The organism is Streptomyces sp. CB02400 (assembly GCF_001905725.1).
GTDB lineage: Bacteria > Actinomycetota > Actinomycetes > Streptomycetales > Streptomycetaceae > Streptomyces > Streptomyces atrovirens.
The window spans coordinates 57,328-170,003 of the sequence record NZ_LIWB01000019.1; the positions used below are offsets into that span (position 1 = coordinate 57,328).

102 protein-coding genes, 1 tRNA gene and 3 pseudogenes (1 of these 106 running past the window's edge) are annotated in these 112,676 nt (G+C 71.9%); 67 read left to right on the forward strand and 39 right to left on the reverse strand.

What is annotated here, in order from left to right:
- Positions 1–933, reverse strand: partial view of a DEAD/DEAH box helicase gene (locus AMK33_RS33075; protein ID WP_079195060.1) — the beginning only. It extends 1,575 nt beyond the left edge of the window; only the first 933 of its 2,508 coding nucleotides appear in the window; it begins with the start codon at positions 931–933; its stop codon lies off the left edge, out of view.
- Between the two features lie 79 nt (positions 934–1,012).
- On the opposite strand from AMK33_RS33075, the gene bldG reads away from it, so the two are divergent.
- From bldG to AMK33_RS33140, 13 genes are all read left to right on the forward strand, one after another.
- Entirely contained in the window at positions 1,013–1,354 is a 342-nt protein-coding gene (gene bldG, locus AMK33_RS33080; RefSeq protein WP_003991900.1) for an anti-sigma factor antagonist BldG, read from the forward strand.
- A gap of 112 nt (positions 1,355–1,466) precedes the next feature.
- A complete protein-coding gene (locus AMK33_RS33085) occupies positions 1,467–1,904 on the forward strand; it encodes an ATP-binding protein (protein WP_073936696.1) in 438 nt (145 codons plus the stop codon).
- Between the two features lie 318 nt (positions 1,905–2,222).
- A complete protein-coding gene (locus tag AMK33_RS33090) occupies positions 2,223–4,628 on the forward strand; it encodes a sodium-translocating pyrophosphatase (protein ID WP_073936697.1) in 2,406 nt (801 codons plus the stop codon).
- A 193-nt stretch (positions 4,629–4,821) separates the two neighbouring features.
- On the forward strand, positions 4,822–5,412 hold the full coding sequence (locus AMK33_RS33095; RefSeq protein ID WP_201263124.1) for a small secreted protein: 591 nt from the start codon (positions 4,822–4,824) through the stop codon (positions 5,410–5,412).
- 36 nt (positions 5,413–5,448) lie between these two features.
- A complete protein-coding gene (locus AMK33_RS33100) occupies positions 5,449–6,978 on the forward strand; it encodes a DUF7059 domain-containing protein (protein ID WP_201263125.1) in 1,530 nt (509 codons plus the stop codon).
- Positions 6,979–7,306: 328 nt separating this feature from the next.
- Positions 7,307–7,504, forward strand: coding sequence for a hypothetical protein (locus AMK33_RS33105; RefSeq protein ID WP_073936700.1), 198 nt, complete (start codon positions 7,307–7,309; stop codon positions 7,502–7,504).
- 246 nt (positions 7,505–7,750) lie between these two features.
- Complete coding sequence (topA, locus tag AMK33_RS33110) at positions 7,751–10,567, forward strand: type I DNA topoisomerase (protein WP_073936701.1); 2,817 nt, start codon at positions 7,751–7,753, stop codon at positions 10,565–10,567.
- Between the two features lie 136 nt (positions 10,568–10,703).
- The gene (gene tmk / locus AMK33_RS33115) at positions 10,704–13,859 is read left to right on the forward strand and encodes a dTMP kinase (protein WP_073936702.1); all 3,156 of its coding nucleotides are present in this window, start codon (positions 10,704–10,706) and stop codon (positions 13,857–13,859) included.
- A gap of 88 nt (positions 13,860–13,947) precedes the next feature.
- Positions 13,948–15,153, forward strand: a complete 1,206-nt coding sequence (locus AMK33_RS33120; RefSeq protein ID WP_073936703.1) for a DNA polymerase III subunit delta' — start codon at positions 13,948–13,950, stop codon at positions 15,151–15,153.
- 97 nt (positions 15,154–15,250) lie between these two features.
- Positions 15,251–16,846: an alpha/beta hydrolase gene (locus tag AMK33_RS33125; RefSeq protein WP_073936704.1), complete on the forward strand. Its 1,596-nt coding sequence runs from the start codon at positions 15,251–15,253 to the stop codon at positions 16,844–16,846.
- 118 nt (positions 16,847–16,964) lie between these two features.
- Positions 16,965–17,041, forward strand: a tRNA-Thr gene (locus tag AMK33_RS33130).
- A gap of 349 nt (positions 17,042–17,390) precedes the next feature.
- Positions 17,391–18,623, forward strand: a complete 1,233-nt coding sequence (locus AMK33_RS33135; RefSeq protein ID WP_073936705.1) for an RICIN domain-containing protein — start codon at positions 17,391–17,393, stop codon at positions 18,621–18,623.
- 92 nt (positions 18,624–18,715) lie between these two features.
- Positions 18,716–19,609 carry a glycosyltransferase family 2 protein gene (locus AMK33_RS33140; RefSeq protein WP_073936706.1) on the forward strand — a complete coding sequence of 298 codons (894 nt, stop codon included), beginning with the start codon at positions 18,716–18,718 and terminating at the stop codon, positions 19,607–19,609.
- 41 nt (positions 19,610–19,650) lie between these two features.
- Here AMK33_RS33140 and AMK33_RS33145 read toward each other — a convergent pair whose 3' ends face one another.
- Complete coding sequence (locus AMK33_RS33145; protein ID WP_073936707.1) at positions 19,651–21,342, reverse strand: bifunctional 3'-5' exonuclease/DNA polymerase; 1,692 nt, start codon at positions 21,340–21,342, stop codon at positions 19,651–19,653.
- A 38-nt stretch (positions 21,343–21,380) separates the two neighbouring features.
- Positions 21,381–22,130, reverse strand: a complete 750-nt coding sequence (locus AMK33_RS33150) for a Clp protease N-terminal domain-containing protein (RefSeq protein ID WP_073936708.1) — start codon at positions 22,128–22,130, stop codon at positions 21,381–21,383.
- Positions 22,131–22,216: 86 nt separating this feature from the next.
- Here AMK33_RS33150 and AMK33_RS33155 point away from each other — a divergent pair, with 86 nt between their 5' ends.
- Positions 22,217–23,344 (forward strand): DUF2786 domain-containing protein, encoded by a 1,128-nt coding sequence (locus AMK33_RS33155; protein WP_073936709.1) that lies wholly within the window; start codon positions 22,217–22,219, stop codon positions 23,342–23,344.
- Here the strand turns inward: AMK33_RS33155 and AMK33_RS33160 are convergent.
- Complete coding sequence (locus AMK33_RS33160) at positions 23,341–23,859, reverse strand: DUF4232 domain-containing protein (RefSeq protein WP_073936710.1); 519 nt, start codon at positions 23,857–23,859, stop codon at positions 23,341–23,343. The genes AMK33_RS33155 and AMK33_RS33160 overlap by 4 nt on opposite strands.
- Positions 23,860–23,938: 79 nt before the next feature.
- The gene (locus AMK33_RS33165; RefSeq protein ID WP_073936711.1) at positions 23,939–24,478 is read right to left on the reverse strand and encodes a hypothetical protein; all 540 of its coding nucleotides are present in this window, start codon (positions 24,476–24,478) and stop codon (positions 23,939–23,941) included.
- A 401-nt stretch (positions 24,479–24,879) separates the two neighbouring features.
- On the opposite strand from AMK33_RS33165, the gene AMK33_RS33170 reads away from it, so the two are divergent.
- Complete coding sequence (locus AMK33_RS33170; RefSeq protein WP_030863328.1) at positions 24,880–25,164, forward strand: DUF397 domain-containing protein; 285 nt, start codon at positions 24,880–24,882, stop codon at positions 25,162–25,164.
- Positions 25,165–25,367: 203 nt separating this feature from the next.
- Here the strand turns inward: AMK33_RS33170 and AMK33_RS33180 are convergent, their stop codons facing one another.
- A complete protein-coding gene (locus AMK33_RS33180; RefSeq protein ID WP_235618267.1) occupies positions 25,368–25,865 on the reverse strand; it encodes an ATP-binding protein in 498 nt (165 codons plus the stop codon).
- A 398-nt stretch (positions 25,866–26,263) separates the two neighbouring features.
- Here AMK33_RS33180 and AMK33_RS33185 point away from each other — a divergent pair, with 398 nt between their 5' ends.
- The 5 genes from AMK33_RS33185 (at position 26,264) to AMK33_RS33205 (ending at position 31,164) form a co-directional block, all read left to right on the forward strand.
- Complete coding sequence (locus tag AMK33_RS33185; protein WP_073936794.1) at positions 26,264–27,088, forward strand: helix-turn-helix domain-containing protein; 825 nt, start codon at positions 26,264–26,266, stop codon at positions 27,086–27,088.
- 108 nt (positions 27,089–27,196) lie between these two features.
- The gene (locus AMK33_RS33190) at positions 27,197–28,657 is read left to right on the forward strand and encodes an aldehyde dehydrogenase family protein (protein WP_073936714.1); all 1,461 of its coding nucleotides are present in this window, start codon (positions 27,197–27,199) and stop codon (positions 28,655–28,657) included.
- A 61-nt stretch (positions 28,658–28,718) separates the two neighbouring features.
- Positions 28,719–29,360 (forward strand): PadR family transcriptional regulator, encoded by a 642-nt coding sequence (locus AMK33_RS33195; protein ID WP_073936715.1) that lies wholly within the window; start codon positions 28,719–28,721, stop codon positions 29,358–29,360.
- Between the two features lie 74 nt (positions 29,361–29,434).
- On the forward strand, positions 29,435–30,400 hold the full coding sequence (locus tag AMK33_RS33200) for an ATP-binding cassette domain-containing protein (RefSeq protein WP_073936716.1): 966 nt from the start codon (positions 29,435–29,437) through the stop codon (positions 30,398–30,400).
- A 35-nt stretch (positions 30,401–30,435) separates the two neighbouring features.
- On the forward strand, positions 30,436–31,164 hold the full coding sequence (locus tag AMK33_RS33205) for an ABC transporter permease (protein ID WP_073936795.1): 729 nt from the start codon (positions 30,436–30,438) through the stop codon (positions 31,162–31,164).
- A 10-nt stretch (positions 31,165–31,174) separates the two neighbouring features.
- Here AMK33_RS33205 and AMK33_RS33210 read toward each other — a convergent pair whose 3' ends face one another.
- Positions 31,175–31,501 carry a hypothetical protein gene (locus AMK33_RS33210; RefSeq protein WP_073936717.1) on the reverse strand — a complete coding sequence of 109 codons (327 nt, stop codon included), beginning with the start codon at positions 31,499–31,501 and terminating at the stop codon, positions 31,175–31,177.
- Entirely contained in the window at positions 31,498–31,815 is a 318-nt protein-coding gene (locus tag AMK33_RS33215; protein ID WP_073936718.1) for a hypothetical protein, read from the reverse strand. The genes AMK33_RS33210 and AMK33_RS33215 overlap by 4 nt, the downstream gene beginning before the upstream one ends.
- Positions 31,816–31,936: 121 nt before the next feature.
- On the opposite strand from AMK33_RS33215, the gene AMK33_RS33220 reads away from it, so the two are divergent.
- Both AMK33_RS33220 and AMK33_RS33225 read left to right on the forward strand, forming a co-directional pair.
- Positions 31,937–32,731: a helix-turn-helix domain-containing protein gene (locus AMK33_RS33220; protein ID WP_073936719.1), complete on the forward strand. Its 795-nt coding sequence runs from the start codon at positions 31,937–31,939 to the stop codon at positions 32,729–32,731.
- Positions 32,724–32,945 carry a DUF397 domain-containing protein gene (locus tag AMK33_RS33225; protein WP_073936720.1) on the forward strand — a complete coding sequence of 74 codons (222 nt, stop codon included), beginning with the start codon at positions 32,724–32,726 and terminating at the stop codon, positions 32,943–32,945. The genes AMK33_RS33220 and AMK33_RS33225 overlap by 8 nt, the downstream gene beginning before the upstream one ends.
- A gap of 128 nt (positions 32,946–33,073) precedes the next feature.
- Here AMK33_RS33225 and AMK33_RS33230 read toward each other — a convergent pair whose 3' ends face one another.
- A complete protein-coding gene (locus tag AMK33_RS33230) occupies positions 33,074–33,913 on the reverse strand; it encodes a CPBP family intramembrane glutamic endopeptidase (RefSeq protein WP_073936721.1) in 840 nt (279 codons plus the stop codon).
- A gap of 154 nt (positions 33,914–34,067) precedes the next feature.
- Between AMK33_RS33230 and AMK33_RS33235 the strand changes: the two are divergent.
- Positions 34,068–34,217, forward strand: a pseudogene (locus AMK33_RS33235) (ABC transporter permease); the annotation flags it as partial.
- On the opposite strand, the gene AMK33_RS33240 reads toward AMK33_RS33235, so the two are convergent.
- Both AMK33_RS33240 and AMK33_RS33245 read right to left on the reverse strand, forming a co-directional pair.
- Positions 34,214–35,611, reverse strand: a complete 1,398-nt coding sequence (locus AMK33_RS33240) for a glutamate decarboxylase (RefSeq protein WP_073936722.1) — start codon at positions 35,609–35,611, stop codon at positions 34,214–34,216. The pseudogene AMK33_RS33235 and the gene AMK33_RS33240 sit on opposite strands and share 4 nt — an antisense overlap.
- Before the next feature lie 88 nt (positions 35,612–35,699).
- Positions 35,700–36,977 (reverse strand): ion channel protein, encoded by a 1,278-nt coding sequence (locus AMK33_RS33245; RefSeq protein ID WP_073936796.1) that lies wholly within the window; start codon positions 36,975–36,977, stop codon positions 35,700–35,702.
- Between the two features lie 101 nt (positions 36,978–37,078).
- Here AMK33_RS33245 and AMK33_RS33250 point away from each other — a divergent pair, with 101 nt between their 5' ends.
- On the forward strand, positions 37,079–37,840 hold the full coding sequence (locus AMK33_RS33250) for a MerR family transcriptional regulator (RefSeq protein WP_073936723.1): 762 nt from the start codon (positions 37,079–37,081) through the stop codon (positions 37,838–37,840).
- 189 nt (positions 37,841–38,029) lie between these two features.
- On the forward strand, positions 38,030–38,932 hold the full coding sequence (locus AMK33_RS33255; protein ID WP_073936724.1) for a DedA family protein: 903 nt from the start codon (positions 38,030–38,032) through the stop codon (positions 38,930–38,932).
- A 137-nt stretch (positions 38,933–39,069) separates the two neighbouring features.
- Here the strand turns inward: AMK33_RS33255 and AMK33_RS33260 are convergent, their stop codons facing one another.
- Both AMK33_RS33260 and AMK33_RS33265 read right to left on the reverse strand, forming a co-directional pair.
- Complete coding sequence (locus tag AMK33_RS33260) at positions 39,070–40,764, reverse strand: threonine/serine exporter family protein (protein WP_073936725.1); 1,695 nt, start codon at positions 40,762–40,764, stop codon at positions 39,070–39,072.
- A gap of 138 nt (positions 40,765–40,902) precedes the next feature.
- Positions 40,903–41,394, reverse strand: a complete 492-nt coding sequence (locus tag AMK33_RS33265; RefSeq protein WP_030828087.1) for an inorganic diphosphatase — start codon at positions 41,392–41,394, stop codon at positions 40,903–40,905.
- Positions 41,395–41,473: 79 nt separating this feature from the next.
- Between AMK33_RS33265 and dacB the strand changes: the two genes are divergently transcribed.
- From dacB to folE, 6 genes are all read left to right on the forward strand, one after another.
- Positions 41,474–43,105 (forward strand): D-alanyl-D-alanine carboxypeptidase/D-alanyl-D-alanine endopeptidase, encoded by a 1,632-nt coding sequence (gene dacB, locus AMK33_RS33270; protein WP_073936726.1) that lies wholly within the window; start codon positions 41,474–41,476, stop codon positions 43,103–43,105.
- Between the two features lie 255 nt (positions 43,106–43,360).
- A complete protein-coding gene (locus tag AMK33_RS33275) occupies positions 43,361–44,494 on the forward strand; it encodes a zinc-dependent metalloprotease (RefSeq protein ID WP_073936727.1) in 1,134 nt (377 codons plus the stop codon).
- A 192-nt stretch (positions 44,495–44,686) separates the two neighbouring features.
- Positions 44,687–45,712, forward strand: coding sequence for a tRNA lysidine(34) synthetase TilS (gene tilS, locus AMK33_RS33280; protein ID WP_073936728.1), 1,026 nt, complete (start codon positions 44,687–44,689; stop codon positions 45,710–45,712).
- Between the two features lie 68 nt (positions 45,713–45,780).
- Complete coding sequence (gene hpt, locus AMK33_RS33285; RefSeq protein ID WP_030863364.1) at positions 45,781–46,341, forward strand: hypoxanthine phosphoribosyltransferase; 561 nt, start codon at positions 45,781–45,783, stop codon at positions 46,339–46,341.
- Between the two features lie 187 nt (positions 46,342–46,528).
- On the forward strand, positions 46,529–48,568 hold the full coding sequence (gene ftsH / locus AMK33_RS33290) for an ATP-dependent zinc metalloprotease FtsH (RefSeq protein ID WP_073936729.1): 2,040 nt from the start codon (positions 46,529–46,531) through the stop codon (positions 48,566–48,568).
- A gap of 142 nt (positions 48,569–48,710) precedes the next feature.
- Positions 48,711–49,316: a GTP cyclohydrolase I FolE gene (gene folE / locus AMK33_RS33295; protein WP_073936730.1), complete on the forward strand. Its 606-nt coding sequence runs from the start codon at positions 48,711–48,713 to the stop codon at positions 49,314–49,316.
- Between the two features lie 117 nt (positions 49,317–49,433).
- Here the strand turns inward: folE and AMK33_RS33300 are convergent, their stop codons facing one another.
- The 5 genes from AMK33_RS33300 to folP all read right to left on the reverse strand — a co-directional run bounded on the left by AMK33_RS33300 (position 49,434) and on the right by folP (position 52,626).
- Positions 49,434–49,922: a DUF3180 domain-containing protein gene (locus AMK33_RS33300; RefSeq protein ID WP_073936731.1), complete on the reverse strand. Its 489-nt coding sequence runs from the start codon at positions 49,920–49,922 to the stop codon at positions 49,434–49,436.
- Positions 49,923–49,982: 60 nt separating this feature from the next.
- Complete coding sequence (gene folK / locus AMK33_RS33305; protein ID WP_073936732.1) at positions 49,983–50,594, reverse strand: 2-amino-4-hydroxy-6-hydroxymethyldihydropteridine diphosphokinase; 612 nt, start codon at positions 50,592–50,594, stop codon at positions 49,983–49,985.
- Positions 50,591–50,950, reverse strand: a complete 360-nt coding sequence (gene folB / locus AMK33_RS33310; RefSeq protein ID WP_073936733.1) for a dihydroneopterin aldolase — start codon at positions 50,948–50,950, stop codon at positions 50,591–50,593. Before folB ends, folK begins: the two co-directional genes overlap by 4 nt.
- Positions 50,951–51,211: 261 nt before the next feature.
- Positions 51,212–51,715, reverse strand: coding sequence for a nuclear transport factor 2 family protein (locus AMK33_RS33315; RefSeq protein WP_073936734.1), 504 nt, complete (start codon positions 51,713–51,715; stop codon positions 51,212–51,214).
- Positions 51,712–52,626, reverse strand: a complete 915-nt coding sequence (gene folP / locus AMK33_RS33320; RefSeq protein ID WP_073936735.1) for a dihydropteroate synthase — start codon at positions 52,624–52,626, stop codon at positions 51,712–51,714. The genes AMK33_RS33315 and folP overlap by 4 nt, the downstream gene beginning before the upstream one ends.
- A 363-nt stretch (positions 52,627–52,989) precedes the next feature.
- On the opposite strand from folP, the gene AMK33_RS33325 reads away from it, so the two are divergent.
- Positions 52,990–54,231: a hypothetical protein gene (locus tag AMK33_RS33325; protein ID WP_073936736.1), complete on the forward strand. Its 1,242-nt coding sequence runs from the start codon at positions 52,990–52,992 to the stop codon at positions 54,229–54,231.
- A 462-nt stretch (positions 54,232–54,693) separates the two neighbouring features.
- On the opposite strand, the gene AMK33_RS33330 is transcribed toward AMK33_RS33325, so the two are convergent.
- Positions 54,694–56,028 (reverse strand): PH domain-containing protein, encoded by a 1,335-nt coding sequence (locus tag AMK33_RS33330; RefSeq protein WP_073936737.1) that lies wholly within the window; start codon positions 56,026–56,028, stop codon positions 54,694–54,696.
- Positions 56,025–56,555, reverse strand: a complete 531-nt coding sequence (locus AMK33_RS33335) for a PH domain-containing protein (protein ID WP_073936738.1) — start codon at positions 56,553–56,555, stop codon at positions 56,025–56,027. The genes AMK33_RS33330 and AMK33_RS33335 overlap by 4 nt, the downstream gene beginning before the upstream one ends.
- Positions 56,556–56,586: 31 nt before the next feature.
- Between AMK33_RS33335 and AMK33_RS33340 the strand changes: the two genes are divergently transcribed.
- Positions 56,587–57,738 carry an NADH-quinone oxidoreductase subunit D gene (locus AMK33_RS33340; RefSeq protein ID WP_073936739.1) on the forward strand — a complete coding sequence of 384 codons (1,152 nt, stop codon included), beginning with the start codon at positions 56,587–56,589 and terminating at the stop codon, positions 57,736–57,738.
- Here the strand turns inward: AMK33_RS33340 and AMK33_RS33345 are convergent.
- Positions 57,703–58,758 carry an SAM-dependent methyltransferase gene (locus AMK33_RS33345; RefSeq protein WP_235618268.1) on the reverse strand — a complete coding sequence of 352 codons (1,056 nt, stop codon included), beginning with the start codon at positions 58,756–58,758 and terminating at the stop codon, positions 57,703–57,705. The genes AMK33_RS33340 and AMK33_RS33345 overlap by 36 nt on opposite strands.
- Positions 58,759–58,908: 150 nt before the next feature.
- Here AMK33_RS33345 and AMK33_RS33350 point away from each other — a divergent pair, with 150 nt between their 5' ends.
- The 3 genes from AMK33_RS33350 to AMK33_RS33360 all read left to right on the forward strand — a co-directional run bounded on the left by AMK33_RS33350 (position 58,909) and on the right by AMK33_RS33360 (position 61,518).
- A complete protein-coding gene (locus tag AMK33_RS33350) occupies positions 58,909–60,111 on the forward strand; it encodes a sensor histidine kinase (RefSeq protein ID WP_073936741.1) in 1,203 nt (400 codons plus the stop codon).
- A gap of 74 nt (positions 60,112–60,185) precedes the next feature.
- Positions 60,186–60,857 carry a response regulator gene (locus AMK33_RS33355; protein ID WP_073936742.1) on the forward strand — a complete coding sequence of 224 codons (672 nt, stop codon included), beginning with the start codon at positions 60,186–60,188 and terminating at the stop codon, positions 60,855–60,857.
- A 31-nt stretch (positions 60,858–60,888) separates the two neighbouring features.
- Positions 60,889–61,518 (forward strand): AAA family ATPase, encoded by a 630-nt coding sequence (locus AMK33_RS33360; RefSeq protein WP_073936743.1) that lies wholly within the window; start codon positions 60,889–60,891, stop codon positions 61,516–61,518.
- An 18-nt stretch (positions 61,519–61,536) separates the two neighbouring features.
- Here the strand turns inward: AMK33_RS33360 and AMK33_RS33365 are convergent, their stop codons facing one another.
- The gene (locus tag AMK33_RS33365) at positions 61,537–62,643 is read right to left on the reverse strand and encodes a DUF5937 family protein (protein ID WP_073936797.1); all 1,107 of its coding nucleotides are present in this window, start codon (positions 62,641–62,643) and stop codon (positions 61,537–61,539) included.
- A 192-nt stretch (positions 62,644–62,835) separates the two neighbouring features.
- Complete coding sequence (locus AMK33_RS33370; RefSeq protein ID WP_073936744.1) at positions 62,836–64,002, reverse strand: threonine aldolase family protein; 1,167 nt, start codon at positions 64,000–64,002, stop codon at positions 62,836–62,838.
- A gap of 171 nt (positions 64,003–64,173) precedes the next feature.
- On the opposite strand from AMK33_RS33370, the gene AMK33_RS33375 reads away from it, so the two are divergent.
- From AMK33_RS33375 to AMK33_RS33415, 10 genes are all read left to right on the forward strand, one after another.
- Positions 64,174–65,139, forward strand: a complete 966-nt coding sequence (locus tag AMK33_RS33375; RefSeq protein WP_073936745.1) for a Rossmann-like and DUF2520 domain-containing protein — start codon at positions 64,174–64,176, stop codon at positions 65,137–65,139.
- A 70-nt stretch (positions 65,140–65,209) separates the two neighbouring features.
- Entirely contained in the window at positions 65,210–66,208 is a 999-nt protein-coding gene (gene panC / locus AMK33_RS33380) for a pantoate--beta-alanine ligase (protein ID WP_073936746.1), read from the forward strand.
- Positions 66,205–67,914, forward strand: coding sequence for an L-aspartate oxidase (locus AMK33_RS33385; protein WP_073936747.1), 1,710 nt, complete (start codon positions 66,205–66,207; stop codon positions 67,912–67,914). The genes panC and AMK33_RS33385 overlap by 4 nt, the downstream gene beginning before the upstream one ends.
- 5 nt (positions 67,915–67,919) lie before the next feature.
- Entirely contained in the window at positions 67,920–68,894 is a 975-nt protein-coding gene (nadC, locus tag AMK33_RS33390) for a carboxylating nicotinate-nucleotide diphosphorylase (protein ID WP_073936748.1), read from the forward strand.
- Positions 68,895–68,902: 8 nt separating this feature from the next.
- Positions 68,903–69,700: a type III pantothenate kinase gene (locus tag AMK33_RS33395; protein WP_073936749.1), complete on the forward strand. Its 798-nt coding sequence runs from the start codon at positions 68,903–68,905 to the stop codon at positions 69,698–69,700.
- A 334-nt stretch (positions 69,701–70,034) separates the two neighbouring features.
- Positions 70,035–70,622, forward strand: coding sequence for a hypothetical protein (locus AMK33_RS33400; RefSeq protein WP_079195062.1), 588 nt, complete (start codon positions 70,035–70,037; stop codon positions 70,620–70,622).
- A gap of 27 nt (positions 70,623–70,649) precedes the next feature.
- The gene (locus tag AMK33_RS41835; protein ID WP_107425287.1) at positions 70,650–70,826 is read left to right on the forward strand and encodes a hypothetical protein; all 177 of its coding nucleotides are present in this window, start codon (positions 70,650–70,652) and stop codon (positions 70,824–70,826) included.
- A 159-nt stretch (positions 70,827–70,985) separates the two neighbouring features.
- Complete coding sequence (locus tag AMK33_RS33405) at positions 70,986–71,363, forward strand: BlaI/MecI/CopY family transcriptional regulator (protein ID WP_030835991.1); 378 nt, start codon at positions 70,986–70,988, stop codon at positions 71,361–71,363.
- Between the two features lie 9 nt (positions 71,364–71,372).
- Positions 71,373–71,918, forward strand: a complete 546-nt coding sequence (locus AMK33_RS33410) for an amino-acid N-acetyltransferase (protein WP_073936752.1) — start codon at positions 71,373–71,375, stop codon at positions 71,916–71,918.
- Positions 71,919–72,117: 199 nt separating this feature from the next.
- The gene (locus AMK33_RS33415; protein WP_073936753.1) at positions 72,118–72,453 is read left to right on the forward strand and encodes a histone-like nucleoid-structuring protein Lsr2; all 336 of its coding nucleotides are present in this window, start codon (positions 72,118–72,120) and stop codon (positions 72,451–72,453) included.
- Here AMK33_RS33415 and AMK33_RS33420 read toward each other — a convergent pair.
- Positions 72,432–73,121, reverse strand: a complete 690-nt coding sequence (locus AMK33_RS33420) for an SCO3374 family protein (RefSeq protein ID WP_073936754.1) — start codon at positions 73,119–73,121, stop codon at positions 72,432–72,434. The genes AMK33_RS33415 and AMK33_RS33420 overlap by 22 nt on opposite strands.
- Positions 73,122–73,552: 431 nt before the next feature.
- On the opposite strand from AMK33_RS33420, the gene AMK33_RS33430 reads away from it, so the two are divergent.
- Complete coding sequence (locus AMK33_RS33430) at positions 73,553–76,078, forward strand: ATP-dependent Clp protease ATP-binding subunit (RefSeq protein ID WP_073936755.1); 2,526 nt, start codon at positions 73,553–73,555, stop codon at positions 76,076–76,078.
- 80 nt (positions 76,079–76,158) lie between these two features.
- Here AMK33_RS33430 and AMK33_RS33435 read toward each other — a convergent pair whose 3' ends face one another.
- Positions 76,159–76,797 (reverse strand): HAD family acid phosphatase, encoded by a 639-nt coding sequence (locus AMK33_RS33435; protein WP_073936756.1) that lies wholly within the window; start codon positions 76,795–76,797, stop codon positions 76,159–76,161.
- A gap of 441 nt (positions 76,798–77,238) precedes the next feature.
- Between AMK33_RS33435 and AMK33_RS33440 the strand changes: the two genes are divergently transcribed.
- Positions 77,239–77,943 (forward strand): M23 family metallopeptidase, encoded by a 705-nt coding sequence (locus AMK33_RS33440; RefSeq protein ID WP_073936757.1) that lies wholly within the window; start codon positions 77,239–77,241, stop codon positions 77,941–77,943.
- Positions 77,944–77,962: 19 nt separating this feature from the next.
- Here the strand turns inward: AMK33_RS33440 and AMK33_RS33445 are convergent, their stop codons facing one another.
- Positions 77,963–78,559, reverse strand: a complete 597-nt coding sequence (locus AMK33_RS33445) for a TetR/AcrR family transcriptional regulator (RefSeq protein ID WP_201263127.1) — start codon at positions 78,557–78,559, stop codon at positions 77,963–77,965.
- Between the two features lie 137 nt (positions 78,560–78,696).
- Between AMK33_RS33445 and AMK33_RS33450 the strand changes: the two genes are divergently transcribed.
- The 3 genes from AMK33_RS33450 to AMK33_RS33460 all read left to right on the forward strand — a co-directional run bounded on the left by AMK33_RS33450 (position 78,697) and on the right by AMK33_RS33460 (position 81,333).
- On the forward strand, positions 78,697–80,283 hold the full coding sequence (locus AMK33_RS33450; protein WP_073936758.1) for an MDR family MFS transporter: 1,587 nt from the start codon (positions 78,697–78,699) through the stop codon (positions 80,281–80,283).
- Positions 80,284–80,391: 108 nt separating this feature from the next.
- Positions 80,392–80,829: a helix-turn-helix transcriptional regulator gene (locus tag AMK33_RS33455; RefSeq protein ID WP_073936759.1), complete on the forward strand. Its 438-nt coding sequence runs from the start codon at positions 80,392–80,394 to the stop codon at positions 80,827–80,829.
- Between the two features lie 60 nt (positions 80,830–80,889).
- The gene (locus AMK33_RS33460; protein WP_073936799.1) at positions 80,890–81,333 is read left to right on the forward strand and encodes a VOC family protein; all 444 of its coding nucleotides are present in this window, start codon (positions 80,890–80,892) and stop codon (positions 81,331–81,333) included.
- Positions 81,334–81,593: 260 nt separating this feature from the next.
- Here the strand turns inward: AMK33_RS33460 and cseC are convergent, their stop codons facing one another.
- From cseC to AMK33_RS33485, 5 genes are all read right to left on the reverse strand, one after another.
- Entirely contained in the window at positions 81,594–82,940 is a 1,347-nt protein-coding gene (cseC, locus tag AMK33_RS33465; RefSeq protein WP_073936760.1) for a two-component system sensor histidine kinase CseC, read from the reverse strand.
- A gap of 9 nt (positions 82,941–82,949) precedes the next feature.
- Positions 82,950–83,648: a two-component system response regulator CseB gene (gene cseB / locus AMK33_RS33470; protein ID WP_073936761.1), complete on the reverse strand. Its 699-nt coding sequence runs from the start codon at positions 83,646–83,648 to the stop codon at positions 82,950–82,952.
- 143 nt (positions 83,649–83,791) lie between these two features.
- The gene (locus tag AMK33_RS33475; RefSeq protein WP_073936762.1) at positions 83,792–84,448 is read right to left on the reverse strand and encodes a hypothetical protein; all 657 of its coding nucleotides are present in this window, start codon (positions 84,446–84,448) and stop codon (positions 83,792–83,794) included.
- Positions 84,436–85,011: a SigE family RNA polymerase sigma factor gene (locus AMK33_RS33480; protein ID WP_235618269.1), complete on the reverse strand. Its 576-nt coding sequence runs from the start codon at positions 85,009–85,011 to the stop codon at positions 84,436–84,438. Before AMK33_RS33480 ends, AMK33_RS33475 begins: the two co-directional genes overlap by 13 nt.
- A 312-nt stretch (positions 85,012–85,323) precedes the next feature.
- Complete coding sequence (locus tag AMK33_RS33485) at positions 85,324–86,259, reverse strand: A/G-specific adenine glycosylase (protein ID WP_073936763.1); 936 nt, start codon at positions 86,257–86,259, stop codon at positions 85,324–85,326.
- Between the two features lie 131 nt (positions 86,260–86,390).
- Between AMK33_RS33485 and AMK33_RS33490 the strand changes: the two genes are divergently transcribed.
- Complete coding sequence (locus AMK33_RS33490; protein WP_073936764.1) at positions 86,391–87,971, forward strand: sensor histidine kinase; 1,581 nt, start codon at positions 86,391–86,393, stop codon at positions 87,969–87,971.
- Positions 87,968–88,633 (forward strand): response regulator transcription factor, encoded by a 666-nt coding sequence (locus tag AMK33_RS33495; RefSeq protein WP_073936765.1) that lies wholly within the window; start codon positions 87,968–87,970, stop codon positions 88,631–88,633. The genes AMK33_RS33490 and AMK33_RS33495 overlap by 4 nt, the downstream gene beginning before the upstream one ends.
- Before the next feature lie 6 nt (positions 88,634–88,639).
- Here the strand turns inward: AMK33_RS33495 and AMK33_RS33500 are convergent, their stop codons facing one another.
- Positions 88,640–89,293: a phosphatase PAP2 family protein gene (locus AMK33_RS33500; RefSeq protein ID WP_201263128.1), complete on the reverse strand. Its 654-nt coding sequence runs from the start codon at positions 89,291–89,293 to the stop codon at positions 88,640–88,642.
- Between the two features lie 174 nt (positions 89,294–89,467).
- On the opposite strand from AMK33_RS33500, the gene AMK33_RS33505 reads away from it, so the two are divergent.
- Positions 89,468–90,322 carry a hypothetical protein gene (locus tag AMK33_RS33505; RefSeq protein ID WP_073936767.1) on the forward strand — a complete coding sequence of 285 codons (855 nt, stop codon included), beginning with the start codon at positions 89,468–89,470 and terminating at the stop codon, positions 90,320–90,322.
- A 99-nt stretch (positions 90,323–90,421) separates the two neighbouring features.
- On the opposite strand, the gene disA is transcribed toward AMK33_RS33505, so the two are convergent.
- Positions 90,422–91,546 (reverse strand): DNA integrity scanning diadenylate cyclase DisA, encoded by a 1,125-nt coding sequence (gene disA / locus AMK33_RS33510; protein WP_073936768.1) that lies wholly within the window; start codon positions 91,544–91,546, stop codon positions 90,422–90,424.
- Positions 91,547–91,627: 81 nt separating this feature from the next.
- Positions 91,628–93,037, reverse strand: coding sequence for a DNA repair protein RadA (gene radA / locus AMK33_RS33515; RefSeq protein WP_073936769.1), 1,410 nt, complete (start codon positions 93,035–93,037; stop codon positions 91,628–91,630).
- A gap of 243 nt (positions 93,038–93,280) precedes the next feature.
- On the opposite strand from radA, the gene AMK33_RS33520 reads away from it, so the two are divergent.
- Positions 93,281–95,062 carry a BACON domain-containing protein gene (locus tag AMK33_RS33520; protein WP_073936770.1) on the forward strand — a complete coding sequence of 594 codons (1,782 nt, stop codon included), beginning with the start codon at positions 93,281–93,283 and terminating at the stop codon, positions 95,060–95,062.
- 18 nt (positions 95,063–95,080) lie between these two features.
- On the opposite strand, the gene AMK33_RS33525 is transcribed toward AMK33_RS33520, so the two are convergent.
- Positions 95,081–95,962, reverse strand: a complete 882-nt coding sequence (locus AMK33_RS33525) for a hypothetical protein (protein WP_073936771.1) — start codon at positions 95,960–95,962, stop codon at positions 95,081–95,083.
- Positions 95,963–96,072: 110 nt separating this feature from the next.
- Here AMK33_RS33525 and AMK33_RS33530 point away from each other — a divergent pair, with 110 nt between their 5' ends.
- The 4 genes from AMK33_RS33530 (at position 96,073) to ilvD (ending at position 100,535) form a co-directional block, all read left to right on the forward strand.
- A complete protein-coding gene (locus AMK33_RS33530) occupies positions 96,073–97,005 on the forward strand; it encodes a Ppx/GppA phosphatase family protein (protein WP_073936772.1) in 933 nt (310 codons plus the stop codon).
- A gap of 81 nt (positions 97,006–97,086) precedes the next feature.
- A complete protein-coding gene (locus AMK33_RS33535; protein WP_073936773.1) occupies positions 97,087–97,926 on the forward strand; it encodes a sugar phosphate isomerase/epimerase family protein in 840 nt (279 codons plus the stop codon).
- On the forward strand, positions 97,923–98,570 hold the full coding sequence (locus AMK33_RS33540) for a TetR/AcrR family transcriptional regulator (protein ID WP_073936774.1): 648 nt from the start codon (positions 97,923–97,925) through the stop codon (positions 98,568–98,570). The genes AMK33_RS33535 and AMK33_RS33540 overlap by 4 nt, the downstream gene beginning before the upstream one ends.
- 111 nt (positions 98,571–98,681) lie before the next feature.
- On the forward strand, positions 98,682–100,535 hold the full coding sequence (gene ilvD / locus AMK33_RS33545; protein ID WP_073936775.1) for a dihydroxy-acid dehydratase: 1,854 nt from the start codon (positions 98,682–98,684) through the stop codon (positions 100,533–100,535).
- Between the two features lie 314 nt (positions 100,536–100,849).
- Here ilvD and AMK33_RS33550 read toward each other — a convergent pair whose 3' ends face one another.
- Positions 100,850–102,967 carry a serine/threonine-protein kinase gene (locus AMK33_RS33550; RefSeq protein ID WP_073936776.1) on the reverse strand — a complete coding sequence of 706 codons (2,118 nt, stop codon included), beginning with the start codon at positions 102,965–102,967 and terminating at the stop codon, positions 100,850–100,852.
- 183 nt (positions 102,968–103,150) lie between these two features.
- Here AMK33_RS33550 and AMK33_RS33555 point away from each other — a divergent pair, with 183 nt between their 5' ends.
- Positions 103,151–103,483 (forward strand): SH3 domain-containing protein, encoded by a 333-nt coding sequence (locus tag AMK33_RS33555; protein ID WP_073936777.1) that lies wholly within the window; start codon positions 103,151–103,153, stop codon positions 103,481–103,483.
- 49 nt (positions 103,484–103,532) lie between these two features.
- On the opposite strand, the gene AMK33_RS33560 is transcribed toward AMK33_RS33555, so the two are convergent.
- Positions 103,533–105,014, reverse strand: a complete 1,482-nt coding sequence (locus tag AMK33_RS33560; protein ID WP_073936778.1) for an MFS transporter — start codon at positions 105,012–105,014, stop codon at positions 103,533–103,535.
- A gap of 62 nt (positions 105,015–105,076) precedes the next feature.
- On the opposite strand from AMK33_RS33560, the gene AMK33_RS33565 reads away from it, so the two are divergent.
- The 6 genes from AMK33_RS33565 to proC all read left to right on the forward strand — a co-directional run bounded on the left by AMK33_RS33565 (position 105,077) and on the right by proC (position 110,376).
- Positions 105,077–106,048, forward strand: a complete 972-nt coding sequence (locus AMK33_RS33565; protein WP_073936779.1) for a helix-turn-helix transcriptional regulator — start codon at positions 105,077–105,079, stop codon at positions 106,046–106,048.
- Positions 106,049–106,321: 273 nt separating this feature from the next.
- Entirely contained in the window at positions 106,322–106,825 is a 504-nt protein-coding gene (locus AMK33_RS33570; RefSeq protein WP_073936780.1) for a hypothetical protein, read from the forward strand.
- A 149-nt stretch (positions 106,826–106,974) separates the two neighbouring features.
- The gene (locus AMK33_RS33575; RefSeq protein WP_073936781.1) at positions 106,975–107,757 is read left to right on the forward strand and encodes a class I SAM-dependent methyltransferase; all 783 of its coding nucleotides are present in this window, start codon (positions 106,975–106,977) and stop codon (positions 107,755–107,757) included.
- A 33-nt stretch (positions 107,758–107,790) separates the two neighbouring features.
- On the forward strand, positions 107,791–108,582 hold the full coding sequence (locus tag AMK33_RS33580) for an ABC transporter ATP-binding protein (protein ID WP_073936782.1): 792 nt from the start codon (positions 107,791–107,793) through the stop codon (positions 108,580–108,582).
- The gene (locus tag AMK33_RS33585; RefSeq protein ID WP_073936783.1) at positions 108,579–109,349 is read left to right on the forward strand and encodes an ABC transporter permease; all 771 of its coding nucleotides are present in this window, start codon (positions 108,579–108,581) and stop codon (positions 109,347–109,349) included. The genes AMK33_RS33580 and AMK33_RS33585 overlap by 4 nt, the downstream gene beginning before the upstream one ends.
- Positions 109,350–109,563: 214 nt before the next feature.
- Positions 109,564–110,376: a pyrroline-5-carboxylate reductase gene (gene proC, locus AMK33_RS33590; protein WP_073936784.1), complete on the forward strand. Its 813-nt coding sequence runs from the start codon at positions 109,564–109,566 to the stop codon at positions 110,374–110,376.
- 28 nt (positions 110,377–110,404) lie between these two features.
- Here the strand turns inward: proC and AMK33_RS33595 are convergent.
- Positions 110,405–110,596: pseudogene (locus AMK33_RS33595) on the reverse strand (cysteine hydrolase family protein); the annotation flags it as partial.
- 2 nt (positions 110,597–110,598) lie between these two features.
- Here AMK33_RS33595 and AMK33_RS44235 point away from each other — a divergent pair.
- A pseudogene (locus AMK33_RS44235) lies at positions 110,599–110,778 on the forward strand (RNA-guided endonuclease TnpB family protein); the annotation flags it as partial.
- An 83-nt stretch (positions 110,779–110,861) separates the two neighbouring features.
- Here the strand turns inward: AMK33_RS44235 and trpS are convergent.
- Complete coding sequence (trpS, locus tag AMK33_RS33605; protein ID WP_073936785.1) at positions 110,862–111,896, reverse strand: tryptophan--tRNA ligase; 1,035 nt, start codon at positions 111,894–111,896, stop codon at positions 110,862–110,864.
- Between the last annotated feature and the right edge of the window lie 780 nt (positions 111,897–112,676).

Below are 112,676 nucleotides of genomic sequence, written 5' to 3' on the forward strand. Positions count from 1 at the left end.
CGGCTCCCAGAGGGCGAACACCAGTTCACCGCGCGGTGAGGCGTCGTCGGCCACCTCCACGACCGGCACGCCGGTGAGGCGGCGGGCGGCGACCGCGGGCTCGGCGGCGGTCGCGGAGGCCAGCAGGAACACGGGCGAGGCGCCGTAGCGGGCGCACAGGCGGCGCAGTCGGCGCAGCACCTGGGCGACGTGCGAGCCGAAGACGCCCCGGTAGGTGTGGCACTCGTCGATGACGACGTATTTCAGCGCCTTGAGGAAGGAGGACCAGCGGGGGTGGGCCGGAAGGATGCCCCGGTGCAGCATGTCCGGGTTGGTCAGCACGTAGTTGGCGTACTGGCGGATCCACTCGCGCTCCTCGAACGGCGTGTCGCCGTCGTGGACGGCCGCGCGCACCGAATGGCCCAGTGGTTGTGAAAGTTCCTTCACGGACCGGCACTGGTCCGCCGCGAGGGCCTTCGTGGGGGCGAGATAGAGGGCGGTCGCGCCGCGGCCGTTCGGGGCCTCGGCGCCGTCCAGGAGTGTGGACAGGACGGGCATGAGGTACGCGAGGGACTTGCCGGACGCGGTGCCGGTGGCGACCACGACGGACTCGCCGTCCAGGGCGTGCTCGGCGGCGCGTGCCTGGTGGGCCCAGGGGTGTTCGACGCCCGCGGCCCGCACGGCGGCGAGGACCTCCGGACGGATCCGGTCCGGCCAGACGGCATGGCGACCCTCGCGCGGGGGCAAGTGCTCCGTATGAGTGATGCGCGAAGCCCGGCTCGGTCCGGACGCGAGCCGGTCCAGGACCGCGCCCGGGGCGGGCCCGGACGGGAGGTCCGTCGGGGGTCGATCGGATCGGTGATTCTTGGCCATCGGCACCGAGTGTGTCACTGGCGTGACGGACAATGGGGCCAAGGCGTCGTGCACGCCTGCCGGTAAGTGATTGAATGCCATCGCGGCTGGCGAACCGTCCCGGGGGCTGAGCCGAGATGCCCCAAGGGCGACCGCTCGATAGCTAGGTGCTGGAGGATCCGTGGACCTGTCCCTGTCGACCGAAACCATGGGCGATCGCACGATCGTCAGGGTCGGTGGCGAAATCGACGTATATACCGCGCCCAAGCTGCGCGAGCAGTTGGTCGAGCTGGTGAACGACGGCAGTTTCCACCTTGTCGTCGACATGGAAGGCGTGGACTTCCTCGACTCCACCGGACTCGGCGTGCTGGTCGGCGGCCTGAAGCGCGTCCGTGCCCATGAGGGCTCACTGCGCCTGGTCTGCAACCAGGAGCGTATTCTCAAGATCTTCCGCATTACCGGCCTCACCAAGGTGTTCCCGATCCACACCTCGGTCGAGGAAGCGGTGGCGGCCACCGACTGACCACCCTGTCTCCCGGGCCGCGTGCCCGGGTGGCGGAAGAGAACCAGGAGGAGGGCCGGGCTTTCGGCGGCCCGGCCTCTCCACAGCACGCCCGTAGTCGCGAGGGGGATGCATGGCCACCGTCGAACTCCGCTTCAGCGCGCTGCCCGAGCACGTCAGGACCGCCCGGCTCGTGGCGGCGGCGGTGGCACGCAGGGCCGGAGTGGACGAGGCCGTCCTCGACGAGGTCAGGCTCGCCGTCGGCGAGGCCTGCACCCGTGCCGTGGGACTGCACCGGAACGGCGGCATCTCGGCCCCCGTGAAGGTGCTGCTGATCGAGGAGGAGAAGCAGTTCTCCATCGAGGTCGGCGACGAGGCGCCCCACGCGACCCCCGGCGAGCGGATGCCCGGCGACGCGCCGGGCGATGCCGACGCGGAGACCGAGGAGGACGAGATGGGCCTCGCGGTCATCAGCGGGCTCGTCGACGACGTAGAGGTCAGCGCGGGGCAGCACGGCGGATCGATCCGCATGAGGTGGCCCACCGTGCCGCCGGCCACCCTCCTCGCCTGACCGCTTCACCCGGACGGCGACCGTTTTTCGAAGGGCCCCCTCATGGGGCCCTTCGTCATGTGCGGGTGTCAGTGCCCGCGCTTACAGTGGTCTCGTGCGGTTGATCGTGTGAATTCGTTCACGACCGGCTGTGCCATGAAAAATGCGATCACGTGAATGCTCCAAAGGCGTTACCGATTTCCGGTCGCCGACCACCGGCGATCATTAGGGAAGAGCGCATGCAAGACATTTACATTTCACGCGCTCTGTTTTGATCAGCTTCCGGTACCTACAATCCCGTCCACATCTTGAGCTCAGCCCAAGCGTCAAGGAGGACGAATGGCGGGGCTTTCCCTCACACAAGAGTCGGGCCAGTCCACATCCCTCGCAGCCGCCGTGCTGACCGACGACAACCGCCTGCTCGTGGTGGTCATCGGCGTCGTCGCGCTGGCGGCGCTGGTGGTCGCCGGAGTCCTGGTGCGCCAGGTTCTCGCGGCCGGCGAGGGCACCGACAGCATGAAGAAGATCGCGGCAGCGGTCCAGGAGGGCGCGAACGCCTACCTGGCCCGCCAGTTGCGCACCCTCGGCGTATTCGCCGTGGTCGTGTTCTTCCTGCTCATGCTGCTGCCCGCGGACGACTGGAATCAGCGTGCCGGACGGTCGGTGTTCTTCTTGATCGGAGCGGCGTTCTCGGCGGCCACCGGCTATATCGGTATGTGGCTCGCCGTGCGCAGCAATGTGCGGGTCGCCGCGGCGGCGCGCGAAGCGACTCCGGCCGAGGGCGAGCCGGAAAAGGATCTCACCGCCGTCTCGCACAAAGCGATGAAGATCGCTTTCCGTACGGGCGGTGTCGTCGGCATGTTCACCGTCGGCCTCGGCCTGCTGGGCGCCTCCTGCGTGGTGCTGGTGTACGCGGCCGACGCCCCGAAGGTGCTCGAGGGGTTCGGTCTCGGGGCCGCGCTGATCGCGATGTTCATGCGGGTCGGCGGCGGCATCTTCACCAAGGCCGCCGACGTCGGCGCCGACCTGGTCGGCAAGGTCGAGCAGGGCATTCCGGAGGACGATCCGCGCAATGCCGCGACCATCGCCGACAACGTGGGCGACAACGTCGGCGACTGCGCGGGCATGGCGGCCGACCTGTTCGAGTCGTACGCCGTGACCCTGGTGGCCGCGCTGATCCTGGGCTCGGCGGCGTTCGGCGACGCCGGGCTCGCCTTCCCGCTGCTGGTGCCCGCCATCGGTGTCCTCACCGCGATGGCCGGCATCTTCGCGGTGGCCCCGAGGCGCGCCGACCGCAGCGGCATGAGCGCGATCAACCGGGGGTTCTTCATCTCCGCGCTGATCTCGCTCGTCATGGTCGCGATCGCCGTGTTCGTCTACCTGCCGTCGTCGTACGCCGACCTCGACGGCGTCACCGACGAGACGATCCTGGGCAAGGACGGCGACCCGCGGATCCTCGCGCTCGTCGCGGTGGCCATCGGCATCGTGCTCGCCGCCCTCATCCAGCAGCTCACCGGCTACTTCACCGAGACCACCCGGCGCCCCGTGCGGGACATCGGCAGGACCTCACTCACCGGCCCGGCCACCGTCGTCCTCTCCGGTATCTCGATCGGTCTCGAATCCGCCGTCTACACAGCCCTGTTGATCGGCCTCGGCGTGTACGGGGCGTTCCTGCTCGGCGGTACGTCGATCATGCTGGCGCTGTTCGCGGTGGCGCTGGCCGGCACCGGACTGCTCACCACGGTCGGTGTGATCGTCGCGATGGACACCTTCGGCCCGGTCTCCGACAACGCGCAGGGCATCGCCGAGATGTCCGGCGACGTGGAGGGCGCGGGCGCCCAGGTGCTCACCAACCTGGACGCGGTCGGCAACACCACCAAGGCCATCACCAAGGGCATCGCGATCGCCACGGCCGTACTGGCGGCGGCGGCGCTGTTCGGCTCGTACCGGGACGCCATCACCACCGGCGCGAGAGACGTGGGTGAGCGGCTCAGCGGTGAGGGAGCGCCGATGAGCCTGATGATGGACATCTCCCAGCCCAACAACCTCGTCGGCCTGATCGCGGGCGCGGCGGTCGTCTTCCTCTTCTCGGGGCTGGCGATCAACGCGGTGTCGCGGTCGGCGGGTTCGGTGGTCTACGAGGTGCGGCGGCAGTTCCGCGAGAAGCCCGGGATCATGGACTACAGCGAGGAGCCGGAGTACGGCAAGGTCGTCGACATCTGCACCAAGGACGCCCTGCGCGAGCTCGCCACGCCCGGACTGCTCGCCGTGATGGCGCCCATCTTCATCGGGTTCACGCTCGGCGTCGGTGCCCTGGGAGCCTTCCTCGCGGGCGCGATCGGCGCGGGCACCCTGATGGCGGTGTTCCTCGCCAACTCCGGTGGCGCATGGGACAACGCGAAGAAACTCGTCGAGGACGGCCACCACGGCGGCAAGGGCAGCGAGGCCCATGCGGCCACCGTCATCGGCGACACCGTCGGCGACCCCTTCAAGGACACCGCCGGACCCGCGATCAACCCCCTGCTGAAGGTGATGAACCTGGTGGCGCTGCTCATCGCGCCCGCGGTCATCAAGTTCTCCTACGGTGCGGACAAGAGCGTCGGGATGCGGGTGCTCATCGCGGTCCTGGCGCTGCTCGTCATAGTCGGCGCGGTGTACGTGTCCAAGCGGCGCGGCATCGCGGTGGAGGACGAGGACGACCCCGAGCCGGAGCCCAAGTCGGCCGATCCGGCGGTGGTTTCCTAGGGCCGGGCGGCGGACACCGGATCAAGGTGAGGGCGGGCGGCGCGTATTGACGCGTCGCACGCCCTCTCCCCGTGCGCGGGGCCCATGCCGTGAGCCTTCTCTCGCGTGGTGCAAATGGCTTCAAAAGTTCCTTACCGGATGTTCGACGGGTGGGTGTAGGCCATCTGGCGTGTATGTTCCGGGGCCGAAGGCCATGGAAGGGACCAATCCGGTGAACAAGAAGCTCGCGGCCGCACTGTCCGGCGGTGCGGTACTGGTACTGGCGCTGACGGGATGCGGCGGCGACGACAACAACGAGAAGCTGGACGCCTGGGCGAAGCAGGTCTGCGACGCGGTGAAGCCGCAGGCCGCCAAGATCAAGTCGGCCAACGCCGCGATCCAGAAGGAGACCTCGGACAACAGCACGCCGGAAGAGGTCCAGAAGGCCGACTCGAAGGCCTTCCAGGACATGTCCGACGCCTACAAGGCGATCGGCGCCGCCGTGAACAAGGCCGGGGCGCCGGACGTCGAGAACGGGGAGAAGAAGCAGACGGACGCGGTCAAGGAGCTCAACGACATCTCCGCGTCGTACGCCTCGCTGAAGAAGCAGGTCGACGGCCTCGACACGGACGACCAGGCGGAGTTCGCCGACGGTCTGAAGGACATCGCCGCCGAGCTGGACAAGCTCGGCAAGAGCGGCAGCGACGCCCTCAGCACGCTGGAGGAGGGCGAGGTCGGCGAGGCCATGTCCCGGCAGGCGAGCTGCCAGACGGCCACCGCGACGGCGGGGGCCACCAAGAGCTGACGCCGCGGGACGCGCCGGGTGAGGGCGGCGGCCACAATGGAGGGCGTGAGTGACGCCAGCCTGCCGCCCCTGCCCTCGTCCGACCGCCCCGAAGCCGCCGCCCGGCTGCGGGACGCGCTGCTCGGAGCCTCCTTCACCGCCGACGGACTGCTCGAACTGCTCGGCGCCCCCGCCTACGCGGCGCTGGCCCGCAGCGAGACCGTGCCCGCCCTGAGGGCCACCCGCGGGGACACGCCGCTGGAGATGCTCGTACGGCTGTTCCTGCTGCAGCAGCCCGTGCCGCACGCGCGCGTGGCCGGCGTACTGCCCGTGGACGTCTGCCTGGAGAGCGGATGGCTGACGCGCGCCGGCGCGGACGAGCTCACCGCGACCGTGGACGTACGGCCGTACGGCGGGCCGGGCGGCGAGGACTGGTTCATCGTGTCCGACCTCGGGTGCGCGGTCGGCGGCGCCGGAGGCATCGGCAGCCGCGACGAGGGTGTCGTGCTCGGCGTCGGCGGGGCGTCCACGACCCTGGCCGGCATCACCGTCCGTACGCCCGTGGCCTCCGCGCTCGATGTCGGCACCGGCTCCGGCATCCAGGCGCTGCACGCAGCCCGGCACGCCACGCGCGTGACGGCCACCGACGTCAACCCGCGCGCCCTGCACATCACCGCGCTCACCCTGGCCCTCTCCGGGGCCCCGGCCGCCGACCTGCGCGAGGGCTCGCTGTTCACGCCGGTCCGGGACGACGAGACGTACGACCTGATCGTGTCCAACCCGCCCTTCGTGATCTCGCCGGGCGCCCGGCTCACCTACCGCGACGGCGGGATGGGCGGGGACGATCTGTGCCGCACGATCGTTCAGGAGGCGGGGGAACGGCTGAACGAGGGCGGGTTCGCGCAGTTCCTCGCCAACTGGCAGCACGTCGAGGGGGAGGACTGGCAGGACAGACTCAGGTCATGGGTGCCCCGCGGGTGCGACGCCTGGATCGTGCAGCGCGAGGTGCAGGACATCACCCAGTACGCCGAACTGTGGCTGCGGGACGCGGGCGACCACCGCGGTGACGAGGCCGAGTACCGGGCGCGGTACGACGCGTGGCTGGACGAGTTCGAGGCGCGCAAGGTGAAGGCGGTCGGCTTCGGCTGGATCGCCCTGCGCAAGTCGGGCTCCGCCGCGGAGTCGATCACGGTGGAGGAGTGGCCGCACCCGGTCGAGCAGCCGCTCGGCGAGACGGTCCGGGCGCACTTCGACCGGATCGACTACCTGCGGACGCACGACGACGCGGCGCTCCTCGAAGCGCGCTTCGCGCTGGCCGCCGAGGTGGTGCAGGAGCAGGTCGGGCTGCCCGGTGCCGAGGACCCGGAGCACGTCGTGCTGCGGCAGAACCGCGGGATGCGCCGGGCCACCAAGGTGGACACGATCGGCGCGGGCTTCGCGGGCGTGTGCGACGGCACCATGGGCGCGGGCCGGATCCTGGACGCCATCGCCCAGCTTCTCGGCGAGGACCCCGTGCTGCTGCGCGACCGCACGCCGGCCCAGATCCGGCTGCTGGTGGAGCAGGGGTTCCTGGAGCCCGTCGGCTGACACGAGCGGCAGCGGGCTCACGGGCCGGCTGCCCCATGGGCACCTCGGCGGGCTCGCGGGCGGGCGGTCTCATGAGGCACCTCGGCGTGCCGCCTCATGAGTCACGTCACTGTCTTCTGCCGCGTCCTTCACGCCGGCCCCAGCCCCCGCTCCGGCTCTTCCACATCGATCCGGAATTTCCGTGAAAGGGCCCCCGGGCCGGTTTCCGGACATTTGATCAGGCCCGTAGCCCTCCCGTTCACCTCCGCTTCGTCTGTCCGCCGCCCGGGCGTGGCAGCGTCCCCCCGAGGCCGGTAGCAGCGGACGGGAAAGAGGGCATCGGGCGACCATGGAGAGCGGACCGGCGATCTTCGCGGGGATGGTGTTCTGCCTGTTCGGAGGCGGATTGCTGGCCTGGACCGTGACCCGCGCGCGGCAGCACCGCCCCGTCGCCCAGGGTGTGAGCCCCGTCGCATCGGCCACCGTCGCGGGACTGGCCGCGATGATCTCCCTGGCCCTCGGTACATGGTGCCTGACCCGCCTGTGAGGAGCGCGGAACCCCAGCAGCTCCCGGTAACCGGTAGATCGCGCTCCGCATAAGCGTGGGCGGAGTCTGGACACTCCGGGCGGCAGGAACGGTGGTAGTCGGGTTACCGTTCGAGTGGCCGTTGCGGGCTTTTCCCGTTTGACACGGGGGCGGGATGTACCGTCACACTCCGCAGCGTCACCATGACCCGACCCCGGGGGAGACCGCCTGGGGAGCCCCAAGCGTCGACCGGAGAGAAGAGCGAAGTTGTCCCCGACCAGCGAGACCGCGAAGGGCGGCCGCCGACTCGTCATCGTCGAGTCGCCTGCCAAGGCGAAGACGATCAAGGGCTATCTCGGCCCTGGCTACATCGTCGAGGCGAGCGTCGGGCACATTCGCGATCTTCCCAACGGCGCCGCCGAGGTGCCGGAGAAGTACACCGGCGAGGTCCGCCGCCTCGGTGTGGACGTCGACCACGACTTCCAGCCGATCTATGTGGTCAACGCGGACAAGCGGGCCCAGGTCAAGAAGCTCAAGGACCTGCTGAAGGAGTCCGACGAGCTCTTCCTCGCCACCGATGAGGACCGCGAGGGCGAGGCCATCGCCTGGCACCTGCAGGAAGTGCTCAAGCCGAAGATCCCGGTCAAGCGGATGGTCTTCCACGAGATCACCAAGGACGCGATCCGCGCGGCCGTGGCCAACCCGCGCCAGCTCAACCAGAAGCTGGTCGACGCCCAGGAGACCCGCCGCATCCTCGACCGCCTCTACGGCTACGAGGTCTCGCCGGTCCTGTGGAAGAAGGTCATGCCCCGGCTGTCCGCCGGCCGCGTCCAGTCCGTCGCCACGAGGCTCGTGGTGGAGCGGGAACGCGAGCGCATGGCTTTCCGTTCTGCTGAGTACTGGGACCTGACGGGCACCTTCGCGACCGGCCGCGCGGGTGACGCGTCGGACCCGTCGTCGCTGGTCGCCCGCCTGCAGACCGTCGACGGCAGGCGGGTCGCGCAGGGCCGCGACTTCGACTCCCTGGGACAACTGAAGAGCGCGAACACCCTCCACCTCGACGAGGCGAACGCCCGCGCCCTGGCCGCCGCCCTGGAGAACACGCGGTTCGCCGTGCGTTCCGTCGAGTCCAAGCCGTACCGCCGCTCGCCGTACGCCCCGTTCCGTACGACGACGATGCAGCAGGAGGCTTCGAGGAAGCTCGGCTTCGGCGCCAAGGCGACCATGCAGGTCGCCCAGAAGCTGTACGAGAACGGCTACATCACCTACATGCGTACGGACTCGACGACCCTGAGCGAGACGGCGGTCGCCGCCGCCCGCGCCCAGGTCACGCAGCTGTACGGCGCCGACTACCTGCCCCCGCAGCCGCGCACCTACGCGGGCAAGGTCAAGAACGCGCAGGAGGCGCACGAGGCGATCCGCCCCTCGGGCGACCGTTTCCGCACGCCCGCCGAGACCGGGCTGACCGGCGACCAGTTCAAGCTCTACGAGCTGATCTGGAAGCGGACCGTCGCCTCGCAGATGAAGGACGCCACCGGCAACTCCGTCACGGTGAGGATCGGCGGCACGGCGGCCGACGGCCGGGACGTCGAGTTCAGCGCGTCCGGCAAGACGATCACCTTCCACGGCTTCCTGAAGGCGTACGTGGAAGGCGCCGACGACCCGAACGCCGAGCTCGACGACCGCGAGCGCCGGCTGCCGCAGGTCGCCGAGGGCGACGCCCTCACCGCCGAGGAGATCACGGTCGACGGGCACGCCACCAAGCCCCCGGCCCGCTACACCGAGGCGTCGCTGGTCAAGGAGCTGGAGGAGCGGGAGATCGGCCGTCCGTCGACGTACGCGTCGATCATCGGCACGATCCTCGACCGCGGCTACGTGTTCAAGAAGGGCACGGCCCTGGTGCCGTCCTTCCTCTCCTTCGCCGTGGTCAACCTGCTGGAGAAGCACTTCGGCCGGCTCGTCGACTACGACTTCACCGCCCGGATGGAGGACGACCTCGACCGCATCGCGCGGGGCGAGGCGCGTGCGGTGCCGTGGCTGAAGCGGTTCTACTTCGGCGAGGGCGCGAGCAACGGTGACGCGGCCGACGCCGGCAACGGCGACGGGGACCACCTCGGCGGCCTCAAGGAGCTGGTGACCGACCTGGGCGCGATCGACGCGCGCGAGGTGTCGTCGTTCCCGGTGGGCAACGGCATCGTGCTGCGGGTCGGGCGCTACGGCCCGTACATCGAGCGCGGCGAGAAGGACACCGAGCAGCACCAGCGCGCCGACATCCCCACGGACCTGGCGCCCGACGAGCTGACCGTCGAGCTCGCCGAGGAGCTGCTCGCCAAGCCGAGCGGCGACTTCGAGCTGGGCACCGACCCGGCGACCGGTCACACGATCGTCGCCAAGGACGGCCGCTACGGCCCGTACGTCACAGAAGTCCTCCCCGAGGGCACCCCGAAGACCGGCAAGAACGCGGTCAAGCCGCGCACCGCCTCCCTCTTCAAGTCGATGTCCCCGGACACGGTGACGCTCGACGAGGCGCTGAAGCTGATGTCGCTGCCGCGTGTGGTCGGGGCCGACGCCGAGGGCCAGGAGATCACCGCGCAGAACGGCCGCTACGGGCCGTATCTGAAGAAGGGCACCGACTCGCGGTCGCTGCAGTCCGAGGAGCAGCTCTTCACGATCACGCTGGAGGAGGCGCTGGCGATCTACGCCCAGCCCAAGCAGCGTGGCCGGGCCGCGGCCAAGCCGCCGCTGAAGGAGCTGGGCACCGACCCGGTCAGCGAGAAGCCGGTCGTGGTGAAGGACGGCCGCTTCGGGCCGTACGTCACCGACGGGGAGACCAACGCGACGCTGCGCTCCGGCGACAGCGTCGAGGAGATCACCCCGGAGCGCGGTTTCGAGCTGCTCGCCGAGAAGCGGGCGAAGGGCCCCGCCAAGAAGACGGTGAAGAAGGCCACCGCCAAGAAGACGGCGGCCAAGAAGGCGCCGGCGAAGAAGACGGCGGCCGCCAAGAAGACCGCGGCGAAGAAGACCACGACCGCGAAGAAGACCGCCGCCAAGAAGGCGACCGCCTCGAACGGCGCGGAGGACTGACCTCTTCTCCGGTCACGCCGGGCGGTCTTCGCCCGGCGTTCGGAATGCGAACGCCCCGACGACACTTCGGAGTCGGGGCGTGTGCATGTCAGGCGCGTCGCGCCGAGCTGTCGGCGCGGGCCGATAGGCTGAACGCATGACGCGAGCCGAGCAGCCAACGGCCCCTCGACCGAACCCCGACGACGCCCTTGTCGCGGACTCCCGCGAGCGTGCCGTCCGCGCCCTGCTGCGCCGACCCCAGCTGAAACGGCTGTGGAGCGCGCAGCTCGTGGGCGGGGTCGGTGACGTCCTCGCCCTCCTGGTGCTGGTCCTCCTGGCCCTGCAGGCGGCGGTCGCCGAGGGGTCCTTCGGTGGCGGCTACCGGGGCGTGGCGTTCGCAGTGGCGACCGTTTTCGGGGTACGCATCCTGGCGACGCTGCTGTTCGGCGCCGTACTCCTCGGCCCGCTCACGTCGCTCACCTCGCAGGACGGGCCGCTGGACCGCCGCTGGACCATGGTCGGCGCGGACGGCCTGCGGGCCGCGCTGCTCATCGTGGCGCCGCTGTGGATCGACTGGACGCCCGAGGACGCGCTGGCCGTGCTCCTCGTCACCGCCTTCGTGACCGGAGTCGCCGAGCGGTTCTGGACGGTGTGCCGGGAGAGCGCCGCGCCCGCCCTGCTGCCCGCCCCGCCCCCGGAGGGCGCGACCGTGCGCCCGCTGCCCGACCACATGGACGCGCTGCGCCGGCTGTCGCTGCGCACGGGCTTCGTGGCGATACCGCTCGCGGCCGTCACACTCGTCGTCGCGGCCCTGTTCAACAACCTGCTCGGCACCGGGATCGACTGGTTCGGCGAACACCGGGCGGCCCTCGCCTCGTACGTCGCGGCCGGACTGTTCGCCGCGTCGCTGTCCGTCCTGACCTTCCTGGAACTGCCCGGCACCCGCACCCCCCGCGCGCGGTCGCCGCTGGAGGGACTGCGCCGCCCGAAGAGCGCCACCGGCTCCGACAAGGGCCGCACCGGCGCGATGCCGCTGCTGGTGCTCGCGTCCGCGTCCGTCGCCGCCGCCGTGTCGGCCGCCGTCGCCGTGTCGGTGCTGCACGCCAAGGACCTGGGCGGCGGACCCGTGCTGTACGGCCTGCTGGTGGGCGCGCTGACCGGCGGTGTCGTCGTCGGCATCCGTACGGCGCCCGCCCTGCTGCCGGCCCTGTCCCGGCGCCGGCTGCTCGCGCTCGCCCTCGCCTTCACGGGCGTCGCGCTGCTGGCCGCCGGACTCGTCCCTGACGTCACCAGCGTGGTGCTGATCATGGCGCTGGCCGGTGTCGGCGCGGGACTCGCCGCCAACACCGGGCACACGCTCCTCGACCAGGAGGCCGAGGACCAGCGGCGGGCCCGTACGACCGAGCACCTGCACGCGGTGGTCCGGGTCTTCGTGGCGCTCGGCGCGGTGATCGCCCCGCTGGTCGCCGCGGCCATCGGGCCGCACCGGCTGGAGACCGGCCGGTTCGTCTTCGCGCACGGCGGCGCCGCCTTCACGCTGATGCTGGTCGGCGCACTGCTGCTGCCGGTGGCCGCGCTGGTGCTGGCCAAGGTCGACGACCGCTCCGGCGTCCCGCTGCGGCAGGACCTGCGCGACGCGCTGCTCGGCGGCGCCGACCCGGACCAGACGCCCGCCGCCTCCGGCTTCTTCATCGCCCTGGAGGGCGGCGACGGCGCCGGGAAGTCCACCCAGGCCGAAGCCCTCGCCGAGTGGATCAGGGCCAAGGGCCACGAGGTCGTACTCACCCGCGAACCCGGGGCGACCCCGGTCGGCAAGCGGCTGCGCTCCATCCTGCTGGACGTCTCCAGCGCCGGACTCTCGCACCGCGCGGAGGCACTGCTGTACGCCGCGGACCGCGCGGAGCACATCGACACCGTCGTACGGCCCGCCCTGGAGCGCGGCGCCGTCGTCATCACCGACCGGTACATCGACTCCTCCGTCGCCTACCAGGGCGCCGGGCGCGATCTGTCGCCGACCGAGATCGCCCGCATCAACCGCTGGGCGACCGACGGTCTGGTCCCGAATCTGACGGTGCTGCTGGACGTGGCCCCGGAGACCGCGCGGGAACGCTTCACCGAGGCACCGGACCGGCTGGAGTCGGAGCCCGCCGAGTTCCACGCGCGCGTGCGGGCCGGTTTCCTCACCCTGGCCGCGGCCGACCCCGGCCGCTACCTGGTGGTCGACGCCGGCCAGGAACCGGAGGCGGTCACCACCGTGATCCGGCACCGGCTCGACCAGGTGCTGCCACTGTCCGAGGCCGAGATCCAGGCCCGCGAGGAAGCACGCCGCAAGGCCGAGGAGGAGGCCCGCCGGAAGGCGGAGGAAGAGGCGGCCCGCAAGGCCGAGGAGGAGCGCCTGGAGCGCGAGCGCGAGGAGCAGCTCGCGCGGCTGCGCGCCGAGGAGGAGGAGCGCAAGCGGCGCGAGCTGGAGGAGGCTCAGCGGCGCGAGGCGGAACGGCAGGCGGAGGAGGCCCGGCAGCGGGCCGAGGAAGCACGCCGGCGCGCGGAGGAGGAGCGGCAGCGGTTGCTCGCCGAGGAGAAGGCGCGCGCTGAGGAGGAGGCCCGCCGCAAGGCGGAGGAGGAACGCCGCCGCAAGCAGGCCGAGGAGGAGGCGCGGCTGCGCGCCGAGGCCGAGGCGCTGCGTCTGGAGAAGCAGCGCAAGGCCGAGGAGGCGCTGCTGCGCGCGGAGCAGGCCCGGAGGCTGGCCGAGCAGGCGGCGGCCGCGGCGGAGGCGGGACCGAAGACGACGGTCGTCCCCGATGCCGCGGGCCGGCGAGCGGTTGACGAAGCGGCGACCGTGCCGACGCCGGTGGTGACGCCGACGAACGCGTCGGGCGGGCCGGTCGACGAGACCGCCGTGCTGCCCCGGGTGCCCGAGGAGGACGCCGGGCAGCGGTCCGGCGGTCGGTCCGGGGTGTCCGACGCCGAGGTGACGGCCGAGCTGCCGAAGCCGCCGGTTCCGCCGGGCGCGGCGGACGAGACGGCGGTGCTGCCTCCGGTGCGGGAGGACGGGAGGGGGTCCGAGGACCGGGTGCCGCCGGGCTACTTCCGGGACGAGCGTCCGGCGAGCGGCCCCGAGGACGCCGACGGGCCCGACGACCGCACGCGCGAACTGCCCCAGATCGACCCCGGGGAGCCCCGTCGGCGCCGGCAGCGTTCGGACTGGGCCGAGGAGACCCCGCTGGACGACCTGCCGACGCTGGCCGACGAGCTGCTGGGCCCCCGCGACGGCGAGGACGGCGACGAGGACGGCCGCCGGGGGCGCCGGCGCTGACCGGCCGGTCCGCAGGTGCGGGCGTTGTCAGTGCCCACCCGCACAATGGATCCGGTAAGGCAGACGTGACGGAAGGACGGGCTGACCCATGACCGTGTGGGACGACCTCGTCGGGCAGGAGCGGGTGAGCGAGCGGCTCGACGGCGCCGCCCGCGACGCCGACGCGCTCGTCACCGCCGCGGCGGCCGACGCGCCCCCGCCGGAGGCGTCGAGGATGACGCACGCCTGGCTGTTCACGGGCCCGCCCGGCGCGGGAGTGACACAGACGGCGCGGGCTTTCGCCGCAGCGCTGCAGTGCGTGAGCCCCGACCGGGCACTGGGCGGCGCGCCCGGCTGTGGCTTCTGCGACGGATGCCACACGGCGCTCATCGGCACCCACGCGGACGTCAGCACGGTGGTCGCCATGGGCGCGGAGATCCTCTACAAGCACATGAAGGAGACCGTCCGCAAGTCGTTCACCTCACCCGCGAACGGTCGCTGGCAGATCATCCTCGTCGAGGAGGCCGAGCGGCTGAACGAGAAGTCCGGCAACGCCGTCCTCAAGGCCGTCGAGGAGCCCGCCCCCCGCACTGTCTGGCTGCTGTGCGCCCCCTCGATCGAGGACGTCCTGCCGACGATCCGCTCCCGCTGCCGTCACCTCAACCTGAGCACGCCGTCGGTGGCAGCCGTCGCCGACATGCTCGTCCGGCGTGAGGGCGTCGAGCCGGACGTCGCCGCCGCCGTGGCCCGCGCCACCCAGGGCGACGTCGACCGTGCCCGCCGCCTGGCCACCGACCCGGCCGCCCGCGCACGCCGTGCCTCCGTGCTGAAGCTGCCGCTGCGGGTCGAGGACATCGGTGGCGCGCTCAAGGCGGCCCAGGAGTTGGTCGACGTGGCGGCCGAGGACGCCAAGCAGCTCGCCGAGGAGATGGAGGCCAAGGAGACCGAGGAACTGAAAGCGGCGTTGGGCGCGCCCCAGGGTGGCCGGCTGCCGCGCGGCACGGCAGGCGTGATCAAGGAGCTCGAGGACGATCAGAAACGCCGCAGACGGCGCACGCAGCGCAACACCCTCGACATCGCGCTGAGCGACCTGACCGGCTTCTACCGCGACGTCCTCGCCCTCCAGCTCGGCTCCCGCGTCGCCCTCGCCAACGGTGACGCCGAGGACGTACTGGAGCGCATGGCCCGCGGCAGCTCCCCGGAGTCCACGCTCCGCCGCATCGAGGCGATCGCGGCGTGCGGCAGGGCCCTGGACCGCAATGTGGCCCCGCTGCTCGCGGTGGAGGCGATGACGATGGCCCTCAGAGCGGGCTGACCGGGGGCATCCGCTCAGTGGCTCGACGCGGTAACTCGTACGAGGCACGGCGTGCGCACTGAGCACCCATTCCGTTGCACACGGTTACGCTCGCAGTATGCACACAAGGCGCACCCACCGCGGGACCCGTACCGGAACCGGAGTCGCTCTGCTCGCCGCCGCCGCGCTGCTGGTCTCGGGCTGCTCCTCGGGGAACAGCCCGAGCACGGCCAGTGCGGCGGCGGCGGGGGAGGCGGCGGCAGCCCTCGCCCCTCTGCCCCGCTCCACACCCAAGGCCCTCACGCCGTACTACGGGCAGAAACCGGCCTGGCGCGACTGCGGAGTCCCCGGTTTCCAGTGCGCCACGCTGAAGGTCCCGCTCGACTACGCCGAACCGGCGGCCGGTGACGTGCGCCTCGCCCTCACCCGCAAGAAGGCCACCGGCCCGGGAAAGCGGCTGGGCTCACTGCTGGTGAACCCCGGCGGCCCGGGCGGCTCGGCGGTCGGCTACGTCCAGGCGTACGCCGGGATCGGCTACCCGGCCGACGTGCGCGCCCGTTACGACATGGTGGCCGTCGACCCGCGGGGCGTCGCCCGCAGCGAACCCGTCGAGTGCCTGGACGGGACCGGGATGGACGCGTTCACCCGGACGGACATCACCCCGGACGACGCGAAGGAGACCGGCGCGCTGGTCGCGTCGTACAGGAAGTTCGCCGAGGGCTGCGGGGCGGACGCGCCGAAGCTGCTGCGCCATGTGTCCACCGTCGAGGCGGCCCGGGACATGGACATCGTCCGGGCCGCGCTGGGCGACGAGAAGCTGAACTACGTCGGCGCCTCGTACGGCACCTTCCTCGGCGCGACCTACGCCGGCCTGTTCCCGGACCGGGCGGGCCGGCTCGTCCTGGACGGCGCGATGGACCCCTCGCTGCCCGCGCGCCGGCTCAACCTGGAACAGACGGAGGGCTTCGACACGGCGTTCACCGCCTTCGCCGAGGACTGCGTGCGGCAGGGCGACTGCCCGCTCGGCGGCCGGGGCACCGCCCCCGAGCAGGTCGGCGAGAACCTCAAGGCGTTCTTCGGGAAGCTCGACGCCCGTCCGATCCCCACCGGCGACGCCGACGGCCGCAGGCTCACCGAGTCGCTCGCGACGATCGGCGTGATCGCCGCGATGTACGACGAGGGCGCCTGGCAGCAACTGCGCGAGGCGCTGACGGCCGCGATGAAGGAGAACGACGGCGCCGGACTCCTCCTCCTCTCCGACAGCTACTACGAACGTGACGCGAACGGCGACTACAGCAACCTGATGTTCGCCAACGCGGCCGTGAACTGCCTCGACCTCCCGCCCGCCTTCGACTCCCCGGACGAGGTGCGCAAGGCGCTCCCCGCCTTCGAGAAGGCGTCCCCGGTGTTCGGCGAGGGCCTCGCCTGGGCCTCACTGAACTGCGCGTACTGGCCGGTACGGGCCACGGGCGAGGCCCAGCGCATCGAGGCGAAGGGCGCGGCCCCGATCGTCGTCGTCGGCACCACCCGGGACCCGGCCACCCCGTACCGCTGGGCCGAGGCCCTGGCCGGCCAGCTCTCCTCGGCCCGCCTCCTCACCTACGAGGGCGACGGCCACACCGCCTACGGCCGGGGCAGCGCCTGCATCGACTCCGCGATCAACACCTACCTGCTCGACGGCACCCCGCCGAAGGACGGAAAGCGCTGCTCATAGCCGGTACGACCACCCCCGGAGGCGTACGCTCCGGCCCGCCTCCGGGGCCGGTACGAAGCACCCTCGGAAACTGTGTAGACTTACCGACGTTGCTGATCGCACCATAGGTGCGCAGCGCGCCGCCTTAGCTCAGATGGCCAGAGCAACGCACTCGTAATGCGTAGGTCTCGGGTTCGAATCCCGAAGGCGGCTCCATCTCGAACCGCAGGTCATGTTTATGACCTGCGGTTTTTTGTTTCCTGCCGGTGGCTGTGGCCGTCTCGGTCCGCCGCCTGGAGCGTTGCCACGCCGAGCCGCCGAGCCGCCGAGCCGCCGAGCCGCCGAGCCGCCGAGCCGCCGTGTCGGTACGGCTGTCGGCGTCGCGGCCCGAAGCCTGACCCGTGAGTACGGCGTGCTCGCCGGCCTGTGTCGTCCTACGTTCACCCGATCGAGGTTCGGACGCAACCAACCGTGATCCAGAGTGGGTTGCGTGAGTTTCGAGCCCTTGGTAGGTGCCTGTGATCGACGGGGCCGGGTGGGATGTCATGAGTGAGGAGCAGCGTTTATGCCACGTCAGCACGAACCTCCGGCCGGCGAGGCGACGCCGGCCGTGGCCGTCCGCCGTGCGGTTTCCGTGCCCGCGCCGGGTAATGATCCCGGCGCGGATCTGAGACCGCGCAGCCCTGAGCCCGTTCCTGCCTCCGGCTCCGCTGCCGAGCCGGCCGCCGCCGCTGCCGAGGAGGGACGGCAGCAGGAGCAGAAACAGAAACAGGAGCAGGAACAGCAGCAGCGGCAGGCGGCGGAGCCCGACGGAGCGGAAGCCGAGGCCGCGGCCGGTGTGGTCGCGGCCGGGAACGGCGACAGTGCGAAAGCGGACGGGAACGCGGACGCGGATGCGGACGCGACGGTGCCGGGGCGGCTGCGCGGGCCCATGGTGGCCGCGGCCGCCATCGTCGGGGCGGTGCTGATCTGCGTACCTCTCCTGGTGCTCGGCCTCACCCGTGAAGAGGACCGGACGGTCGAGACGGCTCCCGTCGGCGGAACGACGCTCGACCCCGGTACGTCCGACGACATCCCGGCCGCCGACTACCAGGCCGCGCCCCCGTCACCCTCGGTGTCGCCGAGCGGAGCCAAGTCCGCGTCCGGCTCACCGGCCGAGTCCGAGCCCAAGTCCGAGTTCGAGCCTTCGCCGTCCCGTGCGGCCGAGGTGAAGGCCGCGCCCTCGTCCGGCACCGAGAAGAAGGCCGACGGCGAGGCCGGGAAACCGAAGGCGGAGAAGTCCCCCGCGATCACCGCCCGGCAACTGGCCAACGCCCTCTCCACCCGCGTCAACGCGCAACTCAAGAACGTCGCGACCGGCAAGTGCGCCGATCTGCCCTACTTCGAGAAGGGTTCGGTCGACGGCCCGGTGAGCCAGTACAACTGCCGGCCCACCACCAAGGACAACCAGCTCTGGGACCTGGAGGTGGCCGACGCGGACGGGGGGCCCGGCGGAGCGAGCCTGTTCGTCATCAGGAACCGCAAGGACGGGATGTGCATGGACCTGCCCGACTACGGCAGTGTCGCGGCCGGGACCAAGGTCACCGAGTACCACTGCAGGCCGGCCGCGGACAACCAGCTCTGGTGGCTGGACCCGCGGTCGGGGGGTTACTGGATCCGCAACGCCGCGAGCGATCTGTGCATGAGCGTGGCCGGCGGCGGTTCCGCCGGGAACGACGCCAGGCTCCAGGTGGTGCGGTGCGGCTCGGGGTCGAGCGCGCTGCGCTGGTCCGTCGTCTCCGTGGTCAAGCCCTCCTGAACAATGTCACCGCCCGGCCTACCGCGGGAGGCCATGGCATGAACGGCTAGCATCGCGAACGCAGTCGTCGGCCGGGATGGTGAGGTGAGGACATGGAGACGCCGAGGATCGCCGTCGCCGTGGTGACCATGGGGAACCGGCCCGCTGAGGTGGACGCGTTGCTGGAGTCCGTGGCGAAGCAGGACCTCCCGCCCGCGCGGATCGTCATCGTGGGCAACGGCTGCCCGCTGCCCGAGTTCGCCCGGCGGCTGTCGCTCCCCGGCGAGGTCACCACCGTGGAACTGGAGGAGAACCTCGGCTGTCCCGGCGGGCGGAACGCGGCGATCGCGCGGCTGCGGGAGTTCGGGGACGTGGACGTCGTCGTCGAGCTGGACGACGACGGGCTGCTCGTCGACGCCGATGTGCTGCGCCGCGTAGGGGAGTTGTACGCCGCCGACGAGCGGCTTGGGATCGTCGGCTTCCGGATCGCCGACGAGCTGGGGGAGACCCAGCAGCGGCATGTGCCACGGGTCGGGAAGTCGGATCCGATGCGCGGTGGGTACGTCACCGGGTTCCTCGGCGGCGGGCACGCGCTGCGGATGGTGATGCTGGACGGTATCGGCGACTGGCCCGCCGCGTTCTTCTTCGCGCACGAGGAGACCGACCTCGCCTGGCGGGCCGTCGACGCCGGGTGGCGGATCCTCTACGCGCCCGAACTGCTGCTCCAGCACCCGAAGACCTCCCCCGCCCGGCACGCCATCTACTACCGGGTGAACGCCCGCAACCGGGTGTGGCTGGCCCGGCGGCGGCTCCCGCTCGTGCTCGTCCCCGTCCACCTCGGGGTGTGGATGATGCTCACCCTGGTGCGGAACCGGTCGGCCAGTGGGCTGCGGGCCTGGTTCGGCGGGTTCGTGGAAGGGCTGCGGGAGCCGGCCGGGGAGCGGCGGGCCATGAGCTGGCGGACGGTGTGGCGGCTCACCCGGCTCGGACGGCCACCGGTCGTCTGACCCGACGGGCAGTACGACGAGGGGGCCGGCCGGCGATCCGGTCATTTGGCGTCGGCGTAGCACTCCACCACCGCCGTCGTGAACGGGAACCGCACCGGTGTCTCCCCGAAGGTCAGCCGGCCGGCCAGGTCCGCGGCCCCTCGGATCGCCGCCACCACCGTCTCCGCCTCCTCCTCGGGACAGTGCACGATCACCTCGTCGTGCTGGAAGAAGACCAGCTCGGCCGCCATGCCGCTCAGGGTCTGCCGCAGTGCGGCGAGCAGCAGCAGGGCCCAGTCGGCGGCGCTGCCCTGGACGACGAAGTTGCGGGCGAAGCGGCCACGGGCGCGGGCGTTGGTCGAGGCATAGCCCGGAACCCAGGGGCGGCCTCCATCGGTGGCATCCTCCTCCGCGACCGGGATGCCCGCCTCCTCCACCGCGTCGTCCGTCGTACGGGCGGCCGGCGGGCAGGTGCGGCCCAGCCAGGTCCGTACGAGCCTGCCCTCCTCGCCCGCGCGGGCGGCCTCGTCGACGTAGGCCACCGCCCTGGGGAAGCGGCGGCGGAGCGCGGCGAGGTTCTTCAGGCCGTCGCCGGAGGTCTGGCCGTAGACCGCGCCGAGGACGGCGAGCTTGGCTTGCGAGCGGTCGCCGGAGAAGGCGCGGTCGGACACCGACTGGTACAGGTCGCTCTTCCGGCCGGCCACCTCCATCAGTCCGGGGTCGCGGGAGATCGCCGCCAGTACGCGCGGCTCCATCTGGTCGGCGTCGGCGACGACGAGCCGCCAGCCGGGGTCGGCGACGGCCGCACGGCGGATCACCTTGGGGATCTGCAGGGCGCCCCCGCCGTTGGTGACCCAGCGGCCGGTCACCGTCCCGCCCGCGAGGAACTCGGGCCGGAAGCGGCCGTCGCGCACCCAGTCCTGGAGCCAGGACCAGCCGTGGGCGACCCAGATCCGGTACAGCTTCTTGTACTCGAGCAGCGGTTTGACGGCCGGATGGTCGACGGACTCGATCTCCCAGCGGCGGGTCGAGGTGACCTTGACGCCGGCCTGCGCGAAGGCCTTCACCACATCGGCGGGCAGGTCGGGCCGGACCCGGCGGCCGAAGGCGGCGGACACCTCGTCGGCCAGCTCGGCGAGCCGGCGTGGCTCGCCGCCGCCCGCGTACCGCTCGCCGAGCAGGTCGTGCAGCACCGCGCGGTGCACGTCCGCCCGCCAGGGCAGTCCCGCGCGGTTCATCTCGGCGGCCACCAGCATTCCCGCCGACTCGGCGGCCGTCAGCAGCCGCATCCGGTCCGGGTGCGCGGCCCGGCCGGTCCGCCGCTGCTGCTCGGCGTAGACCGTGAGGAGGTCCGTCAGGGGCAGTCGGACGCCCTGGGGTTCGAAGAGGGAGGACTGGGCGCCCGGTTCGGCATGGCGCTGCGGCGGGTCGGGCGGTACGGGGCCGCCGCGCAGCCGGGCCAGCGCCGCCGCGGCCGAACGGGGTTCCCCGTACCGCCCCTCGTGGCCGAGCAGGAGTGTCTCGGCGGCCTCGATGTCGTAGGCCCGCTCCACTCGCACCCCCGTGGCGAGCAGGCGCGGGTAGACCTCCGCGGTGGACCGCCACACCCACCGCGTGACACCGGGACGGCTCCGTACGGCCTCGGCGGGGTCCGCCTCCCGCAGCACCGGACCGGCGGGCAGCCCGTCCGGACCGAGGGGGGCGACGTCCACGCCACCGTCCTCGGCCGGAGCGAGTGCCCACCGGTCGGCCATGCTGCGAGTGTGGCAGGGGGGTCTGACAACGCCCCCGATCAGCCTTCCTGGCCGGGCTCGTCCTCCGTCCGGGTCTCGACGTACTGCGCCAGCGTCTCGACGACGTACCGCTCGGTGGCGTCCTTGGTGACGCCGAGGCCGCTGAGGAGGCCCTCGCCGTTCTCGTGCTCCAGCAGGGCGAGCAGGATGTGCTCGGTGCCGATGTAGTTGTGGCCGAGGCGGAGGGCCTCGCGGAAGGTGAGTTCCAGGACCTTCTTGGCCGCCGGGTCGAACGGCACCAGTTCGGGGGCGTCCTCGGCGGCCGGCGCGAGCGCCGCGCGGGCGGCCTCGCGGACCGCGTCCACCGTGACGCCCTGCTCGGTGATCGCCTTCACGGCGAGCCCCTGAGGCTCGGCCAGCAGACCCAGGACCAGGTGGGCGGGCAGGAGCTCCGCGTTGTGCGCGGCCTGGGCCTCGTTGTGGGCGGCCATGACCGTGTTGCGGGCACGGGGCGTGTAGCGGTCGAAGCCCTGGCTGGGGTCGAGGTCGTTGCCCTCCTTCGGTACGAAGCGCTTCTGGGCCGCCTGCCGGGTGACGCCCATGCTCTTGCCGATGTCCGTCCAGGAGGCGCCCGAACGCCGGGCCTGGTCCACGAAGTGGCCGATCAGGTGGTCGGCCACGTCGCCGAGGTGCTCACCGGCGAGCACCGCGTCCTGGAGCTGTTCCAGGGGCTCCTCGTGGACCTTCTTGATGGCCGCGATGAGGTCGTCGAGACGTACGGATGACTTGATGGCGGGGTTCGTCGTCATGTGTCAACCGTAGGTTGACAGTCGGGGGGTGTCAACCCGAAGTTGACACTTCCGGGTGAATCCCCGGGACATGGCACGATCGGCCCGTGAGTACGTCCAGCACCGTCGACCGGGCCTTCCGGGCCGCCCTCTACGACACCGACGACACCGCCCTCGACACCGGCGCGTCCCTGCTCGCCGCCGATCCGGCGGCCGACACCGAACTCGCCCGGCGCGGCGAGGAGTTCGTGGCGACCGCCTGGCGGCGCGGCTGGCAGCCCGCCGACCTCGTACGGATCGTCCGGCGCGAGCTGGACGACGTCCACGTGCGGCTCGTCTCCGCGCTGATCCGCGCGCAGGCACTGCGCGACGACCGGCCGCGCGGACCTCGCTGGAAGGCCCAGCTGGACGAGATCGGAACGGACGACGCCCCGCGCGGTGACCGTTTCTCGTACGCCGTGGCCGTCCTGGAGCTGTACCGCCTGCTGCTGCGCCTGCCCGCCCTCGAACCCCTCGACGAGACGGCCGCCGCCCCCGACCCGTCGGACCGGCGGCCGGAGTCCCGTGTGCTCGGCCGCATCCGCGCGCTGCTGGCCAAGGCGGAGGCGACAGGGTTCCCGGACGAGGCGGAGGCGCTCAGCGCCAAGGCGCAGGAGCTGATGGCGCGGCACAGCGTCGACGAGGCGCTGCTCGCCGCGCGGGAGCCCTCGGCCCAGGCGCCGGGTGCCTGCCGGATCGGGGTGGAGCCGCCGTACGAGCAGGCCAAGGCGGTGCTGCTGGACGCGGTCGCCGGCGCGAACCACTGCCGGGCCGTGTGGAACGAACCGCTCGGCTTCTCCACCGTGGTCGGCTTCTCCTCCGACCTGGAGGCGGTGGAACTCCTCTACACCTCACTGCTCGTACAGGCCACCACCGCGATGACCAGGGCGGAGGCCGCGCAGCGCGCGGGCGGACGCAAGCGGACCAAGACCTTCCGACAGTCCTTCCTCGCCGCCTACGCGCACCGCGTGGGGACACGTCTCGCGGCCGTCGCCGAGACCCAGGTGAGCGACGACCTGCTCCCGGTGCTCGCCTCCCGCGCGGTGGCGGTCACCGAGCGGACGGACCGCCTGTTCCCGGAGACGACGACCACCCGGCTGCGCGGGGTGAGCGACGCGGCGGGCTGGGAGGAGGGCGCCCGCGCGGCGGACGACGCCCAGGTCAGGGCACGCCCGCACCTTCCCCGGGAGTTCTAGTCGCCCACCTGCTGGTAGGCGCTCACGGAGATCTTGTGGCCGGTCTGCCCGTCGGCCGCGACCGGGCCGTACGTCCAGCGGAAGGTCCGGGTGCCGGAGAGGTCGACCCGCAGGCTCTCCGCGTCGAAGGCGCCGTCGCCGGGCGTGCCGCGTTCGTAGGTGAGGGTGAAGGACGCGGACTCGCCCTTGGCCAGGGTCAGCTTCTGGGCCTTGGCGCCCTCGGCCGGCGGCACCTCGACGGTGGCGGAATCACCGGCACCGGCCAGCCGCACCTCGGGGAAGCCGTCCAGGGTGCAGGTGGCGCTCTGGTTGGTGAAGCCGACGGGAACCTCGCCGGTGTCCCCGGCGGCCGGCGCGATGCTCGCGGGCCCGACCTCCATGCTCACCGTGTCGACCGAGCAGGCGGCGCTCTCCCGCTTGCCGTCGCCGCCCTCGTCGCCGCCCCCGGTGTCGCAGGCGGCCAGCAGGAGGAGTGCGGTGAGGGCGGCGGGGACGGCGAGCGGCGTGGTGCGCATGAGTGATCCTCTGGGGTTCGTGGAGGTGCCCACCGGTCATCATCACGCACCCGCCACCGGTCCGCCCCGCGGACCGGCCCTAGGAGCCCAGTCCCTCCGTCGGCAGCCCCGTCGGGAGGGAGTCGCCCTCGGCCCTGGTGTACGTCTCGGTGCCGAGGGCGCTCTCCCAGGTGACCTTCAGGGAGTCCTCGCCGACGGAGTCGACCGTGCCGTTCGCCCGGTCCTCGGTGCCCTCACCGCACTTCAGGCGGATCGAGTGGGTCCCGGCCTGCTCCCGCGCGGTGCCACTGCACACGCTGCCGCCGGTGGTGAAGAGGGCGGCGTCCCCGCCGCTGACCATCAGGACCACGGCCTTGCCGTCGGCCGTGGTGAGCCAGCTTCCTTCCAGCTCGCTCGCCGGGGCCGTGCTCGTATCAGAACCCCCGGTGCCGCCGCCGGAGTCCGCGGTCGCCGTGGCGGACGGGGTGGGGCCGGTCGCGGAGTCGTCCGAGTCGTCGGAGCCGTCCCCGCCGCACGCGGTCAGCGCGAGCGCGCCGGCCAGTCCCACGGCCGCCACCGCGACCCGTGCGCGCCGGGAGCGCGACCCGCGCGATGACGGCGATGCGGACGAGTACGTCATCGAAGCCTCCGAAGTCACTGCGACCCCCTGGCTGTGGCCGGCCCCGTCGGCCGGACGACCGCCGCCAGCTAACAGGACCCGCCCGGCACCCCACCAGCCTCCGTGACACACCTCGCACAGCATGTCCACGACGGACGGGCGGACCGGCGCGGGGAATGCGGAGAACACACAAGGGAACACGATGGAACAGAAAGGCCCCCGCGTGCGTCTCTTAGGAAGCGGGGTTCGGTAAAGCGTCCGTCAAAGCGGGCATGGCGCGACCGTCAAGGCTGTAATCGCAGGGACACCCCGCGTGCACGTGCATCTGCTCATGCATCAGCACATGAACAAAGCTATGATCCCGGTCAGTTGACCACTGCATCAATGGCCACACCAGCCAGTGCACCAGCGGGGAGCGACCTGTGGACCACGACGTGTACGACGGTGACGTGTACGACGGTGCCGACGCGCCCGGCGTGTACAACGGCATGGCGGCCACCGGGCTGGACGGTGTGGCCTGGCAGAAGAGCCGGCACAGCAACTCGCAGGGTTCCTGCGTGGAGTTCGCCCGGCTGCCCGGCGGAGAGGTGGCCGTGCGCAACTCCCGTTTCCCCGACGGGCCCGCGCTCGTCTACACCCGGGCGGAGATCGAGGCCATGCTGCTGGGCGTGAAGGACGGCGAGTTCGACCACCTGGTCGCCGGCTGACCGGCCTGCCGGGACGGACGGCGCACCCCCGGTCCGCTCCGAAGGAGACCGGAGCGGTCCGGAGTGGAGCAACGGACCGGAGTGGACCAACGGACCGGAGTGGAGCAACAGACCGGAGCGGACCAACGGACCGGAATGGACCGGAGTTGCTCAGGAGGCGCCAACGCGCGTAGAACCGCGGCGCCCCGAAGCGCCGCGGTCCGTCATCTGCCGGGACGGGGACGGTCGGCGGGGCGCGGCAGCCGGAACAGGGCCCAGACCACCTTGCCGCCGAGCGCGCCGGCCATCGGGTGCCAGCCCCAGCCGTCGCTGAAGGACTCGACCAGGAACAGCCCCCGGCCCGACTCGGCGGAGAAGTCGTCCGACTCGCGGGCGACGGGGCTGTCGTCGCTGGGGTCGCGCACCGCGCACACCAGCCGCTCGGTCCACCGCATCAGATGCAGTCGTACCGGCAGGTCCGGCGCCGCCGACCGAGGGGTGTCGACCGGCAGGCCGTGCCGCAGGGCGTTGGTGACCAACTCGGAGACGACCAGGCATACGTCGTCGAAGCGGTCGCCCAGGTCCCACTGGTCGAGGGTCTTGCGGGTGAACTGCCGGGCCTCACGGACCGCTTCGTAGCGGGCGGGGAGGGCGCAGGAGGAGGCGTCGGAGGCGGCCGCGGGGTTCAGCGGCGGAAGGCCCTGCCGTAACGGCTCGAGCATGGTCGATCCATTCGTCCCCATGCGAGGCACTCCCGGGAATTCGCGGTCGTAGCGAGGCTGCGGTGGTGCGGAGACCATGGTTTCGGATGCGTACAGCAGATGCAAGGGCAGATGCACGTGCAGGTGACCGAAATCCTCCCTGCCGTACTGGTTTGTTGGCCAATTTTTCCGTCATCTTCCTGTCGTCTTCCGGCTGTTCCCTTGCCTCCTCGTGGCTCCTTCCTTCTCCTTCCGTGCCCGTTCCGTGCTCCTTCCCGATCGGTATCCTCGGCCGGATTCCGTTTCCGTAACCGGACGAGTACTGCTCGAAGTGTTTTAGTGGCAGACTGCGGGCCCTGGAGACGTTGGGGAGGCTGGCGAACGTGAGCGCGGGAGAGCCGGGATCGGTGGTGCGGCGCATGCTGCTCGGATCACAACTGCGGCGACTGCGTGAGGCGCGGGGGATCACGCGCGAGGCGGCGGGTTATTCGATCCGCGCCTCCGAATCGAAGATCAGCCGGATGGAGTTGGGCCGGGTGAGCTTCAAGACCAGGGATGTCGAGGACCTGCTGACGCTGTACGGCATCACGGACGAGCAGGAGCGCCTGTCGCTGGTCTCCCTCGCCAAGGAGGCCAATGTGGCGGGCTGGTGGCACAGTTATTCGGACGTGCTGCCGAGCTGGTTCCCCACGTACGTGGGCCTGGAGGGCGCCGCCTCGCTGATCCGGGCGTACGAGGTGCAGTTCGTGCACGGCCTGCTGCAGACCGAGGAGTACGCCCGCGCGGTGGTGCGCCGCGGCATGAAGGGGGCGAGCGAGGAGGACGTCGAGCGGCGGGTGACGCTGCGCCTGGAGCGGCAGAAGTACCTGGTCTCGGAGAACGCCCCCGAGTTCCACGTCGTCCTCGACGAGGCCGCCCTGCGCCGGCCGTACGGCGACCGCGCGGTGATGCGCGGCCAGCTCCAGCACCTCATCGACGTCTCCGAGCGGGCCAACGTCCGGCTGCAGGTCATGCCGTTCAGCCTCGGCGGGCACTCCGGCGAGTCGGGCGCGTTCACCATCCTCAGCTTCCCCGAGTCCGACCTGTCGGACGTCGTGTACCTGGAGCAGCTCACCAGCGCGCTGTATCTCGACAAGGCCGAGGACGTGGCCCAGTACGAGAAGGCGCTCAAGGAGCTCCAGCACGACGGCCCGGGTCCGGCGGAGAGCCGGGACCTTCTGCGGGGGCTGCTGCACATGTCCTGAGGTCACCCTCAACTCACATGAAACACAAGTACGATGACGTCCGATCAGGCCTCGCGGTCGATCAGTGCTCCGCTGATGCAACGACGCAGCAAGGGATTGAGGGATCACATGTCGTCGTACTTCACCGACCTGGCTCAGCAGTACATCGACGGTGAGTGGCGCCCGGGCACCGGCTCCTGGGACATCATCGACTTCAACCCGTACGACGACGAGAAGCTCGCGTCGATCACGATAGCCACGGTCGACGAGGTCGATCAGGCGTACCGGGCGGCCGCCCGCGCGCAGAAGCAGTGGGCGGCGACCAATCCGTACGCCCGCCGCGCGGTGTTCGAGAAGGCGCTCAGGCTCGTCGAGGAGCGCGAGGAGGAGATCTCCGAGGCGATCGTCGCCGAACTCGGCGGCACACGCCTGAAGGCCGCCTTCGAACTGCACCTCGCCAAGGAGTTCCTGCGCGAGGCGGTCCACCTGGCGCTGCGCCCCGAGGGCCGGATCATCCCCTCACCGGTGGACGGCAAGGAGAACCGCGTCTACCGCGTGCCCGTGGGCGTCGTGGGCGTGATCAGCCCCTTCAACTTCCCCTTCCTGCTCTCCCTCAAGTCGGTCGCCCCCGCGCTCGCGCTCGGCAACGGCGTGGTGCTCAAGCCGCACCAGAACACGCCGGTCGTCGGCGGCTCCCTGGTCGCGAAGATCTTCGAGGACGCGGGCCTGCCCGGCGGCCTGCTCAACGTCGTCATCACCGACATCGCGGAGATCGGCGACGCCTTCCTGGAGCACCCGGTACCGAAGGTCATCTCCTTCACCGGCTCGGACGCGGTCGGCCGCCACGTGGCCACCGTCTGCGCATCCCTCTTCAAGCGCTCGGTCCTCGAACTCGGCGGCAACAGCGCGCTGGTGGTCCTCGACGACGCCGACCTCGACTACGCCGTCGACGCGGCCGTCTTCAGCCGGTACGTCCATCAGGGCCAGGTCTGCATGGCCGCCAACCGCGTCCTGGTCGACCGGTCGGTCGCCGACGAGTTCACCGAGAAGTTCGTCGCCAAGGTCAGCTCCCTCAAGGCCGGCGACCCGCGCGACCCGGAGACGGTCATCGGCCCGGTGATCAACTCCCGTCAGGCGGACGCCCTGTCCGGCGTGGTCGAGCAGGCGCTCGCCGAGGGCGCCACCGCCCTGGTGCGCGGCGACCGCACCGACAACCTGGTCGGGCCGTCCGTCCTCACCGGCCTGCCCGCGGACTCGCCCCTGCTGCGGCAGGAGGTCTTCGGGCCCGTCGCCTTCCTCGTCCCGTTCGACGGCGAGGAGGAGGCCGTACGCATCGTCAACGACACCCCGTACGGCCTGAGCGGCGCCGTGCACACCGGTGACGTCGAGCGCGGCGTGAACTTCGCCAAGCAGATCGACACCGGCATGTTCCACGTGAACGACGGCACCGTGCACGACGAGCCGATCGTCCCCTTCGGCGGCGAGAAGCACTCGGGCATCGGCCGGCTGAACGGCGACACCATGCTGGACGCCTTCACCACGGTGAAGTGGATCTCGGTGCAGCACGGCCGGAGCGGCTTCCCGTTCTGAGCGGGCTCCGAGCGGGCAGGGCAGCCCCCGGGACCGCTCCCGGGGGTCCTACGCTGGGCACATGTCAGTGATCCGTCTCCTGGTGCTCGGCGCGGTGCGCCAGCACGGGCGGGCCCACGGGTACCAGGTGCGCAACGACCTGGAGTACTGGGGCGCGCACGAGTGGTCCAACGCCAAGCCCGGCTCGATCTACCACGCGCTGAAGCAGATGGCGAAGCAGGGGCTGCTGCACGCGCACGAGATCGCGCCGTCCACGGCCGGTGGCCCGCCGCGCACGGAGTACGAGATCACCGAGCAGGGCGCCGAGGAGTACTTCCGGCTGCTGCGGGAGGCCCTGACCTCCTACGACCAGAAGCCGGACGTGCTCTCGGCGGGGCTCGGCCTGATGGTCGACCTGGAGCGCGCGGAGGCCCTCGCGCTGCTCGAGCAGCGGATGCGTGCGATCGGGGAGTGGCGCAAGGCCGTCACCGAGTACTACACGCCCGAGGACGGCCCCGGTCAGCTCGGCCACATCGGGGAGATCATGGACTTCTGGGTCCACTCCGCCGACACCGGCGCCGAGTGGACCCGCTCCCTCATCGAGCGCATCCGGGGCGGCGCCTACACCTTCGCCGGTGAGGGCGAGCCGTTCGTCGGAGTTCTGGCCGAGGGCGAGGAGAACCCGTACGGGACGGGGAAGCGGCATCCCGGGGACGACGACTAATCAAGTTTGACCAGAGAGGGGTTCGGGTATACGGTCCAGGCTGGTAGTCAACTTTGACTAGCGAGGGGATTCGAGTGTCCGACGCGGCGATCACCGTCGAGGAAGCACGCAAGACATACAGGGGCGGCAGCGGTGGCCCCGCACTGGACGGGCTCGACCTGACGGTCGCGCGCGGCACGGTGCACGGGGTGCTCGGTCCGAACGGCGCGGGCAAGACCACCCTGGTGAGGATCCTGGCCACCCTGCTGCGGCCCGACGCGGGCCGGATCGAGGTGGCGGGACACGACGTCGTGCGCGAGGCGTACGCCGTACGGCTGCGCATCGGCCTGCTCGGCCAGCACGCGGCGCTCGACGAGGAACTCGGCGGCCGGCAGAACCTGGAGCTGTTCGGCCGCCTGCACCACCTGGGCGCGCGACGCGCACGCGCGCGTGCCGGTGAACTCCTGGAGCGCTTCGAGCTCTCCGGCACCGGACACAAGGCGGTCAAGCAGTACAGCGGCGGCATGCGCCGCCGCCTGGACCTCGCCGCCTCCCTGATCACCGAACCGGAGGTGCTCTTCCTGGACGAACCGACCACGGGCCTCGACCCGCGCGGCCGCGCGGAGGTGTGGGAATCGGTCCGCTCCCTGGTCGGAGGCGGTACGACGGTCCTGCTCACCACCCAGTACCTGGAGGAGGCCGACCAGCTCGCCGACCGCATCTCCCTGGTGGACGCCGGCCGGGTCGTCGCCGACGGCACGGCGGACGAGCTCAAGGCGGCCATCGGCGGCGACCGCATCGACGTCGTCCTGCGCGACGCCGGGCAACTGGGCACGGCCGTCGCCCTGCTCCCCGTACCGAAGGACGCGATCACGGTGGACACCGACCGGCGGCTGCTCAGCGCCCCGGTCACCGACCGCATGGCGGCCCTGGCCGGGGTCGTCCGCGCGCTGGAGGAGGCCGGTGTCGAGGCCGAGGACATCGCCCTGCGCAGGCCCACGCTCGACGAGGTGTTCCTGCGGCTGACCGGGCACGACGACCGAGCGAAGGAGGCCGCGTGACCACCACGACGTACGCCCTGACCGACTCCTGGACCATGACCCGCCGCGAACTCGCCCGCTGGGGGCGGCAGCCGGTCGCGGTGGTGGTGAACCTGGTCTTCCCGGTGATGCTGCTGCTGATGTTCGGCTACCTGGTCGGCGGCGGCCGGGGCGTGAGCGGCGAGTACCTCGACTTCCTGGTGCCCGGCATGCTCGCGCTCACCATGGCCTTCGGCCTGGAGGGCACGATGGTCGCCGTCACCCAGGACCTGAACAAGGGTGTCATCGACCGCTTCCGCTCCATGCCCATGGCCAACGGCGCGGTCCTGGTGGGCCGTTCCGCCGCGGACATGCTCCAGTCGGCGCTCGGCCTGGCGGTGCTCCTCGCCGTCGCCGCCGCGCTCGGCTGGCGCGCGCAGGGCGGCCCGGCGGGCTTCCTGGGCGCCGTGGGACTGCTGCTGCTGTTCCGGTTCGCGATGCTGTGGATCGGCATCCACCTGGCGCTGGTCGCCGGGAAGCCGGAACTGGTGCAGGCCGTGCAGATCCTGGTCTGGCCGGTCGGCTTCCTGTCCAACGCCTTCGCCGCCCCCGGGTCCATGCCCGACTGGCTGGGCACGGTCGTCCAGTGGAACCCCCTGTCCCAGACCGCCACGGCCGTGCGCGACCTGTTCGGCGGCCCCGGCGGCGAACCGGGGCACGTGTGGGCCGCCGTCGTATGGCCGCTGGCGCTGCTGGCGGTGTTCTTCCCGCTGGCGGTACGACGGTTCGCGCGGCTCAGCCGGTGAGGGCGGGGCTTCAGCCGTCCGGACCCGTACCGGCGTCGAGGTCCGCGTACACGCACAGGCGGGCGCCCCTGCTCTCCGCGATGCGGCACACGTCGGTCAGGGCCTCGCCCATGCGGGCCAGCAGGTAGCGGAGCTGGACGGCGCTCACGTGCTCCTCGTCGTGGAGCATGTCGGCGAGATGGGCGAGCAGGTCGGCGGCCATGTCGAGCTGGACGCCCTCGGCGATGTCGGCGGCCCGGGAGAGGCGTCCGCTGCCGTCGGTCAGGAGGTAGCAGGGCTTGCCTTCGGGGCCGGTCCAGGGCAGGAGACGGGCGGGGGTGAGGGCGTGGTGTGTCATGCGGTCAGTCCCAGGCAGTGCGTCGGGTGCGGGGGCAGATGGATGCCCTGAGGGGCGATCAGCAGGGAACGGCGCCGGGCTTGTCGGCGCCGTTCCCGTTCCCGTTCTCGGCGCTCGTGCGCGATGACGTAGGGGCGTACGAGGCTGTGGTCCTCGCCGCGAAGGGGGCGCGCGCCGAACCGGTGTGGGGCGGGGCCCTCGGTGGGCGGGGGCGGGGGGTCGTATCCGTCCCGTGCGTCGAGCCGGCGTCGTCCGGTACCGGGGGAGACGAGGCTGAGCAGCGGTTCGAGGAGACGGGCGATGAGGCCGAGCATGGTGTGACTCCGTGGTCGACGTCGCGTTCTGTAGCGATCGACATACAGAGTGAAACGGCCCGTATTAGGCTCGCCAGAGGGTTCGGCGTGACAGAGCATTTGTCACAGAGGAGTTGATCTCGTGGGCACCAACTACGGCGAGTGGCTCAAGGAGCAGCGCGAGGCGGCGGGGCTGACGCAGCAGCAACTGGCCGAGGCGGCGGTCATGACTCGAACGCACATCGCGCACATCGAGGCGGGCCGCCGGGTGCCGTCGAAGGAGGACGCGCGGCGGCTGGACAACGCGCTGGGCACGGGGAATGTGCTGAGCAGTTTCCTGCCACAGAACGATCGCGCGGTCGCCGACCACTTCGAAGCGGCGCGAGCGTTCGAGCAGCAAGCCACGATGATCCGTGAGTTCGCTCTGTCCTATGTGCCAGGCATCCTTCAAACGGAAAGGTACATGCGTGCGGTTCTGGGCGTTGCCTTCCCTCCTCTGGGGGAAGAGGAATGTGACAGGGCCGTTGTCACACGGCTGGAGCGGGCGGAGATCCTGGCAGATCCGGTGACGCCCGTAGTGTGGGCCCTGCTGGACGAGGCCATACTGCGTCGGCCGGTTGGTGGGGCGGAAGTTATGGCGGAGCAGATCATGCACGTTGTTCGCTTGGCCGAGGCGAATCGCGTTCGTGTGCACGTGATGCCCTTCGGCCTGGGTGCCCACCCACTGCTGCAGAACATGCTGACCCTCATGGGGTTCGAAGACCAGCCGCCGGTGGCCTACGTCGAGGGTTTGCACACGGGCGTGGTGCATGATTCCCCGGCGATGGTCGAGCGGTTCCGGGACACTTACGATCTTGCGCTGGGTGATGCCCTGCCTCAGCGTGAGTCACTGGCCCTCATGAGAGCGACAGCGAAGGACTACGGACACCATGACTGAGCACAGCATCCCGGACGCGTCCATAGCGACCGGTTGGCGCAAATCGTCGTACAGCGGGCCCGACCAGGGCAGCTGTGTCGAGGTGTTGGACCACTTTCCCTCTGGCGTCCCCGTACGCGACTCGAAGAACCCCCACGGACCCGCCGTGATCGTTCCGGCGTCCGCCTGGTCGACGTTCGTCACGGCGATCAGGAGCGGCGGCTTCCCCTCCTGACCACCCGCTGACTCACGGCCACGCGTCCGCCCTGGCCTCCGTTGTCCAACGCGGAGGGTTGTCGAGGATCCAGCCCCCGCTCGTAGGGTGAGCGGGGGCCAGATCTCATGGTCGGCGGGCACAGGGTGTCAGCGGTGCCCGCGGCGCATGGGTACCAGGTTGCCGCGCCGGTGGGCGGCGATGAGCATGGGGATCGCGAGCAGCACGCTGACGATGACGGGCACGATCGACGCCTCCAGGCCGAACTCTCCGCCGGTCACCAGGTCGGGGCCGGTCGGAGTGGTGGTCATCAGGCCCTCCGAGGCGTGGCCGGAGACGGGGATGCCGATCAGGCCCAGGGCGGTGTTCCAGGCGAAGTGCAGGCCCACGACGAACCAGATGCTGCGCTTCCACAGGAACGCGGCACCGAGGAGGACGCCGGCCTCGATGGCGATCGCGGTCGAGCTCCACAGCGTGGCGCCCGGGTTGGCCGCGTGCAGTCCGCCGAACAGTGCCGCGGTGATCGCCAGAGCCGCCCAGCTGCCGCACATCTTCTCCAGCGCCTGGAGGGCGAGGCCGCGGAAGAGCAGTTCCTCGGTCACGGCGGCGCCGACCTGTATCGCGGCCATGCTCGCCACGATCGACAGGCCGTTACCGGGCCGTTCGTCGAACGAGAATTCGGTGAGGAGCGTGAGCATCGACACGCTGATGAGCCCGAAGCCGATCACGGCACCGGACAACGTCCGTGTCACGGCCCCCGACTTCGCGATCTCCGGTACGTCCCGCCGGGCGACGTAGCGCATGACCGCCCAGTAGACGACAACCGCCACGACCGCACCCACGACGGCGACCACCCCACCCACCGAGACCAGGCTGGACACCAGGCCCACACCCACTATCCCGGTCAGCATCCAGCCGAGGGGAGACTGGAGGAAGCGGCCACCCTTTTGGCGTGTGGGCTGGGGGGACGTGGTGTGCGTCGTGCTCATGGTGACCTCCGTATGGCATCGTCCGCGTGCCTTCCGCGACCTGCCGAGAACGCTATGAGGGCGGTGACGTCTCCGAATCGCCCCTGAGTGGACAGGTCCGAGTAGCTCCCACGGGGGACACGGGGGTACCGGCGCCGGACGCCCTGACCGACTCCTGTCCCAGACCGCCACGGCCGTGCGCGACCTGTTCGGCGGCCCCGGCGGCGAACCGGGGCACGTGTGGGCCGCCGTCGTATGGCCGCTGGCGCTGCTGGCGGTGTTCTTCCCGCCGGCGGTGCGCCGGTTCTCGCGGCTCAGCCGCTAGTGATGGAAGCCGGTGGCCGCGTTCCTGTCGTGGGTGAGGGGACGCGGCTGCCGGCGCAGTCCCGGCAGCAGCCGGGTCAGGTCCTCGGCGAACACGTCCGCGAGGTCCTCGGAGAAGCCGTTGCGGCACACCACGCGGAGTACGGAGAGGTCCTGGCGGTTCGCCGGGAAGGTGTACGCGGGCACCAGCCAGCCGCTCTCCCGCATCCGCCGGGACACGTCGAAGACGTCGTACGCCGTCACGTCGTCGGCGGTCGTGAACGCGAACACCGGGAGCTGGTCGCCCCGCGTGAGCAGCCGGAAGTCGCCGAGCGCTCCGATCCGTTCCGCGAGCCCCCGCGCGACGTCCCGCGCGGCCTGCTGCACCGCGCGGTAGCCCTCCCGGCCGAGCCGCAGGAACGTGTAGTACTGCGCCACGACCTGCGCGCCCGGCCGGGAGAAGTTCAGCGCGAAGGTCGGCATGTCGCCGCCCAGGTAGTTGACCCGGAAGACCAGTTCCTCGGGCAGTGCGTCCGCGTCCCGCCACAGCGCCCAGCCGACACCCGGGTACACCAGCCCGTACTTGTGCCCCGAGGTGTTGATGGACGCCACGCGCGGGAGGCGGAAGTCCCACACCAGGTCCTCGTCGAGGAAGGGCGCGACCATCGCACCGGACGCCCCGTCGACGTGCACCGGGATGTCGAGGCCGGTGCGCTCCTGGAGCTCGTCCAGCGCGGCGCACAGGTCGGCGATCGGCTCGTACGACCCGTCGAAGGTGGAGCCCAGTACGCCGACGACCCCGATGGTGTTCTCGTCGCACAGCTCGGCGGCGGCCCGCGGGTCGAGGTGGAACCGCTCGCCCTCCATGGGCACCTGACGGGGCTCCACCTCCCAGAAGGTGCAGAACTTGTCCCAGCAGACCTGCACGTTGACGCCCATGACGAGGTTGGGCCGGGCGCCCCGCGCGGGAGCACGCCCGCTCCAGCGGCGCTTCAGCGCCATTCCGGCGAGCATGCACGCCTCGCTCGAACCGGTCGTCGAACAGCCCACGGCCGCCGCCGGATCGGGCGCGTGCCACAGGTCGGCGAGCATCGCCACACAGCGCCGCTCCAGCTCGGCGGTGCGCGGGTACTCGTCCTTGTCGATCATGTTCTTGTCCCGGCACTCCGCCATCAGACGGCCGGCCTCCGGCTCCATCCAGGTGGTGACGAAGGTGGCCAGGTTCAGCCGCGCGTTGCCGTCCAGCATCAGCTCGTCGTGCACGAGCTGGTACGCCGTCGAGGGCGCCATGGGCGTGTCGGGCAGCCGGTGCTTGGGCGGCGCCTCGGTCATGTCCCCGACCGGATTGGCCGGCCCCAGGAAGGGGTTGACGGACACGGGGCGCTCGTCGTGCTGCGGGCCTTTGTGGAGCGGCATGGGGGTCTCCTTGATTTCGGGGGCGACGGGAGCGATGGGGGCGACGGGAGCGATGGGGGCGACGGGGGCGGGGAGAGGCGGGGGAAGGTCATCGCACGGCCGTGCCGTCCTCCCGCAGCTGCATCAGCGGGCGCCCCGTCACCAGCAGCCAGGCCGGCAGCGAGGCGACGCACAGCAGGGCGAGGATCCCGGGGGAGGCGACCAGGACGGCGGCGACGAACAGGCTCACCCAGCCCTGCCGGGTGACGGCCAGCAGGATCCCCAGCACGGCCGCCGACACGCCCACCGCCGGCTGCACCCCGGGCACCAGGGCGTGCGCGCACAGCCCGAGCGCGGTGCCGACGAACACCGCCGGGAAGATCCGCCCGCCCCGGAAGCCGCAGGACGCGGCGACGAGCAGTGCGGCCAGCTTCACCACCGTCATCGTGGCGAACTCGCCCGCCGACCAGCCGTCGGGGTCGCGCGCCAGCTCCGCGATCTCGTCGAGCCCCTTGAACAGGGTCAGATGCCCGCCCAGGGCCGCCAGGGCGCCCAGCACCAGCCCGCCGACGGGAAGCATCAGCATCGGATGCCGCAGCCGCCGGAACGCCCCGTGGACGTACGGGAAGGCGTACACGGCGCACATGCCGAGCAGCGCGCCCACCGGGGCCACCACGAGGGACGCCAGCAGGTCGCCCCAGCCGGGCCGCCCGAACGGCGGCAGATGGAGATCGAAACTCGGCCGCGACACCAGCGAGGTGGTGAGCGCACCGGCCCCGGCGGCCGCCAGCGGCGCGAAGAGGCTGTCCCACAGCCGCCCCTTGATCCGCTGCCCGGCCAGCGCCTCGGAGATGACCAGTGCGGCGGCCACCGGCGTACCGAACAGCGCGCCGATCGTCCCGGCCTCCGCCAGCGCCACCCAGCTCCGCTCTTGGGTCTGGGGGAAGGCCCTGAGCCCCGCCCAGACCGCCAGCGAGACGTTCACGGCGATGATCGGGTTCTCGGGCCCCAGGCTCGGCCCGCCGGCCAGTACGAACGCCGTCGCCAGCAGCAGCCCCGGCAGCACCGCGGGCGGCAGCACGGGCGCGTCGAGACCGGTGGTCGCCGGGTCGGGGCCCGCGTGTCCCGGCGCCTTCCACACCACCAGCCCGACCGCGATCCCGGTGGCGAGAAGCATCACGAACATCCACGGCACGGAGTACCCGCCGACGCCGAGGGCGTCCGGCACGTCCTGCCAGAGCACGTCCTGCAGCTCCTCGGCCGCCGTGCTCACCCCCACCAGGACCAGGCTCGTCACCACGCCCACGACCAGCGCGGGGACGACGGCCGGCAGCAGGGCGCGTGCCGGGGCGGCGGAGGGTGCCTGCTGCGTGCTGTCCTGGGCCACGCGCACACGATAAAGGGGCAAGCCGGGCAAATCATTAACCGGCTTGCACCTCACGTGGCGTGAGGACCCAGGCTGGAGCGCGTACCGAGAAGGGAGCGGAAGTGAGCTACTCCGTGGGACAGGTGACCGGATTCGCCGGTGTCACCGTGCGCACCCTGCACCACTACGACGACATCGGCCTGCTCGTCCCGAGCGGGCGCAGCCACGCGGGGCACCGGCGCTACAGCGACGCCGACCTCGACCGGCTGCAGCAGATCCTGTTCTACCGCGAGCTCGGCTTCCCGCTCGACGAGGTCGCCGCCCTGCTCGACGACCCGGACGCGGACCCGCGCGCGCATCTGCGCCGGCAGCACGAACTGCTGACCGCCCGGATCGAGAAGCTGAAGAAGATGGCGGCGGCCGTGGAACACGCCATGGAGGCACGCAAGATGGGAATCAATCTGACGCCCGAGGAGAGGTTCGAGGTGTTCGGGGACAAGGACCCCGAGCAGTACGCCGCCGAGGCGGAGGAACGCTGGGGCGGCACCGAGGCGTACGCCGAGTCGCAGCGCCGCGCGGCGAGCTACACCAAGGAAGACTGGAAGCGCGTCCAGGCCGAGGTCGACGACTGGCAGGAGCGGTACACCGCCCTGGTGGCCGCCGGAGGGCAGCCGTCCGGCGAGGCGGCCATGGACCTGGCCGAGGAGCACCGGCAGCACGTCAGCAAATGGTACTTCGAGGTGCCGTACGAGATGCACAAGTGTTTCGCGGAGATGTACGTCTCCGACGAGCGCTTCAAGGCGTACTACGACTCCATGCGGCCCGGTCTCGCCGAGCACCTCAGGGAGGCGATCCTCGCCAACGCCGCGCGGCACACCGCCTGAGCGTCGTGGCCCGGCTCACATCCGGGCCACGACCTGCGGGTTGCTCCCCGCACCACGGCTCGCGGCTTTCTCCGGGACGGGTCACAGGGCATCCTGGGTACCCCCGCGGAACCTGGGCCCCGACGGCTGCGTTCATAATTTGGGCAGCCAGCCCAGCCCTTACCCCCCAGCTGCAGGAGCCACATCCCCGTGACCACGCTTGCGCTCGGCCCTGAGTGGCTGAGCCCGGACTACCTGATCGAGACCTTCAGCCTGCCCGGCATCCTGCTGATCGTCTTCGCGGAGTCCGGACTCTTCGCGTTCCTGCCCGGTGACTCCCTGCTGTTCACGGCGGGTCTCTTCGTGGCCGAGGGCAATTACATCAGCCAGCCGCTGTGGCTGGTGTGCACGCTGATCGTGCTGGCCGCCGTCATCGGCGACCAAGTCGGTTACATGATCGGCAAGTTCTTCGGGCCCAAGCTGTTCAACCGGCCGAACTCCAAGCTCTTCAAACAGGAGAACCTGGAGAAGGCGCACGAGTTCATGGAGAAGTACGGCCCCAAGGCGATCGTCCTGGCCCGCTTCGTGCCGATCGTGCGCACGTTCGCGCCCATCGTGGCCGGCGCCGGCCGCATGAAGTACCGCACGTTCTTCACATACAACCTCATCGGCGGTGTCGCCTGGGGCTGCGGTGTCACCCTCGCGGGCTACTGGCTCGGGCAGATCGAGTTCATCAAGACCAACGTCGAGCCGATCCTCGTCCTGATCGTCCTCGTCTCCGTGGTGCCGATCATCATCGAGTACCTGCGCGAGCGCGGAAAGAAGAAGCGCGCCGCCGCCGAAACCCCGGCCACCGCCCCGCAGCAGCCCCAGCGCCCCGAGTACCCCCAGCACCCGGTCATGGACGACGCCACGACCCAGCTGCGCCGCATCACCCCGCCCACCCCGCAGCACCCCCAGCAGCAGCACTACGGCGACCAGGGATACCCCCAGCAGGGCTACCAGCAGCCCCAGCAGCCGTACGGCGACCAGGGCTACCCGCAGCAGCAGCCCCAGCAGCCGTACGGCGACGAGTACTACAACCAGCAGCAGCCTTACAACCGCGGTCACTGAACCGACCTGAGGGGCGCGGGGCTGTGTCGATATGCGGCTCCGCCGCGTGGGCGCGAGCAACCCCCGACGTCCCGCGGCCGCCCATCCTCAGCAAGCCCCGAGCCGGATGGCGCCCGGCGTCAAAACCGCGCCCGGCGCTAGAAGCCCCGCGTCCGCTTCGCCGCCCGGCGCTTCTCCGCGGACCCGATCCGCAGGAAGATCCGCGAGATCTCCGACCCGAGGTTCACCCCGATCGCGATGGCCATGGCCAGTGCCACGGCCTTCGTGAGGTACGACAGCCCCGAGTCGACCTCGTTCTGGGCGATCCCCAGCAGACCGAAGTACGTCGCGGAACCGGGCAGCAGCGGCCCGATCGCCGCCGTGGTGTACGGCAGCGCGGACGCGAACCGGTACCGGGCCAGCAACTGCCCGAACAGGCCCACGAGGCCCGCCGCCGCGGTCGTGGAGACCACCGGCGAGATGTCGCCCGTGTAGTGCATCGCGCCGTACACCACCCAGGCGACCCCGCCGTTCAGGGTCGCCATCAGCACGGTGGACCGTTCCTGCTGGAGCAGCACCGCGAAGGCCAGTGACAGCAGCATCGACGCGGCGATCTGCCACAGCGGATCGTCGGAGACGCCGAGCGCCGCGTCCGGGTTCAGCCTGGCGCCCAGCTGCACGCCGAAGTACAGCACCGTCAGCACCCCGGCCACGATGCCCACGAAGAAGTACAGGACCTCCAGCAGACGCGCGGACGCCGTGATGTAGAAGCCGGTCAGGCCGTCCTGCACGCCGGCCACCAGCGCCCGCCCGGGCAGCAGCGCGAACAGCCCACCGGTGATCACCGCGGACGCCTTCACGTCCGCGTGCGCCAGCGTCAGCGCCACCCCGATCGCGGCCGGCGGCATCGCGGCCACCGTGAACTGGTAGAACTCCGGCAGTCCGCGCCCCGCGCACAGCCAGGCCAGCCGGTCGCCGAGCATCGCGCCGACCGCGGCCGACACGAACACCAGGAAGCCACCGCCGACGAGCACCGAGGCCGCCCCCGCGAGCAGTCCGCTCGCCGCGGTCAGCGCCCAGCCGGGGTACGGGTGCCGGTTGCGGCGGATCTCCGCCAGCCGGCGGTAGGCCTCCTCCAGGGAGACGTGCGTCTCGTCGTCGCTGAGGTCGTCCACCAGTTGGTAGACGGCCGCCAGCCGGGTGTAGTCGGGGCTGCGGCGCCGCACCGTGCGCGACGCGGTCACCGGGTCGTCGACCAGGGACGGCTGGTGGGAGATCGACAGCAGAGTGAACGTGACGTTGGGCTCGCAGCGGTCCAGGCCGTAGGAGCGGCACACGGCGAACATCGCCGCCTCCACGTCCTCGGCGCCCTCACCGCCGGCCAGCAGCAGCTCGCCGATGCGCAGGGTCAAGTCGAGCACGCGCGGCACGGCCGGCCCGGTCTCGTCGTGCCGCTGCACCGGTTCCGGAGCCGGCCGCTCGGTCACCGGCATGCGCAGCATGGTGCGCATCCGGTCCTGCCACGGCACGTCCTTGGCCAGGCTGACCAGCGGGATCCCGCTCGCCGGGGTGAACGCGGCCGACTGCTTCGCGCTGTAGGTGCTCGGCGTGCTGAACGCCGACCCCTCCGTCCCGTCCGGGGGCGGCGGGGCCACGTCCAGACCGTCCGGAACGGCGAACTCGGAGGTCGTCTCGGACTCCGTACCGGCCTTCGGGACGGCCAGCCCGTCGGGAACGGCGAACTCGGACGTCGTCGACGATTCGGCCTCGGCCGGCGCCGCGACACCGGCGGGAGGCGTGAACGCGCTCCTCGCCTCGTCCGACTGCGGCTTGCGGTCCTCCGCGTCCGTCACCTGCTCCGCTCTCCCTTTACGACACCGTCCGTGAGACCGTCCGTAAGCCTGCCCCGTACAGCCTCAGTATGCGCACGCACAGCAAAACGGGCCGCACGCGCGCGTGCGGCCCGTTTCTGCGTCGCGCAGCGGGAGGGCTCAGTGGCCGCCCGTCTCCTTGAAACGCTTGTAGGACCGCTCGATCTCCGCCTCGGCGTCCACCCGGCCGACCCAGTTGGCGCCCTCGACCGACTTGCCCGGCTCCAGGTCCTTGTAGACCTCGAAGAAGTGCTGGATCTCCAGGCGGTCGAACTCGGACACGTGGTGGATGTCACGCAGGTGCTCCACGCGCGGGTCCGTCGACGGGACGCAGAGCAGCTTGTCGTCGCCGCCGGCCTCGTCCGTCATCCGGAACATGCCGATCGCGCGGCAGCGGATCAGGCAGCCCGGGAACGTCGGCTCGTCCAGGATGACCAGCGCGTCCAGCGGGTCGCCGTCCTCGCCGAGGGTGTTCTCGACGAAGCCGTAGTCGGTCGGGTAGGCGGTCGAGGTGAAGAGCCGACGGTCCAGGCGGATCCGACCCGTCTCGTGGTCCACCTCGTACTTGTTCCGCGAACCCTTCGGGATCTCGATCGTGACGTCGAACTCCACCGGACGCTCCTCCATGATCAGCACATAGTTCTGGTGATTAAGTGTCCCTCACGCAGGTGTGTGATCGCGAAAGGGGCTGGTGGTCGTGCCAGAGCTGAGGCCTTGGCGGGCCGCGGGACCGCACGTCGTGCGGATCGCGGACGCCGTACGACCTCGTCTCGCCCGGGCCGCGGAGACCGTACGACCACGTCTGGCGCGCGTCGCCGCGGCCGTCGGGCCACGGTTCGCGCGGCCGGGCCGGCCGGGATCACCGCAGGTCCCGCGGGTCGCGCGGCCGAAGACCTGGCAGTTCACCGCGACCGCCGCCACCGCCGGTCTGGCGCTGGCCGCGGGTGTGGTGACCGCCGCCGGTCCCTGGGACTCCTCGGGTCAGCGTACGGCCGAGCGGGACCGGGCCGTGACCCTGGAAGCCGCGCGTGGCACAGATCACGGCGGCACCCGCGCCCACGCCGGTACGCCGCCCCGCGGACCCCGGGCCGTCCCGCCGGCCGTCTCCGTGCTCACCGGCCTCGGCGGCACCGCCACCACCGTGAAGTCGGCGCCCGGCGGCAAGGCCCTCGGCACCGTCCTCGACCCGCTGCTGAAGAACCCGGCGCTCGGCCGCCGCTCCGCCGCCGTGGTCGACGTGGCCACCGGCGAACGGCTCTACGGCACCGGCTCCGGGGACGCGCTCACCCCCGCCTCCACCACCAAGATCGCCACCGCCGTCGCCGCGCTCTCCGCGATGGGCGCCGACCACCGCCTCACCACCCGCGCGGTGTACGAACCCGACACCGGGGAGGTCGTCCTGGTCGGCGGCGGCGACCCCACGCTCACGGCCCGCAAGGAGGCCGACGGTCTCGCGAGCCTGCGCGACCTCGCGGAGCGGACCGCCGCCGCCCTGGCCAAGCGCGGGGTGCGCGAGGTGACGCTGTCGTACGACACGACCCTCTACAAGGGCACCACGATCCACCCGATCGGGGTCAACCCGAACCTCGCGGCCGTCACCCCCCTGATGGTCGACGAGGCCCGCACCGACGGCTCCACCAGCGGGCCGGCCCCGCGGGTCGCGGACCCGGCGGCCGACGCCGCGCGGAAGTTCGGGGACCTGCTGAAGGAGCACGGAGTCAAGGCCACACCCCCCGGCCCCTCGAAGGCCACCACCCGCGCCTCCACCCTCGCCACGGTCTCCTCACCCCCGCTGGCCGCCCTCGTCGAGCGGATGCTGACCAACAGCGACAACGACCTCGCCGAGGCCCTCGCCCGCCACACCGCCCTGGCCACCGGCGAGAGCGCCGACTTCGCGGGCGCCGGCGCGGCGATCACCGCCCGTCTGAAGCACCTCGGGCTCCCTCTGAAGGACGCCGGAATCGCCATCAGGGACGGCAGCGGCCTCGACCGGCGCGACAAACTCACCGCCGGCCTCCTCACCGCCCTGCTCGTCAAGGCCGGCGACCCGGCCCACCCCGAGCTGCGCCCCGCCCTCACCGGCCTGCCCGTCGCCGGCTTCACCGGCACCCTCGCCGGCCGCTACACCGACGGCGCGGCCGGCGTCGTACGCGCCAAGACCGGCACGCTCACCGGCGTCAACACACTGGCGGGCACGGTCGTCGACAAGGACGGCCGCCTCCTGGCCTTCGCCTTCCTGGCGAACGACACCACCGCCCCCACGGCAGCCCAGTCCGCCCTGGACAAGGCAGCAACGGCCCTGGCGGCGTGCGGCTGCCGGTGACCTTCAAAAGGGGACTGGGCACAAAGGGGCTCGGGGAACTGCGCGAAGGGGGTCTGGGGGCGAAGCCCCCAGGGACGGGACGGGAAGGGGCGGCGGGGGCGAAAAACCCGAGGCACGACGACCGCCCGCACCGCCCGGAACCGACGTCGGCTTCCCGAGGTGCGCGCGAACCGCGCAAACGCAAAGGGGACCGGGAGTCACCCCCGTCACCTCGCCGTCCTGCCCGGAACCGGGCCACTCACGTACCGTTGACGCATGACGAGCATCGGTGGTGCTGCCTCTTCCGGGATGGTCGACTGGAATCTCGCGGTCGCGACCGCGACCCGGCTCATGCGGCCGGGCCCCGACGTGAGCCGCGACGAGGCCAGGGCCGTCGTCGCGGAACTGCGCCGGCACGCGAAAGCCTCGGAGGAACACGTCCGGGGCTTCACTCGTCTGGGCACCGAGGAGACCCACGACACCCCCGTCCTCGTCGTCGACCGCCCCGGCTGGGTCCGGGCCAACGTCGCCGGCTTCCGCGAACTGCTCAAACCGCTCCTCGACAAGATGCAGGAACGGCGCGGCACCAGCCCCGGCAACGTGGTCCTCGGCGCCGTCGGCGGCAAGGTCACAGGCGTGGAGCTGGGCATGCTGCTGTCCTTCCTCGCCTCCCGCGTCCTCGGCCAGTACGAGACCTTCGCCCCCGCCACCCGCGACCTCCCGGCCGGTGCGAACGGCGCCGGCCGGCTGCTGCTCGTCGCCCCCAACATCGTCCACGTCGAACGCGAACTCGACGTCGAACCGCACGACTTCCGCCTGTGGGTGACCCTCCACGAGGAGACCCACCGCACCCAGTTCACCGCCGTGCCCTGGCTGCGGGACCACCTGGAGGGCGAGATCCAGTCGTTCCTGGGGGAGACCGACGTCGACCCCATGACCGTCCTGGAACGCGTCCGCGAGGCCGCCCAGTCGCTCGCCGGAGGCCGTCCCGAGGGTGAGGAGGGCGACGAGGGGCGCTCCCTCGTCGAGCTCGTGCAGACCCCCGCCCAGCGTGAGATCCTCGGCCGGCTCACCGCCGTGATGTCCCTGCTGGAGGGCCACGCCGACTTCGTGATGGACGGCGTCGGCCCCGCCGTCGTGCCGAGCGTCGCCGAGATCCGCGAGAAGTTCCAGCAGCGCCGCGCCAAGGGCGCCTCCCGCCTGGACATGGCCCTGCGCAAGCTGCTCGGCCTGGACGCCAAGCTCCGCCAGTACCGCGACGGCGAACGCTTCGTGCGCGCCGTCGTCGAGGAGGTCGGCATGGACGGCTTCAACCGGGTGTGGACCTCGCCCAACACGCTCCCCACCAAGGCGGAGATCGCCAAACCGGCGGACTGGATCACACGGGTGCACCGCAAACCGGAAGCCTGAGCACCGCGCACCGTCATGCGCCGCACACGGCCGACGGCAGACGGGCGCCCCTCCAATCACCCGTCCGAGGGACCGTGAGTCCTGAGTAGGCGTGCAATGCTCGGGGAACGGCCCGGTTCTGTCACCATCTACACACTCTGAGTGACCGAACCTCGGGCTCACCCCCCGACAACTTCATGAAGGGAACCGGACATGGGTCCCCATCCTGCGGTCGCGGCGATACGCCTGGCGGTCCGCCGCGTCCTGACCGACATCCTCGACGACCACGGCCGAGCCCCCGGCCGCGCACTGCACGAGCGGCCGCCCTCCCCGCTCGTGCTCGTGGCCTGCTCCGGCGGCGCCGACTCCATGGCGCTCGCCTCCGCCCTCGCCTTCGAAGCCCCCCGCCTCGGCGTCCGCGCCGGCGGCGTCACCGTCGACCACGGCCTCCAGGCCGGCTCCGACCTGCGCGCCGCCGAAGTCGCTTCCCGCCTGCGCGAACTCGGCCTCGACCCCGTCGAGTCCGCCGCCGTCACCGTCGGCCGGGGCGGCGGCCCGGAGGCCGCCGCCCGGGACGCCCGCTACGCCGCCCTGGACGCCGCCGCCGAACGGCACGGCGCCACCGCCGTCCTGCTCGGCCACACCCGCGACGACCAGGCCGAGACCGTCCTGCTCGGCCTCGCCCGCGGCTCCGGCATCCGCTCCCTGTCCGGAATGGCCGCGGTCTCGGGGGCCGACGGCCGTTACCGGCGCCCCTTCCTCCAGCTCGACCGGCAGACCGCCCGCAAGGCCTGCATGGTCCAGTCCCTGCCCGTCTGGGACGACCCGCACAACGCCGACCCCGCCTACACCCGCTCCCGGCTCCGCCACGAGGGCCTGCCCGCCCTGGAGAAGGCCCTCGGCAAGGGCGTCGTCGAGGCCCTCGCCCGTACGGCCCAGCTCTCCCGCGACGACGCGGACGCCCTCGACGCCTGGGCCGGCCGGGCCGAGGCCGGCGTCCGCGACGCCGACGGCCGCCTGGAGTGCGCCGCGCTGCACGACCTGCCGCCCGCCGTGCGCCGCCGTGTGCTGCGCCGCGCCGCCATCGAGGCCGGCGCGCCGGCCGGTTCGCTGTTCGCCCGCCACATCGAGGAAGTCGACCGGCTGATCACCGGCTGGCGCGGTCAGGGGGCCATCAATCTCCCCGGCCGGGTCGTGGCCCGCCGGCAGGGTGGCAGACTGGTGATTCGGCAGGGCTGAATCCGGACCCCACCGACCCGTACGAGTCGCGGGACGGACCGGACCGGCCGGTGGGACGACCGAAAGTGATGCGGGTGGACGCGAAAGACATGGGTGCCGACCTCGAGAAGGTGCTCATCACCAAGGAAGAGATCGACGCCAAGCTGGCGGAGCTGGCCGCGAAGATCGACGCGGAGTACGCGGGCAAGGACCTGCTGATCGTCGGCGTGCTCAAGGGCGCGGTGATGGTGATGGCCGACCTCGCGCGGGCGCTGTCCACCCCCGTCACGATGGACTGGATGGCCGTGTCCTCGTACGGGGCGGGCACCCAGTCCTCCGGTGTGGTGCGGATCCTCAAGGACCTCGACACCGACATCAAGGGCCGGCACGTCCTGATCGTCGAGGACATCATCGACTCCGGACTGACCCTGTCCTGGCTGATCTCCAACCTCGGCTCGCGCGAGCCCGCCTCCCTCAAGGTGTGCACGCTGCTGCGCAAGCCCGACGCCGCCAAGGTCGCCATCGACGTGGAATGGGTCGGCTTCGACATTCCCAACGAATTCGTCGTCGGCTACGGCCTCGACTACGCCGAGAAGTACCGCAACCTCCCGTTCGTCGGTACGCTCGCGCCTCACGTCTACGGCGGCTGAACCCCGGGGCCGGGCCCGCCGTACGTGATCGGGAACCCCGGCGGGCTCCGCGGCGTTGGAGCATGCGTGGACGCGATTGCCGGCTGTCCCCCGCAGCTTCGGGGGACAAAGCTGGGGTACCGTCCGAAGAACAGTCTTTATCAAACTCACTATGGCAGGAGGGACGGGGCGGCACCGCTCCGTATGGATGGACGTGAAGCGATACTTCCGTGGGCCGGTCATGTGGATCGTGCTGGCCGTCCTCGCCGTGGTCGTGTTGATGCAGGTCGTCGGCTCGTCCGGCGGCTACAAGACGGTGGACACCGGCGAGGTCGTCCAGGCGATCAATGAGAACAAGGTCGAGTCGGCCAAGCTGACCACCGGCGACGAGCAGATCATCAAGGTCCAGCTCAAGGACGGCGTCGAGGTCAAGGACAGCTCGAAGATCCAGGCGAGCTACATCGGCGACCAGGGCGTCACCATCGCCAGCACGCTGCAGGACAAGTTCCAGAACAAGCAGATCCCGGACGGCTACACGGTCTCGCCGTCCAAGCAGAACGCGTTCGTGAGCATTCTGCTGTCCCTGCTGCCCTTCGTCCTCATCGTGGTCGTCTTCCTGTTCCTGATGAATCAGATGCAGGGCGGCGGCTCCCGCGTCATGAACTTCGGCAAGTCCAAGGCGAAGCTCATCACCAAGGACACCCCGAAGACGACGTTCTCCGACGTCGCGGGATCGGACGAGGCGGTGGAGGAGCTCCACGAGATCAAGGAGTTCCTGCAGGAGCCGGCGAAGTTCCAGGCCGTCGGAGCGAAGATCCCCAAGGGCGTCCTGCTCTACGGCCCGCCCGGTACCGGTAAGACCCTGCTCGCGCGTGCCGTCGCGGGCGAGGCCGGTGTGCCGTTCTACTCGATCTCCGGTTCCGACTTCGTCGAGATGTTCGTCGGTGTCGGTGCCTCCCGGGTCCGTGACCTGTTCGAGCAGGCCAAGGCCAACGCCCCCGCGATCGTCTTCGTCGACGAGATCGACGCGGTCGGCCGCCACCGCGGCGCCGGCCTCGGCGGTGGTCACGACGAGCGTGAGCAGACCCTGAACCAGCTCCTCGTCGAGATGGACGGCTTCGACGTCAAGGGCGGCGTGATCCTCATCGCCGCGACGAACCGGCCCGACATCCTCGACCCGGCGCTGCTGCGTCCCGGCCGCTTCGACCGCCAGATCGCGGTCGACCGCCCGGACATGCAGGGCCGCCTCGAGATCCTCAAGGTGCACCAGAAGGGCAAGCCGGTCGCCCCGGACGTCGACCTGTCGGCCGTCGCCCGCCGCACCCCCGGCATGACCGGTGCCGACCTGGCCAACGTGCTGAACGAGGCCGCGCTGCTGACCGCGCGCAGCGATCAGAAGCTGATCGACAACAAGATGCTGGACGAGGCGATCGACCGTGTGGTCGCGGGCCCGCAGAAGCGGACCCGGATCATGTCGGACAAGGAGAAGAAGATCACCGCGTACCACGAGGGCGGACACGCCCTGGTGGCGGCGGCCTCCCCGAACTCCGACCCCGTCCACAAGATCACGATCCTCTCCAGAGGCCGTGCCCTCGGCTACACGATGGTGCTCCCGGACGAGGACAAGTACTCGACCACGCGCAACGAGATGCTGGACCAGCTCGCCTACATGCTGGGCGGCCGTGCGGCCGAGGAGCTCGTCTTCCACGACCCGACCACCGGTGCCGCCAACGACATCGAGAAGGCCACCGGTGTGGCCCGTGCGATGGTCACGCAGTACGGCATGACCGAGCGGCTCGGCGCCATCAAGTTCGGCGGCGACAACTCCGAGCCGTTCCTCGGGCGTGAGATGGCTCACCAGCGCGACTACTCGGAAGAGGTCGCCGCGCTGGTCGACGAAGAGGTCAAGAAGCTCATCGAGACCGCGCACAACGAGGCGTGGGAGATCCTCGTCGAGAACCGTGACGTCCTCGACAACCTGGTCCTGGCCCTCCTGGAGCGGGAGACGCTGGGCAAGGAGGAGATCGCCGAGATCTTCGCGCCGATCGTCAAGCGTCCGCCCAGGCCCGCCTGGACCGGTTCCTCCCGCCGTACGCCGTCCACCCGCCCGCCGGTCCTCTCCCCCAAGGAGCTGGCCCTGACGAACGGGGCGAACGGCGCGACGCCGGCCATCACCACCGCCAAGAGCACCGCGGCGGACCCCGCCCCGGCGCCGGAGCGGACCCCGGAGGAACGCCCCGAGAGCTGATCCCGAGGCTCCCGGTGGTCCCACCGGGCCCGGAATGGATGCCGCGCCCCCCTGGTTCTAGCCTGGGGGGCGCGGCATTCTCCGTACCCGCAGTTGAGACGCGTGCCCCTCACGCGCGAAGGCACAGGAACGAGGCACCCACATGACCGACCCCGTGACGCTGGACGGCATGGCCACCATCGGCGAGTTCGACGAGAAGCGGGCCCGGAACGCCGTACGTGAGCTTCTGATCGCCGTCGGCGAGGACCCCGACCGGGAGGGTCTGCTGGAGACACCGGCGCGGGTGGCGCGGGCGTACCGGGAGATATTCGCGGGGCTGTGGCAGAAGCCCGAGGACGTGCTGACGACGACGTTCGACCTCGGTCACGACGAGATGGTGCTGGTCAAGGACATCGAGGTGTACTCGACCTGCGAGCACCATCTGGTGCCGTTCCGGGGTGTGGCGCACGTCGGGTACATCCCGGCCACCAGCGGGAAGATCACGGGACTGTCCAAGCTGGCCCGGCTGGTGGACGTCTACGCCCGCCGCCCGCAGGTGCAGGAACGACTCACCACGCAGATCGCGGACTCCCTGATGGAGATCCTGGAGCCGCGCGGGGTGATCGTGGTCGTGGAGTGCGAGCACATGTGCATGTCGATGCGGGGCATCCGCAAGCCCGGTGCGAAGACCCTCACCTCGGCCGTGCGCGGCCAGCTGCGGGACGCGACGACGCGCAACGAGGCGATGAGCCTGATCATGGCGCGCTGACGTGACGCGCGCCACGCGCCGACGCGGGCGGGCCTGAGACTCCGGGCCGACGTGGGCAGGCCTGAGGCTCCGGGCCGACGTGGGTGCGCCGAGGCCCCGGGCCGACGTGGGTGTGCCTCAAGCCGCCGGTGCCGTGCCCGGGCCGTTCGTGTCGTCGTCCTCCGGGAGCTTGCAGACGCGCTCCAGGAAGATGGCCGCCGCTATGACGCCGATGCCCGCCAGGACCGAGAAGCCGGCGTAGATGGCCTGGTCACGGCGGGCGGGGACGTCCAGGGACTCCAGCAGGAAGACGCCCGTGCCGCCGTACATGCCGGCGACGAGCGCGGCCACCAGGGCGCTGGCCTGTCCGAACACGACCGCGCGGGCGGCCATCAGGGGGTCGACGCCCTTGGCGTCGGCCTGCCGCTCGCGCTGGGCCTTGAGGCGGGCGCGGATGGACAGCGCGGTGGCCGCGAGGACCACCGCGATCAGGGTGAGGACGATGGGCGCGGCCACGGGCACGCTCGGAAGGGTGCCCAAGGAGTTCCAGAGGCGGGCGCCGGCCCAGGACAGGATCCCGGCCACGACGAAGACGCCTGCCAGCACCCTGATGCGCAGCTCTTTCACGGTGTCCCTTCGCGTTCCCCCGGAGGGTGCCCCGGAATGTGGTCGTGTCGACCTTAACGGCTACTCGGGCAGCCGGAGTTCCAGGTCCGCGCGGGGTGTGACGCCCTCACGGGTGACCGTGCCGAGGAGATCGGCGACCGGGCCGCGGCCGGGCAGCTCCGCCTCGGGGTCGACGTCGTGCCAGGGGGCGAGCACGAAGGCGCGCTCGTGGGCGCGCGGGTGCGGGAGCGTGAGCTGCGGGTCGTCGGAGTGGAGATCCGCGTACGAGACGATGTCCACGTCCAGGGTGCGCGGGCCCCAGCGCTCGTCCCGGACCCGGTGGAAGGCCTCCTCGACCGCGTGCGCCCGCTCCAGCAGGGAGGACGGGGGCAGGGTGGTCTTCAGCACTACGACCGCGTTGAAGTACGAGGGCTGGCTGCCGGGCTCGACGCCCCACGGCTCCGTCTCGTACACGGGGGAGACGGCCTTGACCCGGATGCCCGGGGTGTCCTCCAGGGCGTCGACGGCCCCCTGGAGGGTCTCCAGGCGGTTGCCGAGGTTGGAGCCGAGGGAGACCACGGCCCGTTTCGGATTGTGCAGGGTGGTGTCGGCGGCGTCGACCCGCTCGACCACGGAGGCGGGGACGGGCTGAACGGTCGGGTCGGTCTGGCCCTGGGTGGACGGCCTGGTCATACGCGGCTCCGGGTGATGGTGACGGTCACGTCGTCGAAGGGCACGGTGATCGGCGCGTCCGGCTTGTGGACGCACACCTCGACCTCCTGCACCACGTCGTGCTTCAGACAGACCTGGGCGATGTGCTCGGCGAGCGTCTCGATGAGGTTGAGCGGCTCGCCCTGGACGACCGCCACGACCTCCTCGGCCACGATGCCGTAGTGCACGGTCTTCGTCAGGTCGTCGTCGGCCGCGGCCGGCCGGGTGTCCAGGCCGAGGACGAGGTCCACGATGAAGGTCTGGCCGTCTTCGCGTTCCTTGGGGAACACACCGTGGTGCCCGCGGGCCTTCAGGCCACGCAGCGCGACACGATCCACACGAATCACTCCTGCAGTCGTCGGTCCGGCCGGTCGGTGCCTGTGCGGACGGCACACCGGCCTGCACTTGAATCTACCCGCGGGCACCGACAGCTCCGGTGGCCCGGGGGTGCGGGGGCGGGCCGGCGGCCGGGGATTTCACCGTCCGTTTCCCCTGGGGAGGCCGGGGGCTCACGGGATGGTGGCCGCCCCTGCCCGCCCCGTCGTGATTCCCACCACTTCCGGTGAGGGGGCGACGGGCCACGAGGTCCGTCTACCCGCTCAGGCCGGGGTGTCGTCGTCCTCGATGTCCTCTTCCTCGGCGAGGACCGGAGAGGCGTGGTGGGACCAGAGCTTCCAGCCGGACGGGGTGCGCCGGAACACGTTGGTGGCGACGACGAGCTGGCCGACCAGGGGACCGAGCTCCTCGCCGGCCTCGGGGGCGGGGCCGCCGCTGAGGATGTTCTCGGTGCACGTCACCAGGGCGGTGTCGCCGGTGACGGAGACATGCGTGTCGGTGAGGAAGAACTGGATGTAGTCGGTGTTCGCCATGATCAGGGCGTACGACCTGAGCACCTCGCCGCGCCCGGTGAGCACGGGCCAGCCGGGGTGCACGCAGGAGACCACGCCGGTGTCCGCGGGATCGTGGTACGACTCGTCGACGCCGAGGTCGCCGGGGGTCAGCCAGAGCGACGCGACCTCTTCGAAGTCGCCCCTTTCGAGTGCCTCGTAGAAGGCGGTGTTGGCGGCCTCGACGTGCTCGACATCGGTGTGGGGTGCGCTCACCGGGCTCCTTCTGCGCCGTGCGCGCCGGATTCGGGGGGTGTGGTGTCCGCCGTGCGCGCCTGCGCTATGGCGCGGGTGACCCGTACGGCGTCCGCGGTGGCGCGCACCTCGTGCACGCGGACCGCCCAGGCGCCGGCCTGCGCGGCGAGGGCGGAGACGGCGGCGGTGGCCGCGTCGCGCTCCCGCGCGGGCGGGGCCGCGCCGTCCGGACCGGCCAGGACACGGCCGAGGAACCGCTTGCGGGAGGCGGCGACGAGCACCGGGTGGCCGAGGGCCAGGACGCGGTCGAGGCGGGCGAGGAGGGCCAGGTCGTGGTCGGCGCCCTTGGAGAAGCCGAGGCCGGGGTCGACGATCACACGGTCGGCGGCGATCCCGCCTTCCAGGACGGCCTCCACGCGCGCGCGCAGTTCCTCGGCGACCTCCGTGACCACGTCGGCGTACACGCCCTCGATGTTGCCGCCCTCCAGGAAACCGCGCCAGTGCATGACGACGAAGGGGGCGCCGGCGTCGGCGACGACGGGGATCATGGCGGGGTCGGCGAGTCCGCCGCTGACGTCGTTGACGAGGGCGGCGCCGGCCGCGAGGGACTGTTCGGCGACGGAGGCGCGCATGGTGTCGACGGAGATGGTGACGCCCTCGGCGGCGAGGCCGCGGACCACGGGGATGACGCGCCTGAGCTCCTCGGCCTCGTCGACGCGGGTGGCGCCGGGCCGGGTGGACTCGCCGCCGACGTCGACCAGGTCGGCGCCCTGGGCCACCAGGTCGAGGCCGTGCTTGACGGCGGTCGTCGTGTCGAACCAGCGGCCGCCGTCGGAGAAGGAGTCGGGGGTGACGTTCACGACTCCCATGACCGCGCAGCGGTCCCAGTGAGGAAGGCCCGCGACCTGGCGGCGTCCGCTGTGGTTGCTCATATGTTCAGCGTAGGCCCGCAAGGGGCCGGAGTACGCCTCGGGCCGGGCGGGGCGTCCGGGGCCCGTGGGGTGCCGTGGAGGCGGCTCGGCGGCTCGGCGACGGCGTGCGGACGACTGCCCGGCAAGGCGGTCGGGATATGCGGAGTTCGCCGGGCGGAGTTCGGCGGGCGGTTCACGGGGCAATGAACGATCTTGATAATTGGGCAATACGTCTATTCACGTGTGTCGTGCGTTCCCTGATGCCCTGTGAAATCCTCGGTGTGGCTTTGTTTTTACGGGGCGGGGCACCATCATTCGCCTACGCGCGGTAAGTTTCTGGCCATGCCACGTGGACGTCACCGTCATTCCCCGCCTCTGCACAGGATGCTGCCCCCGTCGGCGATCGCAGGCGTGTCCGTCGTCTGCGCCCTGGGGCCCTGGGTGTTCACGCAACCGATGGTGCTTCGTGTCCTGGCCGCGGCCGCCGCGGTCACGGCGGTCGCCGGCGCCGTCGTCATGCGGCACTGGGACGCCCAGGCGGGCAAACGCGTCGCCGATCTCACGCGCGCGCGTGCGAGCGACGAATGGCGTTTCGAGGAGCGGGTCGCCGAACTGGAGTCCGACCTCGAGGAGTCGCGCGAGCTGCGGGCGAAACTGGAGCAGCGGTTGCGCGCCAAGCGCGCGGAACTCACCGGGCTGCGCAACGAGCACGCGGCTCTGCTGCGGCGGTACGCCGCGTCGGAGGTCGACCGGGCGAGTGTCCTGGAGGAACGCCGGGTGCTCGAGATAGAGGCCACGGTTCCGGTCCGCGCGCTGCCTGCGGGACCGTCGGCGGCGCCCGACGACGCGGAGGTGCCGGAGCAGGCGGAGCCCGCGACGGTGGAGCAGGACGAGGCCGTCGCCGAGGAGACGCCGACGGCTCCGTCCGTCTTCTCTCCGGAGGGGTCGAAGCTGTTCCTGCGCGCCGACGCGGCACTGGCGCGGCTCGCCGCCGACGCGGACGCCGACCCCGACGCCGTAGAGGACGGCGCCGACACGGACCTACGGACCGACGAGGCGTCCGGGCAGGCCGACGACGACGCCCGGGCCGGTGACACGCCGAAGGACGACGGCTCCCCGAAGGGCGACGACGCCTCCGAGGGCCCTGAGGACGACGGCCCCGGGCCCACGAAGCAGTCCGAACGGGAACAGGCGCAGGAGGACGAGGCCGACGCCGAGGGGCGGACCGAGGCGGTCGACGAGCACGAGCGTACGACCGCCGACTCCCCCGCACCGGCCGCTCCTCCGGCCCAGCCCGCGCGGCAGCCCTCCGGGCACTTCACCGTGCCGACGGCGGTGGCGGTCGTACCGCCGACCGCACCGGTACGGCGGCCGGTGTCCGAGGGCGGCTTCGACTTCTTCGGGACGAAGAAGGACACGGACGGCGCCGCCCTGGACACCGTCCAGAACGAGGACCTCGCCGACGTCGTCGGCCAGGAGGCGCTCGCGCTGCACAAGGCGGAGGCCGAGGCGCGGTTCAAGCCCGCCGACGAGGAGGCACGCGGTGTCGGCCAGGTCATCGACCTGACGGCACACGACGAGACGGAACACATCGACGTCGAGGACCTGCGCAGCGCGGTCTCCTGACCCACCACACCAGCCGAACGGGCCCCGCGCGGTGTGCGCGGGGCCCGTTCGGCGTTCCGGTGCGCCCGTGCGCGTACGGACGACGCGGCACCCACGCTGATCTGTCGCCCACGTCCGAAGGCGCATCCGCGCGCATGCGGTCGATGCGCCCGTCCCGCTGGGGGCGGGCTTCCTCCATGCGGCTGTGCCCGCGCGGGTGCGATTGATGCGTTCGCGAGCGGGGCGCGGTAGGAGACCGTGCTGTGCCCGCGCGGGTGCGGGCGATGCCGTCCCACGACGGGGACGGGCTCCCACGGCCGGTGCGCGTGCCCCTTGCACGTCGTCCGTCTCAGTGGCCCTGGCGTGGCCCTGGCAGGCGTCCTCGCGGCTTGTGCCGTCGCCTCAGCAGCCCCGGCAAGCCCGCTCCGCACCTGTGCGTCGCCGGCCCCAGCAGCCCCGGCAGGCGCTCACCGTCTGTGCGGGTCAGGCCATCCAGCGGTCCGGGCGGGCGTCTCTGCGGCCGGTGCGGGAGCGTTCTGCCTGGGAGTGGAGGAGGGCCGCCGCCTCCGTGGCGTCCCGGAGGTGGGCCGTCACCGACTTGTTCGCGCCGGTGTCCACGTGGACGTCCGCGACACCCCGGGCCCGCTGCCAGGGGCCCTGGACCAGCCGTACGCTCTGCACCTTGGCGTGCGGCACCAGGGACAGGCTGCGTCGCAGCAGCCCGTGGCGGGCGGCGAACACCGCGCCGGTGACGGCGAGTCCGTAACCCCGCCACCACAACGGAACGCACCACCGTGCGCGGCGCGGCGGCCGGGAGAGCGCCTCGCGCGGGGGCACGCTCACCCCGGGCAGCACCCGCGCGACGACCGACTCGGCGAGCTCGCGCGGAGCGACCGGCAGCAGCAGGGAGTTGGACGAACCCGCCACGTCCAGTTCCACCCGCACCCACCCGCGCCGCCGCCACAGCAGCGGCTCGACCAGCCGCACCGTCTGCACGCGCCCCGGCGGCACCGTCTCGTGCGCCCGGTCCAGCAGCCCGTGATCGATGCGCAGCCCGTCGGGCGACTCGCCCAGCGTCCAGTCGTACTCGGCGACGAACCGGCCCACACTGCTCGCGCCCGCGGCGCCGAGCAGCGGCACGGCCGCGGCGAGCACCGTCCACAGACTGTGGGTGGCCGTCCACAGCAGCGGCACCACCACGGCGGCGACCAGGAGCCAGCCCCAGGTCGCCCCGGTCAGCAGAAGGGAGACGGCGAGGACGCCCGGCGGCACCCGCAGCATCTCCCGGGACGGTGCCTCGCCCACCTCGTGCGCGGTCTCCGGCGCGAAACCCGCCGCCCGCGCGAGGAGTTCCGCGCGCAGGGCACGCGCCTCGTCGGCGCCCAGGAAGGCGAGCTCGTCCTTCTTGTCGGTGCCTATGACGTCGAGTTTGAGCTTCGCCACGCCCACCACCCGCGCGAGCAGCGGCTGGGTGACGTCGATGGCCTGGATCCGCTCAAGGCGGATGTGCGCGGTGCGCCGGAACAGCAGCCCGGTCCGGATGCGCAGCTCACTCCCGGTCACCGCGAAGTGGGTGAACCACCAGGTCAGGAAGCCGTAGAGGGCGGCGGCCGGGATGAGTACGGCGAGACCGATCAGCAGGGTCGTCGTCGTCAGCCGGGTCAGCTGGCGCTGTGCCTGGTCGGGGTCGTGCAGCGCCCACCCGATCAGCACCGCGACGGGCGCCCACGCCCGCCTGAGCGGCGTGACGGGGTGCAGCCGCCTCTCGGTCACGGGCGGCCGGTCGCGTACGTCCTCGTGGACGTCGGGGGCCGTCACAGCCCCGCCGATCGGGCCTCGCCGAGCTCGGTGAGCCGGTCGCGCAGCCGCTCCGCCTCGGCCGGGTCGAGGCCGGGGATGGTGGCGTCGGTCGCCGCGGCCGCGGTGTGCAGCTGCACGCTGGACAACCCGAAGTGCCGTTCCACGGGCCCGGAGGTGACCTCGACCAGCTGCATCCGCCCGTACGGCACGACCGTCTCCTGGCGCCACAGGACGCCCCGGCTGATCAGCAGGTCGTCGGCGCGCTCCGCGTACCGCCAGGAACGCCAGTTGCGCTCCAGCAGCACCCAGCCCCAGATCAGCAGGGCCAGCGGCAGCAGCGCGAAGGCGGCCCAGACCGGCCCGGCCAGCAGCCCCGGCACCAGCGCGGTGGCCAGGGTCAGCAGCCCCAGCCACACCACCAGCAGCAGCCGCCGCATCCTCAGCAGCCCCGGGGGCAGCGCGAACCACACCGGCTCCTCGCCGCCCGGGACCGCCGGCCTGCCCGTTCCCGCTGTCCCCGTGTCGTGCGGGCTCCCCGTCTCCATGGGCCCAGCGTACGTAGGGGAGACTGTGTTCATGACTCCTACGACGGAGACCATGGTCGGTATCGGCGGCGCGGCGGAGAGCACCGACATGGTGCTCAACATCGGGCCCCAGCACCCGTCCACGCACGGCGTGCTGCGGCTGAAACTCGTCCTGGACGGCGAGCGCGTCGTCCGCGCGGAGCCCGTGATCGGCTACATGCACCGGGGCGCGGAGAAGCTGTTCGAGGCCCGCGATTACCGCCAGATCATCATGCTGGCCAACCGTCACGACTGGCTGTCGGCGTTCTCCAACGAGCTGGGCGTGGTCCTCGCCGTGGAGCGGATGCTCGGCATGGAGGTCCCCGAGCGCGCGGTGTGGCTGCGCACACTGCTCGCGGAGCTGAACCGGGTGCTCAACCACCTGATGTTCCTCGGCTCCTACCCGCTGGAACTGGGCGGCATCACCCCGATCTTCTACGCCTTCCGGGAGCGCGAGGAGCTCCAGCACGTCATGGAGGAGGTCTCCGGCGGGCGCATGCACTACATGTTCAACCGCGTGGGCGGCCTCAAGGAGGACCTCCCGGCGGGATGGACCGCACGCGCGCGCGGCGCCGTCGCCGACGTGCGCTCCCGCATGGACCGCTTCGACGACCTGGTGCTCGGCAACGAGATCTTCCGCGGCCGCACGCGCGGCGTCGGCGTGCTGTCGCCTCAGGCGGTGCACGCGTACGGGGTGAGCGGGCCGATCGCCCGCGCGTCCGGCGTCGACTTCGACCTGCGCCGCGACGAGCCGTACCTCGCCTACGGCGAACTGGGCGACGTCCTGAAGGTGGTGACCCGCGCGGAGGGCGACTGCCTCGCCCGCTTCGAGTGCCTCCTGGAGCAGACCCACAACGCCCTCGACCTCGCCGACGCCTGCCTCGACCGGCTCGCCGAGCTGCCCCCGGGCCCGGTCAACCAGCGGCTCCCGAAGGTGCTCAAGGCGCCCGAGGGGCACACGTACGCGTGGACCGAGAACCCGCTCGGCATCAACGGCTACTACCTGGTCAGCAAGGGCGAGAAGACCCCGTACCGGCTGAAGCTGCGCTCGGCGTCGTACAACAACATCCAGGCGCTCACCGAGCTGCTGCCGGGGACGCTGGTCGCGGACATGGTGGCGATCCTCGGGTCACTGTTCTTCGTCGTCGGAGACATCGACAAATAGGTCCCCCGCGGCGAACAGGTCCCCCGCGACCCCCACCGGCTGCACCAGCCACCCGAAGTCGCCGAGTCCGCCCGGCGCGGTGAGTTCGGCGGCTTCCCCGGCGCCCGCGAGGGCGCGTACGTACCCGGCCGGGTCGGTGGAGGCCAGCGTGAGCGGGGGGCGTGCGCCGCTGACGCCCAGAGCGCGCAGGGCGTCCCGCTGGGTCAGCAGGCGCGTGCCGGGGAGCGCGCGGGCCGCGGCGCACGCGTCCAGGGCCACATGCGCGGTGAGGTCGCACGTCCCGTCCGGCACGGGTGTCGTCTCCCGCCCCTCCCGGAACGCCGTGAGCGTCCCGAACGGTGGCCGCGCGGTGGCCGTGTGCGCGTAGTCCACGGCGACGGCGAGCCCCCGCGCGAGCGTGCCGACGGCCGACGCCCAGGCCCGGTCCCGCGGCAGCCCGATCTCCGCGCGGAGCCCTTCTTCGGCCCCCAACGGCCACCACCGCGCCAGCCACTCGGCAGCCGCACCCCCGACCGGCTCCCCGAGCCGCTCCGTCCCGTCCTCCCGCACCAGTACCAGCCGCGGTACGCCCGACGGGTCCACCTCGGCGACGTCCACGGGCACGTTGTCCAGCCACTCGTTGGCGAAGAGCAGTCCCGTGATCCCCTCCGGGGGCTCGGCCCGCCACTCGATCCGGTGATCCAGCCCGGCCGGCCGGTCGGCGAGCTCGACGGCGTACGCACGTACGCGCGGCGCCACGTCGGCGGGCAGCGCGGCGAGGACACCGGTGACCAGTTCGCCCCGCCCGGCCGCCATGTCCACGAAGCCGAGCACCGCAGGGCGTCCCAGCGCCTCGTCGACCCGGCACAGCAGCCGCGCGACGGCGTCGGCGAACAGTGGCGAGGCGTGCACGGACGTGCGGAAGTGCCCGGCCGGGCCCGCGCCGGACCCGCGGTAGAAGCCGTCCGGCCCGTACAGGGCGTCCTGGGCCGCCGCCCGCCAGCCCCGCGGGCCGCCGCCCTCCACAGCCCCTGCCGTCACCGGTTCCACACCCCCGCCGTCGCCGTCGTCACCGGCCCAGGTTAAGCGCGCGGATATGCCGGGCCTCCACCTTGCGGAGTACACGTGCCGACCGGGGATCGGCCCTCCGGTTGACCCCTGCACGCATTTCGCTTCCCTACGCTGGGTTACGTGCAGCGCCTCTATGACTTCCTCCGCAGACACCCGACGTGGGTCGACGGCTTCTGGGCCGTGGTCCTCTTCGGAATTTCGGTGATCGGCGGAGCGAGCATGGAGGAGGCCCGGGGGACGGACCTGCCCGCCCTCACGGTGCCCGTCATGCTGCTGCTGTCGCTGGTCGTCGCGCTGCGCCGCCGGATGCCCGAACGGATGCTGGTCCTCGCCCTCGCCGTGGGCCTGGGGCAGCTGATCGCGGACGTGGCGACGATGCCCGCCGACTTCGCCCTGCTGGTGATCGTCTACACGGTCGCGGCGGTCGGCGCGCGCTGGGCCTCCCGACTCGCGCTGACCGCCGCGCTGGTCGCGGCTCCGCTGGCGCAGTTGCGCTGGCCCGACCACGAGGCGGGCACGGCGCAGAACATCGCCATAATGATCTTCCAGGCCGTGCCGTTCGCCCTCGCCTGGGTGCTCGGCGACTCCATCCGCACCCGCCGCGCGTACTTCGCGCAGCTGGAGGAGCGGGCCGCCCGGCTGGAGAAGGAGCGCGAGGCGCAGGCCAAGGTCGCGGTCGCCGCCGAACGCGCCCGGATAGCCCGCGAGCTGCACGACGTCGTCGCGCACAACGTGTCGGTGATGGTGGTGCAGGCCGACGGCGCCGCCTACGTCCTCGACGCCGCCCCCGACCAGGCCAAGAAGGCCCTGGAGACGATCTCCTCCACCGGCCGCCAGGCCCTCGCCGAGATGCGCCGCCTGCTGGGCGTGCTGCGCACCGGCGAGCACCAGGAGGCCGGGGAGTACGTGCCGCAGCCCGACGTGCAGCAGATAGAGGACCTCGTCGAGCAGTGCCGGGGGTCGGGACTGCCGGTGGACTTCAAGGTCGAGGGCACCCCGCGCCCGCTGCCCAGCGGCGTCGAGCTCACCGCGTACCGCATCGTGCAGGAGGCGCTCACCAACACCCGCAAGCACGGGGGCTCCGACGTGGGTGCCAGCGTGCGCCTGGTGTACTTCGACGACGGTCTCGGCCTCCTCGTGGAGGACGACGGCAAGGGCGCCCCGCACGAGCTGTACGAGGAGGGCGGCTTCGACGGGCAGGGCCACGGCCTGATCGGCATGCGCGAGCGGGTCGGTATGGTCGGCGGCACCCTGGACGCGGGCCCGCGCCCCGGCGGAGGATTCCGCATCAGTGTGCTGCTGCCGCTCAAACCCGCGCATTGACGCCCGCGCACGCCCCCTGTTGACACCTGTCACACCCCCTGCGACGACTTGACGACCGAATGGAAGAGGCCCCGATGACGATCCGCGTGATGCTCGTCGACGACCAGGTGCTGCTGCGCACCGGGTTCCGGATGGTGCTCGCCGCCCAGCCGGACATGGACGTCGTGGCGGAGGCGGGCAACGGCGTCGAGGCCCTGGAGGTGCTGCGGTCCACCGCCGTCGACGTGGTGCTGATGGACGTCCGCATGCCCAAGCTCGACGGCGTGGAGACGACCCGCCGGATCTGCGCGGACACCGACCCGCCGAAGGTGCTGATCCTCACCACCTTCGACCTCGACGAGTACGCCTTCTCCGGGCTCAAGGCGGGCGCCTCCGGCTTCATGCTCAAGGACGTGCCGCCGGGTGAACTGCTCGCCGCGATCCGCGCGGTGCACAGCGGCGACGCCGTGGTCGCCCCGTCCACCACCCGCCGGCTCCTGGACCGGTTCGCGCCGATGCTGCCCAGCACGGGCAAGCAGCCCGAGCACAAGGAGCTGGAACGCCTCACCGAGCGCGAGCGGGAGGTCATGGTGCTGGTCGCGCAGGGCCTGTCCAACGGCGAGATCGCGGCCCGGCTGGTGCTGTCCGAGGCGACCGTGAAGACCCACGTGGGCCGCATCCTGACCAAGCTGGGCCTGCGGGACCGGGTGCAGGTGGTCGTCCTCGCCTACGAGACGGGTCTGGTACGGGCCGGCGGACACGGCTGAACGGACGGCCGCGCGCCGGTAGGGTGCGCGCATGCTGCTGTGGATCAACGGGCCCTTCGGGGGCGGCAAGACACAGACCGCACACGAGATCCAACGCCGTCTGCCGGGCAGCGTCGTCTGCGACCCGGAGCACCCCGGGTTCGGCCTGCACCGCATGCTGCCGCCCGGACTGCGCGGCGACTTCCAGGACCTGCGGGCCTGGCGGCAGGGCGTCGTCGAGGTCCTCGACCTGGCCCTGACCGAGCAGGACGGCGTGGTGATCGCCCCCATGACCGTCACCGACTCCGGCCACTTCGCGGAGACCGTCGGACGGCTGCGCGAACTCGGCCACGACGTACGCCACTTCACCCTCCTCGCCGAGCGCGCGACGGTGCTGCGGCGGCTGCGCGAGCGCGGCTTCGGCCACCTCGTGCGGTACGCGAGGGGGAGGGAGGCGCCGCGCCGGGAGAGCTGGGCGGTGCAGCGGCTCGACCACTGCCTGGAGCGGCTGAGCGAGCCGGAGTTCGCCGAGCACCTGTGGACGGACCGCACCACGGTGCCGAAGACGGCGGACCGCATCGCCGTCCTGGCCGGGCTGAAGCTGCTCCCCAACCACGAGGGCCGGCTGCGGACCCGGCTGCGGCAGGCGGGCGTGGGCATCCGCCACATCCGCTTCGACTGACGGACGCCGTACGCGCCGTCAGCGCAGGATCCCCTCCAGGAAGTCGCTGCCGAGCCGGGCCACCACCGTCACGTCCAACTGATGCAGCACGTACCGCCCACGGCGGCGGGTGGTGATCAGTCCGGCCTTCTTCAGCACGCTCAGGTGCCGGGATATCTCCGGCGCCGTCATGCCGTGCACCTGGACCAGCTCGCCGGTGGTGTACGCGCTGCGGGCGAGGTGGCGGCACATGCGCATGCGGACCGGGTGGGACAGCGCGGTCATCCGCAGGGCGAGCTGCTCGACCGTCGGCGGGGCGGCCGGCTCGGCGGAGCCGACCGGGTAGTGCAGCACCGGCTGCCAGCCGTACCGGTGCAGCACCATCAGGTGCGGCCAGCCGAGACTGGTCGGGATCAGCAGCAGCCCGCCGTCGCCCGTGGCCGTACGCCCCTCACCCAGCTTGTCGACGGTGATCCGCCCGGCGGTCTCGTCGAGCGTCACCGCGGGCGACACCGCCGCCAGCGCCTCGGCCAGCCCCTTGTGCCGGAGCAGGTCGGTCTTGTGACGGGTGTCCGCGGCGAGCTGATGCCGCAGCCGGGACCACGCCTCGGCGAAGAACGCCTCGTCGCAGTCCCGCAGGAACTGCCGCAGCCAGTCCCTGATCCGCGGCGGGTCGGCGAGCAGCCGCTCGGTGAACTCAGTCTGGCGCGGCCCCCGCGCGGCGGCCAGCTCCAGCGAGCGGCGCCGCAGTTCTTCGTCGGTGAGCGGGCCCGCGCCCGGAGCGCCGTAGGGGAGCGCGCAGGTGAACTCCAGGGCGGCGTCCACGAACTGCTCGTCGGACAGCTTGTCCAGCAGGTCCAGTTCCTCGGTGAGGGTCCCGCCCGGGAGCGTCGTGCGGCCCGGTATGCCGGCGCTCGGCAGGAACAGGTCCGAGAACGTCGTGCGCCACAGGAAGTCGGCCTCGCACATCCGGTCCGCGAGATGCGGGTCCAGCCGCGCGGTCACGCCCGCCACCCAGCCCTGGAGCCCCGGGTGGTGCCCCGGCTCGGACAGCGCGTGCAGCGCCATGCCGAGCTCGGCCAAGGGTGAGGGCACGACGGCGACCCTCTCCGGCCGCAGCCCCGCGATGTCGATACTCACGCTCATGCCCACATGATGCAGGGATTCTCGCCCCCGCCGCCCCTTCCCGTTCCCGTCCCCCGGGGGCGCTGCCCCCGGAACCTCCGCTCCTCAAACGCCGGAGGGGCTAAATGTCGGCATCTGCAGCGTTTGAGGAGCGGCGTCTGGGGCGGAGCCCCAGATTCGGGACGGGAAGGGGCGGCGGGGGCGAAGAAACCCTCAGACCCGGAGCAGCCGCCGCGCGAACTCCACCGCCGCCGCGCGTACGTCCTCGGCCGTCCACTCCAGCCCCGCGGAACGCACGTACACCTCCGCGAAGGACAACCCCGGCCCCTTCGGGTCCCAGTGGTTGGCGAAAAGCACCGTTCCCGTCTCCTCGGCCGCCCGGATCGCCACCTCGGCGACGACATCCGCGTCGTACGGCAGCCACACCTGGAAGTCATGGGTGTGCGGCACCTCGGGGTGGACGCGGAACCAGGGCAGCCCCCCTGCTTCCAGCCCCTCCCGCAGCGCGGCGGCCACCACGCGCGCGTGCCGGACGTACTCCGGCAGCCGTGGCAGCTCCCGCTCCAGACCGATCAACGCCGACAGCGCGGTCGGGAACTGCTGGAACACGTTGCCCCCGTACCGGTGCCGCCAGGACCGCGCCTCCTCGACCAGGCTCGCGGGACCGGCGAGGGCGGCGCCGCCATAGGCGTCGAGGGACTTGTAGAACGACACGTAGACGCTGTCCGCGAGGCCCGCGATCTCCTCCAGCGGCCGGCCGAAGTGCTCGGTGCACTCCCACAGCCGGGCCCCGTCGAAGTGCACGACCGCCTCGCGTTCCCGCGCGGCGGCCACCACCTCGGTCAGCTCCTCCCACGTGGGCAGCACGAAACCGGCGTCCCTGAGCGGCAGCTCCAGCATCAGTGCCCCGAAGGGCTCCTCGAAGTCGCGGACCTCCTCGGCGGTGGGCAGCCGGGGCTCGCTCGTCATCCGCACCGGCCGCAACCCGCTGACCTGGCTGAACGCGTTCCGCTCGTACACCTCCGGGTGGCTGAGCGGATGCAGCGCGACCGCCGGGTCGCCGGTGCGGCCGGCCCAGCAGCGCAGCGCCACCTGCTGGGCCATCGTGCCGGTCGGGAAGAACGCGGCGGCCTCGGTGCCGAGCAGACCGGCGACCCGCTTCTCCAGGGCCTCGACGACGCCGTTGCCGTAGATGTCGGACGTCTCGTCGAGGTCGTACACGCTCCCCGCCGCCTCCAGCAGGGTCAGCCGCTCCGAGAGGGGGGCGAGGAAGTCGAGGCGCGCGAGCACACGCGGGGCGGCGCGCCAGGCGGCGATCCGCCGCTTCCGCAACGCCGTGGGGTCACTCATGCCGTCCGTATCACTCATGCGCGCGATCATGCCGCGCCCCCACCCGCGCGGGCACCCTCATTTCCGCACGCGCGTGTGCCACTACGGCGCACGGAAACCCACAGCCTGTGGACAACCGACCGTCCCCGGAACCGATCGCGTTAACATGACGAGAAATCGTCCGGTACCCCGAGCGGACTGGAACGGGAAGGCCCCCGTCGCGTGAACACAACCCCACAGCCAGATCCCCGGGACCGCCCCGCGCGGCTCACCGTCGGCGTCGTCGGCGCCGGACGCGTGGGCCCCGCCCTGGCCGCGTCCCTCCGGCTCGCCGGGCACCGCCCGGTGGCCGTCTCCGCCGTCTCCGACGCCTCCCGCAGACGCGCCGAGCGGATGCTCCCCGACGTGCCGGTGGTGCCGCCCGCCGAGGTCCTCCAGCGGTCCGAGCTGGTCCTGCTGACCGTCCCGGACGACGCCCTGCCCGAGCTGGTCTCCGGACTCGCCGACACCGGCGCGGTGCGGCCGGGCCAGCTACTGGTGCACACCTCCGGTCGGTACGGCGCGAAGGTGCTCGACCCCGCCCTGCGGGCCGGCGCGCTGCCGCTCGCCCTGCACCCGGCGATGACGTTCACCGGCACCTCCGTCGACGTGCAGCGCCTCGCCGGGTGCTCCTTCGGCGTCACCGCCCCCGAGGAGCTGCGGCTGGCCGCCGAGGCCCTCGTCGTCGAGATGGGCGGCGAGCCGGAATGGATCGCCGAGGAGAACCGCCCGCTCTACCACGCGGCCCTCGCCCTGGGCGCCAACCACCTGGTCACCCTGGTCGCCCAGTCCCTGGAACTGCTGCGCACCGCCGGTGTCGAGGCCCCCGACCGGATGCTCGGCCCGCTGCTCGGCGCCGCCCTGGACAACGCCCTGCGCTCCGGCGACGCGGCCCTCACCGGCCCGGTCGCGCGCGGCGACGCGGGCACGGTCGCCGCGCACGTCACCGAGCTGCGCCGGCACGCCCCGGGGGCCGTCGCCGGCTACCTGGCGATGGCCCGCGCGACCGCCGACCGCGCCCTCGCCCACGGCCTGCTGAAGCCCGAGCTCGCCGAGGACCTCCTCGGAGTACTCGCCGACGGAACCGGCGGGACCGGCGGAGCCACGGGCACCGACGGCACCGGAAGCACCCCGGGGGAGGACCGATGAGCGGCACGCCCCGACACCCCGCCCACCCCACTCCCGCGACGACGCGCGCGTCCCGGAACGGAGTCACCCGATGACCGCCACCCTGCTGCGCACCGCCGCCGAACTGCACGCACGCGCGCGTACCGGCCGCCGCGCCGTCGTGATGACCATGGGTGCCCTGCACGAGGGCCACGCCACGCTGATCCGCACCGCGCGGGGGATCGCCGGCCCCGACGGCGAGGTCGTGGTCACCGTCTTCGTCAACCCGCTGCAGTTCGGCGCGGGCGAGGACCTGGACCGCTATCCGCGCACCCTGGACGCCGACATCGAGCTCGCCGAGCAGGCGGGTGCCGACGCCGTCTTCGCCCCGTCCGTGGACGAGGTCTACCCGGGCGGCGAACCCCAGGTCCGCGTCACGGCCGGCCCCATGGGCGAACGCCTGGAGGGCGCCGCCCGCCCCGGCCACTTCGACGGCATGCTCACCGTCGTCGCCAAACTGCTCCACCTCACCCGCCCCGACATCGCGCTGTACGGCCAGAAGGACGCCCAGCAGCTCGCCCTGATCCGCCGCATGGTGCGGGACCTGAACTTCGGCGTCGAGATCGTCGGCGTCCCCACCGTCCGCGAGGTGGACGGGCTCGCCCTGTCCAGCCGCAACCGCTACCTCTCGCCCGCCGAGCGGCGCACCGCGCTCGCCCTGTCCCAGGCCCTGTTCGCGGGCCGCGACCGGCACGCCGCCCAGCAGGCGCTGCGCGCGCGTGCGAGTGAGGTGCCCTCCACGCGCGCGCGTGCCGAGGCGCTCAGCGCCATAGGGGAGTCCCGCGCGGCGGCCGACGCGCACGCCGTCGCCATGACCGCCGGCGGCCCGGTGGCCGTCCGCGCCGCCGCCCGCCTGGTCCTCGACGAGGCCGCCCGCCTCACGCCGCCCCTCACCCTGGACTACCTGGCCCTGGTCGACCCGTCCGACTTCACCGAGATCGGCGACGACTTCACCGGAGAGGCCGTCCTCGCCGTGGCCGCCCGCGTGGGCACCACCCGCCTGATCGACAACATCCCCCTGACCTTCGGAACCTTCGGAGCCGCCTCGTGACCAGCACAGGCATACGACTGCACGCGCCCGCGCCCGGGTGGTCCATCGACGCGGACGTCGTGGTCGTCGGTTCCGGCGTCGCCGGCCTCACCGCCGCCCTGCGCTGCGAGGCCGCCGGCCTGACGACGGTGGTCGTCACCAAGGCCCGCCTCGACGACGGCTCCACCCGTTGGGCCCAGGGCGGCATCGCCGCGGCCCTCGGCGAGGGCGACACCCCCGAGCAGCACCTGGACGACACACTGGTCGCCGGCGCGGGCCTGTGCGACGAGGAGGCGGTCCGCATCCTCGTCACCGAGGGGCCCGACGCCGTACGCCGCCTCATCGCGACCGGCGCGCACTTCGACGAGTCGACCGACGGCGGCCTGGAACTCACCCGCGAGGGGGGCCACCACCGCCGACGCATCGCCCACGCGGGCGGCGACGCCACCGGCGCGGAGATCTCCCGCGCCCTCGTCGAGGCGGTCCGCGCACGCGGGATGCGCACCATCGAGAACGCCCTCGTCCTCGACCTCCTCACCGACGCCGACGGCCGCACCGCCGGCGTCACCCTGCACGTCATGGGGGAGGGCCAGCACGACGGCGTGGGCGCCGTCCACGCGCCCGCCGTGGTCCTGGCGACCGGCGGCATGGGCCAGGTCTTCTCGGCGACCACGAACCCCGCCGTCTCCACGGGCGACGGCGTGGCCCTCGCCCTCCGCGCGGGCGCCGAGGTGAGCGACCTCGAATTCGTCCAGTTCCACCCGACGGTGCTCTTCCTCGGGCCCGAGGCGGAGGGCCAGCAGCCGCTGGTCTCCGAGGCGGTACGCGGCGAGGGCGCCCACCTGGTGGACGCCGACGGCGTGCGCTTCATGCAGGGGCAGCACGAACTCGCCGAACTCGCGCCCCGGGACATCGTCGCCAAGGGCATCATGCGCCGCATGCGGGAGCAGGACGCCGAGCACATGTACCTCGACGCCCGCCACTTCGGCGCCGAGATGTGGGAACACCGCTTCCCCACGATCCTCGCCGCCTGCCGCGCGCACGGCATCGACCCGGTGACCGAGCCCGTCCCGGTCGCCCCGGCCGCCCACTACGCCTCCGGCGGCGTCCGCACCGACTCCCACGGCCGCACCACCGTGCCCGGCCTGTACGCGTGCGGCGAGGTCGCCTGCACCGGCGTGCACGGCGCCAACCGCCTCGCCTCCAATTCCCTCCTCGAGGGCCTGGTCTACGCCGAGCGCATCGCCGCCGACATCGCGCGCGCCGGAAACACCCTCCACGCGCGCGTGCCGCAACCGCTCCCCGTCACGGAGCGCCCCGCCTACCCCCTCCTCCCCCCGGAGGCCCGCTTCACCGTCCAGCGGATCATGAGCCGGGGAGCAGGCGTACTCCGCTCCGAGGACTCCCTCTCCCAGGCCGCCGACCGTCTCCACCGGCTCCACGCCGACGCGCGCGACGCCCTCGACGAGAACGGCAAGACCGCCGAGCCCGGCGTCGACACCTGGGAGGCCACCAACCTCCTGTGCGTGGCCCGCGTCCTGGTCGCCGCCGCGCAGCGGCGCGAGGAGACCCGCGGCTGCCACTGGCGCGAGGACCGTCCCGAGCGCGACGACACGACCTGGCGCCGCCACATCGTCGTACGGCTGAATCCGGACCGATCGCTGGCGGCGCACACCACCGACACCACAGACTTCCCCCCGACCTTCACCCAGGCCCAGGAGCAGTGACAGCAGTGACCACCCCCGACCTTCCCCTCGTTCCCTCCGGCGGCTGTGGCGACGGCTGCGCCTGCGGCGCCGACGAGGAGACCTATCTGGAGTGCGGCCTCGACCCCGCGCTCGCCCAGCTCCTGGCCGACGCGGGCCTCGACCCCGTCGAGGTCGAGGACATCGCGAACGTCGCCCTCCAGGAGGACCTGGCCCACGGCGTGGACGTGACGACGGTCGCGACCATCCCGGAGGACGCCGTCGCCACCGCCGACTTCACCGCGCGGGAGGCGGGCACCGTGGCGGGCCTGAGGATCGCCGAGGCGGTCATGTCGGTCGTCTGCGCGGAGGAGTTCGAGGTCGAACGCCACGCGGAGGACGGTGACCGCGTGGAGGCGGGCCAGACCCTGCTCTCCGTCACGACCCGCACCCGAGACATCCTCACCGCGGAGCGCAGCGCCCTGAACCTCCTGTGCCGCCTGTCGGGCATCGCGACCGCCACGCGCGCGTGGGCGGACACCCTGGAGGGCACCAGGGCGAAGGTCCGCGACACCCGCAAGACGACCCCCGGCCTGCGCAGCCTGGAGAAGTTCGCCGTGCGCTGCGGCGGCGGCGTCAACCACCGCATGTCCCTCTCGGACGCGGCCCTGGTCAAGGACAACCACGTGGTGGCCGCAGGCGGTGTCGCCGAGGCCTTCAACGCGGTCCGCGAGCGCTTCCCCGACGTCCCGATCGAGGTCGAGGTCGACACCCTGCACCAGCTCCGCGAGGTCCTGGACGCCGGCGCCGACCTGATCCTGCTGGACAACTTCACGCCCGGCGAGTGCGAGGAGGCGGTGGCCCTCGTCGACGGCCGCGCCGCCCTGGAGGCCTCCGGCCGCCTCACCCTCACCAACGCGAAGGCGTACGCGGACACGGGCGTCGACTACCTGGCGGTGGGCGCCCTCACCCACTCCTCGCCGATCCTCGACATCGGCCTCGACCTGCGAGCGGCGGAGTAGGACCGGCCATGCTGCTGACGATCGACGTGGGCAACACGCACACCGTCCTGGGCCTCTTCGACGGCGACGACATCGTCGAACACTGGCGCATCTCCACGGACGCGCGCCGCACGGCCGACGAACTCGCGGTCCTCCTGCAGGGCCTGATGGGCATGCACCCGCTGCTGGGCGACGAGCTGGGCGACGGCATCGACGGCATCGCGATCTGCGCGACGGTCCCGTCCGTCCTGCACGAACTCCGCGAGGTCACGCGCCGCTACTACGGCGACGTGCCGGCGGTGCTGGTGGAACCGGGCGTGAAGACGGGGGTGCCGATCCTCACCGACAACCCCAAGGAGGTCGGCGCGGACCGCATCATCAACTCGGTCGCGGCGGTCGACCTCTACGGCGGTCCGGCGATCGTCGTCGACTTCGGCACGGCGACGACGTTCGACGCGGTCTCCGCGCGGGGGGAGTACGTCGGCGGGGTCATCGCCCCCGGCATCGAGATCTCCGTCGAGGCGCTCGGCGTCCGCGGTGCGCAGCTGCGGAAGATCGAGGTGGCGCGTCCGCGCAGTGTGATCGGCAAGAACACGGTCGAGGCGATGCAGTCCGGCATCATCTACGGATTCGCCGGTCAGGTCGATGGTGTGGTCAATCGGATGGCCCGCGAGCTGGCGGACGATCCCGAGGACGTGACGGTCATCGCGACGGGCGGTCTGGCGCCGATGGTGCTGGGCGAGAGCTCGGTCATCGACGAGCACGAGCCGTGGCTGACGCTGATCGGGCTGCGCCTGGTGTACGAACGGAACGTGTCGCGTCTGTGACGCGCGCGGGTGGCTGTGCGGCTCGGTGCCGTACGGGTGCCCCTCGCTGTTGTGGCCCGGCGCCGGGTTCACGCGGCCGGCGCGGTACGGGGTGCCCTGTGTTGGTGTGGGCCGGGGGTTGGTCGCGCAGCCCGGCGCTGACGGGGTGCCGTCGCGCCCACCCGTGCCGCCCCAGCGGCACGACTGCCCGCGGGAGCGGCAGGGACGGCGGGAGCGGCAGGGGTGCGGGGAGCGGCAGGGGTGCGGGGGGCGGTGTCCCGCCCACCCGGGTGGCGACCCGCGCCACACCTGCCCCATACGCGGTGTTTGTCTGATTAGCGCGTATCGTCGCAGCATGCCCACGCCCTACGGACCCCGCGGCGGCATGGCGTTCGGCGCGGAGGAGCTGCGCGTGCTCCGCCGCGCTCTCGCCCTCGCCCTGTGCCCCACCCCCACTCCCGCCTCGGCCGACGACCTCCAGGACTGCCTCCGCCTCGTCACGGACCTCGACGAGGCGACGCGGGAAAGTGCCCGGCTGCGCGCCTTCCTCCTGGCCGACCTCGGCCGTTACCGCGCCGCCCTCCCCGGCACCGCCGCCGGCTACCTCACGCTCCTGGAGGAGGCGCTGGGCGCCGGATACCGTCCCCGCCCCGACGACCTGGCCGCCCTCCGGGCCCTGCGCGGCAACCCCACCGCCGCCGCCCTCCTGCGCCACTGCCGACGCACCTTCCTCCTGGCCCTCCCCGGAGGCCGCGCGGCCACCGAGGACCCGCAGAAGAAGCAGGAACCGGCCCGGAAGCCACCCGCCACCCCCCGCCCAGCCCCGAACCCCACTCCCACCCCCGCACCCGACCCCGCCCGCCCCATCCCCACCCCCGGCGAGGTCTTCCCCCGGCGCAAACCCACCCCACCCCCGCCGGACCAGCACCTGGCCGCCGGCTGACGACCCCCGCTGCCCTACCCTGGACCCATGGACTACGTCTCCGCGCTCCTCCCCCCGGCCGTCATGGCCGTCCTCTTCATCGGCGTGATCCGGGTGATCGTGAAGACCCAGGGCGGCGCCAACAAGACCAAGGAGGACGCCGCGGTCGACGCGGCCCTCGCGCGGGTGCGGGGCTCCCAGCCCGCCCCCAAGACCGAAGCCTGACCGGTCCGACCCCAGCCGCCCCGGCGTACGACCCAAGGTCGTACGCCCTTTTTGTTCACGTTTGCCGACGATCACGCCTGTCCGGCACGCCATTACCGGGATTCACCACTATTGTTCTGAGTTGTGCCTCGCCCATTGGGAGAACTCGAAGACGCGGTCATGACGCGGGTGTGGAAGTGGAACCGCCCGGTGACCGTTCGGGAAGTCCTGGAAGATCTTCAGAAGGAACGGTCCATCGCGTACACCACGGTGATGACCGTTTTGGACAATCTCCATCAGAAGGGCTGGGTGCGCCGAGAGGCGGAAGGCAGGGCCTATCGATATGAGGCGGTCTCCACTCGCGCCGCCTACGCCGCCGCGCTGATGAACGAAGCGTGGTCGCAGAGCGACAACGCCGCCGCCGCTCTCGTCGCGTTCTTCGGCATGATGAGCGAGGAACAGCGCCAGGCTCTCACCGACGCGGTCCGCATCGTCCAGCTCCCGGAAACCCCCGCCGACGAGAACCCCGGCTCAGCAGAGGGCCGGAGCGGACGATAGCGTCCGCCCATGTCCGCAGACAGCCCCGAAGACAGCCCCGAAGTCCCCGCAAAAGCCATCACGGTCCGACGGGCCCGTACCAGCGATGTCCCCGCCGTACGCCGGCTCCTTGACGCCTACGTCCGCGGGCGCATCCTGCTCGACAAAGCAACGGTGACGCTTTACGAGGACATCCAGGAGTTCTGGGTCGCGGAACGGGACGACAACGCGGAGGTGGTCGGCTGCGGCGCCCTGCACGTGATGTGGGAAGACCTCGCGGAAGTCCGCACTCTCGCCGTGAAGCCGGGCCTGAAGGGCGCGGGCGTCGGACACCGGTTGCTGGAGAAGTTGCTGGAGACCGCCCGCTGGCTCGGTGTTCGGCGCGTATTCTGCCTGACCTTCGAAGTGGACTTCTTCGGCAAGCACGGCTTCGTGGAGATCGGTGAGACACCCGTCGACACCGATGTGTACGCGGAGTTGCTGCGCTCCTATGACGAGGGGGTCGCGGAGTTCCTCGGCCTCGAACGCGTGAAACCGAACACCTTGGGCAACAGCCGGATGCTTCTGCATCTGTGATCTGCGAGCGGTGCCCTATGTCCGAAACGCGCATGTTTCCGGGCCGGGTGCGGGCAGTGGGTCTCCGCCAGGGGTTTGTGTTTTTACGGCAAAAGCGGTTTGCTTTCCGGAGTACTGCAGTACTGGATATAACAAGGGGCGGCGATACGGCGGACGCCGGCACACCCCGGCCCTCAAGTTATCGATGAAAGGAAATCCGGTGGCACAGAAGGTTCAGGTCCTTCTTGTCGACGACCTCGACGGCGGCGAGGCGGACGAGACCGTGACGTTCGCGTTGGACGGCAAGACGTACGAGATCGATCTCACCACCGCCAATGCGGACAAGCTCCGCGGCCTTCTCGATCCTTACGTGAAGGGCGGTCGTCGTACCGGAGGCCGTGCTTCGGGCGGGCGCGGAAAGGCGCGTGCCACTTCCGGTGGCAGTCAGGACACCGCGGCCATCCGCGCGTGGGCGAAGGAGAACGGCTACGAGGTCAACGACCGCGGCCGTGTCCCCGCGTCCATCCGCGAGGCCTACGAGAAGGCCAACGGCTGACCGTCGGCCCGTACGGCGGCGCACGCACGCCGCAGCCGGACCCGGTGGACCTGTGTAGCCACCGTGTTCACCAGTCGCACGAGATCCGGGGGGACGTCCCGGTCCCCCCTCGCACCACCCCTCGTGCCCATCGCCGACAGCGTCGGCAGTGAGGCCTCGGCCTCGCGTCCCGGCTCGGGGGGCCGCAGCCACACGGCGGCCCCCTGCGATCCGTCACGGCCCAGGGGGAGCGGCCGGGCGGCGGGACCGGCATCACCGCCGGTGTCACCACCGGCATCGGCGCCAGGGGGCCAGGGAGCGTCCATGAGACCTCCCGCGCCGACCGCCACCAGGTCCAGCGCCAGCGCGCCCCAGTCCAGCCACTCCAGCAGCCCCGGCAACTCCTCCGCGCTGCCCGCCGCCACCAGCAGCCGCATCCTGCCCTCCCGCAGGGCCACCGGGAACCCCCGCCCGAGCCCTCCCGAGCGCCCCAGGCGCTCCAGCGCCGCGCACCCCGCCTCCGCGGGTACGTCCAGGACGTCGAAGCGCACCCCCACCGCCAGTCGCACCGGCATCCCGGGCGCCGTGGGCCACCCCAGCGCGTTCTCGTACCAGAGCCGCACCTCGTCGTCGCTCGGCGTGAGCGGCCGACGGGGGGACGGCACTGAGGGAGCGACGGTCCGAGCCATGCCCGACGCAACGTCCGGACGCCCTCCGGGTTACGCTGGGTGCTCATGTGTAAGCGGGGGGTGTCGAACAAGGGGGCGTGCGGGGGTGCGGGGAGGCGCAAGGTTGTTCGCCCGTAGCGGAGGGAACCCGTGCACTCGGCATGGACTGTCCGTAGCAGCGGGTAAGACATCCCTAGTGGGAGGGGGCGACACGCAGGGCGGGACGTCTCCCGTTCGCCATGGGCGTACTGGCGAAGGGGGTAACTGCCTGGCCTGCGGGAACATCGTCTCGCACCATCGGGTTGGAGCAGATGTCGGCGTGAGCGGGGTCAGGAGGCCATCGACGGTGTCGGCAGTTGGAATGAGCGGTCCCCGCTTGCGGGACTAAGCTGCGGAAGGACAGGGAGGGGAAGTTCCCCCCACTGCCTGACCGCTCTGAGGAGCGATTAACGATGTTCGAGAGGTTCACCGACCGCGCGCGGCGGGTTGTCGTCCTGGCTCAGGAAGAAGCCCGGATGCTCAACCACAACTACATCGGCACCGAGCACATCCTCCTGGGCCTGATCCACGAGGGTGAGGGTGTCGCCGCCAAGGCCCTTGAGAGCCTCGGGATTTCGCTCGAGGCGGTCCGCCAGCAGGTGGAGGAGATCATCGGGCAGGGCCAGCAGGCCCCGTCGGGTCACATCCCCTTCACCCCCCGTGCCAAGAAGGTCCTGGAGCTGTCGCTCCGCGAGGCCCTTCAGCTGGGCCACAACTACATCGGCACGGAGCACATCCTGCTCGGCCTGATCCGTGAGGGCGAGGGCGTCGCCGCCCAGGTCCTGGTCAAGCTGGGCGCCGATCTGAACCGGGTGCGGCAGCAGGTCATCCAGCTGCTCTCCGGTTACCAGGGCAAGGAGACCGCCACCGCCGGCGGTCCTGCCGAGGGCACCCCCTCCACGTCCCTGGTCCTCGACCAGTTCGGCCGGAACCTCACCCAGGCCGCTCGTGAGTCCAAGCTCGACCCGGTCATCGGGCGCGAGAAGGAGATCGAGCGGGTCATGCAGGTGCTGTCCCGCCGTACCAAGAACAACCCGGTGCTGATCGGTGAGCCCGGCGTCGGCAAGACCGCCGTCGTCGAGGGCCTCGCCCAGGCCATCGTCAAGGGCGAGGTGCCCGAGACCCTCAAGGACAAGCACCTCTACACCCTGGACCTCGGTGCCCTGGTCGCCGGCTCCCGCTACCGCGGTGACTTCGAGGAGCGCCTGAAGAAGGTGCTCAAGGAGATCCGCACCCGCGGCGACATCATCCTGTTCATCGACGAGCTGCACACGCTGGTCGGTGCGGGTGCCGCCGAGGGCGCCATCGACGCCGCGAGCATCCTCAAGCCGATGCTGGCCCGCGGTGAGCTGCAGACCATCGGTGCGACCACGCTGGACGAGTACCGCAAGCACCTGGAGAAGGACGCGGCCCTGGAACGCCGCTTCCAGCCCATCCAGGTCGCGGAGCCGTCCCTGCCGCACACGATCGAGATCCTCAAGGGCCTGCGCGACCGGTACGAGGCGCACCACCGCGTCTCGATCACCGACGAGGCCCTGGTCCAGGCGGCGACGCTCGCCGACCGCTACATCTCGGACCGCTTCCTGCCGGACAAGGCGATCGACCTGATCGACGAGGCCGGCTCCCGGATGCGCATCCGCCGGATGACCGCGCCGCCGGACCTGCGCGAGTTCGACGAGAAGATCGCCGGCGTCCGCCGCGACAAGGAGTCCGCGATCGACTCGCAGGACTTCGAGAAGGCCGCCTCCCTGCGCGACAAGGAGAAGCAGCTCCTCGCCGCCAAGGCCAAGCGGGAGAAGGAGTGGAAGGCCGGCGACATGGACGTCGTCGCCGAGGTCGACGGCGAGCTGATCGCCGAGGTCCTCGCCACGGCGACGGGCATCCCGGTCTTCAAGCTCACGGAGGAGGAGTCGTCCCGCCTGCTGCGCATGGAGGACGAGCTCCACAAGCGGGTCATCGGCCAGGTCGACGCCGTCAAGGCGCTGTCCAAGGCGATCCGCCGTACCCGTGCCGGCCTGAAGGACCCGAAGCGTCCCGGTGGCTCGTTCATCTTCGCCGGCCCGTCCGGTGTCGGTAAGACCGAGCTGTCCAAGGCGCTCGCCGAGTTCCTCTTCGGTGACGAGGACGCGCTGATCTCCCTCGACATGTCGGAGTTCAGCGAGAAGCACACGGTCTCGCGTCTCTTCGGTTCGCCCCCCGGCTACGTGGGCTACGAGGAGGGCGGTCAGCTCACGGAGAAGGTGCGCCGCAAGCCGTTCTCGGTCGTCCTCTTCGACGAGGTCGAGAAGGCCCACCCGGACATCTTCAACTCGCTGCTGCAGATCCTGGAGGACGGTCGTCTGACCGACTCCCAGGGCCGGGTCGTGGACTTCAAGAACACGGTCATCATCATGACGACCAACCTCGGCACCCGGGACATCTCCAAGGGCTTCAACCTGGGCTTCGCCGCCGCGGGTGACACGAAGACCAACTACGAGCGCATGAAGAACAAGGTCCAGGACGAGCTCAAGCAGCACTTCCGGCCCGAGTTCCTCAACCGCGTCGACGACGTGGTCGTCTTCCCGCAGCTCAGCCAGGACGACATCCTGCGGATCGTCGACCTGATGATCGGCAAGGTGGACGAGCGCCTCAAGGACCGGGACATGGGCATCGAGCTCTCCCAGTCCGCCAAGGAGCTGCTGTCCAGGAAGGGCTACGACCCGGTGCTGGGCGCGCGTCCGCTGCGCCGCACGATCCAGCGCGAGGTCGAGGACACGCTGTCGGAGAAGATCCTCTTCGGCGAGCTGCGTCCCGGTCACATCGTGGTCGTGGACACCGAGGGCGAGGGCGAGTCCCAGACCTTCACCTTCCGCGGTGAGGAGAAGTCGGCCCTGCCCGACGTCCCGCCGATCGAGCAGGCGGCCGGCGGAGCCGGTCCGAACCTGAGCAAGGACGCGTAAGCGTCCCACGGCGACCGAAAGGGGCCGGTGCCCGAAAGGCACCGGCCCCTTTCGCGTGCCCGTGGGCACGCGTGCCCGCGTTACGACAGCTGACCGTCGTAGTCCGGCAGCTTGAACGTCCTCTCGGCGTGGCCGCCCGACAGGTCGGTGGCGCTGTTGCCGATGTTGGCGATGATCGTGTAGCCCTTGGCCTCGATGTGGACGCGCTGGGCGGTCTTGTAGTCGGCGACGTTCTTGAACAGGTCGAAGAACCCGCGGACGTACAGGCCGGAGGACTCGTAGCCGGCGTGGTCGAGGTTCCAGTCGGTGGGCGCGTGGATGATGCCCGGGCGGGCGGTCACGAAGAACACGGCGACGCCGTGCTCCTGTGCGTACTCCGCGACCTCCAGGACCGGCTCGTTGGCGGGCTGCGGGAAGCTGAACCCGAAGTCGGTCTCCAGCGCGGTGTTGTCGACGTCGAGGACGATCGCCTGCTTCTCGCCCGGCCGGGTGTCCCCGATCCGCTGCTTCAGATAGGGCAGGGCCTGGTCCATGACCGCCCGGCAGTCCCGCTGCCAGGTGTCGTAGTCGACGTCCGCCGCCGCGGTGGCGGCTGCCACCGGGGAGACGGCCGGTGAAGCGGGGGCCGTGGCCTCGGCCGGTGCGGCCAGGGCCACCAGGGCGGCCGCGGAGACGGCGGTGACCGATGCGCGGATCGGCCAGGAGCGTCGGCTTCTCATCTCGTGGGGGTCCTCTCACGTCCGTAACGCTGCCAACGTGTCGTGTGCATGCTCGTCTGCGAGGGTGACGCGAGGTGAACCGTAGGGTTACCGGGCGGTAGGCGCCTAGAGGCCTGCGCCACATTTATGGAATGACCGAACCCGGCCCCCGGTGACATGGTGCACAGGCGCTTTGTCCGGTACTAGCCGGAATAGTGGCTAAAGCCTGCCCGTAAAACGGACATTTGCCCCAGGATTCTGATCGATCGGCTCTAAATGGGGGGTTTCGCCCGGTAAGAGGATTGTGTCAAGAGACCTGCATCTCAGTGCATATCTACGACCTTTCGTCGTAGGTCACACCTTTGCACCGTTATGGCCGGAAGGGCTACCAATGAATCACCACCGAGGCGCGGATCCGTCCGCCGGGTGGCTTTCCTACGCCCCCTTCCTGATGAGGTTGAGATGTCCCAGCGCGTCACGCCCCGCTCCTTCCGTACGTCCCAGATCCGCACCCGCGCGGCCGTCCTGGCCGCCGGACTGGGGGCCTCGGTCGTGATGGGAGCCGGGGTCGCGGCCGCCGTCGACACCACGGCCGCGTCCGGCGCCGCCGGCGCCGTCCAGGCGCAGGCCGCCGCCCAGGCCGAGGCCGCGAAGGCCCAGGCCGCCCAGGTCGAGAAGGCCGCCGAGGCGAAGGCCGCGAAGGCCGCCCAGGCGAAGAAGGCCGCGCAGGCCGCCGCCAAGAAGCAGGCGTCCTGGATCGACCCGGTCAAGAGCTACAAGCTGTCCGCGAGCTTCGCCCAGAACGGCGGCATGTGGGCGCACAAGCACAGCGGTCAGGACTACGCCGTCCCGACCGGCACCACCGTGATGGCCGCGCACGGCGGCACCGTCGTCAAGGCCGGCCCCAACGGCGCCGGCGACGGCCCCGCCTACGGCAACGCGATCGTCATCAAGCACGGCAACGGCACGTACTCCCAGTACGCCCACCTGTCGCAGGTCAACGTGAAGGCCGGCCAGGTCGTCAAGACCGGCCAGAAGATCGCCCTGTCCGGCAACACCGGCAACTCCAGCGGCCCGCACCTGCACTTCGAGATCCGCACCACCCCGAACTACGGCTCCGCCATCGACCCGGCGAAGTTCCTGCGCTCCAAGGGCGTGACGGTCTGACCCGCCGCGCACACAGCGCCTAGGCGCCCCCGGACCCCCGGTGGGCCTGGGTGATCAGATCGATGGCGACCTCGAGGACGGCCTTGCGCTTCTCCTCGGGGTCGCTTTCGACGTCCTGCAGGACGTGCATCCCCGCGTGCATGGTGAACAGGGCGCTGACGCAGCGCACCTGGTCGACCAGGTCGGCGTCCGGGTCCATGAGGATGTCGCGCAGCCCGAGCATGCGGGTCTTGAACATCTCGCCGATGCTCAGCTCGCGGATCGTCGCCTGGTTCTCCTGCATGAAGCGGAAGAGCGGGGCCGCGCCCGCCAGTGCCTCGCTGTACCGGCGGATGATCTCCTGCTTGGTCTCCAGCGAGTGCGGCTGCCGCCGCCCCCACTCGATCAGGTCCTCGATCGGCCGCGAGAGGTCCTCGAAGATGCCGACGAGGATCTCTTCCTTCGTCTTGAAGTGGTAGTACAGCGCCGCCTTGGTGACGTCCAGGCGCTCGGCGATCTCGCGCAGCGATGTCTTCTCGTAGCCCTGCTCGGCGAAGAGTTCGAGCGCCACGTCCTGGATGCGCTGGCGGGTGTTCCCGCGGCGCCGCTGTTTGGTGCCGTCCATGGTGCCGCCCATCCTCCTACTCGACCCCTCTTGACGAAAACTTACTTGACGACCGGCTAGATGCGCGACTAGCTTCCCGGTGTATTGAACTAGCCGGGCGGCAAGTAAGTAGCAGTGGTCACGCGACCGTGGCCGGGGGAGAAGGAATCATGGCGGACACACCAGCGGCGGGGGCCGTGGAGACGGACACCGGCAAACAGCCGAAGAGCGTGCGGGTGGTCCTGCTCGCACTCATGATCGCGATGATGCTCGCGATGCTCGACAACATGATCATCGGTACGGCGATGCCGACGATCGTGGGCGAGCTGGGCGGACTGGAGCACCTGTCCTGGGTGGTCACCGCCTACACCCTGGCCACCGCGGCCTCCACCCCGGTCTGGGGCAAGCTCGGCGACATGTACGGCCGCAAGGCCACCTTCATGACATCGATCGTGATCTTCCTGATCGGTTCCGCGCTCAGTGGCATGGCCCAGAACATGGGCGAGCTGATCGCCTTCCGCGCGGTGCAGGGTCTGGGCGCCGGCGGTCTGATGGTCGGCGTCATGGCGATCATCGGTGACCTCATCCCGCCCCGGGAGCGCGGCAAGTACCAGGGCATGATGGCCGCCGTGATGGCGCTGGCGATGATCGGCGGGCCCCTGGTCGGCGGCACCATCACCGACAACTGGGGCTGGCGCTGGGCCTTCTACATCAACCTGCCGCTCGGCGCGATCGCGCTGGCCGCCGTCGGCGCCGTACTGCACCTGCCGAGGAAGCGGGCCAAGGCCGGCATCGACTACCTCGGGGTCGCGCTGCTGACCGTCGGCATCACCGCCGTCGTGCTCGTCACCACCTGGGGCGGCACGGAGTACGCCTGGACCTCCGCGCGGATCATGGAGCTGATCGGCCTCGGTGTCGCGTCCCTCGTGGGCTTCGTGTTCTGGCAGACCAGGGCCGCCGAGCCGGTGGTGCCGCTGCACATCTTCCGCAGCCGCAACTTCACGCTGATGTCCGTCATCGGCTTCATCACCGGCTTCGTGATGTTCGGCGCGACGCTCTTCCTGCCGCTCTACCAGCAGGCCGTGCAGGGAGCCTCCGCCACCAACTCCGGCCTGCTGCTCCTGCCGATGCTCGGCGCGATGCTGGTGACCTCGATGGTGGCGGGCCGGGTCACCACCAACACCGGCCGGTACAAGATCTTCCCGGTGCTCGGCAGCGCGCTGATGATCGTCGGCCTGTACCTGCTGTCCACGATGGACACCGGGACCTCCCGGTTCACCTCCGGTGTATTCATGGCCGTGGTCGGCCTCGGCATGGGCTGCCTGATGCAGATCACCATGCTGGTCGCGCAGAACAGCGTCGAGATGAAGGACATGGGCGTGGCGTCCTCGTCCACCACCCTGTTCCGTACCCTCGGCTCCTCCTTCGGCGTCGCGATCATGGGCGCGCTGTTCAACAACCGCGTCCAGGACGTCATGGCCGAGAAGGCCGGCTCGCTGGGCTCCAAGGTGACCGAGCAGTCCGCCCAGCTGGACGCGGACAGCCTGAAGGAGCTGCCGGAAGCGATCCGTGAGGCCTACCAGCAGGCGGTGTCCTCGGGCACCCACTCGGCGTTCCTCCTGGGCGCCGTGATCGCGGTGCTCTCGCTGGCGGCGGCGGTCTTCGTCAAGGAGGTCCCGCTGAAGGGCGCGGGCCCCCGGAAGGGCGACACCGACGACGGCACACCGGCACCGATGGCGGTGACCGAGCCCGTCTGACTCTCCTCCCGAGCGGCACGAAGGCCCCGGCGGCGCACCCGCGCTTCCGGGGCCTTCCCGTGCACAGGTCCGGACCCGTTGTCAGACCCCCGTGCCACCATCGGTCACATGGACAAGGCGCGGCAGCTGAGGCTGGCCAAGGACGCGATGGACCGGGACTGGGCCGACCCGGACCTCGACCTGGCCGCGATCGCCGCGCACGCCGGATACTCGCGCTACCACTTCATACGCGCCTTCAGGGAGACCTACGGCGAGACACCGGGCCAGTACCTCACACACCGTCGGATCGAGCGCGCCGAGGATCTGCTGCGCACTGCGAACCTGTCGGTGACGGAGATCTGCAACCTGGTCGGTTTCAGCAGCCTGGGCACGTTCTCGGCGCGGTTCAAGACCTGGACCGGCCTCACCCCCAGCGAGTACCGCACGAAGCACGTGGGGCGCGGCGCCGCCCTGATCCCGGGCTGCTACGCCATGCACTGGCTCGGCGGCTACCGGCCCGGGCCGGGCAGGGCGGGGGTACGGCGCAATTCCGGAGAAGCGGACTGACGGCGGCGCTGCCTACGGTGACAGGGCACTGAAGGAACGGCCGTGAAACGGGAGTACGCCATGATCAAGGGTCTCGCCATCACCACCGTCTGGGTCCTCGACCAGGACCGGGCGAAGGAGTTCTACACCGAGAAGCTGGGCCTGGAGGTCCGCACCGACATGACCCTGGGCGAGGGCGGCATGCGCTGGCTCACCGTCGGCTCGCCGAAGCAGCCCGACGTCGAGCTGACGCTGATGGTCCCCGGCGCGGGCATGGACCCCGAGTCCGCCGAGATGATCAAGAAGCTGGTGGCCAAGGGGGTGCTCGGCCCCGGCGTGCTGACCACCGACGACATCCACGGCGACTACGCCGAGCTCAAGGCCCGCGGGGTCGAGTTCATCCAGGAGCCGCAGGAGCGCCCGTACGGCACCGAGGCACTGTTCCGCGACGACTCCGGCAACTGGTTCTCCTTCACCCAGCCCCGCGAGGGCGGCCTCGACATGGACAAGGACTGGTCCTGCTGAACCGCCCCGCCACCGAGCCCTCGCCCCAGTGGCCCGGAGGGGCACGGCGCCACCGCTGAAGCCGCTTTGTCCGACACCGTGGTTGGCGGGCCCGCCGCCGGACGGGCGGAAAGCGACGCCTGTGGAGGCCCGCGTAGGAGTGGAGGCCCGCGTAGGACCGGTCTCCCCGGTGACCGGCCGGGGCCTGCGAAGCAGGAACCCGTGGTGGTGTCGCGAAGCGGTACGGACCGGAATCTCCAGCCCTCGGGCCGGAGAGGGCGTCAATGCGCCAGTACCGGATAGCTCCCGGTGTTCGTCGGCGCGTGTTCGGGCAGCCACAGCACGGCGACCGCGCCCTCGGCCGGCGCGTCGTCCGGGGCCCCCGGAGGCCGTACGTTGCGGAAGGTCAGCCGCGCGCCCAGTACCCGCGCCTGCCCCGCCGCGATGGTCAGGCCCAGCCCGTGACCGCGGCCGGCCCGGTCCGCGCTGCCGGTGCGGAAGCGGCTCGGCCCCTCCGCGAGCAGCGCCTCGGGGAACCCGGGCCCGTGGTCGCGGACCCGGATGACCCGCCCCTCGACGGTGACCTCGATGGGCGGCCTGCCGTGCCGGGCGGCGTTGGCGAGCAGGTTGAGCAGCACGCGCTCCAGGCGCCGCGGGTCGGTGGTGACCTCCGACTCGTGCACCACCCGCACGGTGACGTCCGGGTCCTTCGCCGCCACCCGCCGGGCGACGAACTCGCCCAGCAGGATGTCCTGCAGTTCCGCCCGCTCGGAGGCGCTGTCCAGCCGGGCCACCTCCAGGACGTCCTCGACGAGGGTGCGCATCGCCTTGGCCCGGTCCAGCACCAGCTCGGTCGGCCGGCCCGGCGGCAGCAGCTCGGCGGCGGTGAGCAGGCCGGTCACGGGGGTGCGCAGTTCGTGCGCGATGTCGGCGGTGACCCGGCGCTCGGCCTCAAGGCGCTGCCGCAGCGCGTCCGCCATGGCGTCCACCGCGCTGGCCAGGTCGTCGGTCTCGTCGCGCACCACCCCGCCGATCGCCTCGCGCACCCGGACGTCCGTCTCGCCCTTCGCGACCCGGTTGGCGGCCGTGGCCGCCTTCCGCAGCCGCCGCGACAGATGCCCCCCGATGAGCACCCCGAGCGCGCTGCCGCCCAGCACCACCGCGATGGAGCCGATCACCAGGGCCTGGTCGAGGTCCTTGAGGATGTCGGAGCTGCGGTCCGTGAACCCGGAGTGCAGCGACATCACATGCCCGTTCTTCAGCGGCACCGCCGCCCAGATGTCCGGCGCCCCGCCCGGCCGGTCCGCCACGTAGGTCGCCCGCCGGCCCCCCTCGGCCTTCTCCCGCAGCTCCTCCGGCAGCTCCGGGTCGTCGATCTTGGTGTTGGGGAAGTTCAGTCGCCCCGACAGCTCGTAGTTGCGCTGGGCGATCATGATGCGCTCGTCCGCCAGGTCGCGCGCGTTGTCCAGCATCGACACCCGGGCCGCGTTGTGCACGACCAGGCTCAGCGCGACCGCCACCAGCGCCCCGACCAGCGCGATGGCCGCGCTGAGCTTCCACCGCAGACCCGTACCTATGCCCACCCGGTCGACGCACGCCGCCACCAGGCGCCGGAAATACCCACGCATCCGCTTCGCTCAGGCCTTCAGCTTGTAACCGAAACCGCGGACCGTCTCGATACGGTCCTGGCCGATCTTCGTACGCAACCGCTGCACGTGGACGTCGACGACCCGCGTGTCACCGCCCCAGCCGTACTCCCACACCCGCTCCAGCAGCTTGTCGCGGGAGAGCACGGTGCCCGGCGCCGCCGAGAACTCCAGAAGCAGCCGCATCTCGGTCGGCGTCAGCGCCACCGGCCTGCCCGCCCGGCGCACCTCCATGCCCCCGGTGTCGACCTCCAGCTCGCCGAACGCCAGCACACCCCCGTCACCCGGACCGTCCGCGTCCTCCCGGCCGCCGTTCGCGCGCCCGAAGCGGCGCAGCACCGCGCGGATCCGGGCCACCAGCACCGCACTGTCGAACGGCTTGGTCACATAGTCGTCGGCGCCCGCCTCCAGGCCCAGCACCACGTCGATGGCGTCGGCCCGCGCCGACAGCATGATCACCGGCACCGTCGACTCGTCCCGGATGCGCCGGCACAGGCTGACCCCGTCGAGCCCGGGCACCATGACGTCGAGCAGCGCGATGTCGGGGCGGTCCGTGCGGAACGCCTCCAGGCCCGACAGCCCGTCGGGCATCGCGGTGACCGCGAAGCCGTCCCGCTCCAGGGTGAGCTGGGTGGCCTCGCGGATGACGTCGTCGTCCTCGACGAACAGGACGTGTGTCTGGTCTGCCATCCCGGTGCTCTCAGTCCTCGTGTGATCTCGGGGTCGGTGCGCGCGTGTTCTTCTCGTTCACCCCACGGACGCGGGGACCGCGCCGCGGGTCCACCCGTTCATCGGCCCGGGAGGTCCCGCCGGTTCACGACGTGAGCCATGTCTCAGCTGTCGGGCGCCGGTGTCGGCTCCGCGCCGGCCACCTGTCCGTAGTCGTTGTGCGTGCGGTACTTCTCGGCGAACCGGCCCGCCTCCCAGCGGTACGTGATCACGTTCACCCCGGACGGGCTCGACACCGGGTCGCCCCGGTCGTACACCTGCTTGGTCACCACCAGGTCCCCGCGGTCGATCTCCGCGTACACCGGGGGCGCCTCGGCCGAGAACACGTTCACGTACGCGCCGCCCTGCTCGCGGTACACATACGTGCCGACACCCACCGCGTCCCCGCAGGTCAGCACGTTGACGACGACGTCGTCGACGGCCCCTCGGGTGAGGTTGCCGTAGCTCACGTCGACGGGGTACTGGTCGGCGACGCACGGCCTCAGCTCCCGCTTGACCTCCGCCGAGACCTCCGGGTCGGCCTTGACCAGCCGGACCGCGTCCACCCGGTCGGGGGTCCGCGAGGGCTCGGCCGACGCCGCGGCGGCGGGGGCGCTCGCCACGGGGTCCGCGTGCGCCGGGCCCTCGTCCCGTGCGCCGGTGCCGCCCGTGCCGCAGCCGGCGACGAACAGGACGACGGCGGCGATCACGGCCGTCGCCGTGATCGCCGCCCTGGCGGTGGTCCGGGCCCAGTTGGGCCCCGCGCCGGTCAGGCCGCGCAACGCTCCCGCTCCTCACGCTCCAGCGCGCGGGCGTCCAGATCACGCGCCTGAAGCTCCTCGCGGAGCCGGGCGAGCGCCCGGTGCAGGGTGCTCTTGACCGTTCCGGCCGACATGCCGAGGGCGGCGGCCGTCTCCTCCGTGGACATCTGCTCCCAGTGTCGCAGCACCACGACGCTGCGCTGCTTCGGGGCGAGGACCTTCAGGATGTCCATCAGCAGGGCGCGGTCGGCGTGCTGCTCGGTGGAGTCGTCCACACAGGCGTCCGGGAGCTGCTCGGTGGGCACTTCCTCCAGCTTGCGGGCCCGCCACCACTCCGTCCGCGTGTTGATCATGACCCGGCGCAGATAGGCGTCGGCCAGCCGCTTGTCCTCGATGGTCTCCCAGCGGCCGTACGTCCGGGCCAGCGCGGTCTGCAGCAGGTCCTGCGCGTCGATGGGGTCCGGGACCAGGCGGCGGGCGCTGCGCAGCAGTGCGTCCTGCCGGGTGCGGACGTACTCCTCGAAGGCGAGCACCTCGCCTCGTACCTCACCCCGTACCTCGCCCCGCGCCATGTCCTGCGCCATGGTGAACCGCCTCCCGCTCCCCGTGCCGGCCCGCCCGCCCGCGCGGGCCGGTTGTACCGCCTGTGATCCGTCGTCGCCGTGCCCTTGTCGAGCACGTGATCGACGGTACGGAGGCGTTGTCACGGCGCTGTCCGAGGAACCCTGCGGGAAGCGCTCGGCTGTCCGTCGGTTGTGTAACGGAAGGAGGAACGGGGTAAAGCGGGCGGACGATCGGGGTGGGTACGGGCCGGTATGTCCCGCCGTACCAATGGGGCGTGTGTGGAACGGCTGTACTCGACGTCGGACGTGTGTGTGAACCGGCTGTATCCGGTGTCAGGTCATCGGCAGCCGGTACAGGCCGCCCGGCAGCGGCTCCACCAGACCGTCGGCGACCAGACCGTCCAGCGCGCGGGCCCGCTGCACCGGCTCGTGCCACACCCGGTCCAGTGCCGCCTGCGGCACCGCGCCGTGCGCCTCCCGCAGCACGGCCAGCAGCCGCCCGCGGACCTGACGGTCCGTGCCCGCGTACGTCTGGCCCCGGCGCGGCGGGCCCTCGTGGGCCGGCTTGCCCGCCAGCCGCCACGCGCACTGCGCCGCGATCGGGCAGCGCTGACACGACTCGTTCTTCGCCGTGCACACCAGCGCACCGAGCTCCATGGAGGCGGCGGCCCACCGCGCGGCGGTCGGGGCGTCCTCCGGCAGCAGGGTGCGGGCCAGCCGGCGCTCGGCGGCGGTGGTGGCGTTCGGCGGGTACTGCGCACCGGTGACCGCGCGGGCGAACACCCGGCGCACATTGGTGTCCAGCACCGCGTGCCGCTGCCCGTACGCGAACGACGCCACCGCCGCGGCCGTGTACTCCCCGATGCCGGGCAGCGCCAGCAGTTGGGCGTGGTCGGCCGGTACGTCGCCGCCGTGCCGCTCCGTTATGGCGACGGCGGCGCCGTGCAGCCGGAGCGCGCGGCGCGGGTAGCCGAGCCGGCCCCAGGCGCGGACCGCCTCGCCGGGCGCCTCCGCGGCGAGGTCGGCGGGACGCGGCCAGCGGGCCAGCCACTGCTCGTAGACGGGCAGCACCCGGTTCACCGGGGTCTGCTGCAGCATGAACTCGCTGACCATCACCCCCCACGCACCGGCCTCCGGACGCCGCCACGGCAGGTCCCGGGCGTGCTCGTCGAACCAGTCGATGACGGGGGAGTGCAGCGGCTCACCGGGAGCACGCTCGGACGCGGAATCGGCGGCGTTGCCGTACGGGGGCTTAGTGGGAGCAGTCATGGCCCCTCGATCCTCCCACGCCGGTGCCCGCCGATGGTGGGAGCGCCACGGTGGAGGCCTCCCGCAGGGTGACGGTGTACCTGACGATCGGCAGCGGTGGCGCACTCCCGTCCGCTTGTAGCGTCAAGGCCATGGAACGTGCCCGTCCCGCCGCGCTCGGCAAGGGCTGCCTGCTCTGGGCGGCCCTCTCCCTGCCCGCGGTCTGCGCCGACCGGATCGGGCTGAACGAGCCGCGTCCGCTCTGGCAGCAGCTCGCCGGACTCGGCGTGCTCGCCGTCGCCACCGCCGTGGCCCGACGCCGGCCGGCGGTCGCCTTCGGGCTGACGGCGGCGCTCAGCCTCGCCGCCACACCCGCGCTGTTCAGCGTCTCCTACGGCCCCGCCCTCGCGGTGTTCGCGCTGCTGCTCGGCCTGCGGTCGCCCCGTACGGCCCCCGCGGCGCTGTGCTTCGCCGCCGTAGCCTGCGCCGGCGGCGTGAAGATCGCGCTGGTGGGGCCCGACCCGGTTCCCGAGTGGTTGGTCCTGACCGGCACCCTCCTCTTCGGCTGTGTCCTGCCCTGGCTCGGCGGGCGTTACTGGGGCCAGAGCCGCGCGCTCACCGCGGCGGGCTGGCTGCGGGCCGCCCGCCTGGAGGAGGAGCAGCGCCTGACCGAGGAGCGCGCCCGGCTGCGCGAGCGGGCCAGGATCGCCCAGGACATGCACGACTCCCTGGGCCACGAGCTGAGCCTGATCGCCCTGCGCGCGGGCGCCCTCCAGGTCGCCCCCGACCTTCCCGGCCACCACCGGGCCGCCGCGGCCGACCTGCGCGCCGCGGCCGCCGACGCCACGGACCGGCTGCACCGCATCATCGGCGTCCTGCGGGAGGACGACGAGCCGCTGCCGCTCGCCCCGGCCGGCGAGAACGTCGAGCAACTCGTCGCCCGCGCCGCCGAGTCCGGCCTGCCGGTGCGCTGGGAGACCGGCGGACGGGGCGCGGCCGTGACACCCGGCGGGGTCGCCGAGCGGCTGCTGCACCGGGTGGCAAGGGAGGCGCTGACCAACGCGGCACGGCACGCACCGGGCGCGCCCGTCGTCGTGGCGGTGACGGGGGACGACGGACGAGGAGCGACCGTCACCATCTCCAACGGCCGGCCGGCCGCGGCGAGTTCCCCGGCCCCCGGAGGCGGTTCGGGACTGCTCGGACTGCGCGCCGCCGTCACCGCGGTCGGCGGCACCTTCGAGGCGGGCCCGCACGCCGACGGGTTCCGCGTCCGGGCGCACGTCCCCGCGCGGGCGGCCACGGCGCTCGAACCGCCCCGTCCCGCCTCCGCCCCCTTCACCCGCGCCCGCCGCCGCGTCGCCGCCGGTCTCGGTGCCGCCGCCGGCGCGGGCGTCGTCCTGGCCGGCGCCGCCTTCGGCTGGTACGCGTACACCGAGACGCACTCGGTGCTGGAACCCGCCGCCTACGCCGGACTGCGCCCGGGCACACCGGCCGCGGAGGTCGAGCGGGTGCTGCCGGACCGGCACATCCAGGACCCGCCGACGGAGCGCGCCCCCGCGCCCCCCGAGGGCACCGACTGCCGCTACTACCGCGCGAGCGGCGAGCTCTTCGTCTCCGTCGACCACTTCCGGCTCTGCTTCGACGAAAAGGGCCGCCTGGCCGCAAAGAACGTGATCCCGCGCGTCGGCACGTCCGGCGAAGGGCGGGACGAGTACGAGGAGTTCGCACCGTGATCCGGGTCCTGCTGGCCGACGACGAGGCGATGGTGCGCGCCGGGGTGCGCGCCATCCTGGGGAGCAGCGGCGAGACGGAGGTGGTCGCCGAGGCGGGTGACGGCCGTGAGGCCGTCGAGCTGGTCCGGGCGCACCGCCCCGACGTGGCGCTGCTCGACATCCGCATGCCCCGCCTGGACGGGCTCGCGGCGGCCGAGGAGATCGTGCGCACCGTCCCCGGCACGGCGGTCGCCATGCTCACCACCTTCTCCGAACGCGCCTATGTCGCCCGCGCCCTCGGCGGCGGCGCCACCGGCTTCCTGCTGAAGTCCGGCGACCCGTACGAACTCATCGCGGGCGTACGGGCGGTGGCGGGCGGTGCGGCCTTCCTGTCGCCCAAGGTGGCCCGGTACGTCATCGAAGGCCTCGGCGGGGCCGACGGCGGCGGCCGGCTCGCCCGGGAGGCCGAGGCGCACGCGCGCGTGGCGGTGCTGAGCCCGCGCGAACGCGAGGTCCTCGGCCTGGTCGGGGCCGGACTGTCCAACCCGGAGATCGCCGCCCGGCTGCACCTCGTCGAGGGCACGGTGAAGGCGTACGTCAGCGCGGTCCTCGACCGGCTCGGCGTACGCAATCGCGTACAGGCGGCGATCGTCGCCTACGAGGCGGGCCTGGTGGCGGGCTGAACCCGCTCAGCGGCGCCGGTGCGTGGCGTACGGCGGCACCGCGCGGGCGACGGTTTCCGGTCCCGGCCCGGTGAGCCACCGCGCGGTGGGCGCCGACGAGGCGCGCATCGCCTCCGCGAGCCGGACCGCCGGTCGCGTGCCCAGTCGTACGACGGTGAAGGCGACGACCGTGCCGAGCAGCAGGCCCGCCGCCACGTCGTGCGGGTAGTGCACGCCGACGAACACCCGGGAGAACGCCATGAGCAGGGCCAGCGGGGCCGTCAGCCAGACGAGTGCGCGCCGGACCAGGACCAGCGCGAGGGCCGAGGCGCCCGCGATCGTGGCGTGGTTGCTCGGGAAGGACCAGTCGCCGTGCGGCGGGCACTCCGCCAGCGATGGGGCGGCGCCGGCGACCGCCCGGCACGGACGCTCCTGGGTCACACCGGACTTGAGCACCTCACTGCACACGTACGCCACAGCCGTGGCCAGAGGTGCAAGGACCGCTATCGCGAACGCGCGGGTGCCGGAGTGCCGTGCCCGCCACCAGCCGGCCACGAACAGCGCGACGAACACCAGCAGTCCGGCCTCCGTCCCGATCTCGGCCGTGTGCTGTACCCACGCCGGGGTGTCGTGCGCGTAGTCGGTGATGTCGCGGTAGAGCCCGCTGTCCACGAAGTCCATGGTCACGCACGGTAGGCGAGGCGTCGATACGGTCACACCCCGCGATCGTCGCGTGCCGTACCTGACGAAAGACAGGGGTCACAGGACCTTTACCGGAATGATGATCCGGAAAAGTTGGGCTCGGAGCGGCGGGTGGGACAAGCGAACGCGCCGATCTCTCGTACAGTTTGCGCCGTGGGATCTCTGCGCAATCCGGTCGGGCCGCTTCCCTCCACCATCTACTGGCGTCGGAGGGCCGTACTGCTGTCCGTGCTGGCCCTGTTGGCGTTGTTGATCACCTGGGTGGTGGTCTCCGGCGGCGGGGGTGGCGGCGACCGTGACAACGGGGCCAACGGCAAGAATCCCGCGCCGTCCATCACTCCGGGACCGTCGAGTTCGGGACCGGCGATCAGTCAGGCGCCGGGCGGGCGCGACGAGTCGGGGTCCGGCGGATCCGACAGCGGGTCCGGCGGATCGGGCGGCTCGTCGTCCGGGTCCGGTGACGACGGGGCCAACGGCGATCCCGCGGACTCCGGTGGCGGTGACGGTGGTGGCGCCGGGGGCAGCGCGGGCGGTGGTTCCGAGGGCGGTACGTCGGCGGGGGTCGGCGCGGGCGACGCGCTGCCGGCCGGATCGGGGTCCTCGCTGCCCAACTGCACGGCGAACGCGGTGAAGTTCACTCTGCGCAGCTCCCACAACTCCTACGAGCCCGGGCAGACGCCCACGTTCCTGCTCACCGCGCGGAACACCTCCGGCAGTGACTGCAAGGTAGATCTCGGGCCGGACAACGCGGTGTTGACGATCACTCCGGCGAGTGGCGACGACGCGTACTGGGCGTCGGACGACTGTCCGAAGGGGGCGCGGAGCCTGGTGTTCCGGGTGCCGGCGGAGGACAGCATCACGTACACCGTGAAGTGGGACCGCAAGGCGAGCGAGCCGGAGTGCGCGACGCCGAAGGCGGGCACGGCCGGTGCGGGGACCTACCTGGTGGAGGCGAAGGCGCCGGGGTTCGAGAAGGTGCGGACGTCGTTCGTGCTGAAGGCCGGATAGCCGGCCGGGGGTGGGTTTCGCTCACCCGCGCTTGCGGGATACCGCCTGCGCCCACCCGTGCCGCCCCAGCGGCACGACTGCCCGCAGTTGCACGGCTGGCTAGACGTACCGCTCCAGGATCGAACTCTCCGCCAGCCGCGACAGCCCCTCACGCACGCTCCGCGCCCGAGCCTCCCCGACCCCGTCCACGGTCTGCAGATCATCCACACTGGCGGCGAGCAGCTTCTGCAGCCCTCCGAAGTGCTCCACCAGCCGATCGATGATCGCCCCCGGCAGCCGCGGCACCTTGGCCAGCAACCGGAACCCGCGCGGAGACACCGCGGAGTCCAGCGTCTCGGGCGATCCCGTGTACCCCAGCGCACGGGCCACCGTCGGCAGCTCCAGCAGCTCCGCGTGCGTGAGCACGTTCAGCTCGTGCAGGGCCTCGTCGACCGTGCGGGAGCGCTTGGCGGTGGGCTCGGGAACGTAGTCCCGTACGACCAGCTCGCGCTCCGGCTCCACGCCCGCGATCAACTCGTCGAGCTGAAGGGCGAGAAGACGGCCGTCGGTGCCCAGTTCGACCACGTATTCGGCGATTTCGGTGGCGATGCGGCGCACCATCTCCAGCCGCTGCGCGACCGCCGAGACGTCCCGGACGGTCACCAGGTCCTCGATCTCCAGCGCCGACAGCGTGCCCGCGACCTCGTCGAGACGGAGCTTGTAGCGCTCCAGGGTGGCCAGCGCCTGGTTGGCGCGGGACAGGATCGCCGCCGAGTCCTCCAGGACCCGGCGGTGGCCGTCGACGTACAGCGCGATCAGGCGCATCGACTGGGAGACGGAGACGACGGGGAAGCCGACCTGCTTGGAGACGCGGTCGGCGGTGCGGTGCCGGGTGCCGGTCTCCTCGGTGGGGATGGTCGGGTCCGGCACGAGCTGGACGCCCGCCCGCAGGATCTTGGACAGGTCGGACGACAGCACGATGCCGCCGTCCAGCTTGCACAGCTCACGCAGCCGGGTCGCGGTGAACTCGACGTCCAGCACGAAGCCACCGCTGCACAGCGTCTCGACGGTCTTGTCGGAACCGAGCACGATGAGACCGCCGGTGTTGCCGCGGAGCACGCGCTCCAGGCCGTCGCGCAGCCCGGTACCGGGTGCCACGGCGCTCAGCGAGGCGCGCATCAGGCCATCGGGACCGGCACTCCCACCGGACTTTCCGGGAGCTGCTGCCCGGTCGTTGGCTGCCACTGCACTCCTCCGGTCGCAGGTTCTGGGGCGCCGTCGTTTCGCACACTCGGTTCGTACGGACGGGCGAGACCTGGGCAAAGTCTACCGGCGGTCCTCCGTCTCCCGTGGGGCCTCTCGGCGACGGGAGCGCGGAAGGACCCGCAGGGCGTCCCCTATGTCCGCCACTTCCAGCACCTTCATGCCCGACGGGACCTTGCCCGGATCGCCCGGTACCAGGGCGTGCGTGAAGCCCAGACGGTGTGCCTCGGCGAGCCTGCGCTGGACGCCCGTGACCCGTCTCACCTCACCGGCGAGGCCGACCTCGCCGATCGCGACCAGGTTCTTCGGCAGCGGGGTGTCGCTCGCCGCCGACGCCAGCGCGAGCGCGACGGCCAGATCCGCGGCCGGTTCCGAGAGCTTCACCCCGCCCACCGTCGCGGAGTAAATGTCCCGTTTGCCCAAAGCGCTGATCCGGCCGCGCTGTTCCAGTACCGCCAGCATCATCGACACGCGTGAGGTCTCCAGGCCGGACGTGGTGCGCCGGGGCGAGGGGATCTGCGAGTCGACCGTGAGCGCCTGCACTTCGGCGACCAGGGGGCGGCGGCCCTCCAGGGTGACGGTCAGGCAGGTGCCCGGGACCGGTTCGTCACGACGGGTCAGGAAAAGTCCGCTGGGGTCCGCGAGGCCCGTGATGCCCTCGTCGTGCAGCTCGAAGCAGCCCACCTCGTCCGTGGTGCCGTAGCGGTTCTTGACGCCGCGCACCAGACGCAGACGCGCGTGCCGGTCGCCCTCGAAGTGCAGGACGACGTCCACCAGGTGCTCCAGCAGGCGCGGACCCGCGATCGCGCCGTCCTTGGTGACGTGGCCCACGAGGAGCGTGGACATCCCGCGCTCCTTGGAGGCCCGGATCAGCGCGCCGGCCACCTCGCGGACCTGGGCCATGCCGCCCGGGGCGCCGTCGATCTCGGGGGACGCCACCGTCTGCACCGAGTCCATGATCAGCAGGGACGGCTTCACCGCGTCCAAGTGGCCGAGCACGGCGGACAGGTCCGTCTCGGCGGCGAGGTACAGGTGGTCGTCGATGGCGTGGATGCGGTCGGCACGCAGCCGGACCTGGCTCGCCGACTCCTCCCCGGTGACGTACAGCGTGCGGTGCTCGTCGCTCGCCGACTTGGCCGCCACGTCCAGCAGCAGCGTGGACTTGCCCACGCCCGGCTCACCCGCGACCAGCACCACCGCGCCGGGTACCAGGCCGCCGCCGAGCACCCGGTCCAGCTCGGGCACGCCGGTGGAGCGGGCGGTGGCCTGACGGCCGTCGACCTGGCCGATGGGCAGGGCGGAGGTGGTGACCCGCCCGGGCGCCGTCGTACGGACCGCGGGCGCGCCGTACTCCTCGATCGTCCCCCAGGCCTGGCACTCGGGGCAGCGACCGAGCCACTTGGCCGTCTGCCAGCCGCACTCGGTGCAGCGGTAGGACGGTCGGTCCTTGGTGGTCTTGGTACGGGCAGCCATGCGAGAACGGTAACGGCAGGCACTGACAACGGGACCGTCGCACCCCGGGGGTGCATCCGGCCCGTCCGGCGATCGAGGACGAGGCCGTTCAGGCCGAAGCGGGGCCCGGGGCGGCAGCCCCGGAGGGCCGGCGAACGGGCAGCGAAAGGTTCCTGTCCCCGATAGAGGGATCGTTTCACCCGTACGGATTAAAAGCGCGCAGCGCTCCCGTAGGCACCGCCCCGCGCCGCCTACGGTCGCCGGATGACGAGCAGCGGCCCGGAGACCTCGACCCGCACGACCGGAACCCACCGGACGCACCGGGAAGTGCGCGACCGCGGGGCCTCGCACACGCTGGCCCAGCGGCCGGTCACCCGCTACGAGTCCCATCTGGACGGCCTGTTCACCTACTGCCTGTCCGTCCTCTGCGACCACGACGCGGCGACGGCCGCCCTGGCCGACGTCCTCGTGCTCGCGGAACGCCGCGGCCGGCACGTCCCCGACGAGCTCGGGAGCCGCAGGGCCTGGCTGTACGCCCTGGCCCGCTGGGCGTGCCTGCGCAAGCTGGCCGAGGCCGGGCGGCAACGCCGGGCCACCCACGCCGTGGGCCGCGCCGGCCGGCGGCGGGCGGCGGGGAACGCCCCCGCCCCGGCCGTCTCCGAGGACGTCCAGGAGCGGCGCCGCCGCGAACTTGCCGAGCTCGCCTGGCCGGAGGCCGCCGGCACCACGCCCGAGCAGCGCGAGGCGCTCGAACTCGCGGTGCGCCACCACCTCGCCGCCCACGAGGTCGCCGCCGTGCTCGGCATGCAGCCGGCCGCCGCGCGGGCGCTGCTCGCCGCCGCGGCCTGCGAGGTGGAACGCACCCGCGCGGCGCTCGCCGTCATCGAGACCGGCGCCTGCCCGGGCGTGGCGCATCTCACCGGCGACCGGCGGCTCGTGCTCAGCGCGACCCTGCGCCAGGAACTCGTCCGGCACGTCGACGACTGCCCGCGCTGTCGTCGTACCGCCGAGCGGGCCGTTCCCGGCCGCTGGCCCGGCACCAGCGTCACCCCGGACGCGCTGCCCGTCCTCCCGGCACCCGGAGCGGCCCTGCACGCCGCCATGGCGCACTCCCCACGCGCGCGTGCCACCGCGCCCCGCTTCGACCGGCGCGGCTTCCCGATGGACCCCAAGGACCGTGTCGCCCGGCGGGACCGGCTGCGCGCGCGTGCCGTCACGACGACGGTCGTCGCCACCGTCGTCGCCGCGCCGGTGCTCGCCCTGTGGGCCGCCTACCGGAGCACCCCCGTGGGCGAGGACCGGGACGGTCGCCCGTCCTCCGCACGGGAGGACGGCGGCCCCCTCGACCTCGACGGCGAGGGAGCGGGCGGCTACGAGAACACCGGCAACGCGAGCACCCGGCCCGAGACCGGATTCGGTGAGAAAGGTGAGCCGGACGTGTCCGTGGAGGTCGTGAGCGTCGCCGGAGCCGGGCACGAGGGCGCCGGCACGCTGGACGTCACGGCCGACCACAGCGGCGACACCACGCTGATCACCCTGACCGCGACGGGCGCCGAACCGGTCCGCTGGTCCGTGTCGACGGGAGCGTCCTGGCTCTATCCGAGCCGGTCGTCGGGAACGCTCGCGCCCGGCGAGTCGGTGACGGTCAGGGTCTACGTCGACCAGTTGCGCGAACCGTCCGGCCACTGGAGCGCGGCCGTGGCGATCTCGCCCGCCGGTTCCGTCGTGACCATCGAGGGCTACGGCCCCGTCCCCGCCGCCCCGGGCGACGGCTCGCCCTCCGGCCACCCCGGCGGTCCGGGCACCGCGCACCCCGGCACGCCGAGCGCCCCGCCTCCGTCGTCGCCCGGCCCGGAGCCGACGCCCACGACACCGGCGCCCTCGGAGCCCACACCGGGCGATCCGCCGTCCTCACCCGGCCCGGACCCCACGACGGGCGGCCCTACACCCACCGGACCCACGCCCTCCGCCCCGGTGACGACCGGCCCGGAGGACCCGCCGCCGCCCACCGGGGGCGACGCCCCGAGCCCGGCCACGTCCTCCTGAAGGCGCCCCAGGCGCGTCCTAGGGGCGCCGGGCGGGATCCGCCGGATGCGGGGCCAGCAGGGGCAACTGCGAGGCCAGCCGTTCCTCGCACAGCTCGACCAGACGGTCGTAGCCCGCCTTGCCCATCAGCTCGGTCAGCTCCGCGCGGTAGGAGACGTACACCGGGTCCCCGGCGCCGTGCGCCGAGGTGGCCGAGGTGCACCACCAGTGCAGGTCGTGGCCGCCCGGACCCCAGCCCCGGCGGTCGTACTCGCCGATCGACACCTGCAGCACGCGCGTGTCGTCGGGCCGGTCGATCCAGTCGTAGGTCCGCCGGACGGGAAGCTGCCAGCACACGTCCGGCTTGGTCTCCAGCGGCTCCCGGCCCTCCTTCAGGGCGAGGATGTGCAGCGAGCAGCCCATGCCGCCCGCGAAGCCCGGCCGGTTCTGGAAGATGCACGAGCCCTGGAACGGGCGGGTCTGACGGTCGCCGTCCTCGTCCTCGGAGACCCAGCCGTTCTTCGTGCCCTCCGCGTGGTGCTGCCAGATGTCCGGAGTGAGCCTCGCCACATGCCCGGCGACCCGCTTCTCGTCGTCCTCGTCCGAGAAGTGGGCACCCAGGGTGCAGCAGCCGTCGTCCGCGCGGCCCGCCTGGATGCCCTGGCAGCCGCTGCCGAAGATGCAGTTCCAGCGAGAGGTCAGCCATGTCAGATCGCAGCGGAAGACCTGCTCGTCGTCCGCCGGATCAGGAAACTCCACCCACGCGCGGGCGAAGTCGAGCCCCTTCTCGTCGTCCACCGGCGCCGTTCCCGGCGCCCGCGGTGCTGTCACCCGCGAAGAACCCTCGGCCAGTCCGGCCTTCTTGTCCTTCTTGGCCTTCTTGTCCGTCTTTTCGTCCTTCGCCTTTTTCGTCTTTGGCACCCGTCCAGGGTAAGTCGCCCACGCTCCTCGCCGGGACCGGCTCGGCCACCGCAGAAGAGGCACCACGAGAAGAGGCATCACACCGCGCGGCGGGCAGTAGCGTTCCGTACATGAGACTCGGTGTCCTCGACGTGGGTTCGAACACGGTGCATCTGCTGGTGGTGGACGCGCACCCCGGCGCGCGCCCGCTGCCCGCGCACTCGCACAAGGCGGAACTGCGCCTCGCCCAACTCCTCGACGACGACGGGGCCATCGGCCCCGACGGCGTCGACAGGCTGGTCGCGGTCGTCCACGACGCGCTCCAGGCCGCCGAGGACAAGGGCGTCGAGGAGCTGCTGCCGTTCGCGACCTCCGCGGTGCGCGACGCAGGCAACGCCGACGACGTCCTCACGCGCGTGCGCGAGGAGACCGGGGTCGAACTGCAGGTGCTCAGCGGCGACGAGGAGGCCCGGCTCACCTTCCTCGCCGCCCGCCGCTGGTTCGGCTGGTCGGCGGGGAAACTGCTCGTCATCGACATCGGCGGCGGCTCCCTGGAGATCGCCTACGGCATGGACGAGGAGCCCGACGCCACGGCGTCCCTGCCGCTCGGCGCCGGCCGCCTCACCGCCGCGCGGCTGCCCGGCGACCCGCCCGAGCCGGACGACGTACGCGCGCTGCGCCGCCACGTCCGCACCGAGATAGCCCGCACGATCGGGGAGTTCAGCCGCTTCGGCGCACCCGACCACGTGGTGGCCACCTCCAAGACCTTCAAGCAGCTCGCCCGCATCGCCGGCGCACCCGGCACCGCCGAGGGCCTGTACGTCCAGCGTGAGCTGAAGCGGGAGTCCCTGGAGGGCTGGGTGCCCAGGCTCGCCGCCATGACCGCCGCCGAGCGCGCCGAGCTGCCCGGCGTCTCCGAGGCCCGCGCGGGCCAGCTGGTCGCCGGGGCCCTGGTCGCGGAGGGCGCCATGGACCTGTTCGGCGTGGAACGCCTGGAGATCTGCCCCTGGGCCCTGCGGGAGGGCGTGATACTCCGCAGGCTGGATCACCTGGGCCAGGGATAGCGGCCCTGGGTCCATGACAAACACCACAACGGCGAACGGGCACCCCGCACCCACCCGGCCCCACCCCGTAACCTGAGGCTCGTGGCAGAACCAAGGGACGTAGTCCGCATCCCGGATGCGAAGGTCGCCCTGTCGACGGCCTCCGTCTACCCGGAGTCGACGGCGACGGCCTTCGAGATCGCCGCGCGCCTCGGGTACGACGGCGTCGAGGTCATGGTGTGGACCGACCCGGTCAGCCAGGACATCGAGGCCCTGCGCAGACTCAGCGACTACCACCGCATCCCCGTCCTGGCCGTCCACGCGCCCTGCCTGCTCATCACGCAGCGCGTGTGGTCCACCGACCCCTGGACCAAGCTCCAGCGCGCCCAGGCCGCCGCCGAGAAGCTCGGCGCCGGCACGGTCGTCGTCCATCCCCCCTTCCGCTGGCAGCGGCAGTACGCCCGCGACTTCGTGGAGGGCGTCTGGCGGATGGCCGGCGAGACGGACGTGCGGTTCGCCGTGGAGAACATGTACCCCTGGCGCTACCGCGACCGCGAGATGCTCGCGTACGCCCCCGACTGGGACGTCACCAAAGAGGACTACCGCCACTTCACGATCGACCTCAGCCACGCCTCGACCGCCCGCACCGACGCCCTGCAGATGATCGACCGCATGGGCGACCGCCTCGGCCACGTCCACCTCGCCGACGGCCGGGGCTCCGCCAAGGACGAGCACCTGGTGCCCGGCCGCGGCGACCAGCCCTGCGCCGAGGTGCTGGAGGGCCTCGCGTCGCGCGGCTTCGACGGCCATGTCGTCATCGAGGTCAACACCCGCCGGGCCATGTCGAGCGCGGAGCGCGAAGCCGACCTGGCCGAGGCACTGGCGTTCACCCGCCGGCACCTGTCCTCCGCCGCCTCCGCGATCGAGGTGCCCCGCCGGTGACCGGCATCGCCTCGGGCGACGGCCCGGGTACTCCCGCGCGGGGCGACGGCACCACCCGGCGCCGCGGCCGCCCTCCTCGTACGGAATCGGCCGGCACCCGGGACCGCATCCTCGACGCGGCCCGCGAGGAGTTCTCCGCGCGGGGATACGAGAAGACGTCCGTCCGGGGCATCGCCAAGTCGGCCGGGGTCGACTCCGCGCTGGTGCACCACTACTTCGGCACCAAGGAGCAGGTGTTCGAGGCCGCCGTGGAGGTCGCCTTCGCGCCGGCGTTCACCGTGCGGGACACGATCCTCGACGGTCCCGTCGAGGAGGCCGGCGAGCGGATGACCCGCATGATCATCGGCCTCTGGGAGAACCCGGTCAGCCGGGCCCCGCTGCTCGCGATCGTCCGCTCCGCCGTGAACAACGAGATCGCGGCCGGTGTCTTCCGCCGTCTGATCGCCGGCCAGCTGTTGCGCCGGATCGCCGGACAGCTCGACGTCCCCGACGCGGAGCTGCGCGCCGAGCTCGCCGCCGCGCAGCTGGTCGGGGTCGCGATGATCCGGTACGTGATCAAGATGGAGCCGCTGGCCTCGGCGGACGCCGAGCAGATCATCAGGCGGGTGGCGCCGGTGGTGCAGGGGCACCTCACCGGGCGCTGACGTCCCTCCGGACTGAGACACCCGTCCCGAAATCCGGACACCTCGTCCCGCCCTCTGGATGACCGGCGTACGCTCGACGACAGTCATAACTCTCCGAAGGAGCGAGCGACGATGCCCGAGCTGAGGTCCCGCACAGTCACCCACGGCCGCAACATGGCGGGCGCCCGCGCCCTTATGCGCGCCTCCGGTGTACCGGGTGCGGACATCGGTCGCAAGCCGATCATCGCGGTCGCCAACAGCTTCACGGAGTTCGTCCCCGGCCACACCCACCTGGCCCCGGTCGGCCGGATCGTCAGCGAGGCGGTCGTGGCGGCCGGCGGCATCCCGCGCGAGTTCAACACGATCGCCGTCGACGACGGCATCGCGATGGGCCACGGCGGCATGCTGTACTCCCTGCCCTCCCGCGACCTGATCGCGGACAGCGTGGAGTACATGGTCGAAGCGCACTGCGCCGACGCCCTGATCTGCATCTCCAACTGCGACAAGATCACCCCGGGCATGCTCAACGCGGCCCTGCGCCTGAACATCCCGACGGTCTTCGTCTCCGGCGGCCCGATGGAGTCCGGCCGCGCCACCCTGGTCGACGGCACGGTCCGCACCCTGGACCTGGTCGACGCGATGTCGGAGGCGGTCAACGACAAGATCTCCGACGCGGACATCCTCCGCATCGAGGAGAACGCCTGCCCCACCTGCGGCTCCTGTTCCGGCATGTTCACCGCCAACTCGATGAACTGCCTCACCGAGGCCATCGGCCTCTCCCTGCCCGGCAACGGCTCGGTCCTGGCCACCCACACCGCCCGCAAGGCGCTCTACGAGAACGCCGCCCGTACGGCCCTCGACCTGACCCGCCGCTACTACGAGCAGGACGACGACTCGGTCCTGCCCCGCAACATCGCCACCCCCGCGGCCTTCGAGAACGCCATGGCGCTCGACATCGCGATGGGCGGCTCCACCAACACGATCCTGCACCTGCTGGCCGCCGCCCAGGAGGCGGAGGTCCCCTACGGCCTCACCGAGATGGACGCCCTCTCGCGCCGCGTCCCCTGCCTGGCCAAGGTCGCGCCGAACGTCGCCAAGGACCGCACGTACTACATGGAGGACGTGCACCGCGCGGGCGGCATCCCCGCCCTCCTCGGCGAACTGCACCGCGGTGGCCTGCTCAACGAGGACGTGCACTCCGTCCACAGTCCGTCCCTGGCCGACTGGCTGAAGACCTGGGACATCCGCGGCGGCTCGCCCTCCCAGGAGGCCGTGGAGCTGTGGCACGCGGCCCCCGGCTGCGTCCGCTCCGCCGAGGCGTTCTCCCAGTCCGAGCGCTGGGACTCCCTGGACGAGGACGCCGAGGGCGGCTGCATCCGCTCCGTGGAGCACGCCTACTCCAAGGACGGCGGCCTGGCGGTCCTGCGCGGCAACCTCGCCGTGGACGGCTGCGTAGTGAAGACCGCCGGCGTCGACGAGTCCATCTGGACCTTCGAGGGCCCGGCCGTCGTCTGCGAGTCGCAGGAGGAGGCCGTCCAGAAGATCCTCACCCAGCAGGTCAAGGAGGGCGACGTCGTCGTCATCCGCTACGAGGGCCCCAAGGGCGGCCCCGGCATGCAGGAGATGCTCTACCCGACCTCGTACCTGAAGGGCCGCGGCCTCGGAAAGCTCTGCGCCCTGGTCACCGACGGCCGCTTCTCCGGCGGTACCTCGGGCCTGTCCATCGGCCACGCCTCACCGGAGGCGGCGGCCGGCGGCACCATCGCCCTGGTCGAGGACGGCGACCGCATCCGCATCGACATCCCGAACCGCTCCATCGAGCTGCTCGTGGACGACGCCGAGCTGACCCGCCGCGAGCAGGCCATGAACGGCGTGTACGCCCCGAAGAACCGCGAGCGCAAGGTCTCCGCGGCCCTGAAGGCGTACGCGGCGATGGCCACCAGCGCGGACAAGGGCGCGGTGCGCGACATCACCAAGCTCGGCTGACCCACCCCACCCGCACGACGAGCCCGCCGGCCCTCGCACGCCCCGGCGGGCTCACGCATGCGCACCCGGTGGGCTTCGGTACGTGCTGTACGGGCGTCCGGTGCCTTTTGTCGGCCCTGGGGCGACGCCCCGTACGGCCGTCCGTCGGCCCCCGTACACCGAGCCCGCCGGATCCCGTACGCCCCGCGTGATGAACCGGCGGGTCCGCCGTGTGCCCGTGCCTGCCCGGCGGGCTTCGGTACGTGCTGTACGACCGTCCGGCGGCGGGGCGACGACCCGTACGCCCCCACCGGACTCCGCTCGTACGCCCGCCCCTACCAGCCCTCCGGATCCCGCCCCGCCACCCCGAACACCGTCCCGTCGGGCGCGCCGGCGTAGACGTGGCCGCCCGCGAGTACGGGCTCGGGCAGTGCGGCGGGGACACGGTCGGACTCCGCGCCGAGCCGTGGCCGGGTCTGCCCGAGGAGCTCCCCCTCGCGGGCGTCGACGCCCAGCAGCCGCCCGTCGGGAGCGGTGACGTACACGTGCCGCCCGTCGGAGACGGGCACCGAGCCCCGGCTCACGCCCGTCTCCAGCCGCCACCGCTGCTTCCCCGCCGCCATGTCGACGGCCACCAGCGAACCGCCCGCGCCCATGAGGTACACGGTGTCCCCGTGCACGCCGGCCTCCGCCTGCGCGACCGGCACGGGCAGCGTCACCCGGCGGACGTCCCCGGTGCCGGGCGTGTAGCGGAGCACGGCCTTCGCGTCCCCGTACACGGCGCCGCCGGCGACGAGGTACACGGCCCCGTCCGCCGCCCCCACGGGCGTCAGGTCCCCTTCCAGCTCCGCGTCCCACCGCACGTCACCCGTCGCCGGATCCACCGCGGTGACCCGGGTCCCGCTCCCGTCCCCGGACGGACTCACCGCGTACGCCGACGGCTCGCCCGACTCCCCGGCGAACGAGGAGAAGTACGGCACGGCCTGCCCCGGAACCCGGCGGGACCACCTGGTCTCGCCCGAGGCGCCGTCCACGCCCGTGACCGTCCCGTCGGAGCGGGTGAGCAGGAGCGTGTCGCCGACCGCCCGCACTCCGTCGTACTCGGGCGGGTCCTCCCGCCACGCCGGCTCGCCCGTGGCGGGGTCGAGCGCCTCCAGGTCACCGATCCGGTCGAGGGAAGGCTGGACGAGGCCGCCCGACACGACCGGCGGTTCGCTCCGGGCCGTCCCCGCGACGTCGTGCCGCCACAGGGTGCGGCCGTCGGCCGGGTCGAGGGCGAAGACCCGGCCGGGCAGCGCACACAGCAGCTTCTCCGCCCCGTACGAGCACTGGGGCATGCCGCCGCGCTCCGAGTCGGGCGTCGCCTCCCACACCCCGAAGCCGCCCGACGCGCTCTGCGCGGCGGTGGTCTTCCGCGCCGGTTCCGCGCCGCCGAACACCTGCACCGAGGCGAGCCCGCCGAGCACCGCGAGGCAGAGCACCCCCGCCACCAGAACCGTCCGCCTGCCGAGCCGCCGCGCGGGCCGCGCCTCAGGTGTGTCCGGAGGCTCCGGCGCGGCCTCCTCCGGTGCCTCCCGCGCTTCGGGCGTCCGCGGCGCCGGTACGAACACCTGCGTGTCGTACGCCGCCGCCACCGACCGCAGCTGCCGCATCAGCTCGTCCGGCGTGGGCCGGTCGTCGGGCTCCTTGGCGAGACACCGCAGCACCAGCGGCGCGAGCGACTCCGGTACACCGGTCAGGTCGGGCTCGTCGTGCACGACCTGGTAGGCGACGACGTACGGGCTGTCGGAGTCGAACGGACCGCGCCCCGTCGTCGCGTGCACCATGAGCGACCCGAGCGCGAACACGTCGGCCGCGGGTCCCACTTCCCGGGGCCGCCGGAACTGCTCGGGCGCCATGAACGGCGGCGTACCGATCAACTTCCCGGTCTCGGTGCGCAGTTCGCTGTCCTTTGGCCGGGAGATGCCGAAGTCGATGACCTTCGGCCCGTCCTCGGCGAGCAGCACGTTGCTCGGTTTCAGGTCCCGGTGCACGACTCCGACCCGGTGGATGTCGCGCAGCGCCTCCGCGAGCCCGGCCATCAGCCGGCGCGACTGGTCCGGGTCCATGGGCCCGTTCCGCTTCACTTCCTCGGAGAGCGTCGGACCGGGGATGTACAGGGTGGCCATCCAGGGCCGCCCGCCCTCCGGATCGGCGTCGACGACCGGCGCGGTGAAAGCCCCGCTCACTCGCCGCGCCGCGGCCACCTCCTGCCGGAACCGCCCTCTGAACTCGGGGTCCATGGCGTACCGGGCGTGTACGACCTTCACCGCGACCCGCATCCCGGAGGTGCTCCGGGCCAGATGTACGACGCCCATGCCGCCCGAGCCCAGGCAGGACTCCAGACGGTAGTGACCGGCGTACTCCGGAAGTTCCGCTTCCGCGCCCGCTCCGGCGTTCCGCTGCGGCGCCATGGAACCACCCCCGTGCTGTTCGTTCGCGCGCGCGACGCTCGGAGCCTAGTCGATGGTGCGTGTGGGACCGAGGCGGCCTGCCCGACTCCGTGTGCGAGTTGCGAACTGGTGTTTCATGGCTTGTTCCAGGGGTATCAACGTGGCCCCACGACTGTCGTGGGGTGCAACGGGGGAGGTTTTCTCATGTCTGTCGACCAGGCGCAGGACATCGCGGGCGGGGACGAGAAGGCGACGGCGACGGCGGCGGTGGAGGCGATGGCGGCCCCGGCCGCGGCCTCCTACCCGGTCGCTCCGGGCTACCGGCTGAACGTCCGCAGCGGCCCCGGCACCAACTACTCCATCGTCCGGGTCCTGTCCGAGGGCGCCGAGGTCCGGATCAACTGCCAGACACCGGGCATGTGGGTGTCGGGCCCGTACGGCACCTCGAACATCTGGGACAACATCGGCAGCGGCCAGTACGTCTCCGACGCGTACATCCGCACCGGCAGCGACGGGTACGTCGCCTCCCGCTGCTAGTGACGTCCCTCCTCCGGGCCGACGCCGGCGGAGGGGGCCCGGCACGGGTTCACCGGTCGACGTCCTCGGCCGCGGTCCTGGGGAGCGCGAGCATCACCAGGGCCGCCACGACGTAGAGCACCGCGGAGACGACGAGGACGAGGCCGAACGCGCGACCGTAGTCGGCCGGTCCCGGTGCACCGGTCGCCGATCCGGTGACGGCGCCGAAGAAGACCGTGCCGAGAGCGGCGATGCCGACGGCGGCGCCGACCTGGTTGACGGTGGAGAGCACCCCGCCCGCGGCGCCCGCGTTGCGGGCGGGGACGCCGGCGAGGACGACGTTGACGAGGACGGGCGCGGCAAGACCGAGCCCGAGGCCGCCGATGAAGAGGGCGAGGGCGAGCTGCCAGTACCCGGGATCGTCGCTCTCCCCGACCACCACCCGGAGGACGAGCTGGGACGCGGCGACGGCGAGTGAGCCGGTGATCAGCAGGGCCCTCCCGGCCCTGGTGGCGAGAGCGACTCCGAGCCCCGAGGTGATGATCGAGCCGAACGCGTACGGCAGGATCACCAGGCCGGTCTCCCACGCGCTGCGGCCGGTGCCGGCCTGGAGGTAGACCGACAGCGTGAGGAAGAACGCCCCGAGGCCGCCGAAGAAGAGCACGGACGCACCCAGGCCGGCCGCGAAGGCGCGGACGCGGAGCAGAGCCGGATCGAAGACGGGTTCGCCCCCGCGTCCGGCCAGCCGGCGCTCGTGGGCGAGGAAGAGCGCCAGCACGACGACGCCGGCGGCGAGAAGGGCGTGACTGCCCGCGGTCCATCCCCAGGTCTCGGTCTGGATGACCGGCAACAGCAGGAGCAGGATGCCCGAGGCCGCGAGCAGCGCGCCCCGGAGGTCGAGCCGCGCGGTCGAGGCCGAACGGGACTCCGGCAGGACCTTCGCGCCGATGACGAGCGCCAGGACCGAGACGGGCACGTTGATCCAGAAGATCGTGCGCCATCCCAGTCCGAACAGGTCGGCATCGATGAGCAGCCCGCCCAGCAGCGGTCCCGCGACCGAGGCGAGACCCTGGACGGCCCCGTAGGCGCCGAACGCCTTGGCGCGCTCGCCGGGGGCGAACGAGGCCCGGATGATCCCGAACACCTGCGGGACCATGATCCCCGCGGTCAGTCCCTGCACGGCACGCATGCCGATGAGCACTCCCGGACCGGTGGCCAGCGCGCAGAGTGCGGAGGTGAGCACGAACCCGCCCAGCCCGGTCATGAACAGGCGCTTGCGGCCGTACTGGTCACCGAGCCGTCCGCCGGTGATCAGGCCCGCGCCCAGCGCCAGGACGTAGGCGGCGATCATCCACTGGATCTGTGCGTCGCCGGCCCCCAGGTCCCGGGCGATCGCCGGGGCCGCGACGGTGACGACCGTCGCGTCGAGGAGGTCCAGGAAGGAACCGAAGAGCACCACCAGGAGCGCGGCGCCCGCACTCGTGCCGGAGACGAGCGGTGAGGAGACGGCGGGTGGGCGCGTCCCCTCTTGACGGATGTGTGAAGCGGTCATGGCGGACACGCTGACAGCTATAGTTGCCACCGAGTGACCGCAATGGCGGAGGGAAACGAGCGATGGCTGCCACCTCCGCGCGGACGCTGAAGCTGCTGTCGGTCTTCGGGACCGGCGCGACCCTGACCGCCGAGCAGCTCGCCACCCGACTCGGGGCGTCCGTGCGGACCGTACGACGCGACATCGACACGCTCAGGGAACTCGGGTACGAGATCGAGGCCGTGCGCGGGGTGGGCGGAGGCTACCGGCTCGGCCGCGCCACCCGGTTGCCGCCGGTCGTCTTCGACGAGGACCAGGCCGTCGCGGTGGCCGTCGCGCTCCAGACCGTCCCCACCCTCCTGTCCGGCATCCGCGAGAACTCGGCCCGCGCCCTCACCACGCTGCGGCAGGCGATGCCCGCCCGCAGCCGTATCCACGCCGAGGCGTTCACCGTCTCCGCGGCGCGCAACTACTGGGAGTTCCCCGCAGCACCCATCGACGCCGAGGCCATCGGCGTCATCGGCGGAGCGATCCACCGACGGCACGTCCTTCGCGTGGACCACACCGGCGAGGACGGACCGACGACGCTCACGCTCGAACCGCACCACCTCGTCGTATGGGCGGCACGGTGGTACCTCGTCGCGTACGAACCGGACACGGACCGCTGGCGCGCGATGCGCGTCGACCGCCTCGCACCGCGCATGCCCACGGGGAGGACCTTCGACCGCCGCGACGTCCCGCACGGCGATCCGGCCGCCTTCGTCATGAGCACCCACGACCGCGGCGACACCCCGGCGGAATGGCCCTGCCGCGGCTCCGCGCTCCTCGCACTGCCCGCACCCGTCGTCGCCCGGTTCGCCCCCGGCGGGTCGACGGTCGAGCACATCACCGACTCCAGTTGCCGCCTCACACTCGGCGCGTGGTCCTGGGCCGGCCTGGCGGGACTGCTCCTCACGTTCGACGCCGGCATCACGGACATCGAGCCGGCCGAACTCAGGCAGGCGCTGCGCACGTTGCGCACCCGCATCGACGAAGGACTCGGGCACGCCATGTGAGTTCGCTGTCCCGTTTCCGGGCCGCCGCCAGCTGCCCGTTCCGGTGAACCCCCCGGATCCGCCGATGGCGAGAGCCCCATGGCCGAGGTGGCCGCCTGCTCCGGTGAACGTTCGCCGGGTACGCCGCCACGCCGTCGAAGAGATCCACTGAGCTGTCGCCGTACGACCGTGCCCTGGGGGCTTCGCCCGGAGCCGCAGGACACGCGGGCGTGCCGGGGGCCCGGCAGGGGAGGGGGACCCACGCGCACGCTGGAGAGGAGTCACAATCGACTGGTGAACGCAGCAGAGAACGACCCGAACGGCACCCCGGCCACCCCCACCGGCCCCCAGCCCGAGCCCATCCGCTTCTTCGGCACCACGTGGGTCGACCACTCCGGCGGCTACACGGGCCGCCGCGTCGGCGTCGCGGTGGGTTCCCTCGCCGCCGCGGCAGCCGCCTGCTTCGTCCTGCGCATCGCCTACGACGGGCTCCGGATCGCCGACGTCGGCAGCTTCGTCTCGCTGCTCATGGTCGTGATGTTCGCGATCTGCAGCTCGCTCGCCTTCCGTCACACCTGGTCCGCCTTCACCACCCGCCCCGACCCCGACCGCCAGACCTCCCTGCGCGGCCTGCTGGCCATCGGCTTCGTCGGCTCGCTCCTCGCCTACTTCTTCCGCACCTTCACCGAGGCCCCGGGCGAGAAGCTCCACCGCGCGGAGTACGACAAGGCCCGAGCGGACCACGAGAAGCGCACCACCCGCCGCTCGGGCAACCCGTCGAAGAAGCGCCGCCGCTAGGGGCCGCCCGACGACCCGGTCGTACGGCGAACCCGGTGACTCACCGGGCAGCCCCCGGCCCGCCCCGACAACCGCCGTCGGGAAAGGCCCGGCGACCACCCGTACTCCCCGAAAACCACCTGCACGCCGCACCCGGCCACCATGGCCGTATGACGACACCCAGGGTCGACCGCCTCACCCGAGCCCACTCCTTCAACGCGGCCGCCGCCCAGTACGCCGCCAACCGCCCCTCCTACCCGCCCGCCCTCTTCGACGCGGTCGAGGAGCTGACCGGCCGCCCCCTCGCCGGCTCCCGGGTCGTGGACGTCGGCGCCGGTACGGGCATGGCGACCGCCTCTCTGCACACGCGCGGCGCCGACGTGATCGCCGTCGAGCCCGGTGACGGCATGGCGGCCGAGTTCCGCCGCACCCTCCCCGACGTGCCGGTCGTCCGGGGCAGTGGCAACGCCCTCCCCCTCGCCGGCCACTGCGCCGACCTCCTCACCTACGCCCAGGCCTGGCACTGGACCGACCCGGCCCGCGCCGTCCCGGAGGCGGTACGGGTCCTGCGGCCGGGCGGGGCACTCGCCCTGTGGTGGAACACCGACGCGCTCGACGTGCCCTGGATCGCCGAGGAAGCCGAACGCACCGCGCGCCACTTCGGCGTGAACCTCGCCGCCGAGCGGCGCAACACCAACGCCCGAGCCGCCGACCCCGCCGGCCTCCTGCACTTCACCCGCAGGGAGATCCGCTGGAGCCGCCGCGTCCCGATCGACACCCACCTGGCCAACCTCGCCAGCCACTCGGTCCTCCTCGTCGACGGCGACCGCGCCGCCACCTTCCTCGCCGAGGAGCGCGAACACCTCACCGCCGCCTTCCCGGACGGCACCGTCGAGGAGACCTACGACGTCGTCCTCCTCCTCGCCACCACACCCCCGACCCCGACGGCTTGACGCCTCCCCGGACCCGGGAGGAGTATTCACCACATGATGAATTACTCCTCCCGCCCACCGGAGGAACCAGCTGTTCACGCCCAGGACCTCACCGTCGTCAGAGGCCCCCGCACCGTCCTGCGCGGCCTCGACTTCACCGTCCCGCGTGGTCAGATCACCGGCCTCCTCGGCCCCTCCGGCTGCGGCAAGTCGACCCTGATGCGGGCCGTCGTCGGCACCCAGGCCAAGGTCACCGGCACCCTGGACGTCCTCGGCAGCCCCGCCGGCCACCCCACCCTGCGCACCCGCATCGGCTACGTCACCCAGGCCCCGTCCGTCTACGACGACCTGACCGTCCGCCAGAACCTCGACTACTTCGCCGCGATCCTCGACCCCGGCCGGGCGGCCGCCGACCGCCGCCACGAGAACGTCACCCGCGCGATCGCCGACGTCGACCTCACCACCCACGCCGACGCCCTCGCCGGCAACCTCTCCGGCGGCCAGCGCAGCCGCGTCTCCCTCGCCGTGGCCCTCCTCGGCGCCCCCGAACTCCTGGTCCTCGACGAACCCACCGTCGGCCTCGACCCCGTCCTCCGCCGCGACCTGTGGCAGCTCTTCCACACCCTCGCCACCGAACGCGGCGCCACCCTCCTGATCTCCTCCCACGTCATGGACGAGGCCGAACGCTGCCACCGCCTCCTGCTCATGCGCGCGGGCGGGATCCTCGCCGACGACACCCCCGACGCCCTGCGCACCCGCACCGGCTCCGACACCGTCGAGGCGGCCTTCCTCCACCTGGTCGACGAGGCGATCGCGGCAGGCCGTACCAAGGAGACGACCCGATGAGCACGACCACCCCCGCCCCGGCACGCGCCCTCAACGCCTCCCGCACCACCGCCACCGCCGCCCGGGTCCTGCGCCAGCTCCGCCACGACCCGCGCACCATCGCGCTGATGGTCCTCATCCCCTGCGTGATGCTGTTCCTGCTCCGCTACGTCTTCGACGGCAGCGCGCGCACCTTCGACAACATCGGCGCGTCACTCCTCGGGATCTTCCCGCTGATCACGATGTTCCTGGTCACCTCGATCGCCACCCTGCGCGAACGCACCTCCGGCACCCTCGAACGCCTCCTCGCCATGCCCCTGGGCAAGGGCGACCTGATCGCCGGCTACGCCCTCGCCTTCGGTACCCTCGCGATCGTCCAGTCCGCCCTCGCCACGGGCCTCGCCGTCTGGTTCCTCGGCCTCGACGTCACCGGCAGCCCCTGGCTGCTCCTGCTGATCGCCCTGCTCGACGCACTCCTCGGCACGGCCCTCGGCCTCTTCGTCTCGGCCTTCGCGGCCTCCGAGTTCCAGGCGGTCCAGTTCATGCCGGCGGTGATCTTCCCCCAGCTCCTCCTCTGCGGCCTCTTCACCCCACGCGAGAACATGCACCCGGCCCTGGAGGCCATCTCCGACGTCCTCCCCATGTCCTACGCGGTCGACGGCATGAACGAGGTCCTGAAGCACACCGACATGACCGCGGCCTTCATCCGCGACACGGCGATCGTCGCGGGCTGCGCCCTGCTGGTCCTGACCCTGGGCGCGGCCACCCTGAGGCGCAGGACGCAGTAGCAGCCTGCTGCCCCCACCCGCGGGCAGCCGTGCCGCTGGGGCGGCACGGGTGGGCGCGGACGGCATCCATAAGCGGGGCAAGCGACACCCACCCCCGCCCCACCCGCCCTCGCCCCCGGACCGACATCCCGCCCACTGGACGCCCCACCCCCACCCGCACCCGGAATGCGAGGATGCCCACAGGACGACGCACCCCCGGAGGGCACCCCCAGCCATGACCCAGAAAGTCGCAGTCCTCGGCACAGGAAAGATCGGCGAAGCCCTGCTCAGCGGAATGATCCGCGCCGGCTGGGCCCCCACCGACCTCCTCGTCACCGCCCGCCGCCAGGAACGAGCCGACGAACTCCGCACCCGCTACGGAGTCACCCCGGTCTCCAACCAGGAAGCCGCCAAGACCGCCGACACCCTGATCCTCACGGTCAAACCGCAGGACATGGGCACCCTCCTCGACGAACTCGCCCCCCACGTCCCCGCCGACCGCCTGATCATCAGCGGCGCCGCCGGCATCCCCACCGCCTTCTTCGAGGACCGCCTCGCCACCGGCACCCCGGTCGTCCGCGTCATGACCAACACCCCCGCCCTCGTCGACGAGGCCATGTCGGTCATCTCCGCCGGAAGCCACGCCACCGCAGGCCACCTCGCCCACGCCGAGGAGATCTTCGGCGCCGTCGGCAAGACCCTCCGCGTCCCCGAGTCCCAGCAGGACGCCTGCACCGCCCTCTCCGGCTCCGGCCCGGCGTACTTCTTCTACCTGGTCGAAGCCATGACCGACGCCGGCATCCTGCTCGGCCTGCCCCGCGACAAGGCCCACGACCTGATCGTCCAGTCCGCGATCGGCGCCGCGACGATGCTCCGCGACAGCGGCGAACACCCGGTGAAGCTCCGCGAGAACGTGACCTCTCCCGCCGGCACCACCATCAACGCCATCCGCGAACTCGAGAACCACGGCGTACGAGCCGCCCTCATCGCCGCCCTCGAAGCCGCCCGCGACCGCAGCCGCGAACTCGCGAGCGGCACCAAGGACTGACGACCGGCCTGAGCCCCCGCACGGGGGCTCACTTCGCCGCGGTCAGGACGTCCTCCGCCGTCACCACCGTCGCGAACCCACCCCCGTGCAGCGACACCGCCGACGCCCGCGCCAGCTCGTCCCCGCTCTGCCGCCAGCCGAAGGGCCCCTCCAGGTCGGAGGTGTACGTCGCGTCGAACGCGACCACCACCTCGTACCCGAGGCTTTCTCCCGGCTCCGCGCGGAGCGAGAGCCAAGCACGCCCTGCCGCTGTCGGAACGCACCTACACCTGTACCGCGTGCGGAGCCGTCTCTCCCAGGGACAAGAACTCCGCCCGCGTGATGCTCGTCCGGGCAGGTCTGGACCCGGCTGGTGTCGAGGGCACAAGACCTCCCGGAGCGCCGCTCCGGAAGGCGGCCTGAGCCAGGAATCCCCTCCCTACAGGGAGGAGAGCAGTCAAAATGCGCCAGCACTTCGCATCGCGCCTCGCCACCAGCCCCCGCGCCTACCGAGCCGCGTTCAGCACGGGCGCCCCGGTATCCGAGCCCGCCGGCAACAAGCCGATCGCCCGATAAGCGGCATCAACGGTCGGCCGAGCCATGCCCCGCGCCCGTTCCGCACCATCCCGCAGCACCCCCTCCACATAGCCGGGATCCGCGCACAACTCCTTGTGCCTCTCCCGCACCGGCCTCAAGACCTCGACCACCGCCTCCGCGGCGTCCCTTTTCAAATCCCCGTACGACTCATATACACCGGCCAGCGCCTCCGGGTTCCCACCCGAACACGCGGCGAGGATCTCCAGCAGATTCGCCACCCCCGGCCGGGCCTCTCTGTCGTACACGACCTCCCGCCCGCTGTCGGTCACCGCCCGCATGACCTTCTTCCGCGCCACGTCCGGCTCGTCCAGCAGATAGACGATCCCCGGCCCCGTGTCGTCGCTCTTGCCCATCTTCGACATGGGGTCCTGCAGATTCATCACCCGCGCCGCCACCGACGGATTCGTCGCCCGCGGCACCACGAACGTGTGCCCGTACCGCTGGTTGAACCGCACCGCGAGATCCCGCGCCAGCTCCACGTGCTGCGTCTGGTCGTGCCCGACCGGCACCTCGTCCGTCCCGTACGCCAGGATGTCGGCCGCCATCAGCACCGGATACGTCAGCAGTGACAGCCGCACGCTCCCACCCCGCCGCTGTTCCCGCGCGGCCTTCTCCTTGTACTGGATCATCCGCCGCATCTCGCCGTCCGTGGCCACGCACTCCAGCAGATACGACAGCCGCGCGTGCTCGTCCACATGGCTCTGCACGAACACCGTGCACAGCGCCGGGTCCAGCCCGGACGCCAGCAGCAACGTCGCCGCCTGCCGGCTCAGCCTGCGCACCCGCGCGGGATCGTGGTGCACGGTCAGCGCGTGCAGATCGACGACGCAGAACAACGCGTCCGCCTGGTGCTGGTCGACCGCGGCCCACTGCCGCATGGCCCCCAGGTAGTTCCCCAGCGTCAGGTGCCCGGTCGGCTTGATCCCACTGAAGACCCTTGTCATCTCTTCTCTTCTCCGTCTCCGGTCCGAGGCCGCCGTCCCCGGCCGGCCGCCCCTCGGAGTCCTGGAGGGAGAAACAGAAACGGCCGCCGAGGCGGCGGCCGTTGAGTGCGCACGTAGGGGGCGGCCGCCGTCAGGCGGCCCACCAGAACTGGCTGTACGTGCGCGTGGTCATACGGACCAGAGTACGCCCCGGGGGTGGGACGAGGCAGCGAGTTGACACGTCCCGGCCGGATCCGTATGGTTCTCCGAGTTGTCCGACGTGAGCGCCGACTCCGGTCGGTCCCCGGACAGCCATTCCGCAAGTACCACCTCTGTTCGAGACGGCAGTCTGTCTGTTGTCACGTCCTTGGCGTGCGTATTTTCGAAATGAGGAATCCGCACCCGAAAGGGAGCAGGACCCCGATTAGGTCGGGAGCCGGGAATCCGCTAAAGTCTCACTCGTCGGAACGGCCCAACGGCCGGGAAGACAGCCCGCTCTGACCGGGAATCAGGCCCGAAAGGATCTGATAGAGTCGGAACCGCCGGAAAGGGAAACGCGAAAGCGGGAACCTGGAAAGCGCCGAGGAAATCGGATCGGAAAGGTCTGATAGAGTCGGAAAGGCAAGACCGAAGGGAAGCGCCCGGAGGAAAGCCCGCGAGGGTGAGTACGAAGGAAGCGTCCGTTCCTTGAGAACTCAACAGCGTGCCAAAAGTCAACGCCAGATATGTTGATACCCCGTCCATCCGGTTCGGATGGTCGAGGTTCCTTTGAAGAAAAACACAGCGAGGACGCTGTGAACC

Bases quoted from the DNA above. Each gene is read 5' to 3' on its own strand.
- AMK33_RS33085 (WP_073936696.1), top strand. From the start codon at position 1,467: ATGGCCACCGTCGAACTCCGCTTCAGCGCGCTGCCCGAGCACGTCAGG.
- AMK33_RS33090 (WP_073936697.1), top strand. From the start codon at position 2,223: ATGGCGGGGCTTTCCCTCACACAAGAGTCGGGCCAGTCCACATCCCTC.
- AMK33_RS33095 (WP_201263124.1), top strand. From the start codon at position 4,822: ATGGAAGGGACCAATCCGGTGAACAAGAAGCTCGCGGCCGCACTGTCC.
- AMK33_RS33100 (WP_201263125.1), top strand. From the start codon at position 5,449: ATGGAGGGCGTGAGTGACGCCAGCCTGCCGCCCCTGCCCTCGTCCGAC.
- AMK33_RS33105 (WP_073936700.1), top strand. From the start codon at position 7,307: ATGGAGAGCGGACCGGCGATCTTCGCGGGGATGGTGTTCTGCCTGTTC.
- tmk (WP_073936702.1), top strand. From the start codon at position 10,704: ATGACGCGAGCCGAGCAGCCAACGGCCCCTCGACCGAACCCCGACGAC.
- AMK33_RS33120 (WP_073936703.1), top strand. From the start codon at position 13,948: ATGACCGTGTGGGACGACCTCGTCGGGCAGGAGCGGGTGAGCGAGCGG.
- AMK33_RS33125 (WP_073936704.1), top strand. From the start codon at position 15,251: ATGCACACAAGGCGCACCCACCGCGGGACCCGTACCGGAACCGGAGTC.
- AMK33_RS33135 (WP_073936705.1), top strand. From the start codon at position 17,391: ATGCCACGTCAGCACGAACCTCCGGCCGGCGAGGCGACGCCGGCCGTG.
- AMK33_RS33140 (WP_073936706.1), top strand. From the start codon at position 18,716: ATGGAGACGCCGAGGATCGCCGTCGCCGTGGTGACCATGGGGAACCGG.
- AMK33_RS33145 (WP_073936707.1), bottom strand. From the start codon at position 21,342: ATGGCCGACCGGTGGGCACTCGCTCCGGCCGAGGACGGTGGCGTGGAC.
- AMK33_RS33150 (WP_073936708.1), bottom strand. From the start codon at position 22,130: ATGACGACGAACCCCGCCATCAAGTCATCCGTACGTCTCGACGACCTC.
- AMK33_RS33160 (WP_073936710.1), bottom strand. From the start codon at position 23,859: ATGCGCACCACGCCGCTCGCCGTCCCCGCCGCCCTCACCGCACTCCTC.
- AMK33_RS33165 (WP_073936711.1), bottom strand. From the start codon at position 24,478: ATGACGTACTCGTCCGCATCGCCGTCATCGCGCGGGTCGCGCTCCCGG.
- AMK33_RS33180 (WP_235618267.1), bottom strand. From the start codon at position 25,865: ATGCTCGAGCCGTTACGGCAGGGCCTTCCGCCGCTGAACCCCGCGGCC.
- AMK33_RS33185 (WP_073936794.1), top strand. From the start codon at position 26,264: ATGCTGCTCGGATCACAACTGCGGCGACTGCGTGAGGCGCGGGGGATC.
- AMK33_RS33190 (WP_073936714.1), top strand. From the start codon at position 27,197: ATGTCGTCGTACTTCACCGACCTGGCTCAGCAGTACATCGACGGTGAG.
- AMK33_RS33195 (WP_073936715.1), top strand. From the start codon at position 28,719: ATGTCAGTGATCCGTCTCCTGGTGCTCGGCGCGGTGCGCCAGCACGGG.
- AMK33_RS33205 (WP_073936795.1), top strand. From the start codon at position 30,436: ATGACCCGCCGCGAACTCGCCCGCTGGGGGCGGCAGCCGGTCGCGGTG.
- AMK33_RS33210 (WP_073936717.1), bottom strand. From the start codon at position 31,501: ATGACACACCACGCCCTCACCCCCGCCCGTCTCCTGCCCTGGACCGGC.
- AMK33_RS33215 (WP_073936718.1), bottom strand. From the start codon at position 31,815: ATGCTCGGCCTCATCGCCCGTCTCCTCGAACCGCTGCTCAGCCTCGTC.
- AMK33_RS33225 (WP_073936720.1), top strand. From the start codon at position 32,724: ATGACTGAGCACAGCATCCCGGACGCGTCCATAGCGACCGGTTGGCGC.
- AMK33_RS33230 (WP_073936721.1), bottom strand. From the start codon at position 33,913: ATGAGCACGACGCACACCACGTCCCCCCAGCCCACACGCCAAAAGGGT.
- AMK33_RS33240 (WP_073936722.1), bottom strand. From the start codon at position 35,611: ATGCCGCTCCACAAAGGCCCGCAGCACGACGAGCGCCCCGTGTCCGTC.
- AMK33_RS33275 (WP_073936727.1), top strand. From the start codon at position 43,361: ATGACGAGCATCGGTGGTGCTGCCTCTTCCGGGATGGTCGACTGGAAT.
- tilS (WP_073936728.1), top strand. From the start codon at position 44,687: ATGGGTCCCCATCCTGCGGTCGCGGCGATACGCCTGGCGGTCCGCCGC.
- hpt (WP_030863364.1), top strand. From the start codon at position 45,781: ATGCGGGTGGACGCGAAAGACATGGGTGCCGACCTCGAGAAGGTGCTC.
- ftsH (WP_073936729.1), top strand. From the start codon at position 46,529: ATGGACGTGAAGCGATACTTCCGTGGGCCGGTCATGTGGATCGTGCTG.
- folE (WP_073936730.1), top strand. From the start codon at position 48,711: ATGACCGACCCCGTGACGCTGGACGGCATGGCCACCATCGGCGAGTTC.
- folK (WP_073936732.1), bottom strand. From the start codon at position 50,594: ATGACCAGGCCGTCCACCCAGGGCCAGACCGACCCGACCGTTCAGCCC.
- folP (WP_073936735.1), bottom strand. From the start codon at position 52,626: ATGAGCAACCACAGCGGACGCCGCCAGGTCGCGGGCCTTCCTCACTGG.
- AMK33_RS33325 (WP_073936736.1), top strand. From the start codon at position 52,990: ATGCTGCCCCCGTCGGCGATCGCAGGCGTGTCCGTCGTCTGCGCCCTG.
- AMK33_RS33335 (WP_073936738.1), bottom strand. From the start codon at position 56,555: ATGGAGACGGGGAGCCCGCACGACACGGGGACAGCGGGAACGGGCAGG.
- AMK33_RS33340 (WP_073936739.1), top strand. From the start codon at position 56,587: ATGACTCCTACGACGGAGACCATGGTCGGTATCGGCGGCGCGGCGGAG.
- AMK33_RS33355 (WP_073936742.1), top strand. From the start codon at position 60,186: ATGACGATCCGCGTGATGCTCGTCGACGACCAGGTGCTGCTGCGCACC.
- AMK33_RS33360 (WP_073936743.1), top strand. From the start codon at position 60,889: ATGCTGCTGTGGATCAACGGGCCCTTCGGGGGCGGCAAGACACAGACC.
- AMK33_RS33365 (WP_073936797.1), bottom strand. From the start codon at position 62,643: ATGAGCGTGAGTATCGACATCGCGGGGCTGCGGCCGGAGAGGGTCGCC.
- AMK33_RS33370 (WP_073936744.1), bottom strand. From the start codon at position 64,002: ATGATCGCGCGCATGAGTGATACGGACGGCATGAGTGACCCCACGGCG.
- panC (WP_073936746.1), top strand. From the start codon at position 65,210: ATGACCGCCACCCTGCTGCGCACCGCCGCCGAACTGCACGCACGCGCG.
- AMK33_RS33395 (WP_073936749.1), top strand. From the start codon at position 68,903: ATGCTGCTGACGATCGACGTGGGCAACACGCACACCGTCCTGGGCCTC.
- AMK33_RS33400 (WP_079195062.1), top strand. From the start codon at position 70,035: ATGCCCACGCCCTACGGACCCCGCGGCGGCATGGCGTTCGGCGCGGAG.
- AMK33_RS41835 (WP_107425287.1), top strand. From the start codon at position 70,650: ATGGACTACGTCTCCGCGCTCCTCCCCCCGGCCGTCATGGCCGTCCTC.
- AMK33_RS33405 (WP_030835991.1), top strand. From the start codon at position 70,986: ATGACGCGGGTGTGGAAGTGGAACCGCCCGGTGACCGTTCGGGAAGTC.
- AMK33_RS33410 (WP_073936752.1), top strand. From the start codon at position 71,373: ATGTCCGCAGACAGCCCCGAAGACAGCCCCGAAGTCCCCGCAAAAGCC.
- AMK33_RS33420 (WP_073936754.1), bottom strand. From the start codon at position 73,121: ATGGCTCGGACCGTCGCTCCCTCAGTGCCGTCCCCCCGTCGGCCGCTC.
- AMK33_RS33430 (WP_073936755.1), top strand. From the start codon at position 73,553: ATGTTCGAGAGGTTCACCGACCGCGCGCGGCGGGTTGTCGTCCTGGCT.
- AMK33_RS33435 (WP_073936756.1), bottom strand. From the start codon at position 76,797: ATGAGAAGCCGACGCTCCTGGCCGATCCGCGCATCGGTCACCGCCGTC.
- AMK33_RS33440 (WP_073936757.1), top strand. From the start codon at position 77,239: ATGTCCCAGCGCGTCACGCCCCGCTCCTTCCGTACGTCCCAGATCCGC.
- AMK33_RS33445 (WP_201263127.1), bottom strand. From the start codon at position 78,559: ATGGGCGGCACCATGGACGGCACCAAACAGCGGCGCCGCGGGAACACC.
- AMK33_RS33450 (WP_073936758.1), top strand. From the start codon at position 78,697: ATGGCGGACACACCAGCGGCGGGGGCCGTGGAGACGGACACCGGCAAA.
- AMK33_RS33455 (WP_073936759.1), top strand. From the start codon at position 80,392: ATGGACAAGGCGCGGCAGCTGAGGCTGGCCAAGGACGCGATGGACCGG.
- AMK33_RS33460 (WP_073936799.1), top strand. From the start codon at position 80,890: ATGATCAAGGGTCTCGCCATCACCACCGTCTGGGTCCTCGACCAGGAC.
- cseC (WP_073936760.1), bottom strand. From the start codon at position 82,940: ATGCGTGGGTATTTCCGGCGCCTGGTGGCGGCGTGCGTCGACCGGGTG.
- cseB (WP_073936761.1), bottom strand. From the start codon at position 83,648: ATGGCAGACCAGACACACGTCCTGTTCGTCGAGGACGACGACGTCATC.
- AMK33_RS33480 (WP_235618269.1), bottom strand. From the start codon at position 85,011: ATGGCGCAGGACATGGCGCGGGGCGAGGTACGGGGTGAGGTACGAGGC.
- AMK33_RS33485 (WP_073936763.1), bottom strand. From the start codon at position 86,259: ATGACTGCTCCCACTAAGCCCCCGTACGGCAACGCCGCCGATTCCGCG.
- AMK33_RS33490 (WP_073936764.1), top strand. From the start codon at position 86,391: ATGGAACGTGCCCGTCCCGCCGCGCTCGGCAAGGGCTGCCTGCTCTGG.
- AMK33_RS33500 (WP_201263128.1), bottom strand. From the start codon at position 89,293: ATGGACTTCGTGGACAGCGGGCTCTACCGCGACATCACCGACTACGCG.
- radA (WP_073936769.1), bottom strand. From the start codon at position 93,037: ATGGCTGCCCGTACCAAGACCACCAAGGACCGACCGTCCTACCGCTGC.
- AMK33_RS33520 (WP_073936770.1), top strand. From the start codon at position 93,281: ATGACGAGCAGCGGCCCGGAGACCTCGACCCGCACGACCGGAACCCAC.
- AMK33_RS33530 (WP_073936772.1), top strand. From the start codon at position 96,073: ATGAGACTCGGTGTCCTCGACGTGGGTTCGAACACGGTGCATCTGCTG.
- ilvD (WP_073936775.1), top strand. From the start codon at position 98,682: ATGCCCGAGCTGAGGTCCCGCACAGTCACCCACGGCCGCAACATGGCG.
- AMK33_RS33550 (WP_073936776.1), bottom strand. From the start codon at position 102,967: ATGGCGCCGCAGCGGAACGCCGGAGCGGGCGCGGAAGCGGAACTTCCG.
- AMK33_RS33555 (WP_073936777.1), top strand. From the start codon at position 103,151: ATGTCTGTCGACCAGGCGCAGGACATCGCGGGCGGGGACGAGAAGGCG.
- AMK33_RS33560 (WP_073936778.1), bottom strand. From the start codon at position 105,014: ATGACCGCTTCACACATCCGTCAAGAGGGGACGCGCCCACCCGCCGTC.
- AMK33_RS33565 (WP_073936779.1), top strand. From the start codon at position 105,077: ATGGCTGCCACCTCCGCGCGGACGCTGAAGCTGCTGTCGGTCTTCGGG.
- AMK33_RS33575 (WP_073936781.1), top strand. From the start codon at position 106,975: ATGACGACACCCAGGGTCGACCGCCTCACCCGAGCCCACTCCTTCAAC.
- AMK33_RS33580 (WP_073936782.1), top strand. From the start codon at position 107,791: ATGATGAATTACTCCTCCCGCCCACCGGAGGAACCAGCTGTTCACGCC.
- AMK33_RS33585 (WP_073936783.1), top strand. From the start codon at position 108,579: ATGAGCACGACCACCCCCGCCCCGGCACGCGCCCTCAACGCCTCCCGC.
- proC (WP_073936784.1), top strand. From the start codon at position 109,564: ATGACCCAGAAAGTCGCAGTCCTCGGCACAGGAAAGATCGGCGAAGCC.
- trpS (WP_073936785.1), bottom strand. From the start codon at position 111,896: ATGACAAGGGTCTTCAGTGGGATCAAGCCGACCGGGCACCTGACGCTG.